The organism is Nocardiopsis oceani (assembly GCF_054777395.1).
In genome coordinates, this window is record NZ_BAAHAR010000012.1 from 1 (window position 1) to 115,343 (window position 115,343).

Sequence of the window (115,343 nt, forward strand, 5' to 3'; positions counted from 1 at the left end):
CCGTCGTAGCGAAGCGGGTCAAGGTGGAGCGCCTCCGATAGCGCGCCAGCGCTTCGACGGCGACGACCTTGACGCGCGCAGCGGAGACGGCCACCATCAAGCGGCAGGAAACGGGGAAACCCGCACCAGCAACAAACCCCCGCCCACCGGTGCCCCACATGTGCCGACCCAACTGAGGTCACGACGGCAAGGCTCACCACAGTGTCCAAGGAATAGCACTCAATGAGTGGCTGGCAGAGGTCCTCGCGCGGGTCAGAGGTACCCGCGCGGGTCAGAGGTCCCGGAACGGGTCAGAGATCCCCGAGCAGCAGGTGGGGGCGTTCCATGCAGTCGGCGACCCAGCGCAGGAAGCCGCCGGCGACGCCTCCGTCGCACACCCGGTGGTCGAAAGTCAGGGTGAGTTCCGTGATCGGGCGGGGCACCACGTCATCGCCGACCACCCAGGGGCGGCGCAGGATACGGCCCACACCCAAGATCGCCACCTCCGGGTGGTGGATGATCGCGGCTGACCCGTCTACGCCGAACACGCCGTAGTTGTTCACTGTGAACGTTCCGCCGCGCAGGTCCTCGGGGGCCGTCTCGCCGGACCGGGCGGCATCCGCGTGCTCGCCCAGCGCGGAGGAGAGTTCTCGGGTGGTGAGCGTGTGGGCCTCGCGCAGTACCGGGACCACGAGACCCCTCGGGGTCTGGGCGGCGAATCCCAAGTGCACGGCGTCGAAGCGGACGGTCTCCTGACGGGCGGTATCGAAGTGGGCGTTGAGTTCGGGAAACCGGGTCAGCCCGAGGAGGGCAAACCGCGCCACTAGCCCCAGCACGCTCACCGGGCGGTCCGGTGCGGCATCGTTGAGTTCCCTGCGCAGGTCCAGCATCCCGGTAGCGTCGACGTCTACCCACACCGTCGCCTCAGGGATCTCCCGCCGTGACCGCGACAGGTGTTCGGCCATGACCCGGTGCGCCCCACGCAGTGGCGACCGGTGCGTCCCAGGCTCCCCGGGCCCCTCGGACTTCCCAGGTTCCCCGGGCCCCTCGGACTTCCCAGGTTCCCCGGGTGCCTCGGTTGTGCCTTCCTTCCCGGATGGCCCTTCCTGTTCAAACGCACCCGTGGCCGTACCCGTGACCGCACCCGTGGCCGTACCCGTGACCGTACCCGCGGCCGTACCCGCGGCCGGGGCGCCGATCAGCGGCTCGACGTCGCGGCGCAGGATCAGACCGCCCTCCCCACTGCCGTGCAGCGCGGTGATGTCGATCCCGTTCTCCCGTGCCAGGCGGCGTACCAGGGGTGACACCACCCGGGTCGGCCCCGCACCGGTCTCGGCCTCTACCCCGGTCCCGGCTCCGGACCGGGAAGGGGGCACACCCGGGCTTCCGCCCAGTGGTGCAGCAGGGTTGGTGGGCGGGCCGCCGCTGGTCGCCGTTGACCCGGGCGGCCCGCCCGCCCTGGGGGCACCGCGGCGCTTGGACCGCGTGCCCCAAGCCGTGCCGTAACCCACGAGGACCGCGCCGGAACCCGCTTCGCTGTCGGCGGCGCCGTTGCCGCCCGCGGGGTCGGGGCCGTCCCGTGCGTCGGGCACGGTGGTTCGAGTATCCCGTATTCCACGTTCGTCACGCGAGCTCGCCCCAGCATCCGGACCGCTCGTGACCGTGATGAGGGGTGCGCCGACCGCGACCACCTCACCTTCCGCGCCATGGAGTCGGGTGACGGTGCCGCTGAAGGGGCAGGGGACCTCCACCGAAGCCTTGGCGGTTTCCACCTCCACCACGGCTTGGTCGACGGCGATCTCCTCGCCCTCCGTGACCAGCCAGGACACGATCTCGGCTTCGGTCAGGCCTTCACCCAGGTCGGGGAGTTCGAACGTGCTCACCGGCCCTCCACCCACTCGGACTCCCACTGGAGGCGGTCGAAGGCCGCCAGAATCCGGTCGACCCCGGGTAGGTGGTGCTCCTCCAGCTTCGGCGGGGGATAGGGGACGTCTAGCCCGCCGACCCGCAGTACCGGGGCCTCCAGGTAGTGGAAGCACTGCTCGGTGACGCGCGCCGCGACCTCGGCGCCGTATCCACCGAAGACCGATGCTTCGTGCACCACCACCGCACGCCCGGTACGGCGGACCGAAGCGGTGACGGTTTCGTCGTCGAACGGCGCCAACTGGCGCAGGTCCACGACCTCGACGTCGATGCCGTGTCCCCCGTCGACTGCCTTCCCAGCCATCTCTCTGTCCGGTTCCCCAGCTGCCTCCCCGGCCGCCTCCAACGCGGTCTCGACCATCGGTCCGTAGGCGATGAGCGTCACGTCCGCCCCGGGGCGGCGCACCACGGACCGCTCCATCGGCTCGGTGCGCACCGGGAGTTCCACGGACTGCTTAGCCCAATAGCGCCGCTTCGGCTCCAGGAAGACCACGGGATCGTCGCAGGCGATCGCCTCGCGCATCATGGAGTAGGCGTCGGCGGGGGTCCCTGGGGTAACCACGCGCAGTCCGGGCGTGTGCGTGTAATAGGCCTCGGAGGAGTCGCTGTGGTGTTCCACCCCGCCGATACCGCCGCCGTACGGCACCCGGATCACCACCGGCAGTGTCACCGCCCCCCGCGTCCGGTTGCGCATCTTGGCCAGGTGGGAGACCACCTGCTCGAAGGCGGGGTAGGCGAAGGCGTCGAACTGCATCTCCACCACGGGACGCATCCCGTACATGGCCATGCCGATCGCGGTGCCCACGATCCCGGACTCGGCCAGCGGGGAGTCGAAACAGCGCTCCTCACCGAACTCGGCGGTCAGTCCGTCCGTGACACGGAAGACACCGCCCAGCGGACCGACGTCCTCCCCGTAGACCACCACGTCGGGATCCTCGGCCATGGCGTCGTGCAGGGCGTGGTTGAGCGCGGCGCCCATGGTGACCTCGGGTGCCTCGGGCGTTCCGCTCATCCCCGTGGCGGGCGCGGGGGCGGGCACCGTCAGGGAGGCCTCGGAGGATGCGGGGCTGGGGGACGCGTGTGCCATCGCCTCACACCCCCCGGAGTTCCCGGCGCGCCGACTCTTCCTCGGCCTGCTCGATCTGCGCAGACTGTCCGGTCTGCTCGGCCTCCGCGACTTCGGCGGCCAGGTCCCGCCGCTGCCGTTCCAGGGACTCCGGTACCGCCGCGTACACATCGGTGAAGAGGGAGTCCGGGTCGAGTCTGTCCGCACCGGCCATCCGTTCGCGGACCGCGGTGGCGACGCGTTGGCCGTCGCGCTCGTAGATCTCCAGGAGGCCGTCGTCGACGATCTGCTCGTTGCGCAACAGGGCCTCCATCCGCGCCAGCGGGTCCCGTTCGCTCCAGTACTCCACCTCGGCAGCGTCCCGGTAGCGCTGCGGGGCGTCGGAGTTGGTGTGCGGGTCGATCCGGTAGGTCAGCGCCTCGACGATGGCGGGTCCGCCCCCGCCGCGCGCTTCCGCCAGGGCGTGCCCGACCACGGCGTGCACCGCCGCCGCGTCGTTGCCGTCCACGTTGTATCCGCGCATGCCGTAGCCGACGGCCTTGTGCGCCAGAGTGGGCGCCGCGCTCTGCTTGTGCACCGGAACGCTGATGGCCCAGTGGTTGTTCTGGACCAGGAACACCACGGGGGTGTTCCACACGGCCGCGAAATTGTAGGCCTCGTGGGCATCGCCCTCACTCGTGGCGCCGTCGCCCATCAAGACCAGGGCGGCCACGTCGTGGCCCTTTCTGCGGGCGGCGTAGGTCAGGCCGACCGCGTGGGAGGCGTTGGTGGCCAGCGGCGTGCACTGGGGCGCGCACCGGTTGCGGTTCGGGTCGTAGCCGGAATGCCAGTCGCCCCGGAAGAGGGTGAGCGTCTCTACCGGGTCCACGCCGTGCGTGACCATGGCGACGCTGTCGCGGTAGCTGGGGAAGAGCCAGTCCCGTTCGGACAGTGCCAGCACCCCGCCGACCTGGGCTGCTTCCTGTCCCATTGAGGACGGGTACACAGCGAGGCGGCCCTGTCGGGCGAGGGTGCTGGCCTGCTCGTTGAAGCGGCGTCCGATGACCATGGCCCGGTGGAGCTCGGCGAGTACGGCGTGGTCGGGAGTGGAGAACGAGGAGTGTTCATGACGTCGGCCGTGCCGGTCCACCAAGCGCACCGGCTCCTGGGAGGGCAGAGGAGGAACCGGACGAGATCGCTCATCGGTGTGCTTCATGTCTTGAATATGCGGCGAATCACCCCATATTGTCGATGGCTCTACGTCGATGCTGGACGAACTGTTCGGTAATCGGATCTGAGTGACACATCATCTAACTTGTCCACCATGCGGACGGTATGAGGTAAGACACATGGCCGTGCAGCTGGACGACACCGACCGTCGCATCATAGCTCTCCTGTGTGACGACGGCCGGATGTCGATCCGTGCCGTCGCCGAGCGTGCGCACATCTCCCGGGCCAACGCCTACTCCCGCCTCGAACGTCTGCGCGACGAGGGGGTGATCCGGGGCTTCTCGGCCGTCATCGACCCCGAGAAGTACGGCACGGCGCTCTCCGCCTACGTCTCCGTGCGGATAGAGCAGCACTCCTGGGAGAAGTTCCGTGAGTACCTGCGGGACATCCCCGAAGTCGACCACGCCGCCTTGGTGTCCGGCGACGTCGACCTCCTCCTGCTCGTCCGGGTGGCCGACGCCGCGGCCCTGCGCACCTTCGTCCTGGAACGGCTCCAACGCCTGCCCGAGGTCAAGAGCACCCAGACCATGTTCATTCTGGACGAACCCCACCTGCAGTAGAGGGGTCCTGCCAGTAGAAGGGGTCCTGCGAGCAGGAGGGGCCGACCGGTTGGGGCGCCGACCTCGCGAATAGCTCCAATCCACTCCGGATCGGACCTTGGTTGCTTCAGTTTCCCCGGCAGAATGGACCCATGCCCGAGTACCGCGTCGTCGACGCCTTCACCAGCCAGCCCTTGTCCGGGAACCCCGCAGCCGTCCTCGTCGTGGACGAACCCTACGACGACGCCTGGGCCCAGGGCATCGCCGCCGAGTTCAACCTCTCCGAGACCGCCTTCGCCCGTCGGATCGAGAGCGCCGAAGCCGACTTCGAGCTGCGCTGGTTCACCCCCGAGGTCGAGGTCGACCTGTGCGGACACGCGACCCTGGCCACCGCGCACGCCCTCACCGAGCAGGGTGTGGAAGGGCCGATCCGATTCAGTACCCGCAGCGGGGTCCTCACCGTGGAGCTCCGGGACGGCAGGCTCTGGATGGACTTCCCGGCCCGCCCGGCCGTGCGGGAGGAGGTTCCCGCAGGGTTGGCGGAGGCTTTGGGCGCCGAACCGTTGTGGGTCGGCCGTGGCGGAACCAACGACCTGCTGGTCGAGGTGGCAGACGAGGTCACCGTCCGGTCCCTCTCTCCGGACCAGCGCGCACTGACCGCCATCCCGGCGCGCGGGGTCATCGTCACAGCCCGCGGCGGGGACACGGCCACCGGTTCCCGCGGAGGTCGCGCCTACGACATCGTCTCCCGGTTCTTCGCCCCCGGCGTCGGGGTGTCCGAAGACCCGGTGACCGGCAGCGCGCACACCGTTCTGACCCCCTTCTGGGCCGAGCGCCTCGGCCGTACCGAACTCACCGCACACCAGGCCTCGGCACGCGGCGGCGACCTGGACCTGCGCCTGGTCGGAGACCGCGTCATGATCGGCGGCGACGCCGTCACCTTCGCCACCGGCAACCTGAACCCGAGCATCGGGCCGAGGGGGTCGGCCGTGGAGCAGTGGGTCACCAAGGAAGAGATCCACGCGGCCCGTGAGCGCTTGGAGGCGGGGCACGCCGGCTGGGTGCGCCCCGCGGCCTACGGGGTTGGTGTGCACCGTGACGGCGAGACGGCATTCGGGCTGACCAATGTCGGTACGAGCCCTCTGCCCGCCATCGTCCTGGCGATCGAGTGCGGCCACACATCCGGCACCGCCACTTACGAACTCACCCCGGGCCGCTTGGCCGCGGCGATGGCGGCCTTGGCCCCTGCGGAGGCCTGCACCGAGTTCCAGCACCCCAACCTCGTGGAGTGGAAGAGGCTGGCCGCGGAGATCGAGGAGAAGGGCGGTCGGGCAGTCGCAGTGTTCGTCGGCGACCTCGAGGATGGCCCCGTCGACGATCACGACCGAGCGTTCCGGGCGGCTATGGTCTGATTCGTTCCGTTGGCCAGAAAGCGAATCCCGACGAAATCTTGATTTCCCACGCGCAGCGGCTGCGGATCCGGTAAGAATGGTTCCACGGCACTTCCGACCCCTCCCCGGAAGTGCCGGGGCACGCCTCCCGGGGGTTCCCCCTTGCCTGCCGGGCGGGTCGTGGCCACCTCGGTCGGCCGGTACGGGTTCCTCCTTCCCGGACGGTCGGCCACCTCGGGGGCCGGGGCGGGCCCGCCCCAGCCCCCGAGGCACGGGGTGCCCCATTGGGCACCGCATTCTTCGGGCAGACCGAGCGCGGTCAAGAGGCCTCACCCAGGAGCAGTCCGGGTGAGGCCTTTTTGTCGGTCGGGCTCGGTCCGGCTTTTCGATGGTACGAGTGCGGTTGTGGCCGGAATTCCCATGAAGTTTTGGGGTCCGGTTTCGGGGTCGTTGGGGGCATTTGTGCTCAGGGAGCCTCAAGGAACTCCTCCGGTTTTCGCCCGCGGGCGCCTCGAGTTCGGTAAGAATGGTTCCACGGCACTTCCGCCCCCTCCTCGGAGGTGCCGGGGCACGCCTCCCGGGGGTTCCCCCTTGCCTGCCGGGCGGGCTGTGGCCACCTCGGTCGGCCGGTACGGGTTCCTCCTTCCCGGACGGTCGGCCACCTCGGGGGTCGGGGCGGGCCCGCCCCAGCCCCCGAGGCACGAGGTGGAATGCCAGGCAGATCGGCCTCCACCTTCAACTGCCTCCCCGACTCTCCCCGTGGTGGAAATCCCAGGCACCGTCCCCCTTGACCTCAAGTGGACTCGGGGTTGCACCGTGGGCGTTATGAACGACACTCACGCTGACCCCGTCGACGCCTTGGACGGGCTGCGCGGACGCGCACTGGTGATCGGCGGCACGGGGATGCTGTCCGGTGCCGTGCGAGGGCTGGCCGGACTCGGCTGGGAGCTGGTGGTGCCCAGCCGCAACCCGTGGCGGGCGCCGCCCAGAGGGGTTCGCTGGGTCCGCTCGGAGTGGGGTGATCCCGGTGCGCTCACGGAAGCGGTCCGCGCAACCGGAACCACGACTGGGAGCGCCCACGAACCCGCCCCTTTCGACCTGCTGGTGGCCTGGGTGCACACACCCCACCGCGAACGGGTCCTGACCGCGGTGGAACCACTGCTGTCGAAGCGGGCCGTGGTGGTGGAAGTGTGGGGGAGCGCCTCCCGCAACCCGCTGACCACCTTGCCGCCGCCCGTGCTGGACCTGCCCACCCACCAAGCGGTTCTGGGCTACCAACGCCACAACGGCGGCACCCGCTGGCTCACCGACGGGGAGATCTCCGAGGGCGTCCTCGCCGCCGCGCGGTCCGCCCTCACTGGAGCTCTCCCGCGCGTCCACGAGGTGGGCACCCTCACCCCCTGGCCCCCGTGACCAGGGAGTGGATGTGGTCCGCGGCCGCCGCGGCCCCGTCGACTCCGGCTAGGCGGCGCTGGAGTTCCTGAGCTCGGGAGCGCGTATACGGATCGCGCAGGACGGTCTCGAACGCCCAGCGCAGCCGCTCGCCCCCGGCTTTGGCGGGGCTCAGGCCCACGGCGTTGCCGAACCGGACGCAGTCGTCGACGTTCCACCGCTGCTCCAGTTGCAGGCCGATCCCCACGAACGGCTTCCCCGAGGCCACGGCGGTCTGCACGGTGCCCTCACCGCCGTGGATGACCGAGGCGTCGATGAGGTCACCCAGCTTGTGCGCCGGGAGCAGGTCGAACACGTGCACGTGGGGGCCGAGGCGTTCCCGGTCGCCCGCGTCCAGATATCGGGAGACCGGCGCGACGACGGTCACCGGCAGCCGGGAGAGCTCACCCAGGACCCGGAGCACCAGGTCCCGGTTGGCGGAGCTGCCCATGGCGAAGTAGATCACCGGCCGGTGCTCACGTTTGGCCGCGTCGACCAGCTGGAAGACCCCTGGCGGGACCTCGAGGTCGAGGCGCGCGTAGACCGGCCCCACCCAGTGGTAGTTCGGCGGGAGCAGGTAGCGGTGCAGGTAGCCGGAGATCGACGCGACGAGGTTGACGTCCCCGTCCAGCGCCTCGACAGTTTTGCGGGGCAGTTCCACGCCGTACGCCCGGGCGACCTTCTGGAAGCCCGCGGGTTTGTACGAGGTGTACCGGGCGGCCTCGCGGAGCAGCGCCGCCGACCCTGCGTTGACTGCTTCCGCCACGCGGCCCCCGCCGTCCAGGACCGGGATGGAACGGGCCTGGCGCAGGTGCGGCCACGAATAGGCGAACGGTTTCACGTACACCAGGGGGATTCTGCTGGCCCGCGCGGAGACAAGCTGGCTCAGTGTCGAGCCGATGACGGTCGCGGCCGGCCGCAGGAGGGTGTTCAACTCCATTTCGCGCTCGACCCGGGCCCGCACCATCTCTTCCGTGAACGGGTGGCTCAGGCTCCGACCCTGGTCGAAGCGGATGACTTGGTCCGCTTGTTCGTCGGTGAGCTCGGGGGTGAGCGGGTGGTACTCGAACCCCGCCTCCTCGACCAGGCCCGCGTACCGCTCCGAGTATCCGGCGAACACGCATTCGTGCCGGTCCCGCAACCGCCGGGCCACTTCGATGGCCCGCGTCGTCTCGGCGAGGTTGAAGGTTTCCGGGGCGAACAGAACAGTGCTCATACGGAACTCCTCTTCCACGGGGGACGTGCCTGCAACCTAGTTGGCGGGAACAGGGCAGGCAACGGACGCACCGGGGCGCGCAGACCTTCCGCGCATGTGGCATGTCTCCCTCCGGAGCCCCTGTGATCTGGGCGGACCCGATGGTCCACAGGGCCGGAGCAGGATTCGTTCGAACGGCCTAACCTGGCGGGGAAGTGCAGTTGTAGCAACACAGGGGGAACCGATGGCGGGACAGCGCGGGAGCGGCGGCCAGGGACGCCGGTACGGCGGCGGTGGCGGCCGCGGCGGCAGCGGCGGAGGCAGCAAGCCCGAACCCGAGCCGATCCGCGGCAAGCGCGACGAGGCCCGGCTCTCTGCGGAGCTCCTGAAGATGCAGGGCGCCTCCTACGGGCGCTACAAGTCGCTCAAGGGCGACTGGGACTTCGGTGACTTCACGCTCACCGTGCAGCGCGTGCAGGCCGACCCCTTCGCGCCGCCCTCGCGGATCCGGATCCTGCGCCCCGACGCCGGTATCCCGGCCAGCGCCTACGCCGACCCGGTGCGCCGCCGGGCCACCGCCGACTACCTCGGACGGCGCGCCCGCAGGCTGCTGAAGGGGTCGCTGCTGAAGATCGACACCGGCGGCCAGGAGGTCATCGCGCGCTCCTCCTGCCAGATCACCGCGGACGGCGCCCTCGACCTGCGGATCGGTATCGACCTGCCTGGCCACGGTCGGCGGATCGACGGCCGGACCGCCGAGCGGGAACTGTGCGGCGCCGTCCCGGAACTGGTCGACGACCTCGACTGGGACGAGATCGACCAGAAGGAGGCGCAAGGCTTCGCGGACAGCGTGGCCGACACCGTCGCCCTGCGCGCGGCGCTCACTGAGCGGGACCTGACCGCCTTCGTGGCCGACGGGGCGATCCTGCCCCGCCGCAGCGGGGTGAGCGACGAACCGATGGCCGGGGAGGGCACCGTGCCCTTCGACTCGCCCGAGAGCCTGCGGGTGAGCTTCGAGTTGCCGCACCGCGGCACCGTGACGGGGATGGGGGTGCCGGAGGGCATCACCCTGATCGTCGGCGGCGGTTTCCACGGCAAGTCCACCCTGCTGCACGCTTTGGAGCGGGGGGTCTACGACCACGTGCCCGGTGACGGCCGGGAACTGGTGGTGACCCGGGACGACGCGGTCAAGATCCGCGCTGAGGAGGGGCGCCGCGTGGAGCGGGTCGACGTCAGCCCCTTCGTGCGCAACCTGCCCACCGGGGCCGACACGAGCGACTTCCGTACCGAGAACGCGTCCGGTTCCACCTCGCAGGCGGCCAATATCTGCGAGGCCGTCGAGGCGGGTTCCCGGACCCTGCTGGTGGACGAGGACTCCACAGCCACCAACCTGATGATTCGCGACGACCGCATGCAGGCCCTGGTGCACGGTGACCGCGAACCCCTCGTGCCCTTCATCGACCTGGTGCGTCCCCTGCACCGTGAGCACCGGGTCTCCACGATCCTGGTCATGGGCGGCAGCGGCGACTACTTCGACGTCGCCGACCAGGTGATCATGTTGGACGCCTACCACCCGCACGACGTCACTGAGCGCGCCCAGGAACTGGCCCACAAGCGCGTGGACGCCGAGTTCGCCCTGCCGCGCGCCCGCGTGGTCGCCCCGGAGTCGGTCAGCGACAGCACCGGCAAGGGCAGGAGCAAACTCAAGCGCCGGGACATGGACGTGCTGGTCTTCGGCGAGAGCGACATCGACGTGCGCTCGGTGGAACAGTTCGTCGACCCCGGCCAGATCACCGGGGCGGGGCTGGCTCTGCGAGCGCTGGTCAGCGGGCAACACCTCGACGGCTCCCGCACCCTGGCCGAGGCCCTGGACTCCCTGGAGGCCGCCCTGGCCGAGAAGGGGGTCAGCCTGCTCGGCGACAGCTTCGGCGGCGACTACGCGCTACCACGCCGGCACGAGGTGGCCGCCACCCTCAACCGGCTGCGCGCACTGCGCGTCTCCGGGCAGAGCTGACCGGGCCCGTACCGGCTCAGAACGGCGGGACCAGGAGGAACACCAAGATGGCGGCGCCGACAGTGGTGTCGTAGACCATGCAGCATTCGGCCAGGGACTTGGAGATCACCTTCCGGGTCCACCAGTGCGCGGCGTCCCATACGGCGTGCGCGAGCAGGCCGAGCGCCACCACCGCGACCGCCGCCTGGGCGGATACGGCCAGGGCGAGGATCCCGGCGCCGCCGAACACCACGAGCGCCGGGGTCTGGAGGGCGAACACACCCGGGCGGCGCAGTGCGCCACCCGCCAGTCCGAGCACGACCAGCACGGCCCCCAAACCGAGAACGACCGGCCAGGCCGTCACGCCCGCGCCCTCCAGCAGGAAGTAGAGGGCGGCCACCGACACCACCGTCGGCCAGCTGGTCCAAGGCCGGTCCAGGACCGCGATGGCCAGGTACATGACCGGCAGGGTGAACAGGAGGAAGACCAGCCCCCCGCCGTCCCCGCCACCGGAGACGGTGAGGGCGGCGGCCGTGGCTGCGATCAGGGTCGGCCACCACCGCTCCAGTAGGACTGTGGTGGTGCTCCGCGTGTCCGGGGCGCTCAGCGTCGGTGCCGCCGTCCTCGCCGACGTGTCCGGGGCCGATGCCCCCGCACGCCGTGCGCCGGTGTTCTGTGTTCCGGAGCCCCGCTTTCCGGAGTCCTGTGCACTGGAGTTCTGTGTGCCTGAGTTCCGGGACCTGGGTGTGGACGTCATGCCCACCAGACTTCGCCGATGCGGTTCCGGGGGCCAGGCGTAGCCTGGAGTTGGTCCGAAATCCTGGGAAACCCGTCCGAACGGACCAGGTCGACGTAGCCCAGGCGCGTCCGGGGGGCGGCGAGATGGTTGCACGCAGGGTCGTCGTGGTGGCCTACTCCGACGCGGAGCTGTTGGAGATCTCTTCGGTCACCTCGACCTTGGCCACCACCAACGACCTCCTGTCCGGCGAATCGTCCTACGAGACGACCCTCGCGACCCTGGGCGGCGGCCCGGTGCGCTGTTCCTCCGGCCTCACCGTACAGAGCCAGGCGGCGCTCGAGGACCTCACCGGGCCGCTCGACACCCTGGTGGTCTCGGGCGGCTGGGGGCACAGGCACGCGGCACGGAGCATGCGCCTGGTCGCGCACGTGCGTCGCCTGGCCCGGGAGAGCCGGCGGGTGGCCTCCGTGTGCACGGGGTCGAGTGTGCTCGCCGCGGCCGGGCTGTTGGAGGGCCGCCGCGCCACCACCCACTGGCACTTCGCCCGCGAGCTGGCCGAACGCCACCCCGGGGTGAACGTCGACCCGGCCCCGATCTTCGTCCGCGACGACGCCGTGTCGACCTCGGCCGGGGTGACCAGCGCGCTCGACCTGACCCTGGACTTCGTGGCCGAAGACCACGGGCCGTCCCTGGCCCGCCTGGTCTCGCGGATCCTCGTCACCTACTTCCAGCGCCCCGGAAACCAAGCGCAGATGAGCGTGCTCACCACCCTCGACCCGGAGGACACGCTGGTACGCGGCGTACTCGCGCATATCCGCACCCACCTGGACGGCAACCTCTCCGCGACCGGGCTCGCCCGGGCGGCGGGGGTGAGCACACGCCACCTCCACCGTCTCTGCCTCGCCCACACCGGACACCCGCCCAGCCACCTGGTACGCCGGGCCCGCGCCGAGGCCGCAGCCGACCTGCTGGAGTCCACCGCCCTCTCCGTCACCGAGGTGGCCGCCCGCTGCGGGTTCGGTTCGGCCGAGGCCCTCCGACAGGTGTTCGTCGGGTACTACGGGACCCCGCCCTCCCGCTTCCGCGCTGTCCACCGGCGTCCGCGACACCCGCACTCGGACCCGGCGTCCAGTCACCACCTTTCCGAACACTCACCGCCATGACCTTTGGTGTGGCCGTCGTCACGTCTGGGGGGTTGGGGGCCGGTCCCACCCGCCCCGGGTCGGTATTGTGGAAAAGCAGGGCGCACCGAACCCGAAGGGGGCCATACCGGACTTCCCCGTCAGGCCAGGGTGGGCGGCTCGCCCTGTGATCCCGACCAGCTTTGGAGACGAGACCCGGTGCGTGACCCCGCAGATCTGTACGAACTCCATCCCGGCTTCGACGATGTCACCGGCTTGGCAATGCTCGTCTGCCTGGACGGCTTCGTTGACGCCGGTAACGCGGGCCGCCAGATGTCGGAGGCTCTGTTCGAACGGTTCACCGCCGAGGAGGTCGCGAGCTTCGACACCGACCGCCTGGTGGACTACCGCTCCCGCAGGCCGTCGATGACCTTCGTTGAGAACACCTGGACCGAGTACACCCCGCCCAAGCTCGCCCTGTACCGGATGCACGACGACGAGGAGAACCCCTTCCTCGTCTTGCACGGGCCGGAGCCGGACCGCGAGTGGGAGGCCTTCGTCGCGGCCGCCGAGCACCTGGTCGACCGGTTCGCGGTCTCGCTGTCCATCAGCGTCAACGGCATCCCCATGGCGGTGCCGCACACTCGGCCGGTCACGGTCACTCCGCACTCGACCCGGCCCGAGCTGGTCGCGGGGCACACCCCGTGGATCGGCCGCGTCGAGGTACCCGGCAGCGCGTCCTCGCTGCTGGAGTTCCGCCTGGGGGAGAGCGGCCACGACTTCATCGGCTACGCCATCCACGTGCCCAGCTACCTGGCGCAGTCCACGTACCCGCGCGCGGCCATCGCCGCCTCCGAGTACGTCGCCGGAGCCACCGGCCTCGCCATGCCCACGAGCGGGCTTGAGGAGGTCGCCGGGGCCACGGACGTGGAGATTGAGGAGCAGGTCGCCGCCTCCGAGGAGATCCAGCGCGTGGTGGCCAACCTGGAACGCCAGTACGACGACATCATGTCCTCGCGTTCGGACGAGGACGGTGGGCCCACCCCGCTGACCGAGGACGACGCGGGCCTGCCCACCGCCGACGAACTCGGCGCGGAACTCGAACGCTTCCTCGCAGAGCGCGAGGGCGACGGAAACGGATAGCCGTGTTCTACCAGATCCTCTTCAGCTCGGTCCTGCGCCACATGGACGCGGAGAAGGTCCACAAGCTGAGCTTCGCCGCGCTGCGCGGTGTGACCGCCCTTCCCGGCGCCGCCGAGGCGATGGGCAAGGTCCTGGGGCCGAGGGAACCCGAGCTGACCGTGCACGCGCTGGGCCGGGAGTTCCCCGGCCCGCTGGGCATGGCGGCCGGTTTCGACAAGAACGCGGAGAGCCCTCGCGGGCTGGCCGCCCTTGGCTTCGGTTACGTCGAGGTGGGCACCGTCACCGCTCAGCCGCAGCCCGGAAACCCGAAACCGCGCCTGTTCCGGCTGGTCGCCGACCGCGCCATCGTCAACCGGATGGGTTTCAACAACGAGGGTTCCGCGCTGGTCGCCGAGCGCCTGCACCACCAGAGCGGTGGTCCGGTGGTCGGGGTCAACATCGGCAAGACCAAGGTGACCCCCGAGGACGAGGCTCCCGCCGACTACGCGCTGAGCGCCCTGCGGCTGGCGCCTTACGCCGACTACATGGTCATCAACGTGAGCTCGCCCAACACCCCTGGTCTGCGCAACCTCCAGGGTGTGGAACAGCTGCGCCCCCTGGTCGCCGCGGTCCGCGATGCTCTCACCGAGGCGGGCCGTTCCGAGCTGCCGCTGCTGGTGAAGATCGCACCGGACCTGGCCGACGAGGACGTGGACGCCGTCGCCGACCTGGCGCTGGCAGAAGGGCTCGACGGGATCATCGCCACCAACACCACGATCTCCCGCGCCGGGCTGGACTCCTCCGGCACCGAAGTCGAGGCGGCCGGTGCCGGCGGCCTGTCGGGCGCCCCGCTCAAGGAGCGTTCGCTCAAGGTCCTGCGCCGCCTGCGCGCCAAGGTGGGTGACCGGGTGACCCTGGTCGCGGTCGGCGGCATCGAGACCCCCGGTGACGCGTGGGACCGCATCCGGGCGGGTGCCACCCTGGTGCAGGGTTACACCGGGCTGATCTACGGCGGCCCGCTGTGGCCCCGCCGGATCCACCGCGGCTTGGCGCGGCTGGTCCGCGCCTCGGGTTACAGCTCCCTGCAGGAGGCGGTCGGCTCCGACGCCCCGGCCCCGGTTCTGAAGGTGGTGCAGGGGACCCCGCACGCCAACTGACCGGGCGCCAACGGGCCGCCCGCAGACTCTCAGGGCGTCGGCATCCACGCTCCGCGGCAGCCCCGAGGCACTCTCGAACGCTCTGAGCCGTCCGGAAGCGGCCGGTGGGGGTTGTGTGCCCCGCCGGCCGCAGTGCCGAGTGCTGCGCGGCCTACCAGTCGCCGTCCCAGCCGTCCGGGTACATCCTGCCGGGCGAGGGGCCGCCGAGCGCCTGGGTGGTGGTCACGAACTCGAAGTCGTCGGCCCGGAGCTCTTCGATGATCTCCGGAACGGCCACCAGGGTGGCGGGCTGGGGGTCGTGCAGCAGGACTACCGCGCCGTGGTCGACCTCCGTGAGCACGTGCTCCACGATCTCGTCGGGGTCCAGCCCGTCCCAGTCCTGGCTGTCCACCGTCCACATGATCTCCGCCATGTCCTGTTCCTCGACCTCGGCGTTGACGTCCGCGTCAGTGGCGCCGAAGGGCGGTCGGAACAGGTCCACCGTGTACCCGGTCTGTCGGCGGATCATCGCGCTCACCGCCGCCACCTGGGCGGTCAGCTCCTCGGCGTCGTCGATCCGGTTCAGGGGGTCGTGCTCGTCGCCGTGGTTGGCGATCTCGTGTCCCTCGGCGTAGGTCCGCCGCAGTACCCCCGGACGGGTGAGGACCGGGCCGCCGTTGAGGTAGAACGATGCGGTCACCTCCTCCTCGTCCAGAATGTCCAGGAGGTGCGGTGTGGCTTCAGCCGGCCCGTCGTCGAAGGTCAGCGCCACACACTTGGTCTCGCCGTCATAGCAGTCCACGCCCTCTTCACCGGCGGTGAAGACGCCGGGCGGGTCGGTGTCAGCCTCTTCTTCGTCCGCTGCGCCCTCCTCGCCGTCGGCCTGTGGCAGGTCCAGGTCGGGCTCGTCCACGAGGGAGGCTTCCCTGGCCCGCTCTCCCAGGTCCGACAGCAGCGGCGCGGCCTGTTCGTGCTCGACCACCACGGTCTTGCGGCCGGGCTCCGCGTCGGGCACGTGCTCCTCGACGATGGGGGACAGGTGTCCGTCGTCGAACTCCACGACCAGATCGCCGTCGTCGTTGAAGCCGATCGAGTCGTAGGTCCGCAGCACCGGCCACAGGCCTTCGACGTCCACGTCCTCGTCCTCGGCGAGCTCCTCGCGGGCGATGCTGTTGAGCTCGTCCAGTTCCTCCTGCCCGGCCAGGAGCTCGGTGGAGTAGGCCGCCGTGTCCGTCGCGGCGTCGTACCAGTAGGTCGAGTAGCCCTCGCGGAGCCCGTGCATGTCCTCCTCGGTGCGCAACAGGCGCACCCCCAGCACCCCGTCCCCGGCTGCGGCCAGCTCCCAACCGATGTCCAGGCTCACCGGATCGCGGGTGCCCGCGCGGAAGTCCTGGACCTCGTCGTCCACCCGGGCGGCGAGGGCTTCGGTGAACGCCTCCGCGCCCGCCAGCTCCGGGTAGGCCACGCTGACCTCCACCCCCTCGGGCTCATAGGGGTGGTCGGGAAAGTCCTCCGCGTCGCCCTGCCACTCGGTGACCTCCTCGTCGGCGTCCTCCGCCGCCCCGTCCACCAGTACCGTCAGCCGGTCCGGGTCGCCCCCGTCCGCCCCGGTCTCACACGAGGCCAGGGGCAGGGCCAGCGCCACCAGTATCGCCCCGGGCCAGAGCGGATGGCGGCGGCCCGCCCGGGACCGGGGAACAGTCCGGTCCGGTTCAACTCTCCTCGACGACAAAACCCGACTCCCTCGTCCCATTACAGGGTGCTCACACGGCTGCTGGGAGCAACATAGGCGACAACACCCCTGGCCCCGGGGCTGTGACCACATGTGGACACAGCCCCGGGCCGGGATCGCGCACCGGGAGTCACTCTTCGTCGCCGGCGGCATCCTCCTCAGCGTCGTCCTCGTTCTCCTCGTCGTCCGTCTCCGGGGGTTCGGGGAGGCCGTCGTCGTAGGTCTGGCCGGGCTCGGTGGTGCCCAGCATCTGGGTCACCGTGACCATGGTGTACCCGCGTTCGTCCAGTTCACGAATGATGTCGACGGAGGCGTCGATGGTGGTGTCGTGGATGTCGTGCATGAGTATGATCGCGCCGTCCTCGGCGCCGTCGACGGCGCGCTCGGCCACCAGGTCGGCATCGCGGTCCCTCCAGTCGCTGGTGTCCACGCTCCACATGATCTGCGCCAGCCCGAGGTCCTCGGTGACCTCGGCGACGGTGTCGTCGGTGGCGCCGTAGGGCGGGCGCATCAGGTCCATCGTGTAGGCGGTCTCCCGGTACACCAGGGCCTGGGTCGCCTCCAGGTTGTCGCGGGCCGACCCCGCGCTGGTCTCGGTCAGGTTCGGGTGGCTCAGGGTGTGGTTGGCCAGCTCGTGGCCCTCCGCGTAGGTGCGGCGCAGGATCCACGGGTTCTCCATCACCGGGTGGCCGGTCACGAAGAAGGTGGCGCGGGCGTCGTGCTCGTCCAGGGCGTCCAGCAGCTCGGGGGTCCTGCCGCCGGGGCCGTCGTCGTAGGTCAGGGCCACGCAGTCGGTGTCGGGGTCGGAACAGTCCACAGCTTCCTCGTACGGGGCCAGCTCGCCGGGCGCACCCTCCGCGGAACCGTCCCTGTCCGTCTCGGGGGCCTCGTCCACGGAGAACTCCTGCACGCCCGTGGTGGCTGCCTCGCGCACGCGCAGCCCCAGGTCGGACAGGAGGGCGTCGGCCTCGTCGCGGTCGATCACGGCGTGGATCCGGCCCTCGTCGGCCGGGGCGACCTGTCCGGCGTCGAACTCCACCACCAGGTCACCGTCGGGGTTGAAGCCCACCGAGTCGTAGAGGGCGCTGATCGGGTGCAGGGCGGAGGACTCGGCGGGGCCGTCGGCCACGGCCTCGCGCACCTGGTCGTTGAGCTCGTCCAGTTCCTCCTGCCCGGCGAGCAGGTGGGTGGAACCGTGGACGGTGCCGGTCTCGGTCTCGTACCAGAAGGTGCTGTTGCCCTCGCGGGTCTCCTCGGAGTCGGTCTCCTCGGTGGTGATCCGAACCCCGAGGATCCCCTCTTCGGCCGCGGTCAGGCCCCATTCGCCCGTGAACGAACTCGCACCGGGGTTGGCGGCGTCGAAGGCGTGCACCTGGGCGGTCAGGGTGCGGTCCAGGAAGTCGGTCAGCGGCGTGGCGTTCGGGATGACGGGGTAGGCGACGCTGACGTCGCTGTCGCCCTCGTAGTCGATCTCGGTCTCGTCGATGCCGGAGACCGCGTCGGGGTCCACGGTCGTGAGTTCGTCCGGTTCACCGGTGGCCGGGAGGCGTTCCTCTTCAACCTCGGGTGGGTTGGCCGCGTTCTGGGCGTCGGCCGGTTCCCCGAGGGCACCCGAGGACCGGGTCGCCAACAACACCAGCCCCAGTAGGACGACTATGGCGATCACGACCGTCATAAGGGGGCGATCGGGGGCCATCGTCGGGCGGACCTGCTGATTCACCTGTGTTTCTCCACGTTCATCGTCAGACGAACATTCGCGGGGAGGCGGGGGCGCGCTCTCCCACGTAACTCTGTTGTCGGGTGTGATGCCGGGCACACGGCGGGGGTTTCGCGTCGCGGCTCCGGGTTCGGCTCGTGGCCGGGGGCGGCCATGCCGGGTTCAAGGGCGGAGGGGGCTCTCCCTATACTTGCAGTCGTGGAAGGTACACGCTCCATACTTTTCGCCCCGGACCCCATCCGGGGCGGGTGGTGCGTGTCGAGAGAGGGAACCCGGTGCGAATCCGGGACTGCCCCGCAGCGGTGAGTGGGAACGACCGTCGCCATAAGCACTGGTGTACCGACCGGAACAGTCGGAAAACCGGGAAGCGGTGACTGCTAGGAAAGCCGGCTCTGCAGCCGGAAACGCCCACGAGTCCGAAGACCTGCCTCCACCCGGCGGCGCACCCGTGCCGCCGGTGGTCCCGTGCCCCGAGGGAGGGCCGAGGACGGAGACGACCGTGCGCGCATGACGCGCGCGTTTCGGTGTGTCCGCGTCCTCGCTCACCTCGCGGCCGGGATCTGGCTTTCGACGAGGGAGAGAAGCTACATGGCCAAGAACTCGGCGGCCTCCCAGCCGTCCGTTCGTTCGACGGTGCACGGTTACCCGCGCATCGGTCCCGACCGCGAACTCAAGCGCGCCAGCGAGTCCTACTGGAAGGGCGGCACCACCGCCCAGGAGCTCGACGCTGTCGCCGCCGGCCTCCGCAAGGGCGTCTACGCCCAGCTGCGCGAGGCGGGCGTGGACGACATCCCCTCCAACACGTTCTCCTACTACGACCACGTGCTGGACACGGCGGTCCTGTTCGACCTCGTGCCGTCCCGCTTCACCTCCCCGGCCCAGGCCGAGGACCGGGACGAGCAACTGCGCCGCTACTTCGCCCTCGCCCGCGGTGAGCAGGGGGCCCCTCCGCTGGAGATGACCAAGTGGTTCGACACCAACTACCACTACCTCGTCCCCGAACTCTCCCCGAGCACCAGGCCTCGCCTGGTCGGTGACAAGCCCGTCGCCGAATTCCGCGAAGCCTCCGAGGCCGGATTCCAGACCCGCCCCGTGCTGGTCGGTCCGCTGACCTTCCTACTGCTGTCCAAGGCCGCCGACGACGCCCCCGAGGGCTGGGAGCCCATCGAGCTGCTCGACCAGCTCCTGGACGCCTACACCAAGCTCCTGGGCGACCTGAAGGCGGCGGGCGCCACCGAGGTCCAGCTCGACGAGCCGATCCTGGCGACCGACGAGGGCCGTGCCGCCGTCGGCCACCTGGAGCGCGTCTACCAGCGCCTGGGTGCCCTCACCGAGCGCCCCTCGCTGCTGGTCTCCGCCTACTTCGGCTCCATCGGCTCCGCCGCCCTGCGCGTGCTCAAGGAGTCGCCGGTGGAGGCGGTCGGCCTGGACCTGGTCACCGACAACGAAGGAGTCGCCGACCTCACCGCGGTCACCGGTCTGGGCGCCACCCGCCTGGTCGCGGGTGTCGTGGACGGCCGCAACGTCTGGCGCGCCGACCTGCCCGCCACCGTCGCCGAACTCGGCACCCTGCTGGGCTTCAGCGACGAGCTCACGGTGAGCACCTCCTGCTCTCTGCTCCACGTCCCCATCGACCTGGACGCCGAGACCGAACTCGCGCCCGAGCTGCGCGAGGCCCTGGCCTTCGCCAAACAGAAGGCCAAGGAGGTGGCCCTCCTGGGCCGCGTGCTCTCCGAGGGCGGCGACGCCGAACTCGGGGCGTCCGAGCCCCGGACCCCGGCCTTCACCGACGCCCGGGTGCGCGCCCGTCTGGACGCCCTGGGCAAGGACGCCTACGAGCGTCCCGAGGACCGCGGGGCGCCCAGCGAGGTCACGCTCACCACGACCACCATCGGCTCCTTCCCGCAGGTCCCGGAGCTGCGCCGGGCCCGTGCCGCGCACCGCCGCGGCGAGCTGCCCACGGAGGAGTACCACCAGGTCCTCCGTTCGGAGATCGACCGCGTCATCGCGCTCCAGGAGGACATCGGCCTGGACGTCCTCGTCCACGGTGAGCCCGAGCGCAACGACATGGTCCAGTACTTCGCCGAGCAGCTGGACGGCTACGCCACCACGCTGAACGGCTGGGTGCAGTCCTACGGTTCGCGCTGCGTGCGTCCGCCGATCCTGTTCGGTGACGTCTCGCGCCCTGAGCCGATGACGGTCGAGTGGATCACCTACGCCCAGTCGCGCACCGACAAGCCGGTCAAGGGCATGCTGACCGGTCCGGTCACCATGCTCGCCTGGTCGTTCGTCCGCACCGACCAGCCGCTCGGGGAGACCGCCCGCCAGGTCGGTCTGGCCCTGCGAGACGAGGTCGCCGACCTGGAGCGCGCGGGTATCCGCCACATCCAGGTGGATGAGGCCGCCCTGCGCGAGCTCCTGCCGCTGCGCGACGAGCAGCGGCAGGCGTACCTCGACTGGGCGGTCAACTCCTTCCGACTGGCCACGTCGGGGGTCGCGGGAAGCACGACCATCCACACGCACATGTGCTACTCGGAGTTCAACCAGATCGTCGGCGGCATCGAGGCGCTCGACGCCGACGTCACCAGCGTCGAAGCGGCCCGTTCACGGATGGAGCTGGTCGAGGAGCTGGGGCGGCGCGGCTACAAGCGCGGCATCGGCCCGGGCGTCTACGACATCCACTCGCCTCGGGTGCCCTCGGTGGACGAGATCGAGGGTTCACTGCGCCTGGCGGCCGCGCACGTCGATGCCGGGAACCTGTGGGCCAACCCGGACTGCGGTCTGAAGACGCGCGGTTACGCCGAGACCGAGCAGGCCCTGCGCAACATGGTCGAGGCGGTCCGCCGCGTGCGAGCTGACCTCTAGGACGTCCAGGGAGTCTCCGACTCCTTAGAGCGCCTTCGGCGCTCAGCCGCGCCCGGTCACCCTCTCTCGGAGCCGGGCGCGGTCGGTAAGGCGACAACGCGAGACTCGACGGATACGCCGAAGGGGGCCGCGGCACGTGCCGCGGCCCCCTTTTCTCTGCAGTTTTCGGGTGTTCCTCTCCAGCGAGAGGAGCGGAATCAGGTACCGACGACGTTCAGCGCGTCAGCCGCCGCGTCGACCATGATGTCCTCGAGGTCGCTCGGCATTTCGAGAGCCGCCTTGGCTTCGTCGTCGCCGAGGACGTCGTTCAGCTCGTACTCGACCCGGATGTTGAGGTTCTCCGTACGCACCACCACAGCGGCGAAGGGGAGTGCGTCCCCGAGGATGTCGTTCCTGGTGTGCACGTAGTGGGCCTCGTCGCCCAGCCCGTCGATCTCGTTGCTCTCCTCGAGGTGCTCGGCCTCGTACATGGCGTAGCTGCCCTCGCCGGTGAAGTCGTCGACCGACCGCTGGAAGTCCTCTCCGGCCCGCTCGGTGGAGTCGCTCGCGGTGTAGGGGACCTCGTAGATGATCCGGAGGCTGCCCGTCGCGTCGTCGCCGTTGCCTTCGGGGGCGTCACCGCGGCCGGTGCAGCGGGCGCTGTTGTCGGAGACCGACTTGTCGCCGCCATCGGCGATCAGGAAGTTGGCCGAGATCTCGTCGGTCACGGCGTCGCAGGGCTCGGTCGGCACCTCGAAGGGCGGCTCACCGGCGGGACCGGCGTCGCCGTCGGGCTCGGTCGTGGTTTCCTCGTCGCCCGACTCGTCGGGCTCGTTCTCTTCCTCGTCGTCGGTGGTCTGCGACGTCTCGTCGGGGCCGGCCGCGACCTCATCACCTTCGTTGCCGTTGGTGACCAGCATGACGACCACGGCGATCACCAAGACGATGATGATCGCGCCGCCGCCGATGACCACCCACAGGCCGGCTTTGCTACCGCCACCGCCCTGGGGAGGCTGTCCGGGGGGCGGGAACCCGCCGGGACCGCCAGGAGGACCGTAGGGCGGCTGGCCGCCGGAGTACATGCCCTGGTCCTGCCCGGGGCCGCCTGGGCCCGGGTACGGGCCTCCGGGCTGGCCGAATCCGGGCTGGCCGGGCTGACCGGGGTCGCCGTAGGGGCCTCCCTGCGGCTGGCCGAAAGGCGGCTGGCCGCCGGTGCCGTCCCCGCCACCGTAAGGATTCTGCGGTGGCTGGTTGTAAGGTCCGTTTTCGCTCATGGCTCCCCTCGCCCGGTGATGTGCTAACCGTTTTCTCTGGGACGCGTGTGCGCGCCGGTGGGTTCTCACGAGTTCCCGTGGTGACCGTCGGCGGATCGCCGGGCGGATGACAGCACGGGGAACCGTGGGGGAGGCGGACCCGCTTCCGCGCCGGGCCCGCGGGCGAGTGCGGGGTGGCGTGGGCGGGAGTTCCCCGTGTCGTGAGGAGGTCCCCGGTGATACGGGGTGCCGACCGCCGCGATTGGAGCCGACGGGTCGGTTACCCGCAGGCCAGGGGTCGGGACGTGTTGCATCCTAACTGGGTGGGCCGGGCCCGTGGCAGGGCGGACCTGGGGTAGTAGGGAAGATCGTCACCGTTTTGTGCTTCTCGCGAGGAGACTCACCATTGGCGTTGCGCAATTGTGACATCGTTTCGTGGACATCGCGCATTGGGGCCAGGTAATAGAGTTCGGCCGAAAAAAAGGCCTTTGGTCCCGGGATGTGGGCGATAAACCTTTCCGGGTGATGTGCCTTACTGCGAGGGGTAGTGGCCACTGGGCAAGGGGTGAAACCTGTGACCGGTTGTGGCCATGGGGGCGCGATCAGAACATCGAGATGTGCACGTGGTCGAAGTGGTTCTCGGTGAGGTTGCCGCGGTCGGCCATGTCGCGCCAGTCGGTGTCGCCCCGGCGCACGTCCCAGATCTGCTGCCGGTAGATGATGTACATGACCCCGAGGTCCTCGGCGTTGTCCATGGCGTACTCGGAGATGTCCCAGCCGCGCTGGACCTCCTCCTCGGTGGGCATCCCGCCGCTCGCGTGCAGCATGAAGTCGCAGGCCCGGCCCAGGGGGTGCTCGCCGACGACGAAACCGCCCTCCTCCCGGAAGCAGCCCACGCCGCCCACGTCGTCGCCGCGGCCGAACTCCTCGATGATCGTGTCGCGCATCTGCTCCGTGCGCGGGGTGAGGTTGTTGTGCGATTGCATGGGCTGGTCCGGGTGGTCGGCGATCAGGCGCCGCACGTCCATCCGCCGATCCTCCAGCTCGTCCATGTCCTCCTCGACCTCGGCCAGCCGCTCTTCCGCGTTGGCTTGGGCCACCTCGTCACGGGACAGCGCTTGGTCGAGCTGGTCGATCTTGTCCTGGTTGGTGGTGGACAGGTAGTCGATGATCATGGCGCGGTCGATGACCTCTTCGGGCTCGGCCTCGACGAACAGTGACATGGAGGGGTCGATGCCGCTGCTGGTGTAGGTGGCCACGGCCAGGGAGCGCACCTGGTCACGGGCCTCCTCCACGTCCTCGCGCGTGGATTCGGCGCGGTCCTCCGCCCGTTCGGCCTCCTCCAGAACGGCCTCCATGTCGCGCAGCTCGCCCTCGTACTCGTCGGTCAGCTCGTCGGCGCGGGACTGGAGGTCACTCATGCTCTCCGGTTCCTGGGGCGCGAAGTGGGGAGCCAGGGCGGCCGCGGCGGAGACGGGCACCGTGAACGCGATGGCGACGAAGGAAGCGGCGAGCACGGCGGTCCGGGTCCGTGCAGGGCGCAGAACGGCAGGCAGGAGCTCGATACCGTCGGCGAGGGCTTCCCGCCACGTGTAGTCGGAGGGATCGGGGGCCCAGAAATCGGCGTAGTCGTCCACTCGGCTCGGATCTTCGGGCTGCACGGTGTGGTCGCTCCTTGGGCTCACACGCGTCCCCTGCGGGCACGGGGGCGCTGTGGGCGCGTCTTCTCGTCTTACCCGGGCGGGGCGCGCGGCCGCCTTAGGAGCTGCCTGGCCCTCGGCACTCACGACGCGCTGCGGCGGGGAGAGTCACGGGATGCTCAAGAGTGTAGGCACTCGCGCGGCCCTTCGGGAGGGACAGGCTGATTCCATCTCCCAATAGAGGCCGCGATGTGGCATAACTAACCACATACAGGCTCGGCATTTGGCCGGATCGACCGCTCTCGCCATGGTTGAGTGGGTGGCGTGAAGGCTCCTGAGCACGGTAAAGCGACCCCCGCCTGCAGGGCGGACACCACCCGGCGGTGTGTTCCGCTGCCCGGTGGCCGTTGTCGGCTGCCCCGTCGCTGTCCGGTGCCGCGCCAGTTCTGACACGCGCCGTACCGGGCACCACACGCCGGAGCCGGTCTCGGGCCCGCCCACGGGCCGCCCGTTCCGAGCCCTGACCGCCGGAAACACCGGCGCGTCGCCGACGTCCGCCGGCCGAGCGCTTCGTACGCTCGTGAGTGGGCGTCACATCCAGGCTGAGTCCAGAGCCCTCCCCTGCCCGAGGGCAGCCGCTGGACACCACCGCCAGACGTCGATGGGAAATCCGTGATTGACGCAGTGGGTCTACACAAGACCTACAGGTTGAAGAACCGCCAGGTGCACGCCCTGAACGGCGTGGACCTGCATGTCGAGTCCGGCGAGATCTTCGGGGTCGTGGGCCAGAGCGGTGCGGGGAAGAGTACTCTCCTGCGCTCGGTCAACCTCCTCGAACGCCCGGACAGCGGCACCGTACGCGTGGGGGAGGAGGAGCTCACCTCTCTGCGCGGTTCCCGCCTGCGTGCGGCGCGGCGGAGTATCGGCATGGTGCACCAGCACTTCGCCCTGCTTTCCTCCCGCACGGTCGCGGGCAACGTGGGGTTCCCCCTCGAGGTCTCCGGGGTGTCCCGCGCGCAGCGGGCCGCCCGCGTGGGGGAACTCCTCGAACTGGTGGGGCTGGGAGACAAGGCACGCGCCTACCCCGCCCAACTCTCCGGCGGTCAGAAGCAGCGTGTCGGTATCGCCCGTGCGCTCGCTTCGGACCCCAAGGTGCTGCTGAGCGACGAGGCCACCTCGGCGTTGGACCCGGCCACCACCGACTCGATCCTGTCCCTTCTCCGCCGCCTGCGCGACGAGCTGGGGCTGACCATCCTGTTGATCACACACGAGATGGACGTGATCAAGCGGATCTGCGATTCCGCGGCGATCATGGAGGACGGTGAGTTCCGGGAGTCCGGCCGGGTGCTGGACCTCATCGGAACGCCGGGCTCGTTGCTGGCGCGCTCGCTCTTCCCCCTTCCGGACAACGGCGGCCCGGAGACGGTGGTCATCACCTACCCGCGCTCCTTCGACGAGCCGTTCATGTCGGAACTCACCCGCCGTTTCGACGTGGACGTGAACATCCTCGGTGGCGGCGTGGAGCAGGTCGCCGGGCAGTCCGTGGGTCGGCTCAGCGTCAACATGCGTGGTGAGCGCCGACGCGACGCGCTCACCTACCTGTCCGAGCACGGCCTGCTGGTCGAGGAGGCCGGAAAGTGACCATCAACCCCGCAGATGCCCTCGTCCTCGCTGGCGGGGGTGCCGCTTCCGCAATCACCAACTTCTTCCTGGACTGGCCCAACATGTGGCCCAGCCTCTGGCTGAACACCCAGGACACCATCTACATGGTGTGGTGGGCGACCGTCTTCAGCGTCCTCTTCGGCCTCCCGCTGGGTGTGCTGCTGGTCGCCACCGACAAGGGCGGCCTGGTCCCGGCCCCGGCCGTGCGGGCCGTGCTCAGCGCGCTGGTCAACATCGGCCGTTCCCTGCCCTTCATCGTCCTCATGGTCGCGGTGCTGGCCTTGACCAGGCTCCTGGTCGGCACCACCCTGGGCCCAACGGCCGCAATCGTGCCGTTGAGTATCGGCGCCATCCCGTTCTTCGCGCGCCTGGTGGAGACCTCCCTGCGCGAGGTCGACCGCGGAGTGATCGAGGCCGCGCACGCCATGGGCACCCGCAAGTTCACGATCGTGGGCAAGGTGATGCTCCCCGAGGCGATGTCCGGCCTGATCGCCGGCCTGGTCATGACCGTGGTCACGCTCATCTCGTACTCGGCCATGGCCGGGGCCATCGGCGGCGGCGGTCTGGGCGACCTCGCCATCCGCGAGGGCTACCAGCGCTTCAACGACCACTACCTGTGGGCCACCGTGATCCTGCTGGTCGTCATCGTGCAGGTCGTGCAGAGCTTGGGCGACCTGGTGGTGCGCAGGCTCTCCCGGCGCTGACGCCGAAGGCAACCGACCCCTCGAACCCCGGTTCCCGACCCCCGCATCCCCCTTCCGAAGCGGTACGGATCGAACGGCAAGGAGAGAGCGATGACAGGGAGTGCGAACGCGTTGAGGGGGGCTGCGGTGGTCGGCGCCACTGCGGTCCTGCTCGCCGGCTGCGGCAGCCCCAGCGAGCGGGCCGCCGACAACGGCGGCGGTGACGACGACGTGGTGACCTTGCGGATCGGAGCCACCCCGCTGCCGCACGCGGAGATCCTGGAGTTCGTCGACGACGAGCTGGCGGCCGAGGCAGGGTTGGCCATCGAGGTGGTCGAGTACACCGACTACAACCAGCCGAACGCGGCGCTGGCCGAGGGCGAGCTGGACGGGAACTACTACCAGACCGTCCCGTTCCTGGAGGAGTACCTCGAGGGCAACCCGGACACGGACCTGACCTATGTGGCGGACGTGCACCTGGAGGCGTTCGGCCTGTACTCGGAGGAGTTCGAGGACCTGGGCGAGCTGTCCGAGGGCGCCGAGATCGGTGTTCCCAACGACGCCTCGAACATGGACCGGGCGCTCCAGCTCCTGGACCAAGAGGACGTGATCGGTCTGGCCGACGGTACGGAGGGACAGGCCTCGGAGGAGGATGTCGAGGAGAACCCGCACGACATCGCGATCACCCCGGTGGAGGCCGCGCAGCTGCCGCGTTCCCTGGAGGACGTGGACGCGGCGGTGGTCAACGGCAATTACGCGCTGGAGGCCGACCTCACCGAGTCCGCCAACGTGTTGGCCTGGGAGGAGACCGAGGACAACCCGTACGCCAACGGTCTGGTGGTGCGTTCGGAGGATGCCGAGGCCGAGGACCTGGTCCGGCTCAACGAACTGCTGCACACGCCTGAGGTGCGCGACTTCATGGAGGAGCGCTGGCAGGGCATCGTGCTCCCGGTCGGCGGAGAAGAGTGACGAACCGGCCCCGGTGGGAGCTCCCACCGGGGCCGCGGGCGCGGCCGAGCGACCCCGGTAACGTTTGGGTCTCGGGGGTGCTGTACTCCGTTGACTTCGAAGGATGCGTCTGATTCGGTGAATGGGAGCGCTCCCAAAGTATGGAAGGTGCGTACTGAAGCAGTGAGTAATCCGAACGATTTCCCCGAGGGCTTCCTCTGGGGGGCGGCGACCGCCTCTTTCCAGATCGAGGGCGCCACCACCGCCGACGGGCGAGGCCGCAGTATCTGGGACACTTTCGCCGAGACCCCCGGCAAGGTCCTGAACGGGGACACGGGCGACCCCGCCGACGACCACTACTACCGCTACGCCGAGGACGTCGCGCTCATGAAGCGGCTCAACCTCGACGCCTACCGCTTCTCCATCGCCTGGCCCCGCATCGTCCCCGAGGGGTCGGGGACCGTGAACCAAGCGGGACTGGACTTCTACGACCGACTGGTCGACAGCCTCCTGGAAGCGGGCATCCAGCCCTGGGCGACCCTCTACCACTGGGACCTGCCCCAGCCCTTGGAGGACGCCGGCGGCTGGCCCGCCCGCGACACCGCCCACCACTTCGCCGAGTACTCCAGGATCGTCGCCGAAGCCCTCGGTGACCGGGTGAGCCACTGGATGACCGTCAACGAACCCTGGTGCGCGGCCTTCCTCGGCTACGAGAACGGCCACCACGCCCCCGGCCACCGGGACGCACCCGCTGCCCTGGCCGCCACCCACCACCTCCTGCTCGGGCACGGTCTCGCCGCCGAGGCGATCCGCTCCACCGGGCACTCCGCCAAGGTCGGCATGGCCCACAACCAGGCGGTCATCCGGCCCCACGGAGCCAACGCCGCCGACGCCCGGGCGGCCCGCCGGGCGGACGGTGTCCGCAACCGCATCTTCACCGACCCCCTGCTCAAGGGCGCCTACCCCGCCGACGTCCTCCAGGACCTCTCCGAGATCAGCGACTTCTCTTTCGTGCTGGACGGCGACCTGGAGACGATCTCCACGCCGCTGGACTTCCTGGGCGTCAACTACTACTCACCCGAGTTCGTCGCGGGTTCGGCCAAGGGGCTCGACCCCGCCTTGGTCAGCGGCGAGGGCGAAGCCTGGCTCGGCGCCGACCCCGACGAGGTGCACGTTTCTCAGGGGCTGCCCGTCACCCACATGGGCTGGGAGATCGATCCCACCGGCCTTTTCGACGTCCTCCAACGCCTGGCGGGGGAGAGCGGCGGGATCGACCTGTACGTGACGGAGAACGGATGTGCTTTCGAGGACACCGTCAGCGAGGACGGCGCGGTTCACGACCCCGACCGCACCGCCTACTACGAGGGCCATCTCAGGGCCGCCAAGGAGGCCATCCACGCCGGTGTGCCACTGCGCGGCTACTTCGCCTGGTCACTTCTGGATAATTTCGAGTGGGCATGGGGATACTCCCGCAGGTTCGGCATCGTCCACGTCGACTACGACACGCAGGAGCGCGTCGTGAAGGACACTGGACACTGGTACGCGGAACTGGCCAGAACCAGCCGCTTCCCTGAGCGGTAAACCACGAGTGTTCGTGGGGCGCCCCGGCGGGGCGCCCCACACGCGTTCGTAGCGGGCTCCCTCCCGCCGCGAGGGAGCGCACAACGCATGCGCCGCCGGTCCTGGTGGCGCCACAACGTCCAAGGAGCCTAGAAGTGGCCAAGAGCGGCGGTCGGCAACGACCGACCCTGGAGATGGTGGCAGAGCGGGCCGGGGTCGGCCGCGGCACGGTCTCCCGCGTGATCAACGGATCGCCCCAGGTCAGTCAACGGACCCGTGAGGCCGTGCACAACGCGGTCGCGGAACTGGGCTACAGCCCCAACCACGCGGCGCGCACCCTGGTCACCCGGCGGACCGACACGGTCGCGCTGGTCGTCTCCGAGGCGAGGGACCGCCTGTTCGCGGACCCCTTCTTCGCGGACATGATCCGCGGAGTGAGCTCGGTGCTGCACGAGCGCGACCTGCAGCTCATGCTCACCACCGCCCGCGGGGAGGCCGAGCACAAGCGCGTCGGCGAGTACCTCAGCGGTTCACACGTCGACGGCGCCCTCCTGGTCTCCCTGCACCGGGACGATCCCCTGACCACGCGCCTGGCCGACGCCGGTGTGCCGGTGGTACACGGCGGCCGCCCCTACTCGGAGGCCCAACCCGCGCCATTCCTGGTGGACATCGACAACGTCGACGGCGGCCGCGTGGCCACCCAGCACCTGCTGGACAGCGGGCGCCGCCGGGTCGCCCACATCACCGGACCCCAGGACATGAACGCCGGTGTGCAGCGCTTCCGCGGCTACCGCGAGAGTATGGCCGCCAGCGGGCACGAGATCGACGACCACCTCGTGGTCCAGGGTGACTTCAGCGTCGACGGAGGAGCCGGGGCCATGGCCCGGCTGCTGGACCAGGGAGGCGACCCGGACGCGGTCTTCGTCGGCTCCGACATGATGGCCATCGGCGCCATCCGCGTCCTGCGCGAACGCGGCCTGTCCGTTCCGGGTGACATCGCCCTGGTCGGGTTCGACGACACGCTCATGTCCCAGCACAGCGATCCGCCGCTGACCACCGTCCACCAGCCCACGGTTCAGATGGGTCGGGAAATCGCCCGGCTGCTGGTGGACGTGGCGATCCCTCGGACGGCCGAGGCCGAGACGATCCTGCTCGACACCCACCTGGTCGTGCGGGAATCGGGCTGAACCGGTACCGGGTCCCGCCCACCGCCGCTGACCCGGACGTTCGTCCGGCCCTCCCCTCTGGACTCGTGTGTACCCACTGTGCAAGGCTGGTCACGATTTCGGGGGAACGGTGGGAGTGCATGGACCCGACGCGAGTACCGACACACGCCAGGTGCGCGATCTCCGCCTGCGGATGGTGTGACCGTGACGGCGTCGAGTGCCGTTTCTGCTCCGGGACGGGATGGTGGCGGCCGGAGCGGCCGCACCGGGACGGCAGCGGGGTGATCGTCTGGATCCGGATCGACGAACCCTGCCGCGGCTGTGCCGGAACCGGTAAGGAGCACAGCCCGGTCGTCGTCCCCTGAGGACCCCGCCACGCACAGTCGGCCGAGGCGGCTGAGTCTGCCACGCTGGCTACGCTGACGTCGTCGGGCGGGGTCGGCCGGACCGGGAAGCCCGGCCCAGGAAGCCCGTTGGAGCCCCTCTCGCTGATGAGGAGAATGCATTGCGCTGGGTAACTTATCTATCACCGAGTGGTGGCGGCGCGCGCGTCGGCGCCTTGGACGACGGTGACGTGATGGGCAGCCCCGAGACGGCGAGCCTCGACGAACTGCTCGGTGGCGGACACGACGAGCTGGCCGCGGCCTTCGAGCGGGCCGTGGAGGCGGCGATCGAGATCATCGTCGAACCCGAGGCCCGCATGTGCGCGCCGATCCAGCCCACGGCCCTGGTCCCGGTGCTCGCGGGTGACCGGGAGTTCGAGATCCACCCCGAGATGGTCCGCGGGGTCGACGACGCGGTTCTTCCCGAAGCCCGTACTGCCTGTGTGGGCGTCGCGGCCCTGGCCGGGGGCACGGGAGCTGCGAGCGCCTACACGCCCGCCTGCCTGTGGCTGGACGCCTTGGGCGAGGCCGTGCAGCTGAGCCTGGGGCCCGTCGTGACCACCGCCGACGAGGTGGATGGGCAGGTGGTGGAGCTGAGTACCTCGGTCGACGAGCTGGAGAACGGGCGGGGCCTGGTCGATCCCGCCCACACGTGGCTGCTCTCCGGGCCCGCGCGGGTCCGGGCCCTGCTGCCGGTGACCACCCCGGCACTGGAGGCCGACGACGAGCTCTTCGTCGACGCGGGGGACTTGGGCACCTTCGAGGTCAGGGTCGGTTCCCAGGTCTGAACGGTCCGAGGGCTGGCCGACACGGTGTCAGGGCGTGAACTCCCAGTGCCAGGGTTCGAATCCGCCCCGGGCCCAGTCCGGGTTGTCCCAACCGTAGTCGGGCCCGTGGTCGAGCATCCACTGGTGCTCGGAGCTGCCGAGTTCGTGCACGCCGCCGCACAGGTCCACGGCGATGCCGAGGCCGTGCGCGCTGGTTCCGGGCTCGGCCGCCATACCGGGCAGCATCTCCTCGAACAGGCGCACCTGCTCGTGGTAGGGCCGGTAGGAGTCGGTGACGCACATGGGTCGGTCGAACTCGGAGTGGAAGGCGCCGTCGAGTTCGATGAAGGCCTCGGCGGCGTCCGCGCGCAGCTGCTCGCCCGCTTGCGGCAGCGGGCACAGTTCCGACTCCGGGATCTGGCCGTTGTCGAAACCGTCGGTCACGGTGTCGGTGCAGCCACCGTCCCCGTCCGTGGACTCCGCTGGGTTCTCGTCCCCCGCTCCGTCAGTGGTCGACACCTCGCCGTCCCCGTCGGTGACGGCTGCGCGCGCGTCGGTCAGCGCCTCGTCGCGGCGCTCCGCCTCGCTGTCGGTGTCCTGTGAGTCGGCGAACGCCGCCTCCAGCTTGGTCTGCTCCTCCAGGAGGCCTTTGGCCCGCTCCTCCTGCTCGTCGATGGCCTCCTGCGCGGCTTCGCGTGCGGCGTCGGCTGCTTCTGTGGCCTCGGTCTGATCCTGTTCCGCCGTCCCGGCGGCGTCGGCGAGGGTGTCGGTCGCGATCCGGGAGGCCTCGGCACGGTCGAGGTCGGCGGAGCGGTGCTTGCCGAACAGGGACAGGAGGGCCCCGCGCTCCAGGGCCTCCGCGGGCCCCTCGGGCCCTGTCCAGGCGTGCACCATGTTCAGGTCGCCGCCCTTATAGGCGCTGGCGGCCTGCCTGGCCGCGCCCAACCGGGCGGTTTCGTGGTGGTCCTCGGCGCTCTCGGCACGCGACTCGGCGGCCTCACGTTCCTCGGTGAGTTCGTCCAGGCGTGCGCGCTCGTCCTTGTACCGGTCGATCTTCTCCACGGCGCTCTCACGGAGCGCGGCCACGTCCGCGCGGGCTTCCGCCAGTTCCACCCGGAGGACGCCCAAGGTGCCCTCTTCCGGTTCGCCGTCCACGGTCTCCGTGCCCGCCTCGGCAGGGTCGTTTTCCGCGGCTTCCTGAGCGGCGCCCGGTGCGGCGCAAGTGAGCGCGAACAGGAGGGCCGCACTCAGGGGGAGCAAGGTGCTGACCGAAATGCCCGGTGCTGCGGCGGACTGAGGTGAACTGGCAGGAGAGCCGCTGGTGACGTTGAGATAACCGTGCGTGTTCGATTTTGGGCGCGATGAGCCACGCATTTCAGCTTCCCCCTCAGGACCTGCGTATACGTCGTGACACGATGTCACGGACAGGCGCCCTTGGTGAGGAAGTTGACGGTGTGTCCAAATAGTTACCTCAATGTCCGCGCGGTTTTCGGTCCCCCGTTCTGACCTGGGGGATTGGTCATAATGCGGACAGAGGGGGCATTATGGGCGCGGGCGGCCGAAGATGATCTTGCCAATCAGGGTCATACGTCCGAAGCGAGCCCTTCTCGCCCATTGGTACGCTATCCACCGCACGCGCACCTCGACAGTGTTGGTGCGCGGCGCCTCTCCTCCCAGGCGAGTCCGGCGGACAGTCTGCACATCTCCCCACATTCCCACCGCTGTATCCATCCGGTGGACCACTGTGGTCTATACCGATTTTCCGGTCCGGAGCGGTCCAACCCCTGGGTTCAACAGCCGTTCGAGGCGGTGACACGAAAGGTTGCGAGGGTCCGTGTCGACACGAGCGACGAAAGACGGCGCCAGCGCGCAGAGCGAGGCAGCGCAGGCCGATAACGCCGATGCCAAGCCCCGGCGCAGAGCCAACTGGTGGCGGCCACGTAACTGGCGGGTGCGTTCCCGACTGGTGGCCCTCATCGTCATTCCCACTGCCGTAGCGCTAGCGCTCGGCGGGCTGAGGGTCTACGAGGCTTCGGTCTCCACGGTCACCCACGCCCACATCGAGGACCGGGCCCAAGTGGGCGTCCTCATCGTGGACCTGGCCAACCAGCTGGGCCGTGAGCGCACGGCCAGCGCCGTGTACATCTCCGACAACGCGGACCCGAACCGGCGTTCGGACGACCTCCGCCAGGAGATGGAGGAGGAACGGGACTCCTCCCGCGACCTTCAGAGCACCCTGACCGCCCGTCTGGACGACCTGGGCGAGATGGACGGCGAGCTGGCACAGACCCGCCTGTCCACGATGCGCAGCCAGCTCTCCACGGTGGAGGCCCTGCGCACCGAGGTCGACGAGACCCGCATCACGGTCCTCCCCGTCGTCACGAAGTACCGGACGGTCGCGCGCTCGCTCTCCGACTTCAACCAGACCATCGCGGACGAGACCAACGACACCGAACTGCGGGAGAGCGTCCGCGCCCTCACCGCGCTGTCGAACGCTCGCGACCAGCTCTCCTACGAGACCGCGCTGATGGGTCACTCCCTGGCCCGCAACACGATGACCGGCGGTATCTCCGAGGCCATCGACTCCAGCCGAGCCCGGTACGAGAACGAGATCTCGAACTTCATCCAGTCCGCATCGGCCGAGCAGCGGGCGGTGTTCGACGAGAACTTCACCGGCCTGGAGGTCAGCCAGGTCTCCACCATGCGTATGCGCGTCATGTACCGCGCCGAACGCGGGGACCCCCTCACCGGTGTGACCGACAACGACGGCCCCGAAGACTACGCCGCCATTGCCGACGTCGCCCTCGACCGCCTCCAGCTGGTCGAGGAAGACATCGCGGGAGGTATCGCGGACGACGCCAACCAGCTGCGCGACCAGGCCTTGATCCGCACCGGGATCGACTTGATCATCGTCGCGGGCGTGCTCCTGGCCGTCTTCATCCTGACCTCGCTCGTGGTCCGGTCGCTCGTGCGCCCACTGCGCACACTGGAGGACGGGGCGCGCCGCGTCGCCGAACGCGACCTCCCGGACTCGATCAACCGGATGCAGGAGGCCGGGGCGGTCCCCGAGAACGTCCGCGTCAGCCCCATCGAGGTGCACACCCAGGACGAGATCGGCGAGGTGGCACGTGCCTTCGACGACGTCCACAGGGTCGCCCTGACACTCGCTTCCGACGAAGCCGCCCTGCGCAGCAACGTCAACGCGATGTTCGTCAACCTCTCCCGCCGAAGCCAGACCCTGGTGGAGCGGCAGCTGCGGCTGATCGACGGTCTGGAGCAGTCCGAGCAGGACGCGGACCGCCTCTCCGACCTCTTCCAGCTGGACCACCTCGCCACGCGCATGCGTCGCAACAACGAGAACCTTCTGGTGCTGTCCGGCCAGGACAACACCCGTAAGTGGGCACAGCCCGTCCCGCTGGTCGACGTCCTCCGCGGCGCCGTCTCCGAGGTCGAGCAGTACGAGCGCGTCAACGTCCGCGCCCCCTCCCACATTTCGGTCCTCGGCCGCCCGGTCAATGACGTCATCCACCTCGTCGCCGAGCTGGTGGAGAACGCCACTGCGTTCTCCCCGCACGACACCGAGGTCCTGGTCAGCGCCAAGATCCTGGACAGCGGATCCGTCCAAGTGGATGTGACCGACAGCGGTATCGGCATGGCCCCGGAGGACCTGGCCTCGATCAACGCCCGGCTGGCCGCCCCGCCGGTCATCGACGTCGCGGTCTCGCGCCGCATGGGCCTGTTCGTGGTCTCCCGCCTGGCACACCGCCACGGCATTCGGATGAACCTGCGTGAGGCGCACGGTGGCGGTACCACCGCCAGCGTGATCTTCCCGCCGGACCTGCTCATCACCCCGGTCGAGGGCCAGCACGCCCTGGGCGGGGCCGGGGGGCGGCCCGAGCTCTCCGCGGGAACGCCGGACACCTTCGCCGACGCGGAGGCGGCCTTCGCCGCCACACCGGCCGCCCACGAGCCGAACGACCCTTGGCAGAGCCAGGAGTCCGGTGCCTCCCCGAGCGAGATGGGCGGCCTGCCCAAGCGCAAGCCCGGGGGTGCCCGTGCCGAAGAGCACCCGCCCAGCGGCCAGGACCTGTGGAACAGCACGAGCTCCGGGTCCGTCTGGGATCCGCCCAAGCGCGCCGAGGGCCTGTCGCCCAACAACGGCGCCGCCCACAGCGGTTCGGTCGTGGACCCCTACGACGTGCCGGTGGAAGACGAGCCGCAGCCGGAGAACAACGGCCGCAGCCTGTTCGACCCGGCTCCTCGGAACGGCGCCGACACGGGGTCGTTCAACGGTCCGGACAGCGGCACGTTCCGGCGCGCCTCCGACACGGGCTCGTTCAGCCGACCCACGACGGACACCGGTGCCTTCCGCCGACCCACCGAGGCCGACCCGCAGGACACGGGAACCTACGATGCCTTCGGTGGTGCCGGAAGCCGTTCCAACGCGTTCGACACCGGCTCCCACCAGGCTGGCTCCTACGACACCGGTTCCTACGGGAGCCCGGCGGCCCCGGCCCGCGGTGAGGACAACACCGAGACCTTCCCGGCCGTATCCGCCTCGACCTGGGACACAGGAGCGCAGCAGCCCCACAAGGCGCAGCCGAACCCGCAGCCCGACCCCAACGACACGGGGGGCTGGGGCTCCGGCGGTGACCGCGAGGGCTACGGTTCCACGGCCTACCTTTCCCGCCGCTACGGTGGCGGCCAGGGGCCGAACAACACCGTCGTCCCGCCCACCCCGGCCGGAGGGGGCTCCGACTCGCTGCCGATCTTCGACGCGATCGAGTCCAACTGGTTCAAGCGCCGTACCGGAGGGCCCACCGTGGACACCACCGAAACCGGCCCGATCCAGCAGGTGTCCCCGCCCCAGGAGGGCCAGCGCACCCGCCAGGAGCCCGCTTCGCATGGCGGACCGAGCCCCAGCTCGGAGCAGGACTGGAACTCTGCGGCAGACCGCGGGTGGAAGGCCGCGCGGACCGCGGCAGAGCCGCTCGCGGGCGGTCTCACCACATCGGGCTTGCCAAAACGAGTTCCCAAGGCAAACCTTGTTCCTGGGACCGCACCGAAGCCGGATAACTTCAAGCAGATGCCCACCCGGAGCGCGGACCGTGTCCGCAACCGCTTCTCGGGATTCCAGAAGGGGGTCCGTGACGGTCGGAACCGGCTCGGCGACAGTTCGACAGAGGAGTGACCCAAGTGGCCAGTGGTGGGACGGGGTCCCCCTTATTCGCGGAAGCAGGATGCATTAGCATCTACCGAGCTTCTCGGACGCACCACACCCATCGCTTCACGAGAGCGGAACACCAGACTCCCGGTTTCCCCCACGGGAGGGGCCGGGCAGCTCGCAAAGGCAGTGCTGTCACATGCCGTGCCGGCGGTAGCAGTGCCGAAAGATCGACCGGCGAACTTGGACAGGAGATCAGATGAGTCGACAGGTGAATGAACTCAACTGGTTGATCACTGACTTTGCCGACCGGGTGCCCGACGTCGCTCACGCGATCGTCGTCTCCTCTGACGGCCTACCGTTGGCGTCGTCCGCGGGCTTCCCAGCAGACCGGGCCGACCAGTTGGCGGCCATCGCCTCTGGTCTGTCCAGCCTGACGCAGGGCGCTGCCCGGGTGTTCGAGGGTGGGGCTGTCGCACAGACCGTCGTGGAGATGGAGCGGGGGCTGATGCTCATCATGGCCATCAGCGACGGCTCCTGCCTCGCGGTCCTCGCGGCGGCTGAGAGCGACCTGGGCCTGGTCGCGTACGAGATGACCCTGCTCGTCGAGCGGGCGGGGCGGGCGCTGACACCAACGGCGCGCACCTCGGGAATCCACTGATCCACCACCGACAGGAGGAAGTGGTGGCACCTCACAGTAGAGATGCCGGGAGCGCCTCGTGGTTCGGTCAACAGCCGGGCAACCCCCCAAGCGGAGGGATGCCGGCCGTGCCGGGCGGCGGAGATGTTCCTCGACCAATCCAACAACCGTATGACCAACGACCCGCGCAGGGCAGCGCCCCCAGTTCGCTGGTGCGCCCCTACGCGGTCACCAAGGGTCGCACCAAGCCGAAGTCGCAGCTTCCACTGGAAGCACTGATCTCGGCCACGGCGGCGGCTCGACACGAGTCAGGGACGCTGACGCCGGAATGGCAGGCGATCAGCGACCTGTGCCAGGAATGGCGTTCCGTGGCGGAGGTCTCCGCACTGTTGCGGATGCCGCTCGGTGTGGCGCGGGTGCTTGTGGCGGACATGTCCGAGCAGGGACTGCTCCAGATCAGGTCTTCGCTCAACAACGACTCTCGCCCCAACACCAACCTGCTTGAAAGGGTGCTCAGTGGACTTCGCAAGCTCTAGCCCAGCCGAGGAAGGCGGTGCTGGGGGGAACGCGATGACGTCGGTCAAGATCGTCGTCGCCGGGGGCTTCGGTGTCGGGAAGACGACATTCGTTGGCTCAGTCTCCGAGATCGTGCCTCTGACGACCGAGGCGGTCATGACCAGCGCCAGCGTCGGGGTGGACGACCTCGCCAAGACGCCGGACAAGCAGACCACCACCGTCGCGATGGACTTCGGCCGCGTCTCCCTCGACTCCGACCTGATCCTGTACCTGTTCGGTACGCCCGGACAGCACCGGTTCTGGTTCATGTGGGACGATCTGGTCAAAGGCGCCATCGGTGCGGTCGTGCTGGTGGACACCCGCCGTCTCGCCGACTGTTTCCCCGCGATCGACTACTTCGAAGAGGCGCGACTGCCCTTCATCGTGGCGATCAACGGGTTCGACAGTTACTACCCCCACGCCGCGGACGAGGTCCGGGACGCTCTGACACTCAGCCCGGAGATCCCCATCGTTCAGGTGGACGCCAGGGACCGGGCCTCCACCAAGTCGACGCTCATCACCCTCGTCGAGCACGCGATCACGGTGGGGGACCCCGAGGGCGTTGGCGGGCAGCAGCCCACCTCCACCGGGGGTCAGAACTCCTGGCGCTGACCGGGTTCAGTCCCGGGCCGGGGTCCCGCACAGAGCACGGCCCGGTTCCCGCCACGCGGGAACCGGGCTCAGGCCGTGTGCCTCAGGCAGGCCGCTGTGCTGGCATCATGGCGGGATGAGCTCTTCCTCCCAGTCCGACGCCGCAGCGATGACCCGACGGTTCCGAGACGTCGCCGAGCGTGTGCTCGACGCGCTCCTGGCCGACTCCCCGGAGTGGGCCTTGGACCTGGGGGACACCCGGGGTGCCCACCGGCTCACCGACTACTCGGTGGAGGGCGACGCCCGTCGGATCTCCATGCTCACCGACGCACTCGGTTCGCTGGACGAGATCGACCCCGACCTCATCCCGGCGGAGGACCTGGTCGACCTGGAGATGCTCCGGACCAGGATCAGCGCAGACCTGTGGCACACCACGGAGCTGCGCCCGCACGCCTGGGACCCGCTTCTCCACTCACCGGGTGAGGCCGTCCACGCGCTCTTGGAACGAGAGAGCCTCTCGGTGCCCGAACGCTTGGAGGCGCTGGCCGCGCGCTGCAACGCCCTGCCCGCCTACCTGGACACCGCGCGCGCCCGGTTGTCCGAAGGGCCCGGCATGCCCCGCGTGCACGTGGAGACCGCCCTGGGCCAGCTGGCGGGCGCTCGCACGATGCTCACCGACGACGTCCCGGCCCTGGCCGCGCAGCATCCCGAACTCCGTTCCAAGGTCGAGACGGCCCGCGACGCCGCCCTGGCCGCGCTCGACGAGTACACCTCGTGGCTGCGGACCGAGGCCGAGTTCGCCACAGCGGACCCCCGCCTGGGCGCCCGCCAGTTCGCCGCCCAGCTCTGGTACACCTTGGACTCCGAACTCTCACCGGACGCCCTTTTGGTGCGCGCTGAGAGCGACCTCCTGGCCACGGAGGAGGCGATCGCCGAGGCAGCGGCCGAGTACGAGGGCCGGCCCCGCCGCGCCGGACAGGTCGCCGAGGTCCTCGCCTCCCTGGCGGACGAACACACCATCGACGCCGACGGTGTCCTGCCCGCCTGCACCGACGCCCTGGCGCACCTCTACTCGCGGGTCCGGGATCTGGACCTGGCCACGGTGTACGACGACCCGGTGAGCGTCATCCCGATGCCCGAGTCCCGCCGCGGTGTGGCCGTCGCCTACTGCGACGCTCCGGGCCCGCTCGACTCCGACGCCCCTTTCCACCCGTCACCGCCCTCGAACGAACGCCTTCGGCGTCAGCCCACGCCCACCCGTCGCCCGCCACCACCCTCAAACGAACGCCTTCGGCGTCAGCCCACATTTATTGCCGTGGCGCCGCCGCCGGAGGACTGGAGCGCCGAGCGCCAGAAGTCCTTCCTGCGCGAGTACAACGGCGGCATGCTGCGCAACCTGATGATCCACGAGGCGCTGCCCGGCCACGCGCTGCAGCTCGCCCACGCCGCCCGCCACGACGGCCACACCCGGGTGCGGTCCGCCCTGAACAGCGGGACCTTCGTCGAGGGCTGGGCGGTCCACGTCGAGGAGGTCCTCGCCGGACGCGGCTGGTCCGAGGGCACCGACGAGGCCGCCCGCCGTGACAATCTCGCCGTGCGCCTGGGCCAGCTCAAGCTGCGGTTGCGGATGATCCTCAACGCCATCCTCGACGTACGCGTGCACGCCGGGGACCTCACCGAGGCCGGAGCGATCACCCTGCTGACCGAACGCGGCCACCAGGAGGAGGGGGAAGCGGTCGGTAAGTGGCGGCGCGCCCTGCTCACGAGCGCCCAGCTCTCCACCTACTACGTCGGCTACTCGGAGGTCTCGGACATCGCCCGTGACCTGGCACAGCAGCGCCCGGAGGAGCCGCTCCGGCGGATCCATGACACCATGCTCGCCCACGGAAACCCGCCCCCGCGCCACCTGCGCACCCTGCTCGGGCTCTGACCAGCACGCGGACCCGCCGGACTGCTGCGGCGCACACAGACGCGCTCCGGAAGGTACCGGCGCGCCCGCTCCCTTGCGCTTCTATGCTGGGACCCGCAGTACGAAACGGTCATGCGAAGGAACGGACGAGCGATGCGCGGTGCCGACAACGAGCCCGAGAACGGGCCGAGCGACCTCCCCGGCACAGGGGCGGGGAGCCCCGACGGATGGGAGCGGCTCTGGACCCCGCACCGTATGGCCTATATCAAGGGGGAGGGCAAGCCGACCGGCCCGAAGGCGGAAGACGGCTGCCCCTTCTGCCGGGCACCCGGGCTGGACGACGAAGAAGGGCTCGTGGTGGCCCGCGGCAAGTCCGCCTACGTGGTCCTCAACCTCTACCCGTACAACAGCGGCCACCTGCTGGTCTGCCCCTACCGGCACGTCTCCGAGTACACCTCGCTCGACGAGGACGAGACGGCGGAGGTCGCCGCCCTCACCCAGGCCGGGATCCAAGCACTCGACACGGCCTACCGACCGCAGGGCTTCAACGTCGGCATGAACCTCGGTACGGTGGCCGGTGCCGGGATCGCCGCGCACCTTCACCAGCACATAGTGCCGCGCTGGGGTGGTGACACCAACTTCATGCCCGTGATCGGCCAGACCAAGGTCCTGCCCGAAATGCTGGAGCAGACCAGGTCCAAGCTGGCCGAACACTGGCCCCGGGGATGACACCGAGTCTGACCGGAGCCCGGCCAGGGCACCGATGGGTGCCCCGACCGGCGTCACGCGGCCGACACCACGCCACCCGGTGCGGATCCCACCCCCCACGACCGTCCTACGACCACAAGAAGACATGCTGAGAATCCTTCGCCCCATGATCTCCAGGGTCACCGCTCCGCTCGGCCGGAGCCTGGCCAAGATCGGCCTGACCCCGAACGTCGTCACCATCATCGGTGCCACCGGCGTCGTCGTCAGCGCCCTCTACTTCTACCCCCGCGGTCAGCTCTACGCCGGTTCGGTGGTCATCACCGTCTTCGCGCTCTTCGACATGCTCGACGGTGCCGTGGCCAGGGCCAAGGACGGCGCCAGCGCCTTCGGTGCCTTCCTCGACTCCAGCCTCGACCGGGTCGCCGACGCCGCTATCCTCGCCGGACTCATGTGGTGGTTCGTGGGTGAGGGCGATGATCCGATGCTCGCCGGGCTCACCCTCTTCTGCCTCATCAGCGGCTTCATGGTGTCCTACATCAAGGCGCGCGCGGAGGGCCTGGGCGTCAACTGCGACGTGGGCGTGGCCGAGCGCACCGAACGCCTGGTGATCATCCTGCTCGCCGTCGGTCTGAGCGAGCTCGGAGTGCCGTACGTCCTCGCCGGTGGCCTGTGGCTCCTCGCCGCGCTGAGCCTGATCACCATCCTCCAGCGCCTGGTGGAGACCCGGGCACGCCTCAACGACCCGGGCTTCGCTACGGGCGAGGACGAGAAGACGAGCAACGGCGCTTAGGAAGGGGCAGGCGAGAAAGCGGCGGGAAGAGCTGAGGACGGGGCAGGACGTGGACGAACGCATGGCCGATCTGGCCTACTCGGCCGGCTGGACGCTGGTCCGCCGCTCACCGGAACGCGCGGGCCGGGCGGTGTTCCAGCGGATCGCCGACCGCTCCTGGCGCACCCACGACGGCGGTACCCGCGGCCTGGAACGCAACCTGCGCAGGCTGGTAGGCCCGCACGCCAGCCACGCCCAACTGCGCGCCCTGTCCAAGGCCGGGATGCGCTCCTACATGCGCTACTACTACGAGATGTTCCGCCTGCCCGCCATGGGCCGGGAGCACATCCTCGGCAACACCCGCCAGAGCGGTATCGAGGCCCTGGAGGAGAACATCCGCTCCGGCCGCGGGGTGGTGGCGGCCCTGCCGCACATGGGCAACTGGGACCACGCCGGTGCGTGGATCAGCAGCCGGGGCACACCCCTGACCACCGTCGCCCAGCGGCTCAGCCCCGAAAGCCTCTACCAGCGGTTCACCTCCTACCGGGAGTCCCTGGGCATGGACGTGCTGCCACTGACCGGCGGGACCGCCAACACCGTGGGCGTCCTCGCCCGCCGCCTGCGCGAGGGCGGCCTGGTCTGCCTGCTCGCAGACCGGGACATCGGCGGCTCCGGCCTCGAGGTGGACTTCTTCGGGGAGAAGGCACGCATGCCCTCGGGGCCCGCCGCCCTGGCCCTGAACACCGGTGCCGCCCTGATGCCGGTCTCGCTCTGGTACGACGGCCCCTACTGGAACATCCGCGTCCACGACGAGATCCCCGTGGCCCCCGCTCCCACCCGGACCCAGCGCATCCAGGACACCACCCAGGAACTGGCCCGCGTGTTCGAGGCCGCCATCGCCGAACACCCCGAGGACTGGCACATGCTCCAGGCCGTCTTCAGCGCGGATCACGAGGCCGACCGCGCCGGTCAAGAGGCGGGTATACGGGGATGAGGGTGGGCCTGGTCTGTCCGTACGCCTGGGACGTCCCCGGCGGCGTCCAGCAACACGTCGGGGACCTGGCCGAGGCGCTCACCGCGATGGGCCACGAGGTCTCGGTCCTGGCCCCCGTCGGCTCCGGGGCCCGTGACCTGCCCGACTACCTGGTCCCGGCCGGGCGTCCCGTCCCGGTTCCCTACAACGGTTCGGTGGCCCGGCTCAGCTTCAGCCCGCGCACCGCCGCACGCGTCCGCAGGTGGCTCACCGAAGGCGGCTTCGACGTGCTGCACATCCACGAACCCTCCGCGCCCAGCGTCTCCCTCCTGGCCTGCTGGGCGGCGGACGGGCCCATCGTCGCGACCTTCCACACCTCGAACACCCGCTCGCGCGCCATGTCCGCGACCTCCACCGCCCTGCGCTCGGCCCTGGAGAAGATCAACGCGCGCGTGGCCGTGTCCGAGGCGGCCCGGCGCACGCTGGTCGAACACGTGGGCGGCGACGCCGTGCTCATCCCCAACGGGGTGTCGGTGCGCCGCTTCGAACACGCCGAGGCACTGCCCGGTTGGCCGGGGGAGGGCGGCTCGATCGGTTTCCTGGGCCGCCTGGACGAACCGCGCAAGGGCCTGGCCACGCTGTTGGAGGCTTTCACCCGGATGGCACCGCGCCGGCCCGGGCTGCGCCTGCTCGTGGCAGGGCCGGGCGAACCCGACCTGTCCGGGGTCCCCGCCCACCTGCTCCCCCGTGTGGTCCGCCTCGGACGGCTCGGCGACGCGGACAAGGTGCGCGCCTACCATTCCGCCGACGTCTTCTGTGCGCCCAACCTGGGCGGGGAGAGCTTCGGCATCGTCCTGACCGAGGCGATGGCCTCCGGTGCGGCCATCGTCGCCAGCGACATCCCCGCCTTCTCCGCGGTCCTGGGCGGCGGTGGGGCCGGCGAGCTCTTCCGAGTCGGCGACCCGGACCACCTGGCCGCATGCGCCGGGGACCTGCTCGACCACCCCGACCGCCGTGCCCACCTGTCCGAGGCGGCCCGCAAAGCCGTGCGCGCCTACGACTGGGACACTGTTGCCGCCGACATCGCGCACGTGTACGAGACCGTCCTGGCGGGCGAAGGACGCGAGGGCCGCCCTAGCGGGGTGCGCCTGGACGGCGGCCGCCTGTCCACCGCCCGGCTCCGCCGGGGTGAGCGCACCTGAGCCCGGACGTCGGATTCGTCACGCTGGTCGCCGCGGCCCTGCTGGCTTTGGTCCTGCTGGGCTTCTACCTGTCCTGGCGGGCCACCCGGCTCGACCGCCTCCACCACCGGGTGGAGACAGCGCGTGCAGCTCTCGACGCGGCCCTGGTGCGCAGGGCCGCCGCCGTGCTCGACCTCGCCGCCGCTGACGGCCTCGACCCCGAGGTCGCCCGGATCCTGGCCGACGGGGCCAACAGCGCGCGCCGCGCGGGCGAGACCGACCGGGAGCTCGCGGAGAGCGCGCTGTCCGCGACGCTGCGCTCCGCCCTGGACGGGCTCCCCCCGGACGCTTCGTCGAGTCCGCTGCTGGCCCCGCACCTGGAGGAGGTGGCGGTTGCGGCGAGGGGCGTGCACCTGGCCCGGGTCTTCCACAATGACGCCGTCGCCGACACCCGGCGCGCCCGCCGCTCCCGCCTGGTCCGCCATTTGCGGCTCGCCGGAACCGCCGCGCTGCCGGGCTACTTCGAGATGGACGACCGGACGCCGGAACGCTGATGGCGCCAGCCTGGCGCAAGCGCTACCCGCCAAACTCCGATCTGGTCAAACGTCCCGAAAGGGGTGGAACTAGGATGGGAGGCTGGTCGACCCAGGGTGCGCGGCACCGACGGTGTCCGCGCAACCCCGCACGACGCCGCCGGGCTCGCCGCCCGGAGTACGAACCGGACCGTGTTCACCAGGACCCGCAGCTATCCGGAGAACACGGCCTGGCCGCAAACCAGCAGAAGAAACGGGAGCCCACCACCGTGGCCACCAACGCATCGAACACCACCGACAACGCCGTCGGTACCCAGCGCGTCAAGCGAGGCATGGCAGAGCAGCTCAAGAACGGCGTCATCATGGACGTCGTCACGCCGGAGCAGGCCAAGATCGCGGAGGACGCCGGTGCCGTCGCGGTCATGGCGCTGGAGCGCGTGCCCGCCGACATCCGCAAGGACGGCGGCGTCGCCCGCATGTCCGACCCGGACATGATCGACGGCATCGTCGAGTCGGTCTCCATCCCCGTCATGGCCAAGGTCCGGATCGGCCACTTCGTCGAGGCCCAGGTCCTGGAGTCCCTCGGCGTCGACTTCATCGACGAGTCCGAGGTCCTCACCCCGGCCGACGAGGCCTACCACATCGACAAGTGGGCCTTCACCGTCCCCTTCGTCTGCGGTGCCACCAACCTCGGTGAGGCCCTGCGCCGCATCGCCGAGGGCGCTGCGATGATCCGCTCCAAGGGCGAGGCCGGCACCGGCAACGTCGTCGAGGCCACCCGCCACATGCGCTCCATCAACGGAGAGATCCGGCGGCTCGGCACCCTGGACGAGCCCGAGCTGTTCGGCGCCGCCAAGGAGCTGCGCGCCCCGTACGAGGTCGTCAAGGAGGTCGCGCGCCTGGGCAAGCTGCCCGTGCCGCTGTTCTCCGCCGGCGGTGTCGCCACCCCGGCCGACGCCGCCCTGATGCGCCAGCTCGGCGCCCAGAGCGTGTTCGTCGGTTCGGGCATCTTCAAGTCCGGTGACCCGGCCAAGCGCGCCGACGCCATCGTGCAGGCCACCCTGCACTACGAGGACCCCGCGGTCATCGCGCGCGTCTCACGCGGCCTGGGCGAGGCCATGGTCGGCATCAATGTGGAAGAGCTCCCCGAGTCCGAGCGTTACGCCGGTCGTGGCTGGTAACCCTTAGCCAGTCACGGGTTCGTTCCGGGCGGCGGGGACGGGTCCCCGCCGCCCGCCCCGTTCCAGCGTCAGTTCCACAACGAGTGAGGCCGTACTTGACCGCCACACCCACCATCGGTGTCCTCGCCCTCCAAGGGGACGCCGACGAACACGTGCACGTGCTGGAGGGCCTCGGCTCGCGCACCGTGAAGGTCCTCTCCGCTGACCGGCTCGACGACGCGGACGCCCTGGTCATCCCCGGTGGGGAGTCGACCACCATGTCCAAGCTGGCCGTCCGCTACGGGCTGCTGGATCCGCTCCGCAAACGCGTCGCCGACGGGATGCCCGTCTACGGGACGTGCGCCGGAATGATCATGCTGGCCGACCGCGTCCTCGGGGGGACCGCCGACCAGGAGACTGTCGGCGGTATCGACATGACCGTGCGCCGCAACGCCTTCGGGCGCCAGACCGAGTCCTTCGAAGCCGGGGTACGGATCGACGGCATCGGCGAGGACCCCTTCGAGGCCGTGTTCATCCGGGCGCCCTGGGTCGAGTCGGTCGGCACCGGCGTCACCGTCCTCGGGGCCGTGTCTAGGCCTGACGAGGCCGGTAGGATCGTCGCCGTACGACAGGGCAGCCTGATGGCGACGTCCTTCCACCCCGAACTCACCGGCGACGCGCGCATCCACCGCCTCTTCGTCGACATCGCGAAAGGACAAGCATGAGCGGCCACTCAAAGTGGGCCACCACCAAGCACAAGAAAGCTGTCATCGATGCCAAGCGCGGCAAGCTGTTCGCCAAGCTGATCAAGAACATCGAAGTGGCCGCGCGTACCGGTGGCGGTGACGTCGAAGGCAACCCGACGCTCTTCGACGCCATCCAGAAGGCGAAGAAGAACTCGGTGCCCGCCGACAACATCGAGCGCGCCCGCAAGCGCGGCTCCGGTGAGGAAGCAGGCGGCGCCGAATGGCAGACCATCATGTACGAGGGGTACGCCCCCGGCGGCGTGGCGCTGCTCGTGGAGTGCCTCACCGACAACCGCAACCGGGCCGCCTCCGAGGTGCGTGTGGCGGTCACCCGCAACGGCGGCAACATGGCCGACGCCGGCTCGGTGTCGTACCTGTTCAACCGCAAGGGTGTCGTGCTCGTGTCCAAGGAGGGCACCACCGAGGACGACGTGACCCTCGCGGTCCTGGAAGCCGGGGCCGAAGAGGTCGAGGACATCGGCGAGTCCTTCGAGATCGTCTGCGAGGCCACCGACCTGGTCGACGTGCGCACTGCTCTCCAGGAGGCCGGGATCGACTACGACTCCGCCGACTCCAGCTTCCTGCCGACCATGGAGGTCCCGCTCGACGCCGAGGCCGCCAAGAAGGTCATGCGGGTCGTGGACGCGCTCGAGGACTCCGACGACGTCCAGAACGTGTTCACCAACGCCGACATCCCCGACGAGGTCATGGCCGAGCTGTAGTGCTCCGCGCCCGGCCCGAGGGCCGACCTCAGGGATCACACGACGACGCCTGTGGCCGCACCCCTGCAGAGGGGCGCGGCCACAGGCGTTCGTGCTTTCGAGTCGACGAGGCACCGGCTTGGTCGTCGGGGCAGGGACGACCCAGTTCGTTCCACAGGCCGGTGAGTCCCCGTGCACGCATGAAGGACCCGAACTGGTAGTACTCGTCCGTCGGGATCGACCCCTCCGCGAGCCAGACCGCTTCGCACTCGTCACAGACCCAGACGAGTTCGCCGGTATTGAGGACGGTCCGCTGCTCGATCAGTCCGTTCCCGTGACAGAGACGGCAGATATACGTGTTCCGGTTCTGTGCCATGGGCCCTACCTCTTGAATGGGAAAGCGGTCACGATTTCGGAGGTGCCCTGGTCCACGACGATCTGGATGTGCCTCTCGCCGCTGGTGCCGACCCTACGGCCCATGTCGATCTCGTAGACGTCACGGCCGCCCTGGGACCTCACGGGCCGGCCCCGGTTCCTCCAGGCCTGGTCTACCAACTCCAGGGCTCTCTGGCCGTCGCCGCCGGTGCGGAAGCGGGTGTGCCGGGGCTTGTTCGGGTTCCTCCGGTTGTGCTCGAGCACGTGTTTGAGGCGGTGGCCCTCGGTACCTCCGGGACCGTAGACCAGCCCGGCCGGACTCTGGTGCCGGTTCCCGGGAAGGCTGGTGAACCCTCGGGGCAGTGAGCCCAGGCCATACTGCCGGTAGCTGCGGCTCAGGGGGGTGCCGAGCCCTCGCAGCCTGCCGCCCAGCACCATGACCGTGCCCGCCAGGAGCAGGTCTGCGGGGGTGCCGTGGCGGAGGGTGTCGGCAAGGTCCCGTCCACTCGCCGCGGCTCCCGCGGCGAGGCTGCTCCAGCCCAGTGCAGCCCAGAAACCCACTCCTGGGATGAGCATGAGCGCGGCTGTTCCGGCCGTCACCAGTAGGGCCTGCTGGCCGAAGTTGAGTGAGCTCCACCAGCGCTCGGCGCAACAGCCCGGCGGCTCGGGGGAAGGTCCCCTTCAGCCGGTCACGCAGGCGGGCGAGGCGCTCAGCCGTGTCCAGCGGGGGTTCGGGGGCACCGTTGGGTTGGCCCGCATCGTTCGCGTGTCCCGGGTCGGTCGGAGGCGGAGGGGGAGGGCCCCACGGGCTATGGGACATAGATGTCTCACAATGCGATTTCGGGGGTATGCGCACGCACTGTGGCGGAGAGGACACCCGTCTGTGGAGGATGTGACCACAGGAGGCCAACGGCGAACCTATGGCTTTGTGGGACAGTCAAAGGCGAATACGGATATGAATTTCCCCTGGGCTGATTCTCCTTTGCCCGCTGCCGGATGCAGCACCCGGCAGCGGACTCCGGGCCACCCGTCAGGGCAGCTGGCGCAGGACCTCGGCGGTGAACTCCTCGGTACCGGCGGTCCCGCCCAGGTCGCGGGTGCGAACGCGTCCCTCGGCCAGGACCGTGCGGACCGCGCCCATCATCTGCTGACCGGCCTCCGGGTGCCCCAGGTGGTCCAGCATCATCGACGCAGACCACAGGGCCCCCAACGGATTGGCGGCACCCTTCCCCGCGATGTCGGGGGCCGACCCGTGCACCGGTTCGAACATGGACGGGTACTCCCGCTCCGGGTTGAGGTTGGCGGACGGGGCGATGCCGATCCCGCCCGCCACCGCAGCGGCGAGGTCGCTCAGGATGTCGCCGAACAGGTTCGATCCCACGATCACGTCGAACCGCTCCGGGTCCAGGACGACCTTGGCGGCGAGCGCGTCGATGTGCTCCTGCTCCCAAACCACGTCCGGGTGGTGCCCGGCCCGCTCGGCGACCAGCTCGTCCCAGAACGGCATGGTGTGCACGATCCCGTTGGACTTGGTGGCCGAGGTCAGCTGACCGCCGCGCTGCTCGGCGAGGTCGAAGGCGTACTCCAGGACCCGCTCAACCCCGCGCCGGGTGAACACCGACTCCTGGACGACCGTCTCCTCCGGTGAACCCTCGTAGATCCGTCCGCCGATGCTCGAGTACTCGCCCTCGTTGTTCTCCCGGACGACCACGAAGTCGACCTCGCCGGGCAGCGCCCGGCCGACAGGGCTCGGCACTCCCTCCAAGACGCTGATGGGCCGGAGGTTGACGTACTGCTGGAAGCCGCGGCGGATGGGAATGAGCAGCCCCCACAGGGAGACGTGGTCCGGCACCCCCGGCCAGCCCACAGCGCCCAGCAGGACGGAGTCGTGCTGCCGGATCAGGTCGAGCCCGTTCTCCGGCATCATGGTGCCCTCGGCGAGGTAGCGCTCGCAGGACCAGTCGAACTCGTCGTAGGCGAGGCCGAAACCGTGGTGGGCGGCGACCCTGTCCAGGACGCCGAGGGCGGCGGGCGTGACCTCCTTCCCGATCCCGTCGCCGGGGATCGTGGCGATGCGGTACTGCTTCATGGGGACTCCAAGTGGTGGTGGCGTAGGAAGTGGGCGAGTTCGGAGGCGGTTGCCTCGGGTGCTTCCTCGGGTACGTAGTGGTCGCAGGCCAGGGCCCGGCCCCGCACGTCCGACGCGTACTCCGACCAGGCACGAAGCACGTCGTAGCTGCGACCGACGAAGCTCTGCTCCCCCCACAGCAGGAGGACGGGACGGTCGATGCGGCGCCCGGCGTCCTCGCGGTCGTGTTCGAGGTCGACGGTGGCGGCCGCCCGGTAGTCCTCGCAGGAGGCGTGGATGGCGGCGGGGTCGCTAAAGCAGCGGACGTACTCCTCGACCGCGGCCGGGTCGAAGTCGGCCCCGCCGTGGTGGCGGGCGTTCATGCGGGTCCGGACCCAGAACCCCGGGTCCTGTCCGATGAGGTGCTCGGGGATACCGTTTCCGGCCGTCAGGAAGAACCAGTGGTAGTAGCCGGCGGCGAAGTCGGCGTCGGCGTTCTCGAACGCGTACCGGGTCGGCACGATGTCCAGGGCGGCGAAGGCGGTGACCGCCTCGGGGTGGTCCAAGGCCAGCCGGTGCCCGACCCTGGCTCCTCGGTCGTGGCCGACGACGGCGAAGCGGTCGTACCCGAGCTCGCGCATGACGAGGAGCTGGTCGCGCGCCATCGAGCGCTTGGAGTAGGGGAGGTGGCGGGCATCGGAGGCGGGTTTGCCGCTGTCCCCGTAACCGCGCAGGTCGGTGAGGACGACGGTGAACCGCTCCGTCAAGACGGGGGCGACCCTGTGCCAGATGAGGTGGGTCTGGGGATAGCCGTGCAGGAGCAGGACCGGAGGCCCAGCTCCGGCGACAAGGACGTTGATGCGTACCCCGTCAGCGTCCACGGTGCGCCGCGAGAAGCCGGGGAGAAGTCGGTCGCTCATGCCCCGATCCCAGCAGCCCGGGCGGGACGGCGTCCAAGACCGGTTGTCGATCGCTCTTATAAGCTGGACTTATGGGACGAGCCGGGGCGAACCCGGTCAGGCAGGTTCGGGGGAGCACAGTGGACGTTCGGCAGCTGGAGTACTTCCTGGCCGTCGTCGACCACGGCGGGATGAACCGGGCCGCGGCCGCCCTCCACCTTTCCCAACCGTCCCTTTCACAGGCGATCCGCGCCCTGGAACGAGACCTGGGAAGTGACCTCTTCCACCGCATCGGCCGCCGCGTCGTACTCAGCGACGCCGGACACGCCCTCGTCGGCCCCGCACGCGAGTCGGTACGCGGACTCGACCTGGCCAGGTCGGCGGTGGAGGCCGTCCAAGGGCTTCAAAGGGGCCGCGTGGACGTGGCCGCGCTGCCCACCCAAGCCATCGAGCCGCTCACCGGTCTGGTCGCCGGCTTCACCGAACGCCATCCCGCGGTTTCCGTGTCCATCCGGGGAGCGCTCACCAACCGGGACGCCGTCCAGATGGTGCGCACCGGCGCCTGCGAGCTCGGTATGATCGCCACGGACGGCCCCTCGGCCGACGCCGAAGTCCGCGTGTATCCCCTGGCCAAACAGGCCTTCGTGCTGTTGGCCCCGCGGGGCGGGCCCTTCCCGCGGGGCGAGCCGGTGCCCGTCGCCGACCTCGCCGGGCGGCGCCTCATCGTCGGTCACCAGGGCTCGGGCATGCGCCGGTTCGTCGACCGCCTGCTCTCCGAAGGGCTGGACGCGCACATCGCGGTGGAGAGCGAACACCGGGTGTCGATCCTGCCGCTCGTCCTGGACGGCGCCGGTTTCGCCGTGGTCACCGATGCCTGGCGGGCCCTCGCCGAACAAGCCGGGGCGCTGGTCCTGGACCTGGTGCCCACAGACCACCTGGAAGTGGCGCTGATCAGCCGCAAGGGCCCGCTCACCGCGGCGGCCGAGGCCTTCCTCGAGCACGCCACAGCCTGACCGGCTCGGACGGGTCCGGACCAGCCGTTCACGTCAGCCGGTCATATCCAGGCCGGCGATCACCTTTGTCGGGCGCACGCGCACCACAAGCTCGCCGGGGACGCCGTTGCGGCGGCCGAACTCCTCGGCCCGCTCCGGACCCATGTACCGCCGGGCGATCTCCGTCGCGGTACGCAGCAGTTCGTCGGGGTCCTCGGAGACTTCCGCCTCGCCCTGGACCTGGACGAAACCGAACGGCGGCTCCTCCAGGTCCACCACCAGCGCCAGCCGTGGGTCACGGGCGAAGGCCCTGCCTTTGGCGCTGTCCCTGCCGGTGTTGAACACCAGCCCGTCACCGTCGATGGTGAACCAGATCGGCGCCACGAGGGGGCGGCCGCTCGCGGAGGTGTAGGCGACTTTGCCCGTCCGGGTGCCTTGGAGTAGGAAGTCGCGGACCTTGGGGTCGGAGAGTGAGCTCATCGCCCCAACTTAGGTCGGTACCTTGTCGCTACCCGGGCCCGACACGCTCGGCCAGGGCCAACACGCCCTGTGGGACGGCGGTTCGCGTCGCCGCCCACCGCTAGCATGGTGCGAACGGGCGTTCGAGAAGAGAGACGGTGACAACGTGCGCGTGCTGGGAATCGACCCGGGGCTGACCCGCTGCGGCATCGGTGTCGTGGAGGGGGCCTTCGGTCGGCCCCTGCGCCTCCTGGGCGCCGACGCCGTCCGCACCGCCTCGGACACCGAACTCCCGCAGCGGTTGGTCGCCATCGAACGCGGCATCGAGGAGTGGCTGGACAAGTACGAGCCCGATGCCGTCGCCGTCGAGCGCGTCTTCGCCCAGCACAACCTCAGCACCGTGATGGGCACCGCCCAGGCCAGTGGGATCGCCCTGGTCTGTGCCGCCCGCCGCGGCCTGCCCGTAGCCACGCACACTCCGAGCGAGGCCAAGGCCGCCATCAGCGGCAACGGCCGCGCCGACAAGAAGCAGGTCGGCGGCATGGTGGCGCGTATCCTCGGACTCGACGGGCCACCCAGGCCCGCCGACGCCGCGGACGCGGTGGCCCTGGCCATCTGCCACATCTGGCGCGGCGGGGCCCAGGCGCGGGTCGCCCAGGCCCAACAGGACTTCGCCCGCAAGGTGGAACTGGCCCGCCGCGCGCGCGGCCGCTAGGTCCGGTCTTCGGACCCGGGCAGCAACAGGCAGCAGTACCGCCCCCAGGAAGGAGACGGGTACCCCTCCAGGTGCCCACACGAGATGATCGCGTTCCTCACCGGCCGGGTGGCCGCACGCGGCGCGGGCAGCGCCGTCATCGACGTCGGCGGCGTCGGGATGACCGTACAGTGCACCCCCTCCGCCCTGTCCCGCTTGCACGTGGGGGAGGAGGGCACCGTCGCCACCAGCCTCGTCGTCCGGGAGGACTCCCTCACCCTCTTCGGGTTCGCCGACGACGACGAGAAGCACCTCTTCGAACAGCTGCAGACCGCCTCCGGTATCGGCCCGCGCATCGCCCTGGCCATGCTCGCCGTGCACAGCCCCGACAGCCTCCGCCAGGCCGTGTCCTCCGAGGACACCGCTGCCCTGACCCGGGTGCCCGGTATCGGCAAGAAGGGTGCGCAGCGCATCGTTCTGGAACTGCGCGGCAAGATTGACGCGCCCGTCCTGACCGACGGCACCCTGCCCCCCACCGACGCCCCGAACGGCTCCGAGCCCAACGGCGCCTGGCGCGGGCAGGTCGTCTCCGGCCTGGTCAACCTCGGCTGGTCGGCCAAGGACGCCGAGGCCGCCGCGGCCTCCGTCGCCGCCGAGGCCGAGAACACCAGCGACGTCACCGTCCTCCTGCGCAGCGCCCTGCGCAGCCTCAGCCGCGCCTAGGAGTTGACCATGCACGAACGCGACGCGGTCTCGCCCGAGGCCGACGTGGACGACCACCAGATCGAGGGGGCGCTGCGGCCCAAGGCCCTCAGCGAGTTCGTCGGTCAGCACCGTGTGCGCGAACAGCTCTCCCTGGTCCTGCACAGCGCCCAGCGCCGCAACCGCGCCCCGGACCACATCCTCATGTCCGGCGGCCCCGGTCTGGGCAAGACCACCTTGGCCATGATCATCGCCGCCGAGCTCAGCGCGCCCCTGCGCATCACCTCGGGGCCCGCGATCGAGCGCTCCGGGGACCTCGCTGCGGTACTGTCCACCCTCCAGGAGGGCGAGGTGCTCTTCCTCGACGAGATCCACCGCATGGCCCGCCCTGCGGAGGAGATGCTCTACGTCGCCATGGAGGACTTCCGGGTCGACGTGATCGTCGGCAAGGGTCCCGGCGCCACCGCCATCCCGCTCGACATCGCGCCGTTCACCCTGGTCGGCGCCACCACCCGGGCGGGGATGCTCCCTGCTCCGCTGCGCGACCGGTTCGGCTTCACCGCCCACATGGACTTCTACGAGCCCTCCGAACTGGAGCAGATCCTGCACCGCTCCGCCGGGCTGCTCGGGGCGCCCTTGGAAGAGGAGGCGGCCCGCGAGATCGCCGACCGTTCACGCGGAACGCCCCGGATCGCGAACCGCCTCCTGCGCCGCGTCCGCGACTACGCGGAGGTGCGCGGGGACGGCCGCCTCACCCTCGCCAACGCCAACGCCGCCTTGGAGCTCTACGAGGTGGACGCCCTGGGCCTGGACCGGCTGGACCGGGCCATCCTCGACGTGCTCATGAACCGTTTCCGCGGCGGCCCGGTGGGACTTTCCACCCTCGCGGTGTCCGTGGGGGAGGAGGCCGAGACGGTGGAGGTCGTCGCGGAGCCCTTCCTCGTCCGCTCCGGCTTCCTGGCCCGCACCCCGCGGGGCCGGGTGGCCACCCCGATGGCCTGGTCCCACATGGGGCTCACCCCGCCGCCTGACGCGGCCTTCGGGGCCGCGGCCGACGCGGCCACCGGATCCGCCACCGGTGGGAGAGGAGGAGGCGGCGGTAGCAACGGCGACAACGCATCCTGACCTCCGCCTCGGCGTATACTGGAGCCACCAGGCATTTCCCTGTCGGAGACGAACCGTTAGCATCCTGACTCTCGGCCGGTGGATGACTGGTGATCAGCGCCACGTAAACTGGGCGAACCAGCCAAAGCGGGGCAGCGACCTCGTGTGGTGTCGTTCGACACCGGTGGAACGAGTTGGCACCTTCGTGCGTTGTATACGCCGGGTGCGAATTCGACCGCCGTGGTCGGTCGGCCCGAAGAAGGTGGTCGTCGCGGTGTCCGAGCCGGCAACCGTCGGCCACAGGTAACGTCAGGAAGGACGCCCCCGTGCAGGGCATTTACACTCTCGCCGAAGGTGCCCAGGGAGAGGGCAGCCTCATTGGCATGATGCTCCCGTTCCTGCTGATCCTCCTGGTCTTCTGGCTCCTGTTCTGGCGCCCGAACCAGAAGCGCCGTCAGCAGGAGACCCAGATGCAGAGCTCCCTGGTCCCCGGCGTCGAGGTCATGACCAAGGCGGGCATCTTCGCCACGGTGGTCGAGATCCACGACCAGGACGTGGTGCTGGAGATCTCCCCCGGTACCCGCATCCGTATGCTCAAGGCTGGTGTCGGTGAGGTCATCACCCCCACCAACGACGACACCCCGGTCGAGGACCGCCCCGACTTCGGTGACGACGACAAGCCCAAGGGCTAGTCAGCACCTGGCACTCTCGCCAGTCGGCGCCACAGACTTCGGTACCGGCCCTCCTCCCAGGGCCGGTACCGCGCTGTTTTCGACGGCTGATTCGGCCGCTGCCCCGGCCGCCGTACTTCGACCGCGGTCGAACCGAACCACGACAAGAAGGCCGCACCACCCATGCCCAAAGACACCGCGACCCAGGACGTCCCGGACGCCGCCGGCGATCTCGCGCTGATCAAGGCGCAGATCCGCGATATCCCGGACTTCCCGCACGAGGGCATCCTGTTCAAGGACATCACGCCCCTGCTCAACCACCCGGCGGCCCTCGCCGCCGCCGTGCGCGGGCTGACCGCCCCCTACCTCGGAGGCGGGGTCGACCACGTCGTGGGGCTGGAGGCGCGGGGCTTCATCTTCGGTGCCCCCGTCGCCATGGAACTGGGCGCGGGCTTCGTTCCGGCACGCAAAGCCGGGAAACTGCCCGCAGAGACCATCGACCAGGCCTATGATCTTGAGTACGGCACCGCGACCGTCGAGATGCACGCCGACGCGATCACACCGGGCAGCCGTGTGCTCGTCGTCGACGACGTCCTCGCGACCGGCGGCACCGGCAGGGCCGCGGTGGAACTCGTCCGTAAGGCGGGTGGTACGGTCGTGGGATTCTCGGTCCTGTTGGAGCTCTCCGCACTCCAGGGGCGGGAGAAGATGCCCGACGTGGAGCTGCACACCCTCCTCTCGGTCTGACCGGAGACCCCACCGCGGCTGTCGCGTTCCCGAGGGAATACCGCGACGGTCCGTCCCCGTTGACGTACTCCAGTACTCGGTGTGACGCACTTGGTGACCTGGGTCACTGCGTGTATCCACGAGTCGGTGAGGACACGGGACACGAGGGGCCAGAGCGCTCCCCGCGCAGGCGGGGGCGATCCCACTAGACTGCTGGGAGAGGTGACCGCGGCGGCCGCGTCAATGACTGGCCCTGATGACACGCACGTGCACCGGAGGTGAGCCGAACGGCGACGTCGGCTCCACCGGGCGGATCCGCGGGAGGTAGGCATGCCAAGCGAAGTGGTCTCGACCGGAGCAGTGTCTGAGCAGGAGTCGGGCCGGGAGGCCTCCAGGACACCAGCGGCCGAAACCCCTCGGAGCGACATGCCGAAAGCCGACACGCCGGGAGAACGTGCGGACGGCAAGCATGCGGCCGGTACGGGAGTGCCGAGCTCGAAAAGACCACAGGAAGACCGCCCGGAGGGCGCCGCGGACGAAGCGGCGCCCTCCGACGTCTCGGGGCAGGGGGCCCAGGGACGCCAAGCGGCCTCCACCACGCCCTCCACCGTGCGAGTACGCAGAAGGCTCGCCCGACTCGGCGCCCAGCGGGGAGTGACGATGAACCCGGTGCTCGAACCACTGATCAAGACGGTGCGCGCCACCCACCCCAAGGTGGACGTACGGCTCATCGAGCGCGCCTACGAGATCGCCGCGCACCACCACCGCCACCAGAAGCGCAAGAGTGGCGACCCCTACATCACGCACCCGCTCGCCGTCGCCACCATCCTCGCCGAACTGGGTATGCAGGAGGCCACCCTGGCCGCCGCCCTCCTGCACGACACGGTCGAGGACACCGAGTACTCCCTCGACGAGCTGCGTGCGGACTTCGGCGACGAGATCGCCGAGCTCGTCGACGGCGTCACCAAGCTGGACAAGGTCAAGTACGGCGAGGCCACCCAGGCCGAGACGGTCCGCAAGATGGTCGTGGCGATGGCCCGCGACATCCGCGTCCTCGTCATCAAGCTGTGCGACCGCCTGCACAACATGCGGACCCTGCGCTACCTGCCGGCCCGCGCCAAGCGGGAGAAGAAGGCCCGCGAGACCCTCGAGATCTTCGCCCCCCTCGCCCACCGCCTGGGCATGAACACCATCAAGTGGGAGCTCGAGGACCTGGCCTTCGCCACCCTCTATCCCAAGCGCTTCGACGAGATCGCCCGACTCGTCTCCGAGCGCGCACCCCGCCGCGACGTGTACCTCCAGGAGGTCATCGAGGCGGTCTCCGGCGACCTGCGCGAGGCCAAGCTCAAGGCGACCGTGCGCGGACGGCCCAAGCACTACTACTCGATCTACCAGAAGATGATCGCCCGCAACGTGGGCTTCGACGACATCTACGACCTCATCGCGGTGCGGGTCCTGGTGGACAGCGTCCGGGACTGCTATGCGGCCCTCGGAACCATCCACGCGCGGTGGAACCCGGTGCCCGGCCGGTTCAAGGACTACATCGCGATGCCGAAGTTCAACATGTACCAGTCGTTGCACACGACGGTCATCGGCCCTTCCGGCAACCCGGTCGAGTTGCAGATCCGGACCCGTGCCATGCACCGCCGCGCCGAGTACGGCATCGCCGCACACTGGAAGTACAAGGAGGACCGGGGCTCCGGCGGCGGCGAGGCCAAGCCCAAGGGCGGCACGGACATGCAGTGGCTGCGCCAGCTCATCGACTGGCAGCAGGAGACCAAGGACCCGGGCGAGTTCCTGGAGTCGCTGCGCTTCGACCTGTCCGTGCAGGAGGTCTTCGTCTTCACCCCCGGGGGCGACGTCATCTCCCTGCCGCAGGGCGCCACCGCGGTGGACTTCGCGTACGCCGTGCACACCGAGGTCGGCCACCGCACCGTCGGGGCCCGCATCAACGGCCGCCTGGTGCCGCTGGAGAACGAGCTCCACAACGGCGAAACCGTCGAGATCCTCACCTCGAAGGATCCTGACGCCGGACCCAGCCGCGACTGGATGAACTTCGTCAAGAGCGCGCGGGCCCGCAACAAGATCCGGCACTGGTTCACCAAGGAGCGTCGCGAGGCCGCGATCGACCGCGGTAAGGACGAGATCGCCAAGTACATGCGCAAGCAGCAACTGCCGGTCAAGCGCCTGTTCACCGGTGAGACCCTCATCGCCCTCGCCAGCGACCTCCGCTACGCAGACGTCGACTCCCTCTACGCGGCCGTCGGCGAACGCCAGGTCAGCGCGCAGAGCGTGGTCAGCAAGCTCGTCGACTCCATGGGCGGGCTGGAGAACCACACCGAGGACCTCGCCGAGTCCTCCCTGCCCTCCAAGGTGGCGACCACCAAGCAGCGCTCCGGAAACGCGGGTGTGGTCGTGGCCGGGGACGGCGACGTGTGGGCGCGCCTGTCCAAGTGTTGTACGCCCGTACCCGGTGACGACATCGTCGGTTTCGTGACCCGCGGCCACGGGGTCTCCGTGCACCGAGCGGACTGCGTGAACGCAGCCAGCCTGGACCGCGAACGCATGGTCGACGTCGAGTGGCGGCCCACCGAGGACTCGATGTTCCTGGTCGCCCTGCACGTGGAAGCCCTGGACCGTTCCCGGCTGCTGTCCGACATCACCCGGGTGCTCTCCGACCAGCACGTCAACATCCTGTCCGCGACGGTGCAGACCAGCCGCGACCGGGTGGCGCAGAGCCGCTTCACCTTCGAGATGGCCGACCCCACGCACCTGGGCAGCGTCCTGCGCTCGGTCCGCGGCGTGGACGGCGTCTACGACGTGTTCCGCGTCCGCAACTGAAAATCCACTGGAACGGCAATGGGCCGTGTCGCTAGCGTGATCCCGTTCACACTTTCGCGTGAAGGCAGGTCGCCGTGCTCGAGCTCCGTACTTTCCGTTCCGAGGACACCCGTGCGCTGGAACGGCTCGTCCAGCGGCTCTGGCCGCAGAGCTCGCACCCGGGCGGGCTCGGCTGGGAACTGGCCATCGAGGCCGTCGGACAGGACACGCTGCTGGCCCACCGCGGCGGAGAGCTCGTCGCCTGGGCCGACATCGCCGCCCCCAACGCCTTCTCCGCCCACGCCGAGATCAGCCTCCAAGGTGCCTCCGCCGATCCCGAGGCGGGGGCCGCGCTCCTGGACTGGGCCCTGACCGAAGTCGGCGACGCGGAGGTGAACCTCCTGGTCTTCGACGGAGACGCCGAACTCGGCGCGCTCGCCGAGAAGGCCGGGTTCGCCGCACCAGGGGAGGACGACTCGGACGACTGGATGTGCCGGGCCGCCACCGAAGAGGACGCCGTCCTGCCGGAGGGCTACCGGATCCGCCCGGTGCGCGAGGGCGAGGAGGAAGCCCGGGTGGAGTGCCACCGGGCCGCCTGGAAGCCCATCGACCTGCCCTGGCCGGGCCGGGAGAACCCGCCGGACCCCGACCGGACCAGCCGCTTCAGCCGGGAGCGCTACGACAGCACCCGTGCCAGCCTGCTGTACGACCGCGAACTCGACCTCGTGGTCGAGGCCCCCGACGGTGCCCTGGCGGCCTGCTGTGTCGTGTGGTGGGATCCGCGGAACCGGTGCTCCGAGATCGAACCCCTCGGAGTGGTCCCCGAACACCGCCGCAGAGGGCTCGCCTCCGCGCTCGCTCTGGCGGCATGCAGCCTGACCGCACGCCGAGGCGGCGACCGGGTGTTCATCAACGTCTCGCCCGACCTGCCGTACCAGACCCCGGCCAAGACCTACGCCAGCGTCGGCTACGTGCCCGTGCGGCGCGGCCGCTTGTACACCCGGTCGGCCCGCTAGGCCAACAGAAGAGCCCCGGCCGCACATCCTTCGGAGGTGTGGCCGGGGCGCCGTGGATTCAGATGCGGACGGTCGTCGACCGCACGATCTGGAAGACCGGGTGCCGGTCCGCCTCCGCCGCGAAGGCCTCCGCCGGTGCGTCCGGAGGAGTCTCGAAGTAGGGACCGACCATCGCGGCCCTGGGGTGGTCCAGATACTCCTTGAGCAGCGGCGCGGCCTCGGCGGTCCCCAGCTCGCGCACGCTCACCAGCTCGATCCAGCCGCCGTGGCGCAGCGTCGCGAAGCCGTCGTTGCGCAGGTTGCGCACCCAGTCGACCTCCCCGTACGGGGAGACCAGGTACCGGCCGCTCTCGCTGTCCAGGACGCTCAGCGGGATGGTGCGCAGAAAACCGGACTTGCGCCCACGCGTGGTGAGCAGGTGCAGCTCGGGTGGGCAGGCCCCGTACTTGACGAAGCCGCTGACGAACGCGTTGGCGGTCCGCCGCAGCTTCGTCATCTCGAACCGCTTCGTCGGTTCGTTCACCATCTCGGCAACTCCCTCACTCGGATGATCCCATTGTGATGGCTGTCGGCCCCTGATGGCACCCGCGGGGCGCGTTCCGCTAGCGGAACGCGGAGATGCCCGTCACCGCCTGGCCCATGCTCAGCGCGTGGATCTCCTCGGTGCCCTCGTACGTGGCCACGGTCTCCAGGTTCACCATGTGCCGCATCACCGGGTACTCCAGCGTGATCCCGTTCGCACCGTGGATCCCGCGGGCGGTCCGCGCCACCCGTTGGGCCGCCGCCACGCTGGCGAACTTGCCGAAGCTCACGTGGTTGTGGTGTGCGTTCCCCTCGTCCTTCAGGCGCCCGATCCGCAGCGCCGTCATGTTGGCGTGGTTGACGTCCACGATCATGTCGGCGAGCTTGCGCTGGGTGAGCTGGAAACCGCCGATGGGCTGCCCGAACTGCTCGCGGGTCTTCGCGTAGTCCAGAGCGGCCTCGTAGCAGGCGCGGGCGGCCCCGGCCACACCCCACACGATCCCGTACCGGGCCTCGTTCAGGCAGGACAGCGGCGACCCGAGGCCCTTGGACTCCGGCATCACGGCGTCTGCGGGCAGGCGCACGTCCTCCAGGACCAGCTCGGAGGTGATCGAGGCGCGCAGCGACAGCTTCTTGTGGATGACCGGGGCGGAGAAACCCGGGGTGTCGGTCGGCACCACGAATCCGCGGATGCCGCCCTCTGTGGCAGCCCACACCACGGCGACGTCGGCGACGGAACCGTTGGTGATCCACATCTTGGTGCCGTTGAGGACCCAGTCGGAGCCCTCCTTGCGGGCGCGGGTACGCATCGAGCCCGGGTCGGAGCCGGAGTCGGGCTCGGTGAGGCCGAAGCAGCCGATCGCTTCGCCGGCCGCCATCTTCGGCAGCCAGGCGTTCTTGTGCTCCTCGGAGCCGAACTTGTGGATCGCTGCCATGGCGAGGGAGCCCTGCACGGACACGAAGCTGCGCAGCCCCGAGTCCACCGCCTCCAGCTCACGGCAGGCCAGGCCGTAGGCGACAGCGCTGGAACCACCGCAGCCGTACCCCTCCAGGTGCATGCCGAGGACACCCAGGTCGCCGAGGGCCTTGGCGAGGCCGCGGGGGTCGGGGATGGTCCCGGCCTCGAACCAGTCGGCCACGTTCGGGAGGAGCTCGCGTGAGGAGAATTCGCGGACGGCGTCGCGGACGTCGCGCTCGGTGTCGGACAGTTCGGAGTCCACCGCCAGGAAGTCGTGCGGGTCCGGGGCGGCGGCCTTGCGCTGGGAGGCGCTCATGATGGGTTTCCCTTCGTGGTGCTGGGGTCTGTGTGCTGACGGTCCTACTTGACGTCGGTCTGCTGGACGGCGCCGCGTTCGACGAGCTTGCCGATCTGGTCCGGATCCAGCCCCAGCTCGGCGAGCACCTGTGCGGAGTGCTGGCCCAGCAGCGGGGGAGCGGTCATCGGGGTGGGGGTCTGCTCCATGCGGAAACCCGCGCGAACCTGTTCCAGAAGTCCGGCCGTGGGGTGCTCCACCGAGCGCAGGACGTCGTCCCCGCTGGAGTCGGCCGTGCGCAGCGCATCCAGCACGCCCCGCACCCGGCCGACCGGGACCCCGGCACCCACCAGGACCTCCATCCAGTGGTCTGCGGGCAGGGCCCTGAGCGTCGCCGAGAGCTCTCCGACCAGCTCCTCGCGGTGCGCCACCCGTTCCGGGTTGGTGGCGAAGCGGGCGTCCTCGGCCAGGTCGGGGCGGTCGATCGCCTTGCACAGCCGCTGGTAGAGGGCGTCGTTCCCGGCGGCGATCACGATCTCCGCGTCCGCGGTGGGGAACACCTGGTACGGGACGATGGTCGTGTGCGCGTTGCCCACCCGTGCCGGTTCGGTCTCGGTGACCAGTGCCTGCTGGGTGAGGTTGACCAGGCTGGAGAGGGTGGAGTTGACGAGCGAGACACTGATGTTCTCGCCCCGACCGGTCACCCTGGCCCGCATCAGCGCGCCGAGGATGCCCACGGCCGCGTTCAGCCCGGTGAGTACGTCGGTGAGCGCCACCCCCACCTTGCTGGCCGGGCCGTCGGTGGGGCCGGTCGTCGCCATCAGGCCGCTCTCCGCCTGCACGACGATGTCGAATCCCGGCCGGGTGGCGGGCTCGTGCTCGGGGCCGAAGCCGCTCACCGAGCAGTACACGAGCGCCGGGTTGCGCTTGCTGATCTCCTCGTAGCCCAGGCCGAGGCGGTCGATCACGCCGGGCCGGAAGTTCTGGATCACCACATCCGAGGTAGCGCACAGGTCCTGGACTGCGGCCAGTCCCTCCGGGTCCTTGAGGTCGACGGCCAGACTGCGCTTGTTCCGGTTCACGGACAGGAAGTAGGCGGCCTCACCGGGGGAGTGGTCCTCCCGGTGCTCCTCCGAGGGTGCGGCGTAGGGAGGGCCCCAGGACCGGGTGTCGTCACCCTTGCCCGGCTGCTCCACCTTCACCACCTCGGCGCCCATGTCGGCGAGGAGCATGGTGGCGTACGGGCCCGCCAGGACCCGGGAGAGGTCGGCGATCCGCACCCCGGCGAGGGGGAGGGGTGCTTCGGGGGCGGGAGCGTCGGGGGCGGTCTCACTCAAGGGTCACTCCTTGCCATCGGGGGCGGCGGGCAGCTGGCTACCGGGAAGCTGATCGCCGTCCCGCAGTTGGTAATAGGTCTCCAAGCAGCGGCGCAGCGCGGTGGTGAGGGCGGCGCCGGACTGGCCCGCGTACCGTGTCTGGACCCTGTGGACGATCTCCGCGATGTCCTCGGTCACTGAGGAGCCCTCGACCAGGGCGCGGAAGAAGTCCTTGGCCAGATCCGTGAGGAGGGTGGTGTCCGCGGCCACGATACGGCCGTCCGCGGAGTCCACCGCGAGCACGACACCGAGCCGCTGGTACTGGGAATGGCTCGCCACCGAGTCGGGAAGTCGGGCGTAGCCGGAGATGAGGACAACCCTGGGGTTGCGGAAAAGCTGCTGGACACGGTCATCGCCGTACAAAGGACGCACCTCTCGTCTGCGGGCATGCGAAAACTCCAACGCACTGGAGTCTCGCGCCTGAAGGGCGGCCGGGGGAAACCGGACACCCGCGACGTGAGGGCAGTTCAGAAACAGTATGGACCAGCCGTGGCGGTGGGTGTCAAGCGGGGGGTGTTCCAGGCCACACCAGAGTGCCGCTGCGCCCCAGGCGATCCATGTGTTACATTTCGGCACAGGTCACGAGTACCAGCGACAAGCCCCGGCTAGCTGGTCGGCAACCCTCCTTCCGCGGTGGGGTGCCCCGGGTGAGGACCAGGTCCCGACACGACCGTGTCAGACAAGCGCGGACCCCTGAGGCGAAGCCGACATCCGGCGTACCCCTGTGGGTCCCACGACCTGCAGAAGAGGTGCCTTCATGACCACAGTCATTCCGTTCGACCCCGCCCGTTCCAGCCGGTCCGCCGTCCGTTCCGCCGACGCGGGTGATGCCTGCTCGATCGTCACCCCCGACAGCGGGGTCCCCCTCGTCACCGGGGAGTACGTCGACTACGCCAACTTCGACTACGCCGCCAGCGCGCCCTACCTGACCAGCGTCGCCGACGCGCTCTCCGCGGCCCTGCCGTACTACGCCAGCGTCCACCGCGGGGCCGGACACCACTCGCAGGTCAGTACCGACTCCTACGAGCGGGCCCGCCGCAGCGTCGCCCGTTTCCTGGGCGTGCGCACCGAAGCCGACGAGACCGGCTCCGCGGACGCCGTGGTGTTCGTCCGGGGCACCACCGACGCCGTCAACCTGCTGTCCCGCGCCGTTCCCGAAGGGTGCACCGTGGTGGTGTTCGAGACCGAGCACCACGCGAGCCTGCTGCCTTGGGAGCACCCCACCTCGCGCGCCGGGAAGGTGGTCCGGCTGACGCTGCCCGAGACCCCCGAAGCGGCTGTCCGCGCCGCCCGCGCCGCGCTGGCCGAGGCCCCCGACGGGCCCAAGCTGCTGTGCGTGACCGCCGCCTCCAACGTCACCGGTGAGATCTGGCCGGTGGAGGAGCTGGTCGAGGCCGCCCACGCTGAGGACGCCCGTATCGTCGTCGATGCAGCTCAGTACGTGCCGCACCTGCCGTTCAGCCTCACCGAAACCGGGGCCGACTACGTGGCGCTCTCCGGCCACAAGCTCTACGCGCCCTTCGGCTCCGGTGTCCTGGCCGGCCGCGCCGACTGGCTGCGCGAAGCCACTCCGTACCTCGCCGGCGGGGGAGCCACCCAGAAGGTCACCGAGCACGACGTGGTCTGGAACGACCTGCCCGCGCGCCACGAGGCCGGGAGCCCCAACGTCCTCGGGGCCGTGGCTTTGGCGGCCGCCTGTGACACCTTCTCCCAGGAGACCTTCTCCTTGCAGCACATCACCGAGGCCACCCTCTTGGAGCGCCTGCGCGCCGGCCTTGCCGAGATCGACGGTGTGCACGAGCTGACCCTCTGGGGGGCGGAGCAGCCCAGGGTCGGGATCGTGTCCTTCGTCGTCGACGGTCTGCCCGCCGACCTGCTGGCGGCGGCGCTCTCCGCCGAGTACGGCATCGGTGTGCGGGACGGCCTGTTCTGCGCCCACCCGCTCACCAAGCACCTGCTGCCCGAGGGCCACACGCAGGCCGTGCGCGCGAGCCTCGGCGTGGGGACCACCGGGGAGCACGTCGACCGCTTGGTGGGCGCAGTTGCCGACCTGGTGGCGCGGGGTCCACGCTGGGAGTACGCCGACTGCGACGGTCGGCTCGCCCCGGTCCCGGACCCGCGCAACGTGCTCTGAACGCTGCCTAGGTGGACGCGGAGAGCCTGTGTGCCAGGAACGCCTCCGCGGTCAGCAGACCCGGGTGTTCCCGGCGCAGGGCCGCGATGTCGGCGTCGTAGCCCGCCTCGTCGAACCACCGGAGCATGGGGTCTTCGATCGGTACTACGGGCTCGAACCGGGTCGGGACCCCGGTGACGCGTTCGTAGATCTCCGCGATCGCGGGGAAGGTGATCTCGTCGCCCGCGATCGCGATCCGCCGACCGGCGTACTCGCGCGGGGCCTCGAAGGCGTTGGCTGCGAAGTACGCGATGTCGTCGCTGGCGACCATCTGGATCGGCCGCTCCGCCCTGATCGGGAGCTGCATGACCCGTTCGTCCTTCGCGTCGGCGAAGCCGAGCAGGTTGTCCAGGAAGAACACCGGCCGCAGAACCGTCGCGGAGATGCCCAGCCGCCGAATGTGCCGCTCGACCGCGGCCTTGCTTTCGAAGTGGTCGATCCCCGTGTCACGCTCGGCTCCGTCCACGGAGCTGTACACCAGGTGCGCCACCCCGGCCGCCAGAGCCGTGTCCGCAACGGACCTGCCCTGTCGGGTCTCGGCGGCGGTCTCCTCCGGGGTGTCGCCGGTCGCCTGCACGCTGAACACGCCGTCCACACCGTCCATGGCCCGGAACAGCGAGTCGGCGTCGTCCAGGTCACCCCGGACGAGCTCCGCGCCCAGGCCCTTGAGTTCCTGGGCCCCGGCCCTGTCCGGGTCGCGGACCAAGGCACGTACCGTGTGCCCCCGCGACAGCAGCTCTCGTGCGACGGCTCCCCCCTGGGTGCCGGTCGCGCCCGTTACCAGTACGGTCCGGCTGCCACCACCGTCAACCCGGCTAACACTGCCAACCATGTTCCACTCCTCGTCAGTGACTCATCACGGGCCAAGCGCCCGGCAATCATCACCCTGAGCCCTCAAGCGCACTTGAGGTCAACTGGCGGGGTCCGGATGGTTCGAAACCTATTCAGAACCCGTTCAGTCGGGAGCTGTTGGGCTAAAATCACGCAGGGTAGGAGTTGCCGGCTTGATGCTTTGCGGTTGGATGTGTTTCGGTCGGATGCTTTTCGGGTGGTGGGATTTCTCGGGTGCTGCGGATTGCCGTCTTTGGCTGGGGCTCCTTCTCTGGGCTGGGGTGTCCTCCTTTCCCGCCGCGTGATTGTGGCCGTCTCCGCTACGCGCCTCAAGGTCGTCGCCATCGAGCGCTTCGCGCGTCAACGGCGCTCCACCTTGACCCGCTCCGCTCCGACGGCGGGTTGGCGGATATCGGGAAAGGGGGACGGGTGGTCGAGGTTCGAGCCATTCCGGGCTTCGCCCGAAAACTGATCCTGTCGGCCTGGCGGCCGATGCCTGCCACTGCGCCGGAGCGTTGACGCCTGGCGGTGTCGCGGCCGGTCATTCGCCCCTGCGAACCCCGAACAGCGCGGCCTTCGGCCGGGTGGGCCCCTGCGCCGGAGCGTTGACGGATCGGGTGTCGCGGCCGGTCAATGCGCGCGGCGAAAACCCCGATGATCTTGCCCCTGTCTCCACCCTCGGCCGTCGAGAGTGGAGACAGGGGCAAGATCATTCCCATTCGGGCCCGCATTTGTCCGCTTTGCCCAAGAATGCGGGCAGGGGTGTGCGCTCCGTTTTTGTAGGGCTTCGATCCAGGAAAAGGAAAAGGCGGTCCAGTGTGGTCGGGTAAGTGTTTTCTAACCCCCGGGATAGGTCCTTTCTGGGTCTTTCTTGATATCCTTAGGGTATGACTTCTTCTTTCGGGCAGTGCGGGAACACGGCGGGCACTACGCCCGCCGTGGCCGCCATGCGCACTGCCCGGGAAAAGATCGCCTCCGAAATGGCCGAGGTGCCTCCGACGGGTGCGGCCGGTGAGGTCCTGGACGTGGTCTCGCAGGTGTTCGAGGACTTCGACCGGGCCCAGCTTGCGATGCTGCTGCGCCTGGCCCAGCTGGAAGCGGCCGGGACGTTGTTGGAGGCGGGCGGGCAGCGGTCGGTGCAGAACTGGCTGATCCACTCGGTGGGGATGGCCCCGGGTGAGGCCAACGGGCGCGCCGAGCTGGCCCGGCGCCTGTTCGCCCAGGAGCTGCCCGCCACCCGCGAAGGCCTGGACTCCGGGCTGCTGTCGATCGGTGAGGCGGTGGCGGTGTGCCGGACCGCTGACAGGGCGGTGGACAAGCGCAACACCAAGGACTGCCCGGACGCTGGTAGGTTCCGGCGGATCATCGAGGCCGGGATCTTGGCCGCCAAGGCCAAGGAGCCGGCGATGTCGGTGACCGACATCAACCGGCTGGGCAAGGAGCTGCTGGCCCGGCACAACCCGGCGGTGTTGGAGGAGGAGCACCAGGCCGCCTTCGAAGCCAGGGGTGCGCGTTTGTTGCGCACCTTTGATGGCACCCACCTGTTCGAGGCCTGGGGCACGGCCGTGGACGCTGAGATCTTGAAGTGTGTGCTGAAGGCGTACATGCCGCCCTTCGATGAGGACCGGTTGCACGTGTCGGCTTCGGAGCGGATGTATGACGCGTTCATGAACCTGGTCCGGTCCGCCTCCCACCCCACCGACCCCACCACCCCCAGCGAGGGCGCCGAGAACAGCGAGGGCGCTGAGGGTGCCCAGGGCGGGGACAGCAAGGGCAAGGGTCGCAAGCGTGCTGCGGTGGCGATGATCAACATCCTGGTGCCCCTGCCCACCTTCCTGGGCCTCCAGAACCAGGAAGAGGGCAAGGCAGCTGGCCCGGCCACCACGCAGGATGGGCAGGTGCTGTCCATGGCCGCGATCCGTGCCCTGGCCCCCAACAGTGTGCTGCGCCGGATGATCACCTCCCCGAAGGGGGAGACGGTGTTGGACGTGGGCCGCACTCAGCGCGATGCCACGGGTGCTTTGCGGGATGCGGGGATGTTCGGTCACACCACCTGCGCTTGGCCCCAGGGGTGCAACACCCCGGCTAGCGGGTCGGAGGCCGACCACAAAATCAGCTTCTCCGCTGGCGGGTCCACGAGCGCGGACAACATTCAGCCGCTGTGCTCGGACCACAACCGGTTGAAGTATCGGAGGGAGACCAACCCGGGCCGGTCCACGTGGCAGGGCCGCCCCTCCCACCGCAACCGGAACAACAACAAAGACAAGGGTGGGGGCAAGGACCCGGACGGGGACCCCGAGCCAGCCCCCACCTCCACACTCGAGAAGCGGTAACCGCCCGCCAAGGCCCTACCGCCCCACGCCCCGATGCCCTGGCACCCCGGCATTCTCCCGAGGGGTTCGCCGCACACATTGACCGGCCGCGACACCCTCAACCGGTGTGCTCTGGCGTAGTGGCCCACCGGCCGCAGGCCGTGCTGTTCGGGGTCCGCAGCAGAGAATGACCGGCCGCGACACCGCCAGGCGTCAACGCTCCGGCGCAGAGGTAGGCATCGGCCGCCAGGCCGACCCCGGCATGGGCCTCAACCACCCGTCCCCCTTTCCCGATAGCCGCCAACCTGCCGTCGCAGCGGAGCGGGTCAAGGTGGAGCGCCGTTGATGCGCGAAGCGCTCGATGGCGACGACCTTGAGGCGCGTAGCGGAGACGGCCACAATCGGGCGGCGGGAAAGGAGGACACCCCACCCCAGAGAGGCAACCCCACCCCAGAGAGGCAACCCCACCCCAGAGAGGCAACCCCACCCCAGAGAGGCAACCCCACTCCAGAGAGGCAACCCCACTCCAGAGAGGCAACCCCAGCCCAGAGGGGGCACCCCACCCCAGAGAGGCAACCCCACCCCAGAGAGGCAACCCCAGCAAGAGAAGCGGACCCGCCACCAGTGACCGGTCGCAGGTCACCCCACCGACACCCACACCACAGGGACCTAAGACTCATAAAACCTTGTAACGCATGACCTCACATATCAGACAGGAGGTCACATTTCACCCATCACTGTGCTGGGTATCACGTTCACAAGCTGTACTATCAGGCCCTGACAGCAAGGCGCGCCGCCGTCGGACCGGACCGGTCCACCTGGCTGAGCGTCTTGCCTCCCGCGAGCGAACCGGCTGGGGGAACGTGATCGTGACGGACGTCCGAGGACCGAACGCAGGTCCCCTCACGGCCGTGTTCCGACAACAGGAAGCTCCGCGCGTTCACCGGCAGGAACCCCGTGTCGTCAGCTTCGGTTCGCGTGGCTGTGCCCCGCCGGACCCCGCCCAGGCCGAACAGGTCCGACTCCACCAGGCCTTTCTCTGCCGGGCCGTCGAGTACTTGTGCGCCGACGCCGGTATACGCCAGTTCGTGGACTGGGGCTGTCCCGTCCCCGGCACCGCCGAGCGCGTTCACTCGGCCCACCCGGACGCCACTCTCGTCCACGTTGCGCCCGAGGGAACGGCCGGGATGCTCGCCGCCCCCGGACAGGCAGCGGTCCTGTCCGGCGACGGATCCGGGACCGAAACCCTCCTGCGTCGCCTCCACGCCAGCGGGCTCGTCGATTTCGACGAGCCCGTCGCCGTACTGATGACCCGCCCCTTCACCGCCGAAGCCCTACCCTCGGGCCTCCACACCCTCCACACGATGATGAGCGGCGGCGGCTACCTCGCTCTCACCTCCACGGCACCCCGCGCCGTGGCCGAACGGGCCTTCTCCCCCTTCCTCCCCGTCGAACCGGTGGTCGCCGACCTCAAATGGTGGCCTTACCCGGACGAGGACGTGTCCGCCCCGGGATGTGGAACCCTGGCCGGACTGGGCCGTGCGCCCAGGCGAGGAAGGGGAGTGAGTCAATGGCGCTGAACTGGAACGGCGAGATCCTGGCCCAGATGCGGTTCTACTGGGACTTCTCGCTCTGGCCCCGGCTGGAGGGGCTCACCGACGCCGAGTTCTACTGGGAGCCGGTCCCGGACTGCTGGACCGTCCGCCAGTTGGAGGACGGCCTCCACGCGCCCGACGGTGCCTACCCCGAGCCCGACCCGCCCCCGGTGACCACCATCGCCTGGCGCCTCGGGCACCTCGTGGTGGATGTCCTGGAGACCCGCATCAACTGGCACTTCGGCGACCGCACCGCCGACCGCGACACCGTGGACTGGCCCAGCACCGCCGCCGAGGCCCGCCAGCGCCTGCGCAACGCCTACTTCACCTGGACCGACCACCTCCAGGAACTGGACGACGACGCCTTGGCCGTCCAGGTCGGCAACGCCGAAGCGCCCCAGTGGTCGGATTTTCCGTTGGTCGTGCTCATCCTGCACCTGAACCGCGAGTTCATCCACCACGGCGCCGAGATCTCTCTCCTGCGCGACCTCTACCGCGCCCGCTTCGATGCGCGGCCCGGGACCCCCTAACCCCCGGATCAGACCGCGTCCTGCTCAGACCACGTGCATCGGGTCCACCCGGACCTGGGCCAGATGTTCGTCCCGGCGTGCGCTGCGCGCCGAGGCGGCCGTCTTCAGCGCCCGGGTCAGTTCGCCGATCGCGCCGCGCGGTACCCGCAGAAGAGCACGCTCGGTCCGGTGGGTGCCGCTCTCACTGAGCTCGGACCCTACCGGCACCGGGCCCAGCAGCTCGGCGCTCTCGGGCAGCTGGATCTGGTCCAACAGCTCGCGGACGTGCTCGGGGGCGCCGGTGATCGAGGCCATCGACACTGCGGGGGGAAACCCGAGCTCCCTCCGCTCGGCCAGCTCGCGTTCGGCAAACCCGCCCGGGTCCCAGCGCACCAGTGACTGCACCACCGGCAATGAGCCGTCCGCGGACACCACCACTTCCCCGCCCGGCCGGACCAGAGCGGACGCGTGCAGCCAGCGCCGCAGCGTCTCCTCCGAAGCCCGCAGGTCGGCCCGGTTGAGCAGTGCCCAGCCGTCCAACAGCACCGCCGCCGCGTACCCGCTGTCGGCGGCCACCGGTTCTGCCCCGGGCGTGGCCACCACGATCGAGGGTTTGCCCGGGACCTCCGTCAACACCTCATCGCGCCCCGATGTGCGCACGGTCAGCGACGGGAAGGCGCGGCCCAGCTCCTCGGCGGTCCGGCGCGCGCCCACTACCACCGCTCGCATCCGGTTCACCCCGCACTCGGTGCAGGCCCACTGTCCGGCCGCGCGCCCGCACCATCCGCACGAGGGCATGGCGTGCGAACCGCGTACGGCCAGCGGCCCGTGGCAGCCGTCGCACCGGGCCGGCGCGCGGCAGCCCGCACAGGCCAGGGTGTTGAGGTAGCCGCGGCGCGGTACCTGGAACAGCACCGGCCCGGTCCGGGCCGCCTCCCGCGCCGCGCGCAGCGCCACGCTCGGCATGCGCGCGGACCTGGCGGCCTCGTCCCGGGCGAGTTCACGGTCGTCACCGGCGGGCTTGATCATCGGGGCCCGGGCCCGCAGTGTCTTCCGGTCGGAGACCAGCGGGTGCGCCCACCCTGACTCCACCAGGAGCTGCGCGTCGGTGGTTCGGGTGTGCCCGCCGATCAGCGCACCCGCCTCCGCCCGGTGCGCGCGCATGGCCAGCACGGTGCGGGCGTGCGGGTAGGGGGCGTGCGGGTCCACGTGCACGTCGTCGCCGTCATCCCACAGCACCACCAGGCCGAGGTCGCGGACGGGAGCGAAGACCGCGGCCCGGGTGCCCACGACCACCTGTACCTGCCCGCGCAGCACCGACAGCCAGCGCCGGTAGCGCTTGGCCGGGCCCAGGTCGGCGGTGAGCGCCACGTGCTGGCCCTCGCCCAGGTGTCGGGTCATCGCTGCGTCCACGGCGTCCACGTCGCGGCCGTCCGGCAGCACCACCACGGTGCCGCGTCCGGCGCCCAGAGCAGCCGCCGCGGCCACCGCGATCGCGTCGGTCCAGTCGGTTCCGGGCAGCGCGTTCCACACCGCGCGGGCCGGACGTCCCCCACGCAGTGCCTCGAGGAACGCGGGACCCTCGGGGTAGTCGCCCCAGGGGCCGGGGCGGGGGCCGTCACCCCCGGCCTCCTCAGCCTCAGTGGCCCTCTCTGCGTCCTCAACTCCGGTTTCCGGGTCCTCAGCTCCGGCCTCCGCGTCCTCTGCCTCCTTCTCCACCCGCGCGTGCCGGGGTGGCACCGCCAACCGCAGGACGTCGCTCAGCGTGCCCGCGTACCGGTCGGCCACGGCCCGGGCCAGATTCAGGACCTCCGGGGTGAGCACGGGCTCGGGGGAGACCACCGTCTCCAGGTAGGCCAGCTGCCCGGCGAACTCCGAACTCTCCACCCGCTCGGCGAGGAAGCCCGCCAGCAGGCGGCCGTTGAAGCGGACCTTCACCCGGCAGCCCGGCACGGCGGTCTCGTCCATGTCGGCGGGCACCCGGTAGTCGAAGTAGCGGTCCAGGTGCGGCAGCGGGGTGTCCACGATGACGCGCGCCACGGGGAGCCGGTCGGCGGGCCTGCGCTTGGCCGGTCGCCGGCTCTTCGCGGTGGCGGCCTTCGCCTTCTCCGGTGCTTTCTTCTCCTGCCTCGGCAGGTCGAAGAGGACCTCGTCGGGCTGGCCGGGCTGCGCTGTCATCAACCCTGGTCTATCAGAAGGCCCCGACACCGCCCGTCTTCCACGGCGGCCGGGCCCGCCGGGACTGGTAGAACAGGGATCCACAGGCGCAGCGGAGGGGAAGTACGAACATGAAGCTTGTCTTTGCGGGAACACCGGAGGTGGCGGTGCCCTCACTCCGGGCACTGATCGACTCCGACCACGAGGTCGCCGCCGTGGTCACCCGGCCCGACGCGCGGTCCGGGCGCGGCCGCAAGGTGTCGGCGAGCCCGGTCGGCGAGCTCGCCGAGAGCGAGGGGATCGAGGTCCTCAAGCCCGCCAAGGCCGGTGACCCCGAGTTCCTGGAGCGCCTCACCGAGATCGCCCCCGACTGCTGCCCCGTGGTGGCCTACGGCGCTCTGCTGCCGCAGTCCGCGCTCGACATTCCCAAGCACGGCTGGGTGAACCTGCACTTCTCCTTGCTGCCCGCTTGGCGCGGTGCTGCCCCGGTCCAGCACGCCGTTCTGCACGGCGACGACGTCACCGGCGCCTCCACCTTCCGCATCGTCAGGGAACTCGACGCGGGCCCGGTCTTCGGCACGCTCGCCGAGACCGTCCGGTCCACCGACACCAGCGGCGAGCTCCTCGAACGCCTTTCGGTGTCCGGGGCGGGACTGCTGGTGCGCACCGTCGACGGCATCGCCTCCGGTGAGCTCAGCCCGGTTCCGCAGCCGGAGTCCGACGTGTCCTACGCCGGCAAGCTCAACACCCTCGACGCTGAACTCGACTTCACCGCGCCCGCCCTGCGCGTGGACCGGGTCGCCCGCGCCTGTACCCCGGCACCGGGGGCGTGGACGACCTTCCGCGGCACGCGCCTGAAGGTCGGCCCGGTCCGGCCGGTCCCCGACGCCGACCGCCCCGACCTGGATCCGGGTGAGCTGCACGTGGACAAGAAGCGCGTCGTCGCGGGAACCAGCACCCACCCGGTCGAACTCGGCGAGGTCCAGCCCCAGGGGAAGAAGGCCATGCCCGCCGTGGACTGGGCGCGTGGCGTGCGTCCCACCGAAGTTGACCGGCTGGGCCGCTGAGCTGCCGTACTCTCGGTGCAGGCGGGCGTGAGCGCGCGCCAGTACACGTCCCCGGCTTGTTGAGGCAGAGCAGTTGAGCGAGCAGTCCCGGTCCCGGAACCAGCGTCCGCGCAAGGGCAAGAAGCCCCGCCAGGGCGGTGGCCAGCGGTCCGGTCCGCCCCAGCCGCGCGATCCCGCCCGCAGAGTCGCCTATGACGTGCTGCGCGCGGTCGAGCAGCGCGACGCCTACGCCAACCTGTTGTTGCCCGCCCTGCTCAACGAGCGCGGCATCCACGGCCGGGACGCCGCGCTTGCCACCGAGCTCACCTATGGGACGCTGCGCCGCCAGGGGACCTATGACGCCGTATTGGAGACGTGCGTCGACCGCTCTCTTGCGTCCGTGGACGACGAGGTGCTGCCCCTACTGCGGCTCGGCTCCCACCAGCTGCTCTCGATGAACGTCCCGTCGCACGCGGCCGTCAGCGAGACCGTGGACCTGGCCCGCCGCGTGGTGGGCCACCACCGGTCCCGGTTCGTCAACGCCATCCTGCGCAAGGTCAGCGCCCGCGACCTGGACGCCTGGATCGAGGTGGTTGCGCCCGACCGTGAGCGCGACCCCAGCGGATACCTGTCCGTGGTGGAGAGCCACCCGCGCTGGGTGGTCAAGGAGTTGGCCCGCGCCCTGGGCGAGCGTGCGAAGGACGGGCTGGTGCGGACCGAGCAGCTCCTGGTGGCGCACAACGAGCGCCCCAAGGTGACGCTGGTCGCCAAGCCCGGCCGCGCCAAGGTCTCCGACCTCGAGGAGTCGGGCGGCGAACCCGGCCGCTATTCGCCCTTCGCCGCCTACCTGCCCGAGGGCGACCCGGGCGCGATCCGCGAGGTCCGCCAGGGCCGGGCCGCCGTCCAGGACGAGGCCAGCCAGCTCGTTGCGCTGGCGCTGTCCCGCGTGGACGCCCAGGGTGGGGGCGGTCTCTGGCTGGACATGTGCGCCGGTCCCGGCGGCAAGGCCGGCCTGCTGGCCTCCCTCGCCGGCCAGGGCGGGGCCCGCCTGGTCGCTTCGGAGCTCCAGCCCGCCCGGGCGGGCCTGGTCGCGGGCGCCGTGCGCCGTGCGCCCCGTGATGCCGGGCGCGTGATCGCCGCCGACGGCACCAAGCCCGCCTGGAAGCCGGGTTCCTTCGACCGGGTCCTGGTGGACGCTCCGTGCACCGGCCTGGGCGCCCTGCGCCGGCGCCCCGAGTCCCGCTGGCGCCGAGGCCCTGAGAACGTCGCCCAGCTGGCCCCGCTCCAGCACGACCTGCTCACCAGCGCCGCCGAGGCCGCGCGCCCCGGCGGGGTGGTCGCCTACGTGACGTGTTCACCGCACCTGGACGAGACCGACGTGATCGTTCGGAAGGTCCTCGCCGAGCGCGACGACCTCGAGCTCCTGCGCGCCCCCGACTACCTCGACGAGGTTCCCGACCTCGCCGCGGGACCCGAGGGCAACTACGTGCAGTTCTGGCCGCACGTCCACGGCACCGACGCGATGTTCCTCGCCCTCTTCCGCAAGAAGGCGGAGTAGCCGTACGAGGGGTAACCGTAGGGACCGCGAACCTCGTCCGCCCTAGTCCGCTTCCAGCACGAAGAAGAGGAAACTCAGGAAGGCGGTCCGGTTCCGGAGGCTCGGCGGCAGCAGTTCCTGCGGTGTGTCCGGTGCGTAGGGCGGTTCACTGATGACGGCGATGCGGAAGCCCGCGCCGGTGAAGGCGTCCGTCATCGCGTGTAGGGGCCGGTGCCAGTAGGTGAGGGTGGCCGCCTGGCCGTTGAACGAGTGGGTGTCCGACCATTCGGTGACGGCGAAGTAGTCGGCCTCGGGGTTGAGCCACTTGTAGACGGTGGGGTGGTTCACCGAAAGGACGAGGCGGCCGCCCGGCTTCAGCACGCGCCGCAGTTCGGCGAGCGCTCCGGTCCAGTCCCGCAGGTAGTGGAGGACCAGGGAGGCGACCACGTCGTCGAAGGCGCCGTCGACGAAAGGCAGGGGCCGGTCGAGGTCGGCGACGCGCAGGTCCGCGTCCTCGCCCAGCCTCTGCCGGGCCAGCTTGACCATCTCCGCGCTGGAGTCGAAGCCCGTCACGGTGGCGCCCCGGGCACGGAGCTCCGCGGCCAGCGGCCCGGACCCGCAGCCGGCGTCGAGGATGCGGCGCCCGTCCACGTCACCGGCGAGGTTCACCATCGCGGGGCGCTCGTAGTAGCCGTTTACCAGGTTGGCTTCGTTGTCCGCCGAGTAGGCGGCGGCGAAGCCGTCGTAGTCGTTCTTCTGCACTGTGCCGTCGCATTCCGTGGTGTGTGGTCCAGGGAGCGCAGTATGCCGCAGCAGCGGGTCCGGGACGACTGGGTTTCCCGCCTCCGCAGGGTTTTCCGTCCCTGTCGGACTACTCGGCACCCGTGGCGACCACGACACAGATCAGGCAGGAGTTCCCGGCTTCCCTCAGGAGGTACCGGTAGGACTCGGCCTGGACCTCCGCGCCCTTCTTGTCTTGGTAGGACCAGCGCACGTCCGCCCACACCAGCCTTGACGTGAGCTCCTCGGTCCGCCGGATCTCGGCCACCGCGCCGACCATCCCGCGCTTGCGGTACTGCTCGGCGGCGCCCGCGAAGGCCGCCTTGACGTCCGCGGGCGCGGCCACGGGAATGCTCTGCTCGTCTCCCGCCACATAGGCCGGGTAGCTGTACCGCGCGGAGATCCCGTCGAGGTCTCCGCCCACCAGCTCTCGGCTGTAGGCCTCCAGGAAGTCCTGAAGGCCGTCCTGATCAAGCATGGCGCTCCCATCGATCGATGTGGTCCCCGCCGCACACCTGCCCCCTACGGGCCCGGATACACTGCTGACGTGGCAATTCAGATCTCTCCCAGCATCCTCAACGCCGACTTCGCGCACCTCGCCGACGAGGCGGCCGCCGTTCCGACCGCGGACTGGCTGCACGTCGACGTCATGGACGGGCACTTCGTACCCAACCTCACCTTGGGCCTGCCCGTCGTGGAGTCCCTGGCCAAGGCGGCCTCCACACCGCTGGACTGCCACCTGATGATCGAGGACCCCGACCGCTGGGCCCCCGGCTACGCGGAGGCGGGCGCGGGCAGCGTCACCATCCACGCCAAGGCGGCCAACGCCCCCGTGCGCACGCTGCGCGAGATCCGCAAGCAGGGCGCCCGCGCCGGCCTGGCTTTGAACCCCGCCGAGCCGGTCGAGCCCTACGCGGACCTCATCGGCGAGATGGACATGCTCCTGCTGATGACCGTCGAGCCCGGGTTCGGCGGCCAGAAGTTCCTGGACCTGATCCTGCCCAAGATCCGCAGGGCCCGTCAGCTGCTGGACGACCGCGAGGCCGCGGTGTGGCTGCAGGTCGACGGGGGAGTGAGCGACGAGACCATCGAACGCGCCGCCGAGGCCGGCGCCGATGTCTTCGTGGCGGGCTCCGCCGTCTACGGTGCCCAGGACCCCGCCAAGGCGGTCGAGTCCCTCCGCGCCCAGGCCCAGCAGGCCAGCGCATAACGATCGCGGCGCGGCGGCCGTGTGGACCTGGTCACAGTGGCCCTCGGCGCCCTATGCTGCCCGCTGTAGTCGTTGATTATCGCTTGGTCGCGGCTCCGTCTTCCCCTCCACGCGCCCGAAGTGCCCGTGTCCGGGGGAGCGGCGCGGCGTGAGCGCGTTGCCAGGCGCGGACCCGTGGAGTACGCGTGAACGCTTGGAGTTCCGAGCACCTGGCCATGGACGCGCTGTGGGAGGCGGAGAACGTCGCCATCCTGTGGCTGCAGGGTGCGGGGGAGTGGCTCGCCCATCCGCTCGGCGCCATCACCCATCTGGGCTCGCAGGGCGTCATCGTCGCCCTGCTGGCCGCCGTCTTCTGGAGCGTCCACGCGGGCTTGGGTGCTCGGCTGTTCGTCGCGGTCATCGCCTCAGCCGTGGTGAACAACCTGCTCAAGTCGTTCTCCTACGGCTCCCGGCCCTACTGGTTCGACGCGCAGATCACCGGTTACAGCCAACACAGCAGCTTCGGGATGCCCTCGGGGCACAGCCAGGCCGCGATCGTGGCCTACGGCTATCTGGGCGTGAAGTCGGGCCGCCGGGCCCTGTTGTGGGCGGCCGTCGCGGTGATCGCCCTCATCGCCTTCTCCCGGATCTACCTGGGTGCGCACTTCTTCAGCGACGTGCTGGTCGGCCTGCTGGTCGGCGGTGCCCTGCTGTGGGCGGTCCTGCGCTACGAGGACCGCGTGCTGGCGTGGTGGCACTCCCTGGACACGGCGCGCTGGGTGTCGTACCTCCTCGCCTTCGCGCTGGTGCCCTGTGTCGCGGCGACCGTGTGGCAGCTGGGCGTGCGCGGCGACTGGGCGGTCCCGGCCACCGAGTGGATCGGCGCCACCCCGGCGGACCCGGCCGGAAGTACCCTCGCCGGGCTCTACACGACCTGCGGAGCGCTCCTGGGCGGTGTCCTCGGCCTCACCCTGCTGCACCGGCGCGGCTGGTACAGCGCGGCGGGCGCGGTCACCGCTCGGGTGGCCCGGTTCGTCCTCGGGATCTCCGTGGTCGTGCTCATCCTGGTCCTGGAGCAGGTTCTCTTCCGGGACCTGGCCGGTCTGCCCGCGGCACTGGTGGCCTTCGTTGTCTACGGCGTTCTGGCCTTCTGGGCGACCTACGGTGCCCCGGAGATGTTCGTGCGCAGCGGCTTGGCCGCCCGCCCGGAGGCGACCCTCCGGGAGACCCCCGAACAGTCCGCCGAACACGGGCCTGACGGCACCCCCGAAGACACCCCCGACGACCCCGGCCGAACATGACTCCGGTCACAACGACTATGCGTTCGTGTGATGGAGGGGCTAGGATCGTGAGCGTTTAGACAAGAGTCAAACGCGTGCTCCGGGGTCGGTGAAAGTCCGAACCGGCGGTGATAGTCCGCGACCCGGCCGAGTCCATCGGCCGGTTGAACCGGTGGAATTCCGGTACCGACGGTGAAAGTCCGGATGGGAGGCAGTACGCGTTGGGACGGGTCTGATGCCGTGTCAACCCTTGGCGACGGCTGTCAGTGTCGTCCTTGCCGTGGACCCGTTTTCCACAGCCTTTTTCCCCGGAGCCGCACAGGCGAAGGGACGTAGGGCGTGTTCACCGGAATCGTGGAAGAGCTCGGCAAGGTCATCTCTCTCGAACCGGCCGGTGCCAACGGCGAGGCTGTCCTGCTCACCGTGCACGGCCGCTTGGTCAGCTCCGACGCCAAGCACGGCGACTCCATCTCGGTCAACGGTGTGTGCCTGACCGTCGTCGACCGGGGTGAGGGCACCTTCACCGCCGACGTGATGAAGGAGTCACTGGACCGCTCCTCCCTCGGCGACCTCACCCCCGGCGCCCCCGTGAACCTGGAGCGCGCAGCCCGCACGGACAGCCGTCTCGGCGGCCACATCGTCCAGGGGCACGTCGACAGCACCGCCACCCTCATCTCCCGGAATCCCGGCGACAACTGGGACGTCCTCCGTTTCGGCATGGCACCGGACCTCTCCCCCTACGTGGTGGAGAAGGGCTCCATCACCGTGGACGGCACCAGCCTCACCGTCTCAGCCGTGAGCGCCCCCGGCGCCGACGACGAGTTCTTCGAGGTCAGCCTCATCCCGGCCACCCTGGAGGCCACCACCCTCGGCGGCCTGGCGGTCGGCGCCACCGTGAACATCGAGGTGGACGTCATCGCCAAGTACGTGGAGCGCATCACCGCGGTCGCCCAGGCCCGCGCGCAGGACGGCGCCCGCAAGCAGGACGGCGCCCGCGCCTGACCCCGCGTCCGCGCCCCACTCGGCGCGCCGCCACACCACCCACCGAATCACCCACGACGTACCTTCAGGGAGCGGGAATGACCGTCACCGACACCAGCCCGGCCGCCGACCACGAGAAGTCCGTCGCCCTCGACCCGATCGAGGACGCCGTCGTCGAGTTCGCCAAAGGCAGAGCCATCTTGGTCGTGGACGACGAGGACCGCGAGAACGAGGGTGACCTCATCTTCGCCGCCGAGCTCGCCACCCCGGAACTGCTGGCGTTCATGATCCGCTACACCTCCGGTGTCGTGTGCGTCCCCATGGAGGGCGACGCCCTGGACCGCCTCGACCTGCCGCTGATGACCGCGCGCAACGAAGAGAGCCTGCGCACCGCCTACACCGTCACCGTCGACGCCCGCGAGGGCGTCAGCACGGGTATCTCGGCCGCCGACCGCGCCCACACCATCCGCCTGCTGGCCGCCGCCGAGAGCCGCCCCACGGACTTCGTGCGCCCCGGCCACATCCTTCCGCTGCGCGCCCGCCCGGGCGGTGTCCTGGCCCGCCGCGGCCACACCGAGGCCTCGATCGACTTCGCCCGCCTGGCCGGCCTGAACCCCTCCGGGGTGCTGGCCGAAGTGGTCAACGACGACGGCACCATGGCGCGGCTGCCCCGCCTGCGCGAGTTCGCCGACGAGCACGGCCTGAAGCTGGTCTCCGTCGAGCAGCTGGCCGCCTACCGTGCCGCCCTCGGCCAGGTCCTCACGGAAGAGGAGGCCAACCCCCCGCTGGTCAACCGTATGGTCGAGACCCGCATGCCCACCCAGCACGGTGAGTGGCGCGCGATCGGCTACAAGGGCACCGCGGACGGCGCCGAGCACATCGCCCTGGTCTACGGAGACCTGACCGACGGCAGCGACGTCCTGGCCCGGGTGCACTCCGAGTGCCTCACCGGGGACGCCTTCGGCTCGAACCGCTGCGACTGCGGGGCCCAGCTGGACAGCGCCATGGCCGACATCGCCAAGGAAGGGCGAGGGGTGATCGTGTACATGGGCGGTCACGAGGGCCGGGGCATCGGGCTGCTGCACAAGCTGCGCGCCTACAGCCTCCAGGACCGGGGCGCCGACACCGTCGACGCCAACCTCGAACTGGGCATGCCCGCCGACGCGCGCGAGTTCGGCGCGGGTGCCCGGATCCTCGCGGACCTGGGCGTGTCCTCCGTGCGCCTGCTGAGCAACAACCCGGCCAAGGCCGAGGGCATGGAGCGGCACGGTGTGCGCGTGGTCGAGCGTGTGGCGATGCCCACGTTCGTCACCGACGACAACCTCTCCTACCTGCTGACCAAGCGCGACCGCATGGGCCACGACCTGGCCGGCGTCGCGAAGTAGAACCAACCAAGAACCGAAGGGCCGAGCATGAGCGGCACAGGACGTCCGGACGAACACCAGGTCGACGCCTCGGGGATGTCGGTCGGCATCGTCACCACCCGCTGGAACGCGCCGATCATCGAGCCGATGCTCGCCAACGCGCTCGATGTGGTGAAGAGCTCGAGAGCGGCCGAGACCGTTGTGGTGACGGTGGCGGGAGCGGTGGAGATCCCGGTGGTGGCGCAGGAGCTGGCACGCAAGCACGACGCGGTGATCGTGCTGGGCGCGGTCATCCGCGGGGGTACCCCGCACTTCGACTACGTGTGCCAGTCGGTCACCCACGGGCTGACCGAGGTGGCCCTGCGTGAATCCACCCCCGTGGGCAATGGTGTGCTCACATGTGACACCCTTGAACAGGCGCGCGACCGCGCGGGGCTGCCAGGAAGCGTCGAGAACAAGGGCGCCGAAGCCGCGCTTGCCGCCTTGGACACGGCGGCGGCCCTCCGCGGGCTGCGCCGCTGAACCCCACCCCCTTCGCCGGTTCGCGCGCCGGGGACCGGACACGGATGGAGCAGTTGGTGCGGACGAGGGAACAAGCTGTGGATGAGGTATCGGAGAAGCCGACCTTGCCGAAGACCTGGCGGCCCAGGGCGGTGCGGCTGGTCGCCTACGGCCTCGCCCTGCTGATCGTGGGCACCATGGTCGTGCTCGCCGTGATCCTGCCCAATGAATGGAGTGTCCTGGACCGGATCCTGGTGGTCGGGATGGGCCTGGCCATCGCTGGCGGGCTGAACATGCTGGGTCGCCCCCGGCTGATCGCCAGTACGAAGAACGTGATCGTGATCAACGGGATCCGCACGCACTACCTGGTGTGGCCGGAGGTCCTGGACATCCGGATGCCGGTGGGTGAGCCCTGGCCGTGCCTGGACCTGTCGGACGGCACGTCGCTGCCGGTCATGGCTATTCAGAGCACCGACGGCGAACTGGCCCAGCGCAACCTGGCGGAGTTCCGGTCGCTGCTGGTCCTCGGCGAGGGCGAGGAGCCCGAGCGCGGTGGGGGAGCAGACCCCGAGCAGCCGTGAGCACGGCCCCTTCACCGGCCCGTTCGTAGATGAAACCGAATCGAGCCCTCGTTTTCTGGAGAAACGGGGGCTCTTCTGTGTTGTCTGGGGCACATAGGTTGGTATCGGGGCCCACAGGAGTAGGTGGAGCCTGAAGCGGGGATTCTGGAAGTGGTGCCGAGTGCGTGATATCCGAGCGACCGTGTCCGAGCTGTACGCCTCGGGGGAGACGTTCGCGGTGGCGACGGTCATCGACACCTACAAGAGCGCTCCCAGGGACGCGGGCGCGGCCATGCTGGTGAGCGCGTCCGGAGAGGTCACCGGCAGCGTATCGGGTGGCTGCGTGGAGGGAGCGGTCTACGAGGAGGCGCTGGAAGCCATCCGCACCGGTGCCCCCGTGCGCCGCACCTACGGCGTCAGCGACGAGGACGCCTTCAGCGTCGGCCTGACCTGTGGCGGAACCCTGCACATGTTCGTCGAGCCGATCAACCGGCAGACCTACGCCCAACTCGGCTCGGTCATCGGTGCCATCGACGAGCACCAGCCGGTGGCGGTGGCCACGATCGTGGCCGACCCCTCGGACACGGACCGGGTGGGCCGCCGCCGTGTGGTCTGGCCCGGCCACGCGGAGGGGGACCTGGGCAACGGGGGCGAGCGCCTGGCCGCGGCACTCGACGACGACGTCCGAGGCATGCTCGCCCAGGGCAGCACCGGTCTCCTGCACTACGGCACGGACGGCCAGCGACGCGGCGACGAGCTGGAGGTGTTCGTCCAGTCGTTCACCCCGGCACCCCGCATGCTGGTGTTCGGCGCCATCGACTTCGCGGCCGCCGTGGCCGACCTCGGCACCTACCTCGGTTACCGGGTGACGGTCTGCGACGCCCGCCCGGTCTTCGCGACCGCCAAGCGGTTCCCCACGGCCGAGGACGTGGTGGTGAAGTGGCCGCACGTGTTCCTGGACGAGATCGCCGACGAGATCGACCAGCGCACCGCGATCTGCGTGCTCACCCACGACCCCAAGTTCGACGTTCCCGTTCTCAAGCGGGCGCTGACCACCCAGGCCGGGTACATCGGCGCCATGGGATCGCGGCGCACCCACGACGACCGGATCGAGCGGCTCCGGGAGGCGGGCGTCGACGAGGAGGCCATGGAACGGCTGCACTCGCCGATCGGGCTCGACCTGGGTGCCCGGACCCCGGAGGAGACAGCCGTGTCCATCGCCGCCGAACTCGTGCAGACGCGGTGGGGCGGGAGCGGTCGCGCCCTGCGGGAGACCAGCGGCAGAATCCACCGGGACACGCCCGATGCCCCGCTGATTCCGGCCGGATTCGGTCACTCGGAGCGGTGAACCGAAACCGGGGCCGCTAGAAAACACCAGTTCAGAGCAGCGCCCTCGGGGCCGTGGCGCGATTCTCGCCGACGGGCTCGCCAAGGGAGACCACTCGAGAACCCGGCCCGTGGCATCATCGCGTCATGGGTACTGGGGAACCGGAGGGCAGGGGAATGGGCCTGGTAGCGGGCCTGCTGTTGGCGGCGGGGTCTGGGAGCAGGCTCGGTCGCCCCAAAGCTTTGGTCGAAGTGGGCGGTGAACGCCTCGTCGACCGGGGGGTGCGCACCCTGAACCGGGGCGGTTGCGGACCGGTCTTGGTCGTCCTGGGCGCTGCGGACACCAGTGTGGCCGGTGCCCTCACCGTGAACAACCCCGACTGGTCCACCGGCATGGGTTCCTCGGTGCGTGCCGGAATCGACGCCTTGCCCGACGCCGTCGACGCCGTCCTCGTCGCACTCGCCGACCAGCCCCTGGTCACCGCTGAGGCCGTCAACCGCCTGGTGGAGGCCTACGAGCAGGGCGCCCGCGCAGCGGTGGCGACCTACAACGGCAACCCCCGCAACCCGGTGATGCTGGGGCGCGAACACTGGTCAACGGTCTACTCGATGGCCGAACAGGACGTGGGCGCCCGGCCCTTCCTACGCACCTACTCCCACCTGGTCACCACGGTCGCCTGCGACGACATCGCCAGCCCCGAGGACATCGACACCGAGGAGGACCTGGCCCGCCTCACCGAGATCCTCGAGGGGGCCTGAACCCGCGACCGGAGGAGCCGAGCGCCTCGCCGAGCAACCGGACGGCCTTCGGACCGACCCCGTGCATCGCGGTGAGTTCGGCTTCGGTGTACTCGGCGACCTGGTCGAGCGTGGTGACGCCCATTCCGACCAGAGCCCGGGTGGCGGGCCTCCCGATGCCCCTGGGCAGGTCACCGACCTCGCCGGGTACCGCGCTTTCGGCAGCGATCGCCCGCTGCACGAGGGGTTCGGGCGCGCAGTTGAGCCAGGCACGCCACACCCAGCGGTTCAGCTGCTGTCCGTCGATGTCGGCCAGCGGTATCCGCACCTCGGAGCCCACGGTCTCCGCGGTGGCGTAGCCGGAGAGGACCTCGGCCGCTTCGGCCTCGGGGAGGCTGAGGCGCACACCGCCGTCGGCGTCCGCCGAGGCGAAGTCGGTACCGCCCACGGTGAACGCGGTCGCACCGGGTCCGGCCCCGCGCTTCTCAGCCTCCGGATGGGAGAGCGCGGCCTTCCGGAGCTGCCCAAGGGTCGTCATTGACCCACTATGACACCCGTCACCGACAAGGGGGTGCGAGCCGACGCCGTTCAGCCCGTCTTCTCGGCGAGGATTCCGAAGCTTCGTTCGACCTCTTCCCCGGGGGTCAGGATGATCAGGTCCGTGCCGCTGTTGAGCGCGTCGGGCGGGCAGGTCATCGGTTCGACGGCCAGGTTGGCGCGGTAGTGATCGCCGCCCAGGGTGTCCGAACTGAAGAGCTGGAGCCATCCGAAGCCGGCCCCGGACCACAGGGACACCCGGTGCTCGGGGCCGCTGAGGCGGACCCAGGCGCGGCCTTCGGTGTCGCGTTCGAGGTCGGTGAAGGCGGTGTCCAGCACCGTGGTGCCCAGATCACGGCCGGGTGCCCGAAGGTCGAACTCGGTGTCGGCGACCGGCTTCGGGTCGCCCGAGGGCAGCAGGGCGGCATCGGTGGGCTGTTGGCTGCCGATGGCGGCCTCCACCCTGACCGCGCTCTGCTCGGCCAGCTCCCGCAGCGGCGTGCCCAGGGTGAGGTAGGGGTGGAACCCCAACCCGAACGGGGCCGCTGCGGATCCGGTGTTGCGTGCCGCAGTGCTGACGGTCAGGCCCTGCCCGGCCAACCGGTAGGTGACGGTCAGCTCCAGCGGGAACGGGTACCCCGGCGTCCCCGGGAAGGCCAGGCGCAGGGTCACGGCCTCCTCGGACTCCTCCAGGGGTGACCACTCCAGCTCGTGGACGAGTCCGTGGATGGCCGTACCGGTGGGCGGGTCGTTCACGTCCAGCCGGTACTCGGTGCCGTGGAAGTCGTACTTGCCGGCGGCGACCCGGTTCGGCCAGGGGGCCAGCAGCTGCCCCTGGAACGCCAGGGGACCGTCCTCGCGGGTGTAGGGCCAGACCAGGTCGCGGCCGCCCCAGGTGAGAGCTTGCAGCCCTGCCCCGGTCCGGTCGATACGCGCCCGGTACTCTCCGGCGCGCAGTTCGAACACCTCGCCCACCTGTTCACCCTCTCCCGTCGTGGTCCGGCACACCGCCGGACCGGGAGATCATAGCGCGTGGTCAGCCGAGCAGACCGTCCAGGGGGATGAGCACACCAGACCCCAACGCCAACAGGCCCGTGGAGAGCAGCACCACGACCATCAGCAGCGAACCCACCACCGCCAGCCGGAAGGCACCCAAGCGCCGCCGCGCCTTGGCGGTGGGCTTCGCGGCGACACGGCCCATCACCACCAGCAGCACCGCCAGCAGCACCGGGAACCACCAGAACGCACCGATGCCGCCCGGCAGCAGGCCGGTCAGCGAGGCCGCCCCGTCGGCCACCGGGTTGGCGCTGAAGTCCAACAGGCCCGGGTAGGCCTCAGCGACGAACTCGCTCTCCGGGAAGAACCCCTCCTCGGGGCGGAGCGCTCGGCCCAGACCGTCGACCAGGCCCAAGAGGGCGGCCGGGTAGGCGAAGCGTCGGCACTTTCCCGCCTTCATCGCCCGCTGGATCTGGCCCATGGTCTTCTCGACCCTGCGGGACGCCCGCTCCTGCTTGCGCCGCTCCTTGGCGGTCGTCGGCTCCTCCGGCCGGGTCGGGTCCTCCGGCAGCGCCGGATTCTCGGGTCGCGTGGTCACGGCTTCCGCGCGGCGCTGCTTGGCCGTGGCCACCTTCTCCTGCGTGCTCTCCCAGCGCTCGCGCGCCGAACCGGCCAGGGAGGCCCACCGGTCCTGGCGGCGGGCCTTTCCGTCGGCACGCTCGCGTTCGGCGATCGCGCTCCCGATCCGGTCCGCCTCGGGCAGCAGTAGCAGAGCGGTGAGCATCGCGCCGCGGCTGGCCAACTGGTCGCCGCCGTCACGGAGGGCGGATTTGCGCTGCTCCAACCACCAGGGCGCGTTCGGGGCGGCGCTGCGCTGGCTGGGGTGCCAGGACTGGCGGCGCAGCAGCGACCGGTGCTGGGAAGCGGTCTCGGGCACCAGGACGAGCTCCACGGCCCGCGCCCAGGTGGAGTCGATCTCGTGGGCCGCGGGGCGCCGGGGCGCGTCGGGGCCCGCCCCCACTGCCAGGTCGACGGCCTCATGCACCCGCTTCATCAGGAGCGGGACCTCGTGCTGCACCCGCTCCAGCAGCGCGCACCGTCCGGACCCTCCCGACCGGCATGCGGGGTGCGGGCACCAGTGCTGGGCGCCCAAGCCCACCACACCCGACTCCACGGCCTCACGCACCACCGCGTGACGGCTCGATTCGCCGGTGGCCAGGGCCAACAGGCCGTCGGCGCTGACCTCGTGCCCTCGGAAACGCGGCGGCATGCCCGGCACGTAGCGGGCGGCCAGGGCGCTGATCGCCACGTGGGCGAGGTCGGGCCGGGCGTCCAGACCGGTGAGGTAGGCGCGGTCGAAGGTGTAGTCGTTGACCTCGCGGTCCAACCAGGTGCGCAGCTCCGACCAGTGGCTGCGCAGCCACATCGTGCCGGTTTCGGACCGGTCCAGCAGGTCGAAGGCGAGGCTGGGCGGGTCCTCGTGGGAGGTCCCGGCGAAGTTGATCGGGCGCAGGCGGCGGGCGGTACGGATCTGAGGGCGCTCACCGGCCAGCCAGGCAGCGACCTCGGTGTGGCCCCACCGGGCCGAGGGCGCCAGCGTGAGGAGGCCACGGGCCAGGAGCCGCCAGCGCTCGTCGGTGATCGCTGAGATGTCCACCTCGGTGTTGCGGGCGGTCAGCCAGTTGCCGCCGCGCTCGGGACGGCGGCCGGAGACCAGCTCGTGCACCATCACGCCCAGCGACCACCACGAAGCGGGGGCCTCGCGGCGGCCCTCGATGACCTCGGGGGCAGCGTAGTCCTCGGTGATGGCCTGGCCGCCATAGACGCGGCTCATCGTGGCGCGCACGGCGCCGCCGAAGTCGGTGAGCGCCACCACCGGCGGATCCAGGGAGCGGACCAGCAGGTTCTCGGGCTTGACGTCGGTGTGGTTGTGCTGGAGCTCGGACTGCCAGTGGTCCAGGCAGTCCGCCACGGCACGGACCACGGCCTTGGCCTGCTCGTCGTCCAGGGGAGCCTGGTTGATGACCGCCCGCAGGGTGCCCAGCGAAAAGTACTCCTGGGCTTCCCAGGCCAAGTCCTCGCCCCAGGCGCTCGCGGCGGACCCGTAGCCCTGGATGGCGGGGGTGTGCGGGGAGGCGGTGCCCCGGGCACGCAGGCGGTCCAGGAGCTCGCGGTTGATGTCGTGGCCGGGCCGGTACACCTTGAGGGCGAGCTTGCGTCCGGGGGAGTCGGTGGGTTCGGCCAGGTAGACGACGGCTTCACCGCCCGCGCCGATGCGATCCAGGACCTGGTAGCGGCGGCGGAGGTCGGCGGGCACGGCGTAGTCGAGGTCACCGGCGGGGCCGACGACCACGCGCGAGACCACGCGGGCCATCCAGTCGAGGAGCGGGCCGAAGAGCACGCGCCACCACGGCGTGCGGCCGCCCTGAGAGCCGCCGGTGCCGGACTGGCGCGCGGGTCGGTCCCGGCCCAGGGGTGCGGCGGGCGTAGCGGGGGAGGCGGGCTGTTGGACCTTGGTGCCGTCGGTGGCGGAGTCACCGGGCAGGACGGTAGTGCGGTCGGTGCCAGGGAGAACGGTGGTGCGGTCAGCGCCGGGGGGAACGACGCGCGTGGGCCCGTCGTCGGGTTGCTGCTCCGGTGGTCGGGCCGATCCCGGCCGGAACACACGCGTGACCCAGCGTGTGGCGCCCACCGCCGGGTTCTTGCGGGTGGTGGGCGGGGTGGGATCGATCCTTCGGGTTGGTGCGTTCTCGTCACCGGGGTCGGGCGTGACCATCGAGGCCGGAGCCATCCTTCGGATAGGCGGGTCGGTTGCGGGCGTCCGGGGGGAGGAAGGGTCGGACCCCTCCAGATTAGGTCTTCCGCAAGCCCGGTGGAGTGGTGGTGCCACCTCTTTCAGCGCGGGCGACCGCATGCCCCCGGTCACTTGTGGGACGCGGTCCGGGCCGTCTTAGTTCCGCGGTTTGTGACCCGGCGTCATCGAACGGGTGCAGTCCCGGTCGGTGCGGGGCCGGTGCGGGTTTCGAGGGAGGTCAGTGCTGTTGGCGCGGGGGAAGGCCGAGCTTGTCGCAGGCCTCCTTGTACATGCGGACGACTTCGAGGCGGATCTGGGCGCGCTCGGTGAGCGGCTCGCCCCAGGGGATGCGCACGCTGCGCTCGGTGCCGTCCACGGTGACCGCGTAGTCGCCGCCCTCGCCGTCGAGGCCGGTCATCCGGGCGGCGGTGGCGTCGGGCTGGCCGCCCAACGCCCGGCAGATGACCAGCGTGTCCTGGGGGTGGTCGCCGTTCATGTGCTCGGTGACGGCGGTGACGACCTCGGGGGCGAACGGGTTGGTGGGCACGGTGGGACTCCTGGGTGGTCTGCGGTGCACGCTTCGGACGCATGAAACGGGGGAGGGCCGGATCGGCCCTCCCCCAATGACGATAACCGAGGCCGCGCCGAGTTTCTGACGGGGTGTCGTCAAAACTCGGGGCCGTGGCCGCTCCCCCGTGCGGTCACATTCGGGCACCGTCTTCCGAGGTCCTCCCCAGTTCCTCGGAGTGTCCCGGCCGGACGGCGGCAGTAATGCCGGGTCGGGACGTCTTTCGCGCCTGCTCTCGCTGTCCTGCCGGGCCGCGCTTGGGCCCGGGTGGGAGCAGGCCTCAGGCCTCGCGGGTGAACTCCGCGTCGATCTCGATGCTGATCCGGTCGCCCACGACCACGCCGCCGCCGTCCATCGGCATCTCGATGTCCACGCCGAACTCCTTGCGGCTGATGGTGGTCGAGGCGGCGAAGCCGGCGCGGTCCAGGCCCCAGGGGTCGACGGTGGAGCCGTTGAACTCCAGGGAGAGCTCGACCGGGTGGGTGTTCTTCTTGATGGTCAGGTCGCCCGTGAGGACGAAGTCCTCTCCCTTGGCCTCGATGCCGGTGGAGCGGAAGGTGAACTCGGGGAACTGGTCGGTCGAGAAGAAGTCCGCGGACCGGATGTGGTTGTCGCGGTCGCTGTTGTCCGTGTTGATGGAGCTGGCGTCGATGGTGGCTTCGACGGAGGCCTTGGAGGGGTCCTCGGGAACGGTCAGCGTGGCGTCGAACTTCTCGAAACGGCCCCGAACCTTGCTCACCATCATGTGGCGGACGGAGAAGCCGACGATGCTGTGGGCGCCGTCAATCTTCCAGGTGCCGGGCTTGAGTTCCTGAGCGGCCATGTCTCTCTCCCTGTGTGTCGGTGACCCGTGGTTTCGGATCAACTCTCTACCTAGTAACAAAGTACCTTGGAAGTATCTTCCTAGGAAGGAGTCTAGGTGTTCGGGTCCGGGGAAGCAAGCACCCACGGCCAGTGCCGCGTCAGTCGGGGTTTGCCCGGCTGACGCGGCACTAGAATCGGGCCATGGAGAAGGCCTGGCTGGAGCCCGTGGAGCAGGATGTCTGGCGCGGTTACCTGCGTACGAACACCTGGATCTACGACGAACTCGAACGCGACCTGCGCGCCCGCAACGGACTGTCGCTCATCGAGTACGGCATCCTCGCCCACCTCTCCGAGGCGCCTGAGTGCCGGATGCGCATGCGCGAGCTCGCCGACGCGGTCATCGTCTCCAGGAGCCGCCTGTCCCACCAGATCGCCCGGCTCGAACGCAACGGCCACGTGCGCAGGGAGGAGTGCGCCGACGACCGGCGCGGCCTGTGGGCCGTCCTCACCGACAAGGGCGCGGTGCTCCTCGAGCAGGCGGCGCCCGACCATGCCGCGCAGGTGCGTTCCCTGGTGTTCGACCGCCTCAGCGCGGAGCAGCTCACCCAGCTGCGGGGGATCATCGAGGCGCTGGAGGGGCCCGACCTGAAGTAGCCGCCCTGGAAGGGCGCCCGCAAACGGTCGGAAGACCGGCGCCGGTTCGGAGGCCGCGGCCGGTTCGGGCCATTCGGTCTCCTTCTTGCCCAAACCGCTGGCCCCTGCGGCACCCGCCTGTGAAGCTGGAGTCCGGAGCACGGCGCACCTCGAACGCGCACCCAGGGGAGCGGACGCCGACCACGCGCGGTCGGGGAAGGGGAGTGGGACATGGTTCTGTCGGCGAAGCGGAAAAGGCGGGCCGCCCAGGTAGAGTCGGGGCCCGTGAGCAGACCATCCATCATCGGCGCCCAGAACTTCCGTGACGACGACGGCAGCGCCGATCCGGAAGTCGAGGCGCGCCTGCGGGACCACGCGGCGGGCAAGATCGGCGATCGCCAGGTCCTGGCCGCTCTCAGCGAGTCCCGTGTCCTCATCCCGGTGGTCTCCGTCGCCACCGAGACCGAGGAGGGCGCGGGCGGGCTCACTAAGGACAAGAACAGCGAAGTGGCCATCCCCATCATGACCGGCAAGGACGGTCGGCGGGGCGTGCTCGCCTTCACCTCGGTGGACGCGGTCCGGCGCTGGCGCTCGGACGCCCGCCCCGTGCCCTTCACCACACAGGACGCCTGCCAGGCCACGCTCGAGGAGAACGCGGACGCCCTGGTCATCGACGTGTCCGGCCCGGTGCCGCACACCATCCAGGGCCGTTTTCTGACGATGCTCGCCGAACAGGGCACCGTGCCCGAGCCCAAGGACGATCCCCAGGTCCTGGCGCTCATCTACCGCGTGACCCACGCCGAGTTCGGGATCGAGCGCGTGCGTATCCACCCCTCGGAGCGCGGCGACATCGGGATCCGCCTCGAGTTGGACGAACGCGACGACGAGTCGCTGCGCCGTGTGGCCGAGCGGCTCGGCACCGAACTCCAGCACGTGCTACCCGGCGGGGTCGAGCTCAGCGCCGTCGTGCGGGCCCAGCGCGACGACAAGTGACCTCTCCCCGCCGCTTGCTGCCCGGGTTGTCCACAGGGGCCGCCGAACCCTGTCGCGGAGCGCTCCCAACAGGTAACTTCCGAACATGCCCACCCCCTTGGCGCTCTCACTGACCCCGTTGCTGCCGTGGGCGGTCCTCGCGGCCGCCGCCCTCGGTGTGCTCGGGGTGGTGGTCGGCCGTGGCGCCGGGCGCCTCGTGCGCCTCTTCGGCCCAGCTTGCCCGCCAGCCGTGACGAGTGCCGCCCCGGTGCCGCACCGAACCGCGGAGGGGCGGGCCGCCCCAGGTCGGGAGAGCTCCACAGGAATCCCCGAGGAGAGGGAAGGCGCGCCCGGCGCACCAGCGGAACCCCCACCCGGCGACCAGCCCTCGGACACCGCCCCCTCCGCCGACCTGCCCTCCCACCCCGCCGACCCGGGCCCCGCACCCGATGAGCTCGAAGAGGACGACGACGGTCCGCCGCCGCCGTGCTGCCCGCACTGCCGCGCCGAACTCGTCTTCGTGCGAGCCCTGCCGTACGTGGCCGCCCGCCCCTTCCGCCAGCGCGGTGCCTGTCCCCACTGCGAACAGCTCGTGCGCCCCCACCCCGCGGTCGTCGTCAGCACCGCCCTGCTGTTCGCGGCGGTCGGCGCCCTCCTCCCATGGCACCTGCTCGACTGGTCGGTGTTCGGTCTGCTGGCCGTGCTCTGGTTCGTCGCGCTCGGCACGTCCCTGGCCGTTATCGACCTCAGGGTCATGCGCCTGCCCGACGTCATCGTGGCCCCGGCCTACCCCGTCGCCGCCCTCCTCCTGGCCGCGGCGGTCCTCCTCCCGCCCTCCGGGCCCGACCTCGAGCGCGGCGCCAAGGCCCTGGTCGGCATGGCGCTCATCACGGTTCTCTACTGGTCTCTGTGGCGGATCCGACCAGGCGGGCTCGGCTTCGGCGACGTCAAGCTCTCCGGGCTCACCGGCCTCTACGCGGGCTGGGCCGCCGGGCCGGTCGGTGCCCTCGTGGCGGCCTTCTGGGCTTTCGCGGCCTTCTCCCTGCTGGGACTGGCGCTCATGGCCCTGCGCCGGATCACCCGGGCCGAACCCCTCCCCTTGGGACCCTTCATGCTCGCCGCCACTTTCCTCACCCTCCTCGCCGGCCAGCCCTTGGCGCCCCAACCCTGATCCCGGTGGCCTCCCCAGCACACGATCCGTGGGAGGATCGTGCACATGTTGCGTTGGCTGACCGCTGGGGAGTCCCACGGACCTGCACTCGTCGCGATTCTGGAGGGCCTTCCGGCCGGTGTGTCCGTCACCTCTGACGACATCGCCGCCGCACTGCTCCGCCGCCGCGCCGGGTACGGTCGGGGCGCCCGGATGAAGTTCGAGAAGGACCAGGTCTCCGTCATCGGAGGCATCCGGCACGGCATCACCCAGGGTGGTCCGGTCGCGATCGAGATCGGAAACACCGAGTGGCCCAAATGGGAGAAGGTGATGTCGCCCGACCCGGTTCCCGCCGAGGAACTGGACGGGATGGCGCGCAACGCGCCGCTCACCCGGCCCCGCCCCGGCCACGCCGACCTGGTCGGTATGCAGAAGTACGGGCACGAGGAGTCCCGCCCGATCCTGGAGCGCGCCAGCGCCCGTGAGACCGCGGCACGCGTCGCCGTCGGCGAGGTCGCCCGGCAGTTCTGCCGCCAGGCGCTCGGCATCGAGATCCTCAGCCACGTGGTCTCCATGGGTCCCGTCGCCGTTCCCGAGAACGCCCCCGAACCGCGTCCCGAGGACCTCGCCGCGGTCGACGAGGACCCGCTTCGCTGCTTCGACGCCGAGACCAGCGCGCGCATGGTCGAGGAGGTCGACGACACCAAGAAGTCCGGGGACACCTTGGGCGGCGTCGTCGAGGTGCTCGCCTACAACCTGCCGCCGGGTCTGGGCAGCCACGTGCACTGGGACCGCCGCCTGGACTCCCGCCTGGCCGGAGCCCTCATGGGCATCCAGGCCATCAAGGGTGTCGAGGTCGGCGACGGTTTCCGCACGGCTGCCCGCCGCGGCTCCGCGGCCCACGACGAGATCGAGCCCGGTACCGACGGCGTGCGCCGCCGCACCAACCGCGCCGGCGGTGTCGAGGGCGGCATGTCCACTGGCGATCCGTTGCGCGTGCGCGCCGCGATGAAGCCCATCGCCACGGTGCCCAAGGCGCTGGACACCGTCGACACCGAGACCGGTGAGCCCACCAAGGCCCACCACCAGCGCAGCGACGTCACCGCGGTCCCCGCCTCCGGCGTGGTGGCGGAGGCCATGGTCGCGCTCGTCATCGCCGAGGCCGCCATCGAGAAGTTCGGTGGCGACTCGGTCCCCGAGACCGCCCGTAACCTCCAGGGCTACCTGGACTCGCTGGCGATCCGCTAGATCCCTTCGTCCCGGCCCGCCCTTCCCCCGGAGGGCGGGCCAGCGCTCTTGGAGGGTGCAGTTTCTGCTAGACAGGAGGGCACACGGCACAGATTCTCCTCCTCGCACTCGCGGGGAGCGGCACCCCCAGAGGTAGGCAGAGCGTGGCAAGAGCGATCGCGGTGCTCATCGGTTCGCCCGGATCGGGCAAGTCCACCGTCGGCGAGGCACTGGCCCGCCGCCTCGACGCGGACCTGTTGTGCACCGACACCGAGATCGAGAAGCGTGCGGGCAGGCACATCAGCGACATCTTCGTCCAGGACGGCGAGGAACGATTCCGCGCGCTGGAGCGCGAGGTCGTCGCGGAAGGGCTGCGCGCTTGGGACGGCGTCATCGCGGTCGGCGGCGGCGCCGTACTCAACGAGGACACCCGGAAGGATCTCTCCGAACACCACGTGGTCTACCTCCAGGTGGACTTCGGTGAGGCCGCCAAACGGGTGGGTATGGACGTCGCCCGCCCCCTGCTCTCCGGGAACCCCCGCACCCAGTTGCGCAAACTCCTCAACGAGCGGCTCCCCGTCTACGAGGGCCTGGCCTCGGTGACCGTGCCCACGACGGAATACCACCCCGAGGAGATCGTCGACACCATCGTGTCCTCCCTCCCCGAGGGCTCCCAGCCCACCGGAAAGGCGACGTAGTGACCGCGACCCGGATCGGTGTGGGGGGCCACACCGGACGCTACGACGTGGTGGTCGGCAGCGGCGTCCTCTCCGAACTTCCCTCCCTCGTCGGCGATGCCGCGCAGGTGGCCGTCATCCACCCCGAGGGCCTGGGCGAGATCGCCCGCCCCGTGGTCGGAGCACTGGAGGACGCCGGTTACCGTGTCCGGCCCATGCCCGTGCCCGACGGCGAGGCCGCCAAGTCCGCCGCCGTGGCCACGGACCTGTGGTCGCGACTGGGCGGCTTCAACTTCACCCGCAGCGACGCCGTGGTCGGCGTGGGCGGCGGTGCCGCCACCGACCTGGCCGGGTTCGTCGCCGCCACCTGGCTGCGCGGGGTGCGTTCGGTACTGGTGCCCACGACGCTGCTGGGCATGGTGGACGCCGCGGTCGGCGGCAAGACCGGCATCAACACTCCCGAGGGCAAGAACCTGGTCGGCGCCTTCCACCCGCCGTCCGGGGTGCTGTGCGACCTCGCCACCCTGCCGAGCCTGCCCCAGGCCGACTACATCGGCGGTCTGGCCGAGATCGTCAAGGCGGGCTTCATCGACGACCCCGTCATCTGCGACCTCATCGAGGACGACCCCGAAGGCGCCACCGTCCCTGAGGGCAAGCACACGCGCGAGCTCATCGAACGCGCCATCCGGGTCAAGGCCGACGTCGTCTCCGGCGACCTCAAGGAGAGCGGCCGCCGCGAGATCCTCAACTACGGCCACACCCTCGGGCACGCCATCGAACGCGCCGAGAACTACACTTTCCGGCACGGCTACGCCGTCTCCATCGGCATGGTCTTCGCGGCCGAGCTCGCCCGCCTGGACGGGCGGATCGACGACGCGCTGGTACGACGGCACCGTTCCATGCTCACCTCTGTGGGGCTGCCGGTCAGCTACGCCGCGGAGGCCTGGGCCGAACTGCGCACCACCATGGCCGTAGACAAGAAGGCCCGTGGCGCCACCCTGCGTTTCGTGGTCCTGGACGGCCTGGCCAAGCCCGCGATCCTCAGCGGGCCGACGCCTGAGCTGCTGGACGCCGCTTACCAGGCAGTCGTAGACGGTTCCTGAGTCCCAGGAACCCACTAGGGCATGCTCGGCGGGCACTTGCCCTGCTGCGCGTCGCCCCAGCGGCACTGTCACTGCGCATCTCTCAGTCGACAGCCAACCCCGGGCGGGCCCCCGCTGTGCGATGCTGGCGAGCTTGCGAGGCAGTGCACAGTAGGGGAACTCCTTCTTCGGCCTTGTGCCAGCACCGCCCACCCGTCGCCCGCCACCACCCTCAACGGACGCCTACGGCGCAGTACCCCCCCGCCGCTCGCGACGGGCAGCACCCACCGAACGTGCCCTAGACTGGTCAGAGGCGAGGAGTGCCCGGGCCCGGTGGACACAGACACCGGCCGCCATGGGGGCCGCGCCTCGCCCCATCGACCACCGACCGGACCGGCGAGTCCGGTCTCCGACGTGTCAGACCCCTGGGAGAGACGACCGAAGTGGCCTCGACGAACGACATCAAGAACGGCACGACCCTGCGGCTCGATCACGGCGTTCTCTGGAACGTCCTGGAGTTCCAGCACGTCAAGCCGGGCAAGGGCGGCGCGTTCGTCCGTACCAAGCTGAAGAACGTCCTTACAGGCAAGATCGTCGACAAGACCTTCAACGCCGGTGCCAAGGTCGAGTTCGCCAGCGTCGACCGCAGCGACATGGAGTACCTGTACCACGACGGGGACTCCTTCATCTTCATGGACAACCAGACCTTCGACCAGATCCCGGTCCCCGAGGCCGTGGTCGGCGACGCCAAGGGCTTCCTCCTGGAGAACACCAAGGTCACGGTGGCCACGTACGAGGGCAACCCGCTCTACATCGAGATGCCCGCAGCCGTCGAGCTGGAGATCACCGAGACCGATCCCGGCGTCCAGGGCGACCGCTCCACCGGCGGTACCAAGCCCGCCACCGTGCAGACCGGTGCCACCATCCAGGTGCCCCTGTTCGTCACCACCGGCGAGCGCGTCAAGGTCGACACCCGCACGGGCGACTACCTCGGGCGTGTCAACTGATGAGTGGCGCACGGCGCAAGGCCCGTCGGCGCGCGGTGGAGGTCCTCTACGAGTCCGAGGTGCGCGGCACCTCGGTGGAAGACGTCATCAAGCGTCGGCTGGCCCAGCCCGAACCGCCGATCAACGAGTTCACCGAGCGGCTCGCCCGCTCCGTCAACGAGCGGCGTGACCGGATCGACGAGCTCCTGGGCGACTACGCCATCGGGTGGACCCTCGAGCGCATGCCGGTCGTGGACCGCAACATCCTCCGGATGGGCGCCTACGAACTGCTGTGGGCCGAGGACATCCCCGACGGCGTAGCGATCGCCGAGGCGGTCGGTGTGGCCAAGGAGCTGTCCACCGACGAGTCGCCCAACTTCATCAGCGGACTTCTGTCACGCTTGATGGAGAACAAGTCGACGCTCTCGCTCTGAGTCCTCGCACCGAGGCCGGGTGGTCCCACCCCGAGCACGGCTCGGGTCACGAGATGATTGAGGGAACGCAGGTGACTGACAGGAGCGGCACGTCCGCGACCGCGACGGGCGGTTACGGGACGAGCGGTGTGACCGGACCCGCGCGGGCGGCCACCGCCGCGCGGACCGCGGTGGTGTGGGACGCGCTCTCGCAGCTACTGGCCCGCCTCTCCGACGGTGAGCCCGTGGAGATCGTCGACGCCGGCGGGGGCACCGGTGGCGCCGCCGTTCCGCTCGCCGAGCTCGGTCACCGCGTGACCGTCGTGGAGCCCAACCCGGACTCCCTGGCCGCTTTGGAGCGCCGTGCCGCCGAGAGCGGTGTCGTGGTGCGCGGTGTCCAGGGGGAGACCCAGGACCTGGCCTCGCTCTTCCCGGTCGGTAGCGCCGACCTGGTATTGGTGCACAACGTGCTCGAATACGTCGACGATCCGGCTTCCGCGCTGGCCGACGTCGCCGGTATCACCCGTCCCGGTGGCGCGGTCAGCCTGGTGGTCACCAACGCGGTCGCCGGGGCCCTGCACCGGGCCCTGGCCGGGCACATCACCGATGCGCAGCACTTGCTCTCCGACGCCGACGGCCGCTGGGGCGAGGCCGACCCCATGCCGCGGCGCTTCACCCGCCAGCAGCTCCTGGAGCTGATCGGCCAGTCCGGTCTGACTGGTGAGAGCGTTCGCGGGGTGCGGGTGTTCGCCGACGTCCTTCCCGGACACGCTTGGGAGGCCGATGCCCAGGCCGGACAGCACTTGGTGGAGTTGGAGAAGGCCGCCGCGGACCACCCCGAGCTCATTGGCATAGCCACCCAGCTGCACGCCATCGCGCTCAAGCCCTAGGCCCACCCTTCCCCCGGCCCTAGGTCCACCCTTCCCGGGTTCTGGGACCTCTTTTTGGCCGGTGCCGGACTCCGGGCCAGGGCCAGGGAAGTCGGGGGAAGGGCATAACCTGGCACTATGAGCCGACGTCAGCTGGAACGCGGTACCGCACTCCGGGGTATGGTCACCTCGGACGGCATCGCACCGCTGGGTACCGACTTTCCCGTGGACGGTTCCGGGCCGGACCACGACTGCCACATCCTGCACTTGGACATGGACGCGTTCTTCGCGAGCGTGGAGCAGCTGCGCAACCCCGAGGCACGCGACCGTCCCGTCATCGTGGGCGGCCTCGGTCCACGCAGTGTGGTCTCCTCCGCCGACTACGTCGCCCGTCGCCACGGTGTGCACTCGGCGATGCCCATGGCGCAGGCGATGCGCCTGTGCCCGGACGCCCTGGTCTATCCGCCGGACGGGGCCGCCTACCGCCGGGCCTCCGAGGCGGTTATGGAAATCTTGCGTTCGGTGACGCCCCTGGTCCAGCCGCTGTCGCTGGACGAGGCCTTCTTGGACGTGTCCGGTGCCCGGCGCCGTCTCGGCGGCCCCGCGCGCATCGCCGCGATGATCCGCGAACGGGTTCGGCGGGAACAGCGGCTCACCTGCTCCGTGGGGGTCGCGGCCACCCGCTTCGTCGCCAAACTCGGTTCCACCCACTGCAAGCCCGACGGACTGCTGCTCGTGCCTACGGAGACGGTCCACGGCTTCCTGGACCCGCTCCCCATCGGCGCGCTTCCCGGGGTCGGGGAGAAGACCGAACGCTCGCTCGTCCGGCTGGGCTTGCGCACCGTCGGCGCCCTGGGTCGGGCCGACACCGACCTGCTGCGGATGGAACTCGGTGAGAAGGCCGGTACGCGCCTGGCAGCGCTGGCCCGGGGCGAGGACCCCAGCCCGGTCGTTCCCGAGACCCCGGACAAGAGTGTGGGCGCGGAGGAGACCTTCGCCGTGGACGTGGACGACCCCGACAAGATCGACCGCGAGCTGCTGCGCCTGGCGGAAAAGGTGGGGTACCGGATGCGTGCCTCGGGACAGGTGGGGCGCACGGTGAGCATCAAGCTCCGCAAGGCCGACTTCTCCACCATCACCCGGGCCAAGACCCTCTCCGAGGCCACCGACGTCGCTCGGGACATCAGTTCCGTTGCACGTGCCCTCTACACCGCTTCGGGCCTGCGGGGCTCGGCCCTGCGCCTGGTGGGGGTTCGTGTGGAGGGTGTGGTCCCGACGGAACAGGCGCACCACCAGTTGGCGTTAGGGGAGGAGGACACGGGTTGGCGGGACGTTGAGCGGGTTATGGACCGGGTGAAAGCTCGTTTCGGTCCAGGCGCGATACAGTCGGCCGTATTGGCCAAGCGTGACGAAAACGACGTATGATGCGGCAACTTCCGGGGCCCTCTGAGCGTTGTACAGAGTAGGACCGGAGTCAGGGTGAGAGAGAGGCATGGAAGCCGGTGTTTCCGATACAGGGCGAGGGTATCGTGACCGTAGTGGGTCAGGTATACACGCAGCTTTTCTTTCCACTAGGCGCTAGTGCACCGTATTCTGGGCATACCACTGACCAAGAGATTGTTCATCAGTACCCGTCACCCCAACCGGGGACTGCAGTAGGGAGGCGCCGTGCCGCTCTCTGAACACGAGCAGCGCATGCTCGACCAGATCGAGCGGGCGCTGTATGCCGAGGACCCGAAGTTCGCGAACACAGTTCGGCAGACGAACCCCGCGGTCCATTACAAGCGCTGGATCATCAAGGCCGGAGTCGGCTTCGTACTCGGCATGGGAATGCTGCTCCTGGGTCTGCTGCTGAGCAACCCGGACGCGTCCCTGGCGCTTCCGGTGACCATCAGTGTCCTCGGATTCGTCCTCATGCTCACCTGCTTCCTGTGGGGCGCCAACGCCTGGCGCAAGGCCGCGGGCGGCGGGGCAGAGGCGGCGATGGCCGCCGAGGCCGAGGAGGCCGAGGCCAAACAGAAGCGCAAGGAGAAGGGCGGAAAACGCCCTGGGATGATGAACCGCTTCGAGGAGCGCTGGCGCCGCCGCCAGCAGGGCGAGGAACAGTAGCTCCGCCCACCCCGGCTCCGGACGGCCAGCGCCTTGAGCGTTCGTGTGTTCTGTGACGGCGGGGCCCGCACACCGACGGTGTGCGGGCCCCGCCGTTTTCCTGTGCCCGCAAGGTACGTCCGCCACGGTGCCTGACCGCCTCCTCCCGCCCGGTCGGCGGCCCGTGAATTCCGTCACTGGGCGCCGACCGGGCGGGGGCACGTCCAGTCAGGGAACCGCCGGGTATTCGGGCACGGAACCGCGGGGAGCCGGCCGCTACCCGCGGACTCTGCCTAGGGAAGGGCGGGGGCGGCCTCGTTCGCGACCCGCGGCCGGTTCCACGGCGCCAGGGAACGCGGCAGCAGGAGCGCCCGCCAGCGGGCACCGTCCGCGGTTACCGAGGCCAGCCCGGTCCGGGCCGTCGCCAGATCGTCCGCCAGGCGTCCGTCGTGCTCGGGTGCGGGCGCGTACCGGGCCGATTCCTCGGCCAGTGCCAGCCGCCACAGGGCCTCCCGGGCCTCTTCCGGTAGGGCGCCCCCGTCGCGCCGCAGGGCACTCAGCCGCTCGGCGGTCGCCCGCGGGCTCTCGGTGAGCACCCATTCCACACCCAGGTCGACGCAGTTGTCCCGGAGTTCCCGCCAGGCGGTGTGCGCGCCCGCGGCTCCACCCGCGGTCAACGCGGGGTTCCGGGACCAGCGGACCAGGGCACGGGCCAGGGTCGGCAGGGCCAGCAACAGCAGCGCGCCGAGTACGCCGCCCAACACCGGCAGCCACGGCAGGACGGCGGCCGCGCCGGTCTCGTCCTCGGTACTTCCGGCAGCCGCGTCGCCCGACTCTTCCTCCGGGGACTCGCTCTCCTCGGGTGTGGGGCTGGCCTCGTCTTCGGGGGACTCGGTCGGCTCGGGTGAGGTCGGCGCCTGGGGTTCGGGCTCGTGCGGGGTGTCGGTTGTGGGGCTGGTGGAGCTGTAGTCGGGCACCGAAGCCGACCCCTGCCCGTCGGCCGAGGAGGGCGTGGGCTCGAAGCGCACCCATCCGGACCCCTCGAAGTAGAGCTCGGGCCAGGCGTGGGCGTCGCCGACCGATACCGCCCAGCGGTCGTCGCCCACGTTCTCACCGGCGGTGTAGCCCACGGCGACCCGTGCGGGGATGTCAGCCTGGCGGGCCATGACCGTCATCGCCCCGGCGTACTGCTCGCAGTAGCCGACCCGGTCGTCGAACAGGAAGTGCGTCAGCGGGTCGGTGCCGGAGGGGACGGGGGGAGGGTCGAGGTCGTAGGTGAAGGAGCCGTCGGTGAAGAAGTCCTGGATGGCGGTCGCGCTCTCGTACGGCGACTCGGCGCCCTCCGTCACGGCGTCCGTGAGTTCCTGGACCCTCTCGTCCAGGTCTCCGGGCAGGTCCTGGTGGTCGTCGTTCAGGGACCTGGGCGGACCGGCGGTGTCGAGGGTCTCGGAATCGGGCTGGTGCTCCGCGGACTCCACGGCGAAGTTGAACCCGGTCTGGGGCGTACCGGTGGTGAAGACCATCAGCGTCTCGGGGTCCACGTACCAGTCACCGGAGATGTCCACTGAGCGGGCCGGGTAGGGGATCGGTAGGAAGTCCATGCGGGGCGAGTCGGCGTCCAGCGACACCCGCGTGGTGACCGCGTCCTCGGCCTCCTCGGTCCATCCCGGGGGCAGCGGGAAGTCGTTGTCGATACCGGAGTCGCGGCCGGTGTACACGGGGGTCATCGTCCAGTTCTCGCCGTCGAACTCGTCGAGGACGAAGGTGCGCAGGTAGTCCGGGTCCTCGGCATCGGTCCGGTAGGTCAGCACGGTCCGGTCGGAGGAGGCGGCCAGGTCGCGGCGGAGTGACACCAGCGGGTGCTGGGTGGTCACCGTGTCGCCCGTACCGAGCTGGCTGCCGTCGGCCATCGCGTAGAAGGCGTCGGTGCGCAGCGAAGGCACCATCAGGGGGATCGACAGGGCCAGCACGATCGCCGTCGACGCGGCGGTGACCACGATGCCGAGCCGGGTGGCACCTGACGCGAAGCGCCCCGCGGGGCCCTGTCCGTCCGGTACCCGGGCGCCCCACTCGCGGCTCCGGACCCACATGTCAGCGGCCAGCAGCGCCAGGAAGCCCGCGGCGCAGACCCCGGCCTGTACCCAGGTCAGGCCCGTGCCGTCCACGGTAAGCGGGACCAGGATCAGCGCCAGCAGCAGCCCGCCGACCATCCCCGGGCAACGGGCCGTCACTGCCAGGAAGTCCGAGGTCATCGCGAACACCACGAAGACCAACGTGATGATCATCTGCAGCCCATGGGAGGGCGTAACCGGGGGAGCACTGGTGTCGATGCTGTGCACCCCCTGCTGGAACAGTTCCCAGGCCAGTTCGAACGTGGCGGGGGTGGGCACGATGCCCAGGAATCCCGTCCCTGGGGCGAACAGCGGTGTGAACAGCAGAGCGGCGGAGAGCAGCTGCAGGAAGGGGACGGGCAGGGGGTTCCAGCCCCCCACGCGGTACAGGGCGGACACGGCGGCGACCGCAGTCATGAGGAGGGCGGCCGGGACCCACCAGTCCCCGCCGCGGACCAGGCCGCCCAGCAGGGGCAGCGCCGCCAGCATCGCGACGAGCGCGGCCAGGGGCATCAGTGCTCTCAACGCGAACCCTCCCGGGTGAAGCGGTGCCCCGCATGGACCGGGCCGCCCTCACCTTGGGGGGAGATCGCCCGGTGCCACAGCGGGGGCAGTTCGGTGGGGTCGGCCACGGTCACCACACGCCAACCGTTGGCGGTCAGCAGCTCGGCGATGCGCTGTGCGGACCCCGGCTCCGGCCAGCCGGCCCGAGAACACAGGACCGCCACGTGCGTCCCGGTCCCGCGCACCCGGGAGAGCGCAGCGGCGTCCTCCGCCGATACTGCGCCGAGAACCGCCACCACCAGGCTCGCCGAAGCCCCGCGTGCCCCTTCCAGGGCGCTGATGCCGCCCATCAGGTTGGTGGCCTTGGAGGGTTCGGCGGTGGCGAGCCCGTCCAGGACCCCGGACGCGTTCTCGGTGTGCAGGTGTCCGCGCTCGGTGTGGAAGCGCAGTTCGTGTCCGCTGTCGAGGATGTTCACCGCGATCGAGGCGGCCACGCTCACCCCGGTCTCCAGCGAACTCCAAGTGCCCACACCCGTGTGCGCGGTCTCGCGGGTGTCCAGCAGCAGAGTGCTGTGCTCGCGCCAGTGCTGTTCGTCCCGCCGCACCATCAGTTCGCCGTGCTTGGCGGTGGACCGCCAGTGCACCCGCCGCAGTTCGTCGCCGTACCGGTACTCGCGGGGGATGGGGTCCTGTTCCCCGGCACCGGTGACCGCGCGGCGCGGGGCGTTCTCCCCCTGTGAACCGCCGGCCGCTCCGAGGGTGGCCAACCGGACGACGGGCGGGGTCACGAGCAGCGGCGTGGGTGCACCGACCAGGCGGGTCACCCGCACACAGCCGAGCGGGTCCACCACGCTCACCCGCAGCGGGCCCACCGGGTAGCGGCCCCGGACCGCGGGGCGTACGAGGTAGGTGACGTCCCGGACGGCGCGCGGTGCCAGATGGCCCACGGTGTAGCGCGGCTCGTAGCCGAGCCGGACGGGAAGCGTGTCCTCGACGCGCACCCAGGCGACCGGCCAGGTGGGGGAGGTGTTGCCGATCCGGACCAGCACCCGGGTGTCCGTCCCGGCCGGAACCCGCGCCGGCCGCAGGGCACGGCTGTGTGCCACGCGCCCGGTCGCACCGAACACGGTCAGGGCCGAGAGCGGCGGCACCAGGACGAGGAGGAGTCCCACACCGACCAGCTCTCTCTGGCCGACGACGAAACCGCACACGAGGGCGACCGCTCCGAAGAACAGCATGAGGCCGCCGCGGGCGGTGAGGGTTCGCTTCGGGCGCATGGGCCCTCTCTCGGGGGTCGTGTGGACGCTCCGGGTCAGCGGGGTCCGGGAACGGGAAGTCGGGCGACCAGCTTGGCCACGATCTGCTCGGCGCTGAGCCGCTCCATCTGGGCTTCGGGACCGGGGAGCAGCCGGTGGGCGAGCACGGGAACGGCCAGGGCCTGTACGTCGTCGGGGACGACGTAGTGGCGCCCCTCCAGGGCGGCGTGAGCGCGTGCGGCCCGCACCAGGTGCAGGGTGGCGCGGGGCGAGGCGCCCAGTTTGAGTTCGGGTGCGGTCCGGGTGGAGTTCACCAGGTCGACGACGTAGCGGCGCATGCCCGGTGCCATGTGGATGCCGTGGACGCGCCCCACCAGGTCGCGGATCTCGGCGGCGTTGGTGACGGGGGCCAGAGCGTCCAGGGGCGACTGGGTGGTGTGGCTGTCGATCATGTCGAGTTCGGCCTGGGGCGAGGGGTAACCGACCGAGACACGGGCCATGAACCGGTCCCGCTGCGCCTCCGGCAGGGCGTAGGTGCCCTCCATGTCGGCAGGGTTCTGGGTCGCGACGACCATGAACGGGCGTTCCAGTGCGCGGGTCTGCCCGTCCGCGCTGACTTGGCGCTCCTCCATGCACTCCAAGAGGGCCGACTGGGTCTTGGGTGAGGCGCGGTTGATCTCGTCGCCGAGCACGATGTTGGCGAACACCGGTCCGGGGTTGAACTCGAACTCGTTGCGGTCCTGGTGGTAGACGCTGACCCCGGTGATGTCGCTGGGTAGCAGGTCCGGGGTGAACTGGACGCGCTGTACGGAGCAGTCCACGGCCCGGCCCAGGGCTTTGGCCAGCATGGTCTTTCCCACACCGGGGACGTCCTCGATCAGGAGGTGCCCCTCCGCGAGCAGAACGGTGAGTGAGATGCGCAGTACGTCGGGCTTGCCCTCGATGACCGTTTCGATCGCGCCGCGGACGCGCTCGGCGACGGAGACCACGGCGCCGATGTCCTCCCGAACGCCGCCCCCGTGACCGTCGTGCTGTGTGCCGAGTGACACGAGTCCCCTCCCGCTCAAGTCATGCCCCGGTGTATCGATCCGAGGCTAGGGCCAATCAGACCGATTGCAAACCAAAGTGCTGGAATCGGCGGACGAATGGGCTTCCCGCTACGCAAGTGGCTAAAAGGAAGCTAGACATTCTTCCGATCATTCGTGGAGGCGCCCTCCTCGAGGGTGGGACGGATGTGGATAACCCGCCAAAGCCCTCGTTCCATGGGGTTGCCTCTACCCCACTGGGTTCCGCGCGTATCAGGCACGTCCGGCGCAGTGTTCGCGCAGGTCGTCGGTGCGTGATGGACGGGTGGTGTGCCACGCGCACGGGCTTTGAGCTGCCCCACCTCTGCTCCACCGTCCTGACCTGCGGATTTGTCGATTCTTGGGTTGGTGAATGCGGATTGAAGCTGTTGACGGTGGGGAGGAGTGGAGTAAGGTGGAGCACCGTGGAGAGGGTGAATTCTCCACTTAGGGGGTGAGGGGGTGAGCGTGTGTTCCTCGGCACCCACACGCCCCGCCTCGACCAGAAGGGACGGCTGTTCCTTCCCGCGAAGTACCGCGACGAACTGTCGGGGGGTTTGGTGATCACGAAAGGCCAGGAGCGCTGCCTCTACGTCTTTCCGACGGCCGAGTTCAGTCGCGTCACCGAAGCCCTGAGCTCTGCACCGGTCACCGCCAAGGCGGTCCGCGACTTCAGCCGCGTCCTGTTCGCCAGCGCGTCCGACGAGTCCTGCGACAAGCAGGGCAGGGTCACGGTTCCGCCGCACCTGCGCCAATACGCGGGCCTGGACCGCGATTGCGTGGTCATCGGCGCCAACACACGCCTGGAGATCTGGGACGCCGCCGCGTGGTCCGAATACGAGGCCGAACAGGAGCAGGTGTTCTCGCAACTCTCAGAGGAGGTGCTGCCCGGGGTGCTCTGAGCGGGGCGGCCTCCGCCCGCGCGAGGGTACTGAGTCCATGCAATACCGGGACCGGCAGCGGTCTCCGGAGACGGTCACACGAGCTGGCGCGACTTCCCCGGTGCCAGGTCGTGAGCGTACGCCCGCCGAAAGGTGGACAATAGCGCCCGTGTCCGGAGGCCTGCCGGTATCCCGGTCGGCCACGCGAAAGGACACCGTGGGGCGTGCCCAGTGCGTTCCACGGACTCAGGGGGAGACCGCGAGAGCGTGGAGGAACGGCACCGCATGGGGGACCAACGGCAGCACGAGCAGTCCGACGGGGACGACTCGCCCGACCAGAGCCAGAACGAACAGAGCCAGGCCGACACGGCCCCCCGTCACGTACCGGTCATGCTCGACCGGATCGTGGAGCTGCTCGCCCCGGCACTCAGCCACCCCGGGGCAGTGCTCATCGACGGCACGCTCGGCCTGGGCGGACACTCCGAGGCGCTGCTCAAGGCCTGCCCGAGCATGCGCCTGGTCGGAGTGGACCGCGACACCACCGCCTTGGAGCGCAGTGCCAAGCGCCTGGCCCCCTACGCCGACCGCACGCACTTCGTGCACGCCCTCTACTCCGACATCCCCCGCGCCCTCGACGAGGCCGGGGTAAAGGAGGCCGACGCGATCCTGCTCGACCTCGGCGTCTCCTCGCCACAGCTGGACGAGGCCGACCGCGGTTTCGCCTACGCGCACGACGCGCCACTGGATATGCGCATGGACCGCACCCAAGCGCTCAGCGCGGCCGAGGTCGTCAACGACTACTCCGTCGCCGAACTCACCAGGGTCCTCGGCAAGTACGGGGAGGAGAAGTTCGCCTCACGTGTGGCCAAGGCGATCGACCGCCGCCGCGCGAAGGGGCGCATCGACTCCACCCGCGAACTGGCCGAACTGGTCCGCGACGCCATTCCCGCGGCCACCCGGCGCACCGGTGGCCACCCCGCCAAGCGCACCTTCCAGGGCCTGCGCATCGAGGTCAACGCCGAACTCGCCATCCTCCAGGAGACGCTGCCGACGGCCCTCTCGCGGCTCGGCGTCGGCGGCCGCATCGCCGTGCTCTCCTACCACTCACTCGAAGACCGGATCACTAAGAAGTCCCTCGTGGCCCTGGCGAAGGACACCACGCCCGCTGACCTTCCGGTCCCCCTCCCGGACCGCCAACCGGAACTCCGGCTCCTCACCAGGGGCTCGGAACTCCCCACGGACGAAGAGAACGAACGCAACCCGCGCGCGCAGTCGGCACGCCTCAGGGCGGCCGAACGGGTGCGCTGGCCGTCGCGGCAGTAGGGAGAGCTGATGGGTACGAAGACGGAGACGCGCCGCACCACGAAGGGGCGGAGTACGACCACAAGTCGCACGGGCACCAAGGCGCGTCCAGCAGCGCCCAAACGGTCCACCCGCCCAGCGGCGACGACGCGCACCACCCGCCCCGGCGGCACCGGTCCTGCGCCGAAGATCCCCTTCGTCCTGCTCATCCTGTGCCTGCTCGGCGGTGCTCTGGTGGCGCTCTTGGTCCTGCGCAGCGTAGTGGCGCAGGAGGCCTACGCCATCACCAGTCTCCAGTCCGAGAACCGTGAGCTGTCCTACGTGGAGCAGCAGCTGGAGCGCAACGTGTCCCAGTTGGAGACCTCGGAGCGCATCGCTGAGGAGGCTGAGGAGATGGGCATGGAACAGGGCGAGGCCCCGCGCTTCCTCGACCTGGACAACGGTGAGATCACCGGGGACACAGGGAGCAGTGAGTGAGCAACCCCCGGGACCGACGCCCCCGCGACCCCCGCAGACCCGGAGCGTCCGGCCGTTCCGGGTCCCGGCCGAGCAAGCGCCCGGAACGCGAGCCGCGGCGCCCTGCCGGAGGCGCGCGCGGCCGCTCCGCCGGCACCCGCTCCTCCGGTAGTGCCCAGGGACGTCCGGCACGCGAGGTACGGCGGGGCGGTGAACGGCCCAGGCGCAAGAGCCCGGCCCCGCCGCCTCCGCCCCCGATGCTGCGCCGTACCTTCCGTGCGGGCAACCCGCGCAAGCGGATCAAGATCGGCGGGATCATCATCGTCGTGATCATGGTGCTCTTCGCCGGGCGGCTGACCCAGATCCAGGGCATCGAGGCCGAAACCTACGCGGAGGCCGCGGCCGACCTGCGGATGCAGACCATCGACATCCCCACTCTGCGCGGCCAGATCACCGACGCCGACGGCAACCCCTTCGCCCTGTCGACGGAGGTCCGTACCGTCTTCGTGGACCCCGCGGAGGTCGAGGAGGAGGAGCGTGACGAACTCGTGGACGAGCTCGTCACCCGTTTCGACCTGGACGAGGACGAGGTCGCGGCCCAGGTCGACGCCGCGCCCAGCCGCTACCAGGTGGTGGCCACCCAGGTCGCGCCGTCCGACTGGCAGGAGTTGCAGGACCTTGGCCTGTCCGGGGTGGGCGCCGACGTCGACTACGAGCGCGTCTACCCCGAGGACACCGGAGCCGCCGACCTGGTGGGCTTCGTGGGTGCGGAGGGCCACGGCCTCGAGGGCCTGGAGGGGTACTTGGACGAGACCCTCGCGGGTGAGGCGGGCAAGCGCCAGGTCGAGGTCGGCAGCGACGGAACCCAGATCCCCATGGCCGGCGGTCTGGTGCGCGAACCCGAGCCGGGCCAGGACGTGCGCCTGACTCTGGACCGCGACCTCCAGTGGTACGCCCAGCAGGCGCTAGCCGAACGGGTGGAGGAGCTGGAGGCCGAGGGCGGCAGTGCCATCGTCACCAACCGGGACCACGAGATCCTCGCGATGGCGGACTACCCGTCGTACTCGCAGAACGACATCTCAGAGACCGGACCCGAGGAGTGGTCCAACGGTGCGGTGGCCGAGACCTTCGAACCCGGCAGTACGAACAAGGTGATCACCGCCGCGGCCGCGCTGGAGGAGGGCGAGACCACGCCGGACACCGTCTACACGGTGCCCTACGCCCTCCAGTACTACGACCAGACCTTCCGCAACGCCAGCAACGACGGGACCCAGAGGCTCACCACCAACGGCATCATGGCCCAGTCCAGCAACGTCGGCACGATCAAGATCGCCGACCAGGTGCAGGCCGGTGTGCTGCACTCCTACATGGAGGACTTCGGGCTCGGGCAGCCGTCCGGCCTGGCACTGCCGGGGGAGGAGGCCGGTGTGCTCACGGACCCCGACGACTGGTGGGGGACCCAGCTGCCGTCGGTGTCCATCGGCCACGGCCTCTCCGTGAACGCCACCCAGATGGCATCGGTCTACGCCACCATCGCCAACGACGGCGTCCGGGTCCAGCCCCAGCTCGTGGCCGGGACGGTCGACAGCGACGGGGAGTTCAACCCCGCCGAAGAGGCCGAACGGACCCGCGTGATCAGCGAGGAGACGGCAGAGGACCTGTCCCTGATGCTGGAGGCCGTCACCAGCGACGAAGGCACCGCCCCGCAGGCCCGGATCGACGGTTACCGGGTCGCGGGCAAGACCGGTACCGCCAACCGGATCAACCCGGAGACGGGCGGCTACGACGACGGCGGGTACACGGCGACCTTCGCCGGTTTCGCTCCGGCCGACGACCCGGAACTGGTGGTCCAGGTGGTCCTGCACAATCCGCAGGACACCTACTACGGCGGTGAGGCGGCCGGCCCGGTGTTCAACGACATCATGTCCTTCGCCCTCAAGACCATGCAGGTCCCGCCGTCGGACTCCGACGCCCCGGCCATCCGCCTGTTCGAGGACGAGGAGGAGGACGCCGGCTAGGGCCGTTCCGACGGCTGGTCCGGAGCGGGCTCAGCGCGGTACCGAGTCGACACCGGCGCGGACGGCGCGCACGTGTTCGGGGCCGGTGCGGCAGCAGCCGCCCACGAACACCGCGCCGTCCGCGCACCACGCGGTGGCCGCCGACCCGAACCCCTCCGGGTCTCCGCTGCCGGTCCAGCGCCCGTTCCGGGCGTCCCAGAGCTCACCTGAATTGGGGTAGGCGATCGAGGGCAGCCCCGCAGCCGCCACCTCCCGCAGGAGCGGGGGCACGTTCCGGGGCGGCACGCAGTTCACCCCCACCGCGACCAGGAGCCCGCGGTCGTACAGCGGCGCAAGCTCCGCCGCCACGTCCCGCAGGGGTGTGCCGTCGCTGATCCTCTCTCCGTCGGAGCAGGAGAAGCTGAACCACGCCCGTGCCCCCGGGGTGTCCGACAGCAGCCGGGCCAGTGCCCGGGCCTCGCTCAGCGAAGGCAGGGTCTCGCAGGCCACCAGGTCCGCCCCGGCGTCCGTCAGGACCCGCCAGCGTTCCCGGTGCCAGGAGTACAGCTCGTCCTCATCCAGGCCATAGGCGCCGGTGTACTCGGAACCGTCCGCCAGGGCCGCGCCGTACGGGCCCACTCCGGCCGCCACCAGGCCGGAGCCGAACGCGTCCCGCTCCGCCCGCGCCAGCTCCACGGACCTGGCGATCAGGCCTCGGGCCTCACTCGAGGGGATGCCGTGCCCGCCGAACGCGCCCACGCTCGCCTGGTACCCGGCCGCGATCGCCACGTCCGCGCCCGCCTCGAAGTAGTCCCGGTGCACCCGCGCGATCAGTTCGGGCGCTTCGGCCAACAGCCGGGCCGACCACAGCCCGCCGCCGAGGTCGCACCCGTACGACTCCAACCGGGTGGCCAGGCCACCGTCGAGCACCAGCGGACGCCCACCCATCAAGAACCCTCCTCGGATACGGATGATCTTGCCTCTGCTCTCCAACCTCGGCGCTCGCGGGTGGAGCTGGGTCAAGATCATCGCGGGTGGAGAGGAGCGTAACCTGGTGGCAGGACCCGAAGGGCGAATGACCCGAGAACGCAGCGTGGAAATTACCGACAGGTCCTCCACACCCGTTAACCTCCACACGTGCCACCGGTAATGCGACCTGAACACACCAAACTCCGTCCACTGTCCGCCCTAGCAGAGTTGCTCGGGCCGGACACCACACTTCTGCGCCCGGACCTCAGCGCGGACCGCCCAGCCGAGATGCCCGGCAGGGAGGTGCACGTCCGCGGCATCACCCACGATTCCCGCAAGGTGCGCCAGGGAGACCTGTACGCGGCCCTGCCCGGTACCCGCGCGCACGGCGCCGACTTCGCGCAGCAAGTGGTCGAGGCGGGGGCCGCGGCGATCATCACCGACACCGCGGGAGCCGACCGCTCCGCCGCCACCGGCCTGCCCGTCGTGGTCGTGCCCGACGTGCGAGCCGCGCTTGGCACCGCGGCGGCCTGGGTCTACGACGACCCCGCCCGGGAGCTGCTCCTGGTCGGTACCACAGGCACCAGCGGCAAGACCACGATCAGCTACCTGATCGAGTCCGGTATGCGCCAGGCCGGGATGAGCACCGGTCTGATCGGGACCGTGGAGATGCGGGTGGGCGACGAGCGCGTCACCTCCTCCCTGACCACACCCGAGGCCACCGACCTGCACGGCCTGTTCGCGGTCATGCGCGAGCGCGGCGTCGCCGCCGCGGCCATGGAGGTCTCCAGCCACGCCCTGGCCCTGGGGCGCGTCGGTGGGACGCGCTACGACGTCGCGGTCTTCACGAACCTGTCGCAGGACCACCTGGACTTCCACTCGGACCTGCGCGACTACTTCGACACCAAGGCGCGCCTGTTCTCTCCCGAGTACTGCGACATCGCCGTCATCAACACGGACGACCGTTTCGGCCGGGCGCTCGTGGACATGGTCGAGGCACGCGGCGAGGTTCCGATCACCACCTTCGCCGTGGAGGGCGGTTCGGACGCCGGGCCGGGGAACGCCATGGCGGCGGACTGGACGGCCGTTGACGTCCATCTGGGAGCCACCGGGAGCACCTTCCGTATCGTCGGCCCCGGCGGCATGGAAGCCAAGGCCTCCGTGGCCCTGCCCGGTCCGTTCAACGTCTCCAACGCGATGGCCGCCATCGTCGGCCTGGTCGAGGCCGGGCTGCCGCTGGAGACCGCCATTGCCGGGGTGGCCGTGGCACCGGGTGTTCCGGGCCGGATGGAGCAGGTCGAGGCGTCCGCATCCGCTGGGTTCCAGGACTTCACCGCCCTGGTGGACTACTCGCACAAACCCGGGGCCATCGAGGCCGTACTGGGCGCGCTGCGGGCCACCACCGACGGCCAGGTCACCATGGTCCTCGGCTGCGGCGGCGACCGCGACCGGGCCAAACGACCGCTCATGGGTGAGGCTGCGGCCCGCTTGGCCGACCAGCTGATCATCACCAACGACAACCCGCGCACCGAGGACCCCGTCGCCATCGCCACCGCGATGCTGGAGGGCGTGTCCAAAGTCCCCGAGGACCAGCGTGCCCGGGTCACCGTGGAGTTCGACCGCGCCGAAGCCATCGGGCTGGGTGTACACCGAACCGGCCCGGGAGACGTGGTGGTGGTCGCGGGCAAGGGCCACGAGACCGGCCAGTACGTCAAGGGGGAGGTGCTGCCCTTCGACGACCGCGAAATCCTGCGGGCGGCCATCGAGGACGCACTGCGCAACCGCGCCAGCGAACGGCTCGGCAGCGCCCTCCAGAACGTGCACCGGCCGCCGGACGATCGGTGAGCCCGCGAAACCTCGGGGACACGCCCCGGGATTTCCACCCGACCGGGACACGGCCCCGCGCCGTGTCCCCCGCTACCCGCACGCTGCTGACGTGCGCGGAACGTGAGTGATGCGACCGATAGCGGTCACGAAGTAGCGCATATTGCTTCACACGGGGCCCCGCCGGGACCCCAGACACCCCAACATGTTCTAAGGTAGGTCCGGCAATCGCAGCCTGACACGTGCCGCCCACGGTGGCGCCCACGGCACGGTGCAGGCCGAAACCGTGGGGAAGCCCGGCGCGGCACCGCGCGCACGGTTTTCCGCGGTGCCATCCCCTGACCCGAACCCGAGGCCGGGTGGCCAATGCCCCTGGGGCGTCGTGAGCCGGGCCCGACATGAGGAGTGGATTTGATCGCGCTCACGCTCGATCGGATCGCTGAGATCACCCAAACCGCCCTTGGCGGATCAGCGCGCCCCGACGCCGTCATCGACGGCCCCGTCGTCATCGACTCACGACAGGTGGCGCCAGGAGCGCTCTTCGTCGCGCTGAGCGGTGAACGGGTCGACGGACACGACTTCGCCGAAGCGGCCGTGGCCGCCGGGGCGGTCGCGGTCCTGGTATCGCGCCCTGTCGACGCCCCCCATCTTCTGGTGGACGGAGGCGACGACGAGGTTGTCGAGGCCTTGGCCCGGCTGGCCCGCCACGTGGCCGGGGAACTCAGCGACCCGGCGCGCGAGGCGGCCACGACCGAGGTCGTGGGGGTCACCGGCTCCTCCGGGAAGACCACCACCAAGGACCTCGTCGCGCAGGTCGTCGGACGGATGGGACCCACCGTGGCCCCGGCCGGATCGTTCAACAACGAGATCGGCCACCCGCTCACTGTGCTGCGGGCGGGCACCGGCACCAAACACCTGGTGCTGGAGGTCGCGGCCCGCGGCATCGGACACATCGCCCACCTGTGCCACGTCGCCCCGCCCCGGATCGGCGTGGTCCTCAACGTGGGCAGCGCGCACATGGGTGAGTTCGGCGACCGCGACGCCATCTCCCAGGCCAAGGGAGAGCTCGTCGAGGCCCTCCCTGCCGGAACCGACCGTCGTGGCGCGGGTGGCGTGGCCGTCCTCAACGCCGACGACCCGCGGGTACGCGCGATGGCGTCCCGGACCGAGGCCCGTGTGGTCCTCTACGGCACGGCAGAGGAAGCCCAGGTGCGCGCCACCGACGTGCACCTGGAGGCCGACGGCGCCCCGTCCTTCACGCTGAACCTGCGCGGCCGCACGGCCCGGGTCAGGCTCGGACTGGTCGGCGCCCACCAGGTCAGCAACGCGCTGGCAACCGCGGCCGTCGCCGACGACCTCGGCATGGACATCGAAGACATCGCCGCGGCCCTTGGCGCGGCCACCCCGGTCAGCCGTTGGCGGATGGAGGTCACCGAACACAACGGTGTCACCCTCGTCAACGACGCCTACAACGCCAACCCCGAGTCGATGCGGGCGGCGCTGACCACCCTGGGCGCGCTCGCCCGGGACCGCAGGTCCATCGCCGTGCTCGCCCACATGGCGGAGCTCGGCGATGACGGCCACGCCGAGCACGAGAGGGTGGGTGAGATGGCCGCCGAGACCGGCGCGGCCCACCTGGTCGTGGTCGGCTCGGCGGCCGAAGGGATCGCCGTCGGCGCCGAACGCGCCGCTCAGCAAGGGCGGTGGAACGGTGAGAGCATCCGGGTTCCCGACGCGGAGGCGGCAGCCGACGCGGTGCGCGAACGGATGCGCACAGGAGACGTCGTCATTGTGAAGGGATCGCGCGTGGCTGCGCTCGAAAGGGTTATCGACCTCATCACCAAGGGTGATGTCCAGTGATCGGCATTACCGTAGCGGCGGCACTGTCACTCATCGTGTCCATGCTGTCCATGCGGCCCCTGATCAAGCTCCTGTACCGGTTCAAGTTCGGCCAGGAAGTCCGCGACGACGGACCCGAGGGCCACAAGACCAAGCAGGGCACCCCCACCATGGGCGGCATCGTCATCATCCTCGGTGCGGTCATCGGCTACTTCGGTTCGCACCTGGCCCTGTGGACCACCCCCACGGCCTCCGGCCTGCTGGTGATGTTCCTGTTCGTCGGTATGGGCGCCGTCGGCTTCCTGGACGACTTCATCAAGATCTACAAGCGCCGCAGCCTGGGTCTGCGCAGCGGCGCGAAGATGGTCGGCCAGGCGGTGGTCGGCGTCGGCTTCGCCTACGGCGTCACCATGTTCCCCAACGGGTACGGCTACACCCCGGCCGCGCCCCAGCTGTCCTTCCTCCGCGACTTCGGGCCGCCGCTGATGATCGGCGTGTTCGTCATCTGGGCGCTGTTCCTCATCGTCGGCTTCTCCAACGCCGTGAACCTGACCGACGGCCTGGACGGTCTGGCCACCGGCGCGGTCATCCTCTCCTTGGCCGCCTACGTCATCATCGGCAACTGGCAGCTGCGCCAGTCCTGCGTGGAAGCGCTGACCGCCAACTGCTACACGGTCCGGGACCCTCTGGACCTGGCCGTGGTCGCATCAGCCGTACTCGGGTCGTGCCTCGGCTTCCTCTGGTACAACGCCCCGCCCGCCAAGATCTTCATGGGCGACACCGGCTCCCTGGCCCTCGGCGGCCTCATCGTGGGACTGGCCATCACTACCCGCACCCAGCTCCTGCTGCTGCTCATCGGTGGTCTGTTCGTCATCATCACCATGTCCGTGATGATCCAGATCACTTCGTTCCGCCTCACCGGCAAACGGGTGTTCCGCATGGCCCCGCTCCAGCACCACTTCGAACTCAAGGGCTGGGCGGAGACCACGATCGTGATCCGGTTCTGGATCATCCAGGGCCTGTTCATGGCGGTCGCGATCGGACTCTTCTACCTGGAATGGATGCCAAGCTAGAAGCATGCCGCACCACCATCACTCCACCTCCGCAGCTCCCGCGTCCGCCGAGGGCGACAACCCCTTCGCGGGCGCGCGGGTCTGCGTCGCCGGCCTGGGTGTCTCCGGTCCCCCCGTCGCCAGGGCCCTCCTGTCCCGGGGCGCCCGCGTGGTCGCCGTCGACGGCCGCGACGACGACACCACCCGCCCGGGGGCGGCTGCGTTGACCGAGGCCGGAGCCGAGGTCGTCCTGGGTTCCGACACGCTGCCCGAGGGCTGCGACCTGGTCGTCACCTCTCCCGGCTGGCGCCCCGACTCCCCACTCCTCGTCAGCGCGGCGGAGGCCGGGATCGAGGTCATCGGGGACGTGGAGCTGGCATGGCGGATCAAACCCGCCGGCCAGGTGTGGCTCGCCATCACCGGGACCAACGGAAAGACCACCACCGTGCGCATGCTGGAGGCGATGCTGCGCGCGGACGGCCGCGACGCGCTCGCGGTCGGCAACGTCGGCACCCCTGTCGTGGAGGCGGTCCTGCCCGACGCCGACGGCCACGTGCACGACATCCTCGCCGTGGAGCTGTCGAGCTTCCAGCTGCACTGGTCCAACAGCGTCCGCCCGCACGCAGCCACGGTCCTCAACATCGCCGCCGACCACCTGGACTGGCACGGCGGGCTGGAGCCCTACGCCAGGGCCAAGGGCAGGGTGTTCGCCCGGGGCACCATCCGGGTGGCCAACACCGCCGACGCCTGGTCGGTGCGCCTGGCCGAGGAAGAGGGCGACCCCCACACCCCCATGATCGGCCTTCGTCTGGACACCCCCAAGGCCGGTGAGCTCGGTGTGGTCGAGGAGCTGCTCGTCGACCGGGCCTTCGTCGCCGAGCCGCACAGCAGCGCCGAGGAGCTCGCC

The 115,343-nt window shown here is 70.2% G+C and carries 100 protein-coding genes, 1 pseudogene and 3 riboswitches (1 of these 104 running past the window's edge); of the genes and pseudogenes, 69 read left to right on the forward strand and 32 right to left on the reverse strand.

Annotated elements, in window-relative coordinates; all coding sequences use genetic code 11:
• Window positions 1-290: 290 nt before the first annotated feature.
• The 3 genes from ACYVDG_RS08635 to ACYVDG_RS08645 all read right to left on the reverse strand — a co-directional run bounded on the left by ACYVDG_RS08635 (window position 291) and on the right by ACYVDG_RS08645 (window position 4,163).
• Window positions 291-1,862, reverse strand: coding sequence for a dihydrolipoamide acetyltransferase family protein (locus ACYVDG_RS08635; protein WP_460747971.1), 1,572 nt, complete (start codon window positions 1,860-1,862; stop codon window positions 291-293).
• Window positions 1,859-2,914 (reverse strand): alpha-ketoacid dehydrogenase subunit beta, encoded by a 1,056-nt coding sequence (locus tag ACYVDG_RS08640; RefSeq protein WP_460748255.1) that lies wholly within the window; start codon window positions 2,912-2,914, stop codon window positions 1,859-1,861. The genes ACYVDG_RS08635 and ACYVDG_RS08640 overlap by 4 nt, the downstream gene beginning before the upstream one ends.
• Before the next feature lie 79 nt (window positions 2,915-2,993).
• On the reverse strand, window positions 2,994-4,163 hold the full coding sequence (locus tag ACYVDG_RS08645) for a thiamine pyrophosphate-dependent enzyme (RefSeq protein ID WP_460747975.1): 1,170 nt from the start codon (window positions 4,161-4,163) through the stop codon (window positions 2,994-2,996).
• A gap of 133 nt (window positions 4,164-4,296) precedes the next feature.
• Here ACYVDG_RS08645 and ACYVDG_RS08650 point away from each other — a divergent pair, with 133 nt between their 5' ends.
• The 3 genes and pseudogenes from ACYVDG_RS08650 (at window position 4,297) to ACYVDG_RS08660 (ending at window position 7,520) form a co-directional block, all read left to right on the forward strand.
• Complete coding sequence (locus tag ACYVDG_RS08650; RefSeq protein ID WP_460747978.1) at window positions 4,297-4,737, forward strand: Lrp/AsnC family transcriptional regulator; 441 nt, start codon at window positions 4,297-4,299, stop codon at window positions 4,735-4,737.
• A 131-nt stretch (window positions 4,738-4,868) separates the two neighbouring features.
• Window positions 4,869-5,678: pseudogene (locus ACYVDG_RS08655) on the forward strand (PhzF family phenazine biosynthesis protein); the annotation flags it as partial.
• A gap of 1,254 nt (window positions 5,679-6,932) precedes the next feature.
• Window positions 6,933-7,520, forward strand: coding sequence for a Rossmann-fold NAD(P)-binding domain-containing protein (locus tag ACYVDG_RS08660; protein ID WP_460747981.1), 588 nt, complete (start codon window positions 6,933-6,935; stop codon window positions 7,518-7,520).
• Here the strand turns inward: ACYVDG_RS08660 and ACYVDG_RS08665 are convergent.
• On the reverse strand, window positions 7,501-8,754 hold the full coding sequence (locus ACYVDG_RS08665; RefSeq protein ID WP_460747985.1) for a glycosyltransferase: 1,254 nt from the start codon (window positions 8,752-8,754) through the stop codon (window positions 7,501-7,503). The two genes, ACYVDG_RS08660 and ACYVDG_RS08665, sit on opposite strands and share 20 nt — an antisense overlap.
• A 223-nt stretch (window positions 8,755-8,977) precedes the next feature.
• Between ACYVDG_RS08665 and ACYVDG_RS08670 the strand changes: the two genes are divergently transcribed.
• Window positions 8,978-10,747 carry an ABC-ATPase domain-containing protein gene (locus ACYVDG_RS08670; RefSeq protein ID WP_460747989.1) on the forward strand — a complete coding sequence of 590 codons (1,770 nt, stop codon included), beginning with the start codon at window positions 8,978-8,980 and terminating at the stop codon, window positions 10,745-10,747.
• Window positions 10,748-10,763: 16 nt separating this feature from the next.
• On the opposite strand, the gene ACYVDG_RS08675 is transcribed toward ACYVDG_RS08670, so the two are convergent.
• On the reverse strand, window positions 10,764-11,483 hold the full coding sequence (locus ACYVDG_RS08675; protein ID WP_460747993.1) for a hypothetical protein: 720 nt from the start codon (window positions 11,481-11,483) through the stop codon (window positions 10,764-10,766).
• 125 nt (window positions 11,484-11,608) lie between these two features.
• Between ACYVDG_RS08675 and ACYVDG_RS08680 the strand changes: the two genes are divergently transcribed.
• The 3 genes from ACYVDG_RS08680 to ACYVDG_RS08690 all read left to right on the forward strand — a co-directional run bounded on the left by ACYVDG_RS08680 (window position 11,609) and on the right by ACYVDG_RS08690 (window position 14,865).
• Window positions 11,609-12,628 (forward strand): GlxA family transcriptional regulator, encoded by a 1,020-nt coding sequence (locus ACYVDG_RS08680; protein ID WP_460747995.1) that lies wholly within the window; start codon window positions 11,609-11,611, stop codon window positions 12,626-12,628.
• Window positions 12,629-12,805: 177 nt separating this feature from the next.
• A complete protein-coding gene (locus ACYVDG_RS08685; protein WP_460747998.1) occupies window positions 12,806-13,729 on the forward strand; it encodes a proteasome assembly chaperone family protein in 924 nt (307 codons plus the stop codon).
• Entirely contained in the window at window positions 13,726-14,865 is a 1,140-nt protein-coding gene (locus tag ACYVDG_RS08690) for a quinone-dependent dihydroorotate dehydrogenase (protein WP_460748257.1), read from the forward strand. Before ACYVDG_RS08685 ends, ACYVDG_RS08690 begins: the two co-directional genes overlap by 4 nt.
• Window positions 14,866-15,016: 151 nt before the next feature.
• On the opposite strand, the gene ACYVDG_RS08695 is transcribed toward ACYVDG_RS08690, so the two are convergent.
• Together ACYVDG_RS08695 and ACYVDG_RS08700 are read right to left on the reverse strand one after the other, a co-directional pair.
• The gene (locus tag ACYVDG_RS08695; protein ID WP_460748002.1) at window positions 15,017-16,489 is read right to left on the reverse strand and encodes a polysaccharide deacetylase family protein; all 1,473 of its coding nucleotides are present in this window, start codon (window positions 16,487-16,489) and stop codon (window positions 15,017-15,019) included.
• A 217-nt stretch (window positions 16,490-16,706) separates the two neighbouring features.
• On the reverse strand, window positions 16,707-18,272 hold the full coding sequence (locus tag ACYVDG_RS08700) for a polysaccharide deacetylase family protein (protein ID WP_460748260.1): 1,566 nt from the start codon (window positions 18,270-18,272) through the stop codon (window positions 16,707-16,709).
• Window positions 18,273-18,540: 268 nt separating this feature from the next.
• A riboswitch (cobalamin riboswitch) is annotated at window positions 18,541-18,725 on the forward strand.
• 156 nt (window positions 18,726-18,881) lie between these two features.
• Between ACYVDG_RS08700 and metE the strand changes: the two genes are divergently transcribed.
• Complete coding sequence (gene metE / locus ACYVDG_RS08705) at window positions 18,882-21,158, forward strand: 5-methyltetrahydropteroyltriglutamate--homocysteine S-methyltransferase (RefSeq protein WP_460748005.1); 2,277 nt, start codon at window positions 18,882-18,884, stop codon at window positions 21,156-21,158.
• A 197-nt stretch (window positions 21,159-21,355) separates the two neighbouring features.
• On the opposite strand, the gene ACYVDG_RS08710 is transcribed toward metE, so the two are convergent.
• Together ACYVDG_RS08710 and ACYVDG_RS08715 are read right to left on the reverse strand one after the other, a co-directional pair.
• Window positions 21,356-22,411, reverse strand: coding sequence for a DUF3558 domain-containing protein (locus ACYVDG_RS08710; protein ID WP_460748007.1), 1,056 nt, complete (start codon window positions 22,409-22,411; stop codon window positions 21,356-21,358).
• A gap of 581 nt (window positions 22,412-22,992) precedes the next feature.
• The gene (locus ACYVDG_RS08715; RefSeq protein ID WP_460748009.1) at window positions 22,993-24,051 is read right to left on the reverse strand and encodes a coiled-coil domain-containing protein; all 1,059 of its coding nucleotides are present in this window, start codon (window positions 24,049-24,051) and stop codon (window positions 22,993-22,995) included.
• A gap of 663 nt (window positions 24,052-24,714) precedes the next feature.
• On the opposite strand from ACYVDG_RS08715, the gene ACYVDG_RS08720 reads away from it, so the two are divergent.
• The 7 genes from ACYVDG_RS08720 (at window position 24,715) to ACYVDG_RS08750 (ending at window position 31,220) form a co-directional block, all read left to right on the forward strand.
• The gene (locus ACYVDG_RS08720; protein ID WP_460748262.1) at window positions 24,715-25,671 is read left to right on the forward strand and encodes a methionine ABC transporter ATP-binding protein; all 957 of its coding nucleotides are present in this window, start codon (window positions 24,715-24,717) and stop codon (window positions 25,669-25,671) included.
• A complete protein-coding gene (locus tag ACYVDG_RS08725) occupies window positions 25,668-26,396 on the forward strand; it encodes a methionine ABC transporter permease (RefSeq protein WP_460748011.1) in 729 nt (242 codons plus the stop codon). The genes ACYVDG_RS08720 and ACYVDG_RS08725 overlap by 4 nt, the downstream gene beginning before the upstream one ends.
• Before the next feature lie 90 nt (window positions 26,397-26,486).
• A complete protein-coding gene (locus tag ACYVDG_RS08730; protein ID WP_460748013.1) occupies window positions 26,487-27,344 on the forward strand; it encodes a MetQ/NlpA family ABC transporter substrate-binding protein in 858 nt (285 codons plus the stop codon).
• Window positions 27,345-27,506: 162 nt separating this feature from the next.
• Window positions 27,507-28,904, forward strand: coding sequence for a GH1 family beta-glucosidase (locus ACYVDG_RS08735; protein WP_460748015.1), 1,398 nt, complete (start codon window positions 27,507-27,509; stop codon window positions 28,902-28,904).
• 134 nt (window positions 28,905-29,038) lie between these two features.
• Complete coding sequence (locus ACYVDG_RS08740) at window positions 29,039-30,070, forward strand: LacI family DNA-binding transcriptional regulator (RefSeq protein ID WP_460748017.1); 1,032 nt, start codon at window positions 29,039-29,041, stop codon at window positions 30,068-30,070.
• A gap of 119 nt (window positions 30,071-30,189) precedes the next feature.
• Complete coding sequence (locus ACYVDG_RS08745) at window positions 30,190-30,414, forward strand: hypothetical protein (protein WP_460748019.1); 225 nt, start codon at window positions 30,190-30,192, stop codon at window positions 30,412-30,414.
• Between the two features lie 140 nt (window positions 30,415-30,554).
• Window positions 30,555-31,220 carry a hypothetical protein gene (locus ACYVDG_RS08750; protein ID WP_460748021.1) on the forward strand — a complete coding sequence of 222 codons (666 nt, stop codon included), beginning with the start codon at window positions 30,555-30,557 and terminating at the stop codon, window positions 31,218-31,220.
• A 27-nt stretch (window positions 31,221-31,247) separates the two neighbouring features.
• Here the strand turns inward: ACYVDG_RS08750 and ACYVDG_RS08755 are convergent, their stop codons facing one another.
• Window positions 31,248-32,450 (reverse strand): D-alanyl-D-alanine carboxypeptidase family protein, encoded by a 1,203-nt coding sequence (locus ACYVDG_RS08755; protein WP_460748264.1) that lies wholly within the window; start codon window positions 32,448-32,450, stop codon window positions 31,248-31,250.
• A 700-nt stretch (window positions 32,451-33,150) separates the two neighbouring features.
• On the opposite strand from ACYVDG_RS08755, the gene ACYVDG_RS08760 reads away from it, so the two are divergent.
• From ACYVDG_RS08760 to ACYVDG_RS08820, 13 genes are all read left to right on the forward strand, one after another.
• Entirely contained in the window at window positions 33,151-36,390 is a 3,240-nt protein-coding gene (locus tag ACYVDG_RS08760; RefSeq protein WP_460748268.1) for a sensor histidine kinase, read from the forward strand.
• 232 nt (window positions 36,391-36,622) lie between these two features.
• Window positions 36,623-37,024, forward strand: coding sequence for a roadblock/LC7 domain-containing protein (locus ACYVDG_RS08765; RefSeq protein WP_014909276.1), 402 nt, complete (start codon window positions 36,623-36,625; stop codon window positions 37,022-37,024).
• Window positions 37,025-37,122: 98 nt separating this feature from the next.
• Complete coding sequence (locus ACYVDG_RS08770) at window positions 37,123-37,539, forward strand: DUF742 domain-containing protein (protein WP_460748023.1); 417 nt, start codon at window positions 37,123-37,125, stop codon at window positions 37,537-37,539.
• A 34-nt stretch (window positions 37,540-37,573) separates the two neighbouring features.
• On the forward strand, window positions 37,574-38,170 hold the full coding sequence (locus ACYVDG_RS08775; protein ID WP_460748025.1) for a GTP-binding protein: 597 nt from the start codon (window positions 37,574-37,576) through the stop codon (window positions 38,168-38,170).
• A gap of 148 nt (window positions 38,171-38,318) precedes the next feature.
• Window positions 38,319-40,079 (forward strand): DUF885 domain-containing protein, encoded by a 1,761-nt coding sequence (locus ACYVDG_RS08780; RefSeq protein WP_460748271.1) that lies wholly within the window; start codon window positions 38,319-38,321, stop codon window positions 40,077-40,079.
• Window positions 40,080-40,211: 132 nt separating this feature from the next.
• Window positions 40,212-40,787: an HIT family protein gene (locus ACYVDG_RS08785; RefSeq protein WP_460748273.1), complete on the forward strand. Its 576-nt coding sequence runs from the start codon at window positions 40,212-40,214 to the stop codon at window positions 40,785-40,787.
• A 145-nt stretch (window positions 40,788-40,932) separates the two neighbouring features.
• Window positions 40,933-41,556 carry a phosphatidylinositol phosphate synthase gene (gene pgsA / locus ACYVDG_RS08790; protein ID WP_460748275.1) on the forward strand — a complete coding sequence of 208 codons (624 nt, stop codon included), beginning with the start codon at window positions 40,933-40,935 and terminating at the stop codon, window positions 41,554-41,556.
• 49 nt (window positions 41,557-41,605) lie between these two features.
• Window positions 41,606-42,529, forward strand: a complete 924-nt coding sequence (locus ACYVDG_RS08795) for a phosphatidylinositol mannoside acyltransferase (RefSeq protein ID WP_460748028.1) — start codon at window positions 41,606-41,608, stop codon at window positions 42,527-42,529.
• Window positions 42,526-43,710: a glycosyltransferase family 4 protein gene (locus ACYVDG_RS08800; RefSeq protein ID WP_460748030.1), complete on the forward strand. Its 1,185-nt coding sequence runs from the start codon at window positions 42,526-42,528 to the stop codon at window positions 43,708-43,710. The genes ACYVDG_RS08795 and ACYVDG_RS08800 overlap by 4 nt, the downstream gene beginning before the upstream one ends.
• 53 nt (window positions 43,711-43,763) lie before the next feature.
• Window positions 43,764-44,243 (forward strand): hypothetical protein, encoded by a 480-nt coding sequence (locus tag ACYVDG_RS08805; RefSeq protein ID WP_460748278.1) that lies wholly within the window; start codon window positions 43,764-43,766, stop codon window positions 44,241-44,243.
• 248 nt (window positions 44,244-44,491) lie between these two features.
• Window positions 44,492-45,403, forward strand: coding sequence for a pyridoxal 5'-phosphate synthase lyase subunit PdxS (gene pdxS, locus ACYVDG_RS08810; protein WP_460748032.1), 912 nt, complete (start codon window positions 44,492-44,494; stop codon window positions 45,401-45,403).
• A 95-nt stretch (window positions 45,404-45,498) separates the two neighbouring features.
• On the forward strand, window positions 45,499-46,107 hold the full coding sequence (pdxT, locus tag ACYVDG_RS08815) for a pyridoxal 5'-phosphate synthase glutaminase subunit PdxT (RefSeq protein WP_460748035.1): 609 nt from the start codon (window positions 45,499-45,501) through the stop codon (window positions 46,105-46,107).
• Complete coding sequence (locus ACYVDG_RS08820; RefSeq protein ID WP_460748037.1) at window positions 46,104-46,850, forward strand: YebC/PmpR family DNA-binding transcriptional regulator; 747 nt, start codon at window positions 46,104-46,106, stop codon at window positions 46,848-46,850. Before pdxT ends, ACYVDG_RS08820 begins: the two co-directional genes overlap by 4 nt.
• A 28-nt stretch (window positions 46,851-46,878) precedes the next feature.
• Here the strand turns inward: ACYVDG_RS08820 and ACYVDG_RS08825 are convergent, their stop codons facing one another.
• The 4 genes from ACYVDG_RS08825 to ACYVDG_RS08840 form a co-directional block, all read right to left on the reverse strand.
• A complete protein-coding gene (locus ACYVDG_RS08825; RefSeq protein WP_460748039.1) occupies window positions 46,879-47,205 on the reverse strand; it encodes a hypothetical protein in 327 nt (108 codons plus the stop codon).
• 5 nt (window positions 47,206-47,210) lie between these two features.
• Window positions 47,211-47,804, reverse strand: coding sequence for a hypothetical protein (locus ACYVDG_RS08830; protein WP_460748042.1), 594 nt, complete (start codon window positions 47,802-47,804; stop codon window positions 47,211-47,213).
• A 430-nt stretch (window positions 47,805-48,234) separates the two neighbouring features.
• Window positions 48,235-49,293 (reverse strand): tartrate dehydrogenase, encoded by a 1,059-nt coding sequence (locus ACYVDG_RS08835; RefSeq protein WP_460748044.1) that lies wholly within the window; start codon window positions 49,291-49,293, stop codon window positions 48,235-48,237.
• A complete protein-coding gene (locus ACYVDG_RS08840; RefSeq protein WP_460748047.1) occupies window positions 49,290-50,192 on the reverse strand; it encodes an alpha/beta fold hydrolase in 903 nt (300 codons plus the stop codon). Before ACYVDG_RS08840 ends, ACYVDG_RS08835 begins: the two co-directional genes overlap by 4 nt.
• Window positions 50,193-50,311: 119 nt before the next feature.
• Here ACYVDG_RS08840 and ACYVDG_RS08845 point away from each other — a divergent pair, with 119 nt between their 5' ends.
• The gene (locus ACYVDG_RS08845) at window positions 50,312-51,184 is read left to right on the forward strand and encodes a LysR family transcriptional regulator (protein WP_460748049.1); all 873 of its coding nucleotides are present in this window, start codon (window positions 50,312-50,314) and stop codon (window positions 51,182-51,184) included.
• A 33-nt stretch (window positions 51,185-51,217) separates the two neighbouring features.
• Here ACYVDG_RS08845 and ACYVDG_RS08850 read toward each other — a convergent pair whose 3' ends face one another.
• Entirely contained in the window at window positions 51,218-51,643 is a 426-nt protein-coding gene (locus ACYVDG_RS08850; RefSeq protein ID WP_460748052.1) for a PPOX class F420-dependent oxidoreductase, read from the reverse strand.
• Between the two features lie 145 nt (window positions 51,644-51,788).
• On the opposite strand from ACYVDG_RS08850, the gene ruvC reads away from it, so the two are divergent.
• The 7 genes from ruvC to ACYVDG_RS08885 all read left to right on the forward strand — a co-directional run bounded on the left by ruvC (window position 51,789) and on the right by ACYVDG_RS08885 (window position 59,355).
• Window positions 51,789-52,337, forward strand: a complete 549-nt coding sequence (gene ruvC, locus ACYVDG_RS08855) for a crossover junction endodeoxyribonuclease RuvC (protein ID WP_460748054.1) — start codon at window positions 51,789-51,791, stop codon at window positions 52,335-52,337.
• Window positions 52,338-52,421: 84 nt separating this feature from the next.
• On the forward strand, window positions 52,422-53,039 hold the full coding sequence (gene ruvA, locus ACYVDG_RS08860) for a Holliday junction branch migration protein RuvA (protein ID WP_460748057.1): 618 nt from the start codon (window positions 52,422-52,424) through the stop codon (window positions 53,037-53,039).
• Window positions 53,040-53,048: 9 nt separating this feature from the next.
• The gene (gene ruvB / locus ACYVDG_RS08865; protein ID WP_460748060.1) at window positions 53,049-54,143 is read left to right on the forward strand and encodes a Holliday junction branch migration DNA helicase RuvB; all 1,095 of its coding nucleotides are present in this window, start codon (window positions 53,049-53,051) and stop codon (window positions 54,141-54,143) included.
• Between the two features lie 305 nt (window positions 54,144-54,448).
• Window positions 54,449-54,814, forward strand: coding sequence for a preprotein translocase subunit YajC (gene yajC, locus ACYVDG_RS08870; protein WP_460748062.1), 366 nt, complete (start codon window positions 54,449-54,451; stop codon window positions 54,812-54,814).
• 162 nt (window positions 54,815-54,976) lie between these two features.
• Window positions 54,977-55,540: an adenine phosphoribosyltransferase gene (locus ACYVDG_RS08875; protein ID WP_460748065.1), complete on the forward strand. Its 564-nt coding sequence runs from the start codon at window positions 54,977-54,979 to the stop codon at window positions 55,538-55,540.
• Window positions 55,541-56,179: 639 nt separating this feature from the next.
• Complete coding sequence (locus ACYVDG_RS08880) at window positions 56,180-58,360, forward strand: RelA/SpoT family protein (protein ID WP_460748280.1); 2,181 nt, start codon at window positions 56,180-56,182, stop codon at window positions 58,358-58,360.
• Between the two features lie 74 nt (window positions 58,361-58,434).
• Window positions 58,435-59,355 carry a GNAT family N-acetyltransferase gene (locus ACYVDG_RS08885; protein WP_460748068.1) on the forward strand — a complete coding sequence of 307 codons (921 nt, stop codon included), beginning with the start codon at window positions 58,435-58,437 and terminating at the stop codon, window positions 59,353-59,355.
• 58 nt (window positions 59,356-59,413) lie between these two features.
• Here the strand turns inward: ACYVDG_RS08885 and ACYVDG_RS08890 are convergent, their stop codons facing one another.
• From ACYVDG_RS08890 to ACYVDG_RS08905, 4 genes are all read right to left on the reverse strand, one after another.
• A complete protein-coding gene (locus tag ACYVDG_RS08890; RefSeq protein WP_460748071.1) occupies window positions 59,414-59,881 on the reverse strand; it encodes a nitroreductase/quinone reductase family protein in 468 nt (155 codons plus the stop codon).
• Between the two features lie 76 nt (window positions 59,882-59,957).
• Window positions 59,958-61,151: an acyl-CoA dehydrogenase family protein gene (locus tag ACYVDG_RS08895; protein WP_460748075.1), complete on the reverse strand. Its 1,194-nt coding sequence runs from the start codon at window positions 61,149-61,151 to the stop codon at window positions 59,958-59,960.
• A gap of 44 nt (window positions 61,152-61,195) precedes the next feature.
• Window positions 61,196-62,467 (reverse strand): CaiB/BaiF CoA transferase family protein, encoded by a 1,272-nt coding sequence (locus ACYVDG_RS08900; RefSeq protein ID WP_460748078.1) that lies wholly within the window; start codon window positions 62,465-62,467, stop codon window positions 61,196-61,198.
• Window positions 62,468-62,470: 3 nt separating this feature from the next.
• Entirely contained in the window at window positions 62,471-62,869 is a 399-nt protein-coding gene (locus ACYVDG_RS08905; RefSeq protein ID WP_460748081.1) for a DUF3870 domain-containing protein, read from the reverse strand.
• 214 nt (window positions 62,870-63,083) lie between these two features.
• Window positions 63,084-63,198, forward strand: a riboswitch (SAM riboswitch).
• Window positions 63,199-63,263: 65 nt separating this feature from the next.
• Between ACYVDG_RS08905 and ACYVDG_RS08910 the strand changes: the two genes are divergently transcribed.
• Window positions 63,264-64,640 carry an aminotransferase class V-fold PLP-dependent enzyme gene (locus ACYVDG_RS08910; RefSeq protein ID WP_460748084.1) on the forward strand — a complete coding sequence of 459 codons (1,377 nt, stop codon included), beginning with the start codon at window positions 63,264-63,266 and terminating at the stop codon, window positions 64,638-64,640.
• A gap of 7 nt (window positions 64,641-64,647) precedes the next feature.
• Here ACYVDG_RS08910 and ACYVDG_RS08915 read toward each other — a convergent pair whose 3' ends face one another.
• On the reverse strand, window positions 64,648-65,511 hold the full coding sequence (locus ACYVDG_RS08915; RefSeq protein WP_460748087.1) for an NmrA/HSCARG family protein: 864 nt from the start codon (window positions 65,509-65,511) through the stop codon (window positions 64,648-64,650).
• Between the two features lie 886 nt (window positions 65,512-66,397).
• Between ACYVDG_RS08915 and ACYVDG_RS08920 the strand changes: the two genes are divergently transcribed.
• The 3 genes from ACYVDG_RS08920 (at window position 66,398) to ACYVDG_RS08930 (ending at window position 69,947) form a co-directional block, all read left to right on the forward strand.
• On the forward strand, window positions 66,398-67,843 hold the full coding sequence (locus ACYVDG_RS08920) for an HNH endonuclease signature motif containing protein (protein ID WP_460748091.1): 1,446 nt from the start codon (window positions 66,398-66,400) through the stop codon (window positions 67,841-67,843).
• 890 nt (window positions 67,844-68,733) lie between these two features.
• Window positions 68,734-69,402 (forward strand): SAM-dependent methyltransferase, encoded by a 669-nt coding sequence (locus ACYVDG_RS08925; RefSeq protein ID WP_460748096.1) that lies wholly within the window; start codon window positions 68,734-68,736, stop codon window positions 69,400-69,402.
• Window positions 69,393-69,947, forward strand: coding sequence for a DinB family protein (locus tag ACYVDG_RS08930; RefSeq protein ID WP_460748100.1), 555 nt, complete (start codon window positions 69,393-69,395; stop codon window positions 69,945-69,947). The genes ACYVDG_RS08925 and ACYVDG_RS08930 overlap by 10 nt, the downstream gene beginning before the upstream one ends.
• Before the next feature lie 24 nt (window positions 69,948-69,971).
• On the opposite strand, the gene ACYVDG_RS08935 is transcribed toward ACYVDG_RS08930, so the two are convergent.
• Window positions 69,972-72,104 (reverse strand): primosomal protein N', encoded by a 2,133-nt coding sequence (locus ACYVDG_RS08935; RefSeq protein WP_460748102.1) that lies wholly within the window; start codon window positions 72,102-72,104, stop codon window positions 69,972-69,974.
• A 110-nt stretch (window positions 72,105-72,214) separates the two neighbouring features.
• Between ACYVDG_RS08935 and fmt the strand changes: the two genes are divergently transcribed.
• Together fmt and ACYVDG_RS08945 are read left to right on the forward strand one after the other, a co-directional pair.
• Window positions 72,215-73,150, forward strand: a complete 936-nt coding sequence (gene fmt / locus ACYVDG_RS08940; protein ID WP_460748104.1) for a methionyl-tRNA formyltransferase — start codon at window positions 72,215-72,217, stop codon at window positions 73,148-73,150.
• A 73-nt stretch (window positions 73,151-73,223) separates the two neighbouring features.
• Window positions 73,224-74,687 carry an RsmB/NOP family class I SAM-dependent RNA methyltransferase gene (locus tag ACYVDG_RS08945; RefSeq protein WP_460748108.1) on the forward strand — a complete coding sequence of 488 codons (1,464 nt, stop codon included), beginning with the start codon at window positions 73,224-73,226 and terminating at the stop codon, window positions 74,685-74,687.
• 42 nt (window positions 74,688-74,729) lie between these two features.
• Here the strand turns inward: ACYVDG_RS08945 and ACYVDG_RS08950 are convergent, their stop codons facing one another.
• Both ACYVDG_RS08950 and ACYVDG_RS08955 read right to left on the reverse strand, forming a co-directional pair.
• Window positions 74,730-75,428 carry a class I SAM-dependent methyltransferase gene (locus ACYVDG_RS08950; RefSeq protein WP_460748110.1) on the reverse strand — a complete coding sequence of 233 codons (699 nt, stop codon included), beginning with the start codon at window positions 75,426-75,428 and terminating at the stop codon, window positions 74,730-74,732.
• A 109-nt stretch (window positions 75,429-75,537) separates the two neighbouring features.
• Window positions 75,538-75,924: a DUF6841 family protein gene (locus ACYVDG_RS08955; protein WP_460748112.1), complete on the reverse strand. Its 387-nt coding sequence runs from the start codon at window positions 75,922-75,924 to the stop codon at window positions 75,538-75,540.
• A gap of 69 nt (window positions 75,925-75,993) precedes the next feature.
• On the opposite strand from ACYVDG_RS08955, the gene rpe reads away from it, so the two are divergent.
• The 8 genes from rpe to ACYVDG_RS08995 all read left to right on the forward strand — a co-directional run bounded on the left by rpe (window position 75,994) and on the right by ACYVDG_RS08995 (window position 83,406).
• Window positions 75,994-76,656, forward strand: coding sequence for a ribulose-phosphate 3-epimerase (rpe, locus tag ACYVDG_RS08960; RefSeq protein WP_460748114.1), 663 nt, complete (start codon window positions 75,994-75,996; stop codon window positions 76,654-76,656).
• A gap of 215 nt (window positions 76,657-76,871) precedes the next feature.
• Window positions 76,872-77,936 (forward strand): phosphatase PAP2 family protein, encoded by a 1,065-nt coding sequence (locus tag ACYVDG_RS08965; protein WP_460748282.1) that lies wholly within the window; start codon window positions 76,872-76,874, stop codon window positions 77,934-77,936.
• A gap of 70 nt (window positions 77,937-78,006) precedes the next feature.
• A riboswitch (FMN riboswitch) is annotated at window positions 78,007-78,137 on the forward strand.
• A gap of 117 nt (window positions 78,138-78,254) precedes the next feature.
• Entirely contained in the window at window positions 78,255-78,917 is a 663-nt protein-coding gene (locus ACYVDG_RS08970; RefSeq protein WP_460748116.1) for a riboflavin synthase, read from the forward strand.
• A 77-nt stretch (window positions 78,918-78,994) separates the two neighbouring features.
• Complete coding sequence (locus ACYVDG_RS08975) at window positions 78,995-80,281, forward strand: bifunctional 3,4-dihydroxy-2-butanone-4-phosphate synthase/GTP cyclohydrolase II (RefSeq protein ID WP_460748118.1); 1,287 nt, start codon at window positions 78,995-78,997, stop codon at window positions 80,279-80,281.
• A 27-nt stretch (window positions 80,282-80,308) separates the two neighbouring features.
• A complete protein-coding gene (gene ribH / locus ACYVDG_RS08980) occupies window positions 80,309-80,782 on the forward strand; it encodes a 6,7-dimethyl-8-ribityllumazine synthase (protein WP_460748120.1) in 474 nt (157 codons plus the stop codon).
• Window positions 80,783-80,859: 77 nt separating this feature from the next.
• Window positions 80,860-81,342 (forward strand): PH domain-containing protein, encoded by a 483-nt coding sequence (locus ACYVDG_RS08985; protein ID WP_460748123.1) that lies wholly within the window; start codon window positions 80,860-80,862, stop codon window positions 81,340-81,342.
• A 160-nt stretch (window positions 81,343-81,502) separates the two neighbouring features.
• On the forward strand, window positions 81,503-82,669 hold the full coding sequence (locus ACYVDG_RS08990; RefSeq protein ID WP_460748125.1) for an XdhC family protein: 1,167 nt from the start codon (window positions 81,503-81,505) through the stop codon (window positions 82,667-82,669).
• A 125-nt stretch (window positions 82,670-82,794) separates the two neighbouring features.
• Window positions 82,795-83,406, forward strand: coding sequence for a nucleotidyltransferase family protein (locus ACYVDG_RS08995; protein WP_460748127.1), 612 nt, complete (start codon window positions 82,795-82,797; stop codon window positions 83,404-83,406).
• On the opposite strand, the gene ACYVDG_RS09000 is transcribed toward ACYVDG_RS08995, so the two are convergent.
• The 5 genes from ACYVDG_RS09000 to ACYVDG_RS09020 form a co-directional block, all read right to left on the reverse strand.
• Window positions 83,381-83,923, reverse strand: coding sequence for a hypothetical protein (locus tag ACYVDG_RS09000; RefSeq protein ID WP_460748129.1), 543 nt, complete (start codon window positions 83,921-83,923; stop codon window positions 83,381-83,383). The two genes, ACYVDG_RS08995 and ACYVDG_RS09000, sit on opposite strands and share 26 nt — an antisense overlap.
• A gap of 50 nt (window positions 83,924-83,973) precedes the next feature.
• Complete coding sequence (locus ACYVDG_RS09005) at window positions 83,974-84,897, reverse strand: aldose 1-epimerase family protein (RefSeq protein WP_460748131.1); 924 nt, start codon at window positions 84,895-84,897, stop codon at window positions 83,974-83,976.
• A 61-nt stretch (window positions 84,898-84,958) separates the two neighbouring features.
• Window positions 84,959-87,694 carry a serine/threonine-protein kinase gene (locus ACYVDG_RS09010; RefSeq protein ID WP_460748134.1) on the reverse strand — a complete coding sequence of 912 codons (2,736 nt, stop codon included), beginning with the start codon at window positions 87,692-87,694 and terminating at the stop codon, window positions 84,959-84,961.
• 256 nt (window positions 87,695-87,950) lie between these two features.
• The gene (locus ACYVDG_RS09015; RefSeq protein ID WP_460748284.1) at window positions 87,951-88,208 is read right to left on the reverse strand and encodes a DUF2470 domain-containing protein; all 258 of its coding nucleotides are present in this window, start codon (window positions 88,206-88,208) and stop codon (window positions 87,951-87,953) included.
• 352 nt (window positions 88,209-88,560) lie between these two features.
• Window positions 88,561-89,103, reverse strand: a complete 543-nt coding sequence (locus ACYVDG_RS09020; protein WP_460748137.1) for a YceI family protein — start codon at window positions 89,101-89,103, stop codon at window positions 88,561-88,563.
• Window positions 89,104-89,285: 182 nt separating this feature from the next.
• On the opposite strand from ACYVDG_RS09020, the gene ACYVDG_RS09025 reads away from it, so the two are divergent.
• The 11 genes from ACYVDG_RS09025 to ACYVDG_RS09075 all read left to right on the forward strand — a co-directional run bounded on the left by ACYVDG_RS09025 (window position 89,286) and on the right by ACYVDG_RS09075 (window position 99,202).
• Entirely contained in the window at window positions 89,286-89,738 is a 453-nt protein-coding gene (locus tag ACYVDG_RS09025) for a MarR family winged helix-turn-helix transcriptional regulator (RefSeq protein WP_460748140.1), read from the forward strand.
• Window positions 89,739-90,002: 264 nt separating this feature from the next.
• The gene (locus tag ACYVDG_RS09030) at window positions 90,003-90,710 is read left to right on the forward strand and encodes an SseB family protein (protein ID WP_460748142.1); all 708 of its coding nucleotides are present in this window, start codon (window positions 90,003-90,005) and stop codon (window positions 90,708-90,710) included.
• Between the two features lie 85 nt (window positions 90,711-90,795).
• Window positions 90,796-91,860: a prepilin peptidase gene (locus ACYVDG_RS09035; protein WP_460748144.1), complete on the forward strand. Its 1,065-nt coding sequence runs from the start codon at window positions 90,796-90,798 to the stop codon at window positions 91,858-91,860.
• Window positions 91,861-91,905: 45 nt separating this feature from the next.
• The gene (gene aroC, locus ACYVDG_RS09040; protein ID WP_460748146.1) at window positions 91,906-93,087 is read left to right on the forward strand and encodes a chorismate synthase; all 1,182 of its coding nucleotides are present in this window, start codon (window positions 91,906-91,908) and stop codon (window positions 93,085-93,087) included.
• Window positions 93,088-93,248: 161 nt separating this feature from the next.
• Complete coding sequence (locus ACYVDG_RS09045) at window positions 93,249-93,764, forward strand: shikimate kinase (RefSeq protein ID WP_460748287.1); 516 nt, start codon at window positions 93,249-93,251, stop codon at window positions 93,762-93,764.
• Window positions 93,764-94,846: a 3-dehydroquinate synthase gene (aroB, locus tag ACYVDG_RS09050; RefSeq protein ID WP_460748149.1), complete on the forward strand. Its 1,083-nt coding sequence runs from the start codon at window positions 93,764-93,766 to the stop codon at window positions 94,844-94,846. Before ACYVDG_RS09045 ends, aroB begins: the two co-directional genes overlap by 1 nt.
• Before the next feature lie 422 nt (window positions 94,847-95,268).
• Window positions 95,269-95,832: an elongation factor P gene (gene efp / locus ACYVDG_RS09055; RefSeq protein ID WP_460748152.1), complete on the forward strand. Its 564-nt coding sequence runs from the start codon at window positions 95,269-95,271 to the stop codon at window positions 95,830-95,832.
• Window positions 95,832-96,245, forward strand: a complete 414-nt coding sequence (gene nusB / locus ACYVDG_RS09060; RefSeq protein ID WP_460748157.1) for a transcription antitermination factor NusB — start codon at window positions 95,832-95,834, stop codon at window positions 96,243-96,245. Before efp ends, nusB begins: the two co-directional genes overlap by 1 nt.
• Window positions 96,246-96,316: 71 nt before the next feature.
• Window positions 96,317-97,114 (forward strand): methyltransferase domain-containing protein, encoded by a 798-nt coding sequence (locus ACYVDG_RS09065; protein ID WP_460748161.1) that lies wholly within the window; start codon window positions 96,317-96,319, stop codon window positions 97,112-97,114.
• A 117-nt stretch (window positions 97,115-97,231) separates the two neighbouring features.
• Window positions 97,232-98,518 (forward strand): DNA polymerase IV, encoded by a 1,287-nt coding sequence (gene dinB, locus ACYVDG_RS09070; protein ID WP_460748164.1) that lies wholly within the window; start codon window positions 97,232-97,234, stop codon window positions 98,516-98,518.
• Window positions 98,519-98,761: 243 nt separating this feature from the next.
• Window positions 98,762-99,202 (forward strand): DUF3040 domain-containing protein, encoded by a 441-nt coding sequence (locus tag ACYVDG_RS09075; protein WP_460748167.1) that lies wholly within the window; start codon window positions 98,762-98,764, stop codon window positions 99,200-99,202.
• Window positions 99,203-99,474: 272 nt separating this feature from the next.
• Here the strand turns inward: ACYVDG_RS09075 and ACYVDG_RS09080 are convergent, their stop codons facing one another.
• From ACYVDG_RS09080 to ACYVDG_RS09090, 3 genes are read right to left on the reverse strand one after another with little or no spacing between them, the layout of a single operon-like run.
• Window positions 99,475-101,805, reverse strand: coding sequence for a transglutaminase family protein (locus tag ACYVDG_RS09080; protein WP_460748289.1), 2,331 nt, complete (start codon window positions 101,803-101,805; stop codon window positions 99,475-99,477).
• 8 nt (window positions 101,806-101,813) lie between these two features.
• A complete protein-coding gene (locus tag ACYVDG_RS09085) occupies window positions 101,814-103,073 on the reverse strand; it encodes a DUF58 domain-containing protein (RefSeq protein ID WP_460748169.1) in 1,260 nt (419 codons plus the stop codon).
• 35 nt (window positions 103,074-103,108) lie between these two features.
• Complete coding sequence (locus ACYVDG_RS09090) at window positions 103,109-104,101, reverse strand: AAA family ATPase (RefSeq protein ID WP_460748173.1); 993 nt, start codon at window positions 104,099-104,101, stop codon at window positions 103,109-103,111.
• Window positions 104,102-104,586: 485 nt separating this feature from the next.
• On the opposite strand from ACYVDG_RS09090, the gene mraZ reads away from it, so the two are divergent.
• The 4 genes from mraZ to ACYVDG_RS09110 all read left to right on the forward strand — a co-directional run bounded on the left by mraZ (window position 104,587) and on the right by ACYVDG_RS09110 (window position 108,773).
• Window positions 104,587-105,018, forward strand: coding sequence for a division/cell wall cluster transcriptional repressor MraZ (gene mraZ, locus ACYVDG_RS09095; protein WP_460748175.1), 432 nt, complete (start codon window positions 104,587-104,589; stop codon window positions 105,016-105,018).
• A gap of 264 nt (window positions 105,019-105,282) precedes the next feature.
• A complete protein-coding gene (rsmH, locus tag ACYVDG_RS09100; protein ID WP_460748291.1) occupies window positions 105,283-106,320 on the forward strand; it encodes a 16S rRNA (cytosine(1402)-N(4))-methyltransferase RsmH in 1,038 nt (345 codons plus the stop codon).
• 9 nt (window positions 106,321-106,329) lie between these two features.
• The gene (locus tag ACYVDG_RS09105; protein WP_460748177.1) at window positions 106,330-106,776 is read left to right on the forward strand and encodes a hypothetical protein; all 447 of its coding nucleotides are present in this window, start codon (window positions 106,330-106,332) and stop codon (window positions 106,774-106,776) included.
• Entirely contained in the window at window positions 106,773-108,773 is a 2,001-nt protein-coding gene (locus ACYVDG_RS09110; RefSeq protein ID WP_460748181.1) for a peptidoglycan D,D-transpeptidase FtsI family protein, read from the forward strand. The genes ACYVDG_RS09105 and ACYVDG_RS09110 overlap by 4 nt, the downstream gene beginning before the upstream one ends.
• A 30-nt stretch (window positions 108,774-108,803) precedes the next feature.
• Here ACYVDG_RS09110 and mmuM read toward each other — a convergent pair whose 3' ends face one another.
• Window positions 108,804-109,700, reverse strand: a complete 897-nt coding sequence (gene mmuM / locus ACYVDG_RS09115; RefSeq protein ID WP_460748184.1) for a homocysteine S-methyltransferase — start codon at window positions 109,698-109,700, stop codon at window positions 108,804-108,806.
• Window positions 109,701-109,901: 201 nt separating this feature from the next.
• Between mmuM and ACYVDG_RS09120 the strand changes: the two genes are divergently transcribed.
• From ACYVDG_RS09120 to murD, 4 genes are all read left to right on the forward strand, one after another.
• Window positions 109,902-111,566 (forward strand): UDP-N-acetylmuramoyl-L-alanyl-D-glutamate--2,6-diaminopimelate ligase, encoded by a 1,665-nt coding sequence (locus ACYVDG_RS09120; RefSeq protein WP_460748293.1) that lies wholly within the window; start codon window positions 109,902-109,904, stop codon window positions 111,564-111,566.
• Between the two features lie 390 nt (window positions 111,567-111,956).
• Window positions 111,957-113,405 (forward strand): UDP-N-acetylmuramoyl-tripeptide--D-alanyl-D-alanine ligase, encoded by a 1,449-nt coding sequence (locus tag ACYVDG_RS09125; protein WP_460748187.1) that lies wholly within the window; start codon window positions 111,957-111,959, stop codon window positions 113,403-113,405.
• Window positions 113,402-114,457 (forward strand): phospho-N-acetylmuramoyl-pentapeptide-transferase, encoded by a 1,056-nt coding sequence (mraY, locus tag ACYVDG_RS09130; RefSeq protein ID WP_460748190.1) that lies wholly within the window; start codon window positions 113,402-113,404, stop codon window positions 114,455-114,457. Before ACYVDG_RS09125 ends, mraY begins: the two co-directional genes overlap by 4 nt.
• A gap of 4 nt (window positions 114,458-114,461) precedes the next feature.
• On the forward strand, window positions 114,462-115,343 hold the 5' portion of the coding sequence (gene murD, locus ACYVDG_RS09135) for a UDP-N-acetylmuramoyl-L-alanine--D-glutamate ligase (protein ID WP_460748193.1). It continues 585 nt past the right edge of the window; only the first 882 of its 1,467 coding nucleotides appear in the window; it begins with the start codon at window positions 114,462-114,464; the stop codon falls past the right edge of the window.

Bases quoted from the DNA above. Each gene is read 5' to 3' on its own strand.
- ACYVDG_RS09035 (WP_460748144.1), top strand. From the start codon at position 90,796: ATGCCCACCCCCTTGGCGCTCTCACTGACCCCGTTGCTGCCGTGGGCG.
- ACYVDG_RS09120 (WP_460748293.1), top strand. From the start codon at position 109,902: ATGCGACCTGAACACACCAAACTCCGTCCACTGTCCGCCCTAGCAGAG.
- ACYVDG_RS08665 (WP_460747985.1), bottom strand. From the start codon at position 8,754: ATGAGCACTGTTCTGTTCGCCCCGGAAACCTTCAACCTCGCCGAGACG.
- ribH (WP_460748120.1), top strand. From the start codon at position 80,309: ATGAGCGGCACAGGACGTCCGGACGAACACCAGGTCGACGCCTCGGGG.
- ACYVDG_RS08770 (WP_460748023.1), top strand. From the start codon at position 37,123: ATGCCGGCCGTGCCGGGCGGCGGAGATGTTCCTCGACCAATCCAACAA.
- rsmH (WP_460748291.1), top strand. From the start codon at position 105,283: ATGGGGGACCAACGGCAGCACGAGCAGTCCGACGGGGACGACTCGCCC.
- ruvA (WP_460748057.1), top strand. From the start codon at position 52,422: ATGATCGCGTTCCTCACCGGCCGGGTGGCCGCACGCGGCGCGGGCAGC.
- ACYVDG_RS08915 (WP_460748087.1), bottom strand. From the start codon at position 65,511: ATGGTTGGCAGTGTTAGCCGGGTTGACGGTGGTGGCAGCCGGACCGTA.
- ACYVDG_RS08745 (WP_460748019.1), top strand. From the start codon at position 30,190: ATGGACCCGACGCGAGTACCGACACACGCCAGGTGCGCGATCTCCGCC.
- ACYVDG_RS08670 (WP_460747989.1), top strand. From the start codon at position 8,978: ATGGCGGGACAGCGCGGGAGCGGCGGCCAGGGACGCCGGTACGGCGGC.
- ACYVDG_RS08820 (WP_460748037.1), top strand. From the start codon at position 46,104: ATGAGCGGCCACTCAAAGTGGGCCACCACCAAGCACAAGAAAGCTGTC.
- ACYVDG_RS08785 (WP_460748273.1), top strand. From the start codon at position 40,212: ATGCGCGGTGCCGACAACGAGCCCGAGAACGGGCCGAGCGACCTCCCC.
- ACYVDG_RS08825 (WP_460748039.1), bottom strand. From the start codon at position 47,205: ATGGCACAGAACCGGAACACGTATATCTGCCGTCTCTGTCACGGGAAC.
- ACYVDG_RS08910 (WP_460748084.1), top strand. From the start codon at position 63,264: ATGACCACAGTCATTCCGTTCGACCCCGCCCGTTCCAGCCGGTCCGCC.
- ACYVDG_RS08995 (WP_460748127.1), top strand. From the start codon at position 82,795: ATGGGTACTGGGGAACCGGAGGGCAGGGGAATGGGCCTGGTAGCGGGC.
- ACYVDG_RS08890 (WP_460748071.1), bottom strand. From the start codon at position 59,881: ATGGTGAACGAACCGACGAAGCGGTTCGAGATGACGAAGCTGCGGCGG.
- ACYVDG_RS08975 (WP_460748118.1), top strand. From the start codon at position 78,995: ATGACCGTCACCGACACCAGCCCGGCCGCCGACCACGAGAAGTCCGTC.
- ACYVDG_RS08730 (WP_460748013.1), top strand. From the start codon at position 26,487: ATGACAGGGAGTGCGAACGCGTTGAGGGGGGCTGCGGTGGTCGGCGCC.
- nusB (WP_460748157.1), top strand. From the start codon at position 95,832: ATGAGTGGCGCACGGCGCAAGGCCCGTCGGCGCGCGGTGGAGGTCCTC.
- ACYVDG_RS08895 (WP_460748075.1), bottom strand. From the start codon at position 61,151: ATGAGCGCCTCCCAGCGCAAGGCCGCCGCCCCGGACCCGCACGACTTC.
- ACYVDG_RS08930 (WP_460748100.1), top strand. From the start codon at position 69,393: ATGGCGCTGAACTGGAACGGCGAGATCCTGGCCCAGATGCGGTTCTAC.
- ACYVDG_RS08965 (WP_460748282.1), top strand. From the start codon at position 76,872: ATGGACGCGCTGTGGGAGGCGGAGAACGTCGCCATCCTGTGGCTGCAG.
- ACYVDG_RS08920 (WP_460748091.1), top strand. From the start codon at position 66,398: ATGACTTCTTCTTTCGGGCAGTGCGGGAACACGGCGGGCACTACGCCC.
- ACYVDG_RS09105 (WP_460748177.1), top strand. From the start codon at position 106,330: ATGGGTACGAAGACGGAGACGCGCCGCACCACGAAGGGGCGGAGTACG.
- dinB (WP_460748164.1), top strand. From the start codon at position 97,232: ATGAGCCGACGTCAGCTGGAACGCGGTACCGCACTCCGGGGTATGGTC.
- ACYVDG_RS08935 (WP_460748102.1), bottom strand. From the start codon at position 72,104: ATGACAGCGCAGCCCGGCCAGCCCGACGAGGTCCTCTTCGACCTGCCG.
- ACYVDG_RS08955 (WP_460748112.1), bottom strand. From the start codon at position 75,924: ATGCTTGATCAGGACGGCCTTCAGGACTTCCTGGAGGCCTACAGCCGA.
- ACYVDG_RS08835 (WP_460748044.1), bottom strand. From the start codon at position 49,293: ATGAAGCAGTACCGCATCGCCACGATCCCCGGCGACGGGATCGGGAAG.
- ACYVDG_RS08710 (WP_460748007.1), bottom strand. From the start codon at position 22,411: ATGAGCGAAAACGGACCTTACAACCAGCCACCGCAGAATCCTTACGGT.
- mmuM (WP_460748184.1), bottom strand. From the start codon at position 109,700: ATGGGTGGGCGTCCGCTGGTGCTCGACGGTGGCCTGGCCACCCGGTTG.
- ACYVDG_RS08875 (WP_460748065.1), top strand. From the start codon at position 54,977: ATGCCCAAAGACACCGCGACCCAGGACGTCCCGGACGCCGCCGGCGAT.
- ACYVDG_RS08840 (WP_460748047.1), bottom strand. From the start codon at position 50,192: ATGAGCGACCGACTTCTCCCCGGCTTCTCGCGGCGCACCGTGGACGCT.
- ACYVDG_RS08765 (WP_014909276.1), top strand. From the start codon at position 36,623: ATGAGTCGACAGGTGAATGAACTCAACTGGTTGATCACTGACTTTGCC.
- ACYVDG_RS09085 (WP_460748169.1), bottom strand. From the start codon at position 103,073: ATGCGCCCGAAGCGAACCCTCACCGCCCGCGGCGGCCTCATGCTGTTC.
- ACYVDG_RS08640 (WP_460748255.1), bottom strand. From the start codon at position 2,914: ATGAGCGGAACGCCCGAGGCACCCGAGGTCACCATGGGCGCCGCGCTC.
- ACYVDG_RS08660 (WP_460747981.1), top strand. From the start codon at position 6,933: ATGAACGACACTCACGCTGACCCCGTCGACGCCTTGGACGGGCTGCGC.
- ACYVDG_RS08880 (WP_460748280.1), top strand. From the start codon at position 56,180: ATGAACCCGGTGCTCGAACCACTGATCAAGACGGTGCGCGCCACCCAC.
- ruvB (WP_460748060.1), top strand. From the start codon at position 53,049: ATGCACGAACGCGACGCGGTCTCGCCCGAGGCCGACGTGGACGACCAC.
- ACYVDG_RS09000 (WP_460748129.1), bottom strand. From the start codon at position 83,923: ATGACGACCCTTGGGCAGCTCCGGAAGGCCGCGCTCTCCCATCCGGAG.
- ACYVDG_RS08775 (WP_460748025.1), top strand. From the start codon at position 37,574: ATGACGTCGGTCAAGATCGTCGTCGCCGGGGGCTTCGGTGTCGGGAAG.
- ACYVDG_RS09010 (WP_460748134.1), bottom strand. From the start codon at position 87,694: ATGGTCACGCCCGACCCCGGTGACGAGAACGCACCAACCCGAAGGATC.
- ACYVDG_RS08650 (WP_460747978.1), top strand. From the start codon at position 4,297: ATGGCCGTGCAGCTGGACGACACCGACCGTCGCATCATAGCTCTCCTG.
- metE (WP_460748005.1), top strand. From the start codon at position 18,882: ATGGCCAAGAACTCGGCGGCCTCCCAGCCGTCCGTTCGTTCGACGGTG.
- ACYVDG_RS09015 (WP_460748284.1), bottom strand. From the start codon at position 88,208: ATGAACGGCGACCACCCCCAGGACACGCTGGTCATCTGCCGGGCGTTG.
- ACYVDG_RS08645 (WP_460747975.1), bottom strand. From the start codon at position 4,163: ATGAAGCACACCGATGAGCGATCTCGTCCGGTTCCTCCTCTGCCCTCC.
- pgsA (WP_460748275.1), top strand. From the start codon at position 40,933: ATGATCTCCAGGGTCACCGCTCCGCTCGGCCGGAGCCTGGCCAAGATC.
- ACYVDG_RS08680 (WP_460747995.1), top strand. From the start codon at position 11,609: ATGGTTGCACGCAGGGTCGTCGTGGTGGCCTACTCCGACGCGGAGCTG.
- ACYVDG_RS08700 (WP_460748260.1), bottom strand. From the start codon at position 18,272: ATGGCCCCCGATCGCCCCCTTATGACGGTCGTGATCGCCATAGTCGTC.
- ACYVDG_RS09080 (WP_460748289.1), bottom strand. From the start codon at position 101,805: ATGCCCCTGGCCGCGCTCGTCGCGATGCTGGCGGCGCTGCCCCTGCTG.
- fmt (WP_460748104.1), top strand. From the start codon at position 72,215: ATGAAGCTTGTCTTTGCGGGAACACCGGAGGTGGCGGTGCCCTCACTC.
- ACYVDG_RS08800 (WP_460748030.1), top strand. From the start codon at position 42,526: ATGAGGGTGGGCCTGGTCTGTCCGTACGCCTGGGACGTCCCCGGCGGC.
- ACYVDG_RS09020 (WP_460748137.1), bottom strand. From the start codon at position 89,103: ATGGCCGCTCAGGAACTCAAGCCCGGCACCTGGAAGATTGACGGCGCC.
- ACYVDG_RS08780 (WP_460748271.1), top strand. From the start codon at position 38,319: ATGACCCGACGGTTCCGAGACGTCGCCGAGCGTGTGCTCGACGCGCTC.
- ACYVDG_RS09025 (WP_460748140.1), top strand. From the start codon at position 89,286: ATGGAGAAGGCCTGGCTGGAGCCCGTGGAGCAGGATGTCTGGCGCGGT.
- ACYVDG_RS08850 (WP_460748052.1), bottom strand. From the start codon at position 51,643: ATGAGCTCACTCTCCGACCCCAAGGTCCGCGACTTCCTACTCCAAGGC.
- aroC (WP_460748146.1), top strand. From the start codon at position 91,906: ATGTTGCGTTGGCTGACCGCTGGGGAGTCCCACGGACCTGCACTCGTC.
- ACYVDG_RS08675 (WP_460747993.1), bottom strand. From the start codon at position 11,483: ATGACGTCCACACCCAGGTCCCGGAACTCAGGCACACAGAACTCCAGT.